The sequence below is a fragment of the Nocardioides sp. NBC_00850 genome (assembly GCF_045207335.1).
Taxonomy (GTDB): domain Bacteria; phylum Actinomycetota; class Actinomycetes; order Propionibacteriales; family Nocardioidaceae; genus Nocardioides.
Window position 1 is genome coordinate 1462505 of sequence record NZ_CP108845.1, and the last position, 111770, is coordinate 1574274.

The 111770-nt window shown below is 69.3% G+C and carries 109 protein-coding genes, 1 tRNA gene and 1 pseudogene (1 of these 111 cut by a window edge); 64 read left to right on the plus strand and 47 right to left on the minus strand.

Translation table 11 applies throughout. The features are described 5' to 3' along the window. Nucleotides 1-237: 237 nt before the first annotated feature. The 3 genes from OH802_RS07135 to OH802_RS07145 all read right to left on the minus strand — a co-directional run bounded on the left by OH802_RS07135 (nucleotide 238) and on the right by OH802_RS07145 (nucleotide 1722). Nucleotides 238-313, minus strand: a tRNA-Gly gene (locus tag OH802_RS07135). Nucleotides 314-363: 50 nt separating this feature from the next. Next, nucleotides 364-1146, minus strand: coding sequence for an SGNH/GDSL hydrolase family protein (locus OH802_RS07140; protein ID WP_406026473.1), 783 nt, complete (start codon nucleotides 1144-1146; stop codon nucleotides 364-366). 81 nt (nucleotides 1147-1227) lie between these two features. Continuing rightward, a complete protein-coding gene (locus OH802_RS07145; RefSeq protein WP_406026475.1) occupies nucleotides 1228-1722 on the minus strand; it encodes a hypothetical protein in 495 nt (164 codons plus the stop codon). Nucleotides 1723-1986: 264 nt separating this feature from the next. Here OH802_RS07145 and dcd point away from each other — a divergent pair, with 264 nt between their 5' ends. After that, nucleotides 1987-2562: a dCTP deaminase gene (gene dcd / locus OH802_RS07150; protein ID WP_141794788.1), complete on the plus strand. Its 576-nt coding sequence runs from the start codon at nucleotides 1987-1989 to the stop codon at nucleotides 2560-2562. 8 nt (nucleotides 2563-2570) lie between these two features. Then, on the plus strand, nucleotides 2571-3536 hold the full coding sequence (locus tag OH802_RS07155; RefSeq protein WP_406026478.1) for a serine/threonine-protein kinase: 966 nt from the start codon (nucleotides 2571-2573) through the stop codon (nucleotides 3534-3536). Here OH802_RS07155 and OH802_RS07160 read toward each other — a convergent pair. Then, the gene (locus OH802_RS07160) at nucleotides 3533-5482 is read right to left on the minus strand and encodes a vWA domain-containing protein (RefSeq protein ID WP_406026480.1); all 1950 of its coding nucleotides are present in this window, start codon (nucleotides 5480-5482) and stop codon (nucleotides 3533-3535) included. The two genes, OH802_RS07155 and OH802_RS07160, sit on opposite strands and share 4 nt — an antisense overlap. Before the next feature lie 79 nt (nucleotides 5483-5561). Between OH802_RS07160 and OH802_RS07165 the strand changes: the two genes are divergently transcribed. The 9 genes from OH802_RS07165 to OH802_RS07205 all read left to right on the plus strand — a co-directional run bounded on the left by OH802_RS07165 (nucleotide 5562) and on the right by OH802_RS07205 (nucleotide 13845). Continuing rightward, nucleotides 5562-6065: a DNA-binding protein gene (locus OH802_RS07165; protein ID WP_406026482.1), complete on the plus strand. Its 504-nt coding sequence runs from the start codon at nucleotides 5562-5564 to the stop codon at nucleotides 6063-6065. Between the two features lie 37 nt (nucleotides 6066-6102). Beyond that, nucleotides 6103-6705: a DNA-3-methyladenine glycosylase I gene (locus OH802_RS07170; protein ID WP_406026484.1), complete on the plus strand. Its 603-nt coding sequence runs from the start codon at nucleotides 6103-6105 to the stop codon at nucleotides 6703-6705. Nucleotides 6706-6811: 106 nt separating this feature from the next. After that, nucleotides 6812-7843, plus strand: coding sequence for an iron-siderophore ABC transporter substrate-binding protein (locus tag OH802_RS07175; protein ID WP_406026486.1), 1032 nt, complete (start codon nucleotides 6812-6814; stop codon nucleotides 7841-7843). After that, entirely contained in the window at nucleotides 7840-8871 is a 1032-nt protein-coding gene (locus OH802_RS07180) for a FecCD family ABC transporter permease (protein ID WP_406026488.1), read from the plus strand. The genes OH802_RS07175 and OH802_RS07180 overlap by 4 nt, the downstream gene beginning before the upstream one ends. Nucleotides 8872-8950: 79 nt before the next feature. Next, nucleotides 8951-9979, plus strand: coding sequence for a FecCD family ABC transporter permease (locus tag OH802_RS07185; RefSeq protein ID WP_406026490.1), 1029 nt, complete (start codon nucleotides 8951-8953; stop codon nucleotides 9977-9979). Nucleotides 9980-9995: 16 nt separating this feature from the next. Next, on the plus strand, nucleotides 9996-10811 hold the full coding sequence (locus OH802_RS07190) for an ABC transporter ATP-binding protein (protein WP_406026492.1): 816 nt from the start codon (nucleotides 9996-9998) through the stop codon (nucleotides 10809-10811). Nucleotide 10812: 1 nt separating this feature from the next. Continuing rightward, nucleotides 10813-11739 carry a siderophore-interacting protein gene (locus tag OH802_RS07195; RefSeq protein WP_406026494.1) on the plus strand — a complete coding sequence of 309 codons (927 nt, stop codon included), beginning with the start codon at nucleotides 10813-10815 and terminating at the stop codon, nucleotides 11737-11739. A gap of 83 nt (nucleotides 11740-11822) precedes the next feature. Further along, nucleotides 11823-13553, plus strand: a complete 1731-nt coding sequence (locus OH802_RS07200; protein ID WP_406029245.1) for a sodium:solute symporter family protein — start codon at nucleotides 11823-11825, stop codon at nucleotides 13551-13553. Between the two features lie 10 nt (nucleotides 13554-13563). Then, on the plus strand, nucleotides 13564-13845 hold the full coding sequence (locus OH802_RS07205; protein WP_406026496.1) for a hypothetical protein: 282 nt from the start codon (nucleotides 13564-13566) through the stop codon (nucleotides 13843-13845). Nucleotides 13846-13862: 17 nt separating this feature from the next. Here the strand turns inward: OH802_RS07205 and OH802_RS07210 are convergent, their stop codons facing one another. The 8 genes from OH802_RS07210 to OH802_RS07245 all read right to left on the minus strand — a co-directional run bounded on the left by OH802_RS07210 (nucleotide 13863) and on the right by OH802_RS07245 (nucleotide 24104). Continuing rightward, nucleotides 13863-14624, minus strand: a complete 762-nt coding sequence (locus OH802_RS07210) for a DUF4097 family beta strand repeat-containing protein (protein WP_406026498.1) — start codon at nucleotides 14622-14624, stop codon at nucleotides 13863-13865. Between the two features lie 73 nt (nucleotides 14625-14697). Further along, nucleotides 14698-15279, minus strand: coding sequence for a toxin-antitoxin system HicB family antitoxin (locus tag OH802_RS07215; protein ID WP_406026500.1), 582 nt, complete (start codon nucleotides 15277-15279; stop codon nucleotides 14698-14700). 232 nt (nucleotides 15280-15511) lie between these two features. Then, complete coding sequence (locus tag OH802_RS07220) at nucleotides 15512-19021, minus strand: (Fe-S)-binding protein (protein ID WP_406026502.1); 3510 nt, start codon at nucleotides 19019-19021, stop codon at nucleotides 15512-15514. A gap of 182 nt (nucleotides 19022-19203) precedes the next feature. After that, complete coding sequence (locus OH802_RS07225) at nucleotides 19204-20487, minus strand: choice-of-anchor P family protein (RefSeq protein ID WP_406026504.1); 1284 nt, start codon at nucleotides 20485-20487, stop codon at nucleotides 19204-19206. 262 nt (nucleotides 20488-20749) lie between these two features. After that, nucleotides 20750-21808: a hypothetical protein gene (locus OH802_RS07230; protein ID WP_406026506.1), complete on the minus strand. Its 1059-nt coding sequence runs from the start codon at nucleotides 21806-21808 to the stop codon at nucleotides 20750-20752. 171 nt (nucleotides 21809-21979) lie between these two features. Continuing rightward, nucleotides 21980-22843, minus strand: a complete 864-nt coding sequence (locus tag OH802_RS07235; RefSeq protein WP_406026508.1) for an HpcH/HpaI aldolase/citrate lyase family protein — start codon at nucleotides 22841-22843, stop codon at nucleotides 21980-21982. Nucleotide 22844: 1 nt separating this feature from the next. Then, nucleotides 22845-23912 (minus strand): HpcH/HpaI aldolase/citrate lyase family protein, encoded by a 1068-nt coding sequence (locus OH802_RS07240; protein WP_406026510.1) that lies wholly within the window; start codon nucleotides 23910-23912, stop codon nucleotides 22845-22847. A 57-nt stretch (nucleotides 23913-23969) separates the two neighbouring features. Further along, the gene (locus OH802_RS07245) at nucleotides 23970-24104 is read right to left on the minus strand and encodes a hypothetical protein (protein WP_350718664.1); all 135 of its coding nucleotides are present in this window, start codon (nucleotides 24102-24104) and stop codon (nucleotides 23970-23972) included. A gap of 70 nt (nucleotides 24105-24174) precedes the next feature. On the opposite strand from OH802_RS07245, the gene OH802_RS07250 reads away from it, so the two are divergent. Further along, nucleotides 24175-25143: a GlxA family transcriptional regulator gene (locus OH802_RS07250; protein ID WP_406026513.1), complete on the plus strand. Its 969-nt coding sequence runs from the start codon at nucleotides 24175-24177 to the stop codon at nucleotides 25141-25143. Between the two features lie 4 nt (nucleotides 25144-25147). On the opposite strand, the gene OH802_RS07255 is transcribed toward OH802_RS07250, so the two are convergent. From OH802_RS07255 to OH802_RS07270, 4 genes are read right to left on the minus strand one after another with little or no spacing between them, the layout of a single operon-like run. Further along, nucleotides 25148-25690, minus strand: a complete 543-nt coding sequence (locus OH802_RS07255) for a DUF1992 domain-containing protein (protein WP_406026515.1) — start codon at nucleotides 25688-25690, stop codon at nucleotides 25148-25150. A gap of 25 nt (nucleotides 25691-25715) precedes the next feature. After that, nucleotides 25716-27155: an MFS transporter gene (locus tag OH802_RS07260; RefSeq protein ID WP_406026517.1), complete on the minus strand. Its 1440-nt coding sequence runs from the start codon at nucleotides 27153-27155 to the stop codon at nucleotides 25716-25718. After that, complete coding sequence (locus tag OH802_RS07265) at nucleotides 27152-28456, minus strand: M20/M25/M40 family metallo-hydrolase (protein ID WP_406026519.1); 1305 nt, start codon at nucleotides 28454-28456, stop codon at nucleotides 27152-27154. Before OH802_RS07265 ends, OH802_RS07260 begins: the two co-directional genes overlap by 4 nt. A 52-nt stretch (nucleotides 28457-28508) precedes the next feature. Further along, nucleotides 28509-29804 carry a C39 family peptidase gene (locus OH802_RS07270; protein WP_406026521.1) on the minus strand — a complete coding sequence of 432 codons (1296 nt, stop codon included), beginning with the start codon at nucleotides 29802-29804 and terminating at the stop codon, nucleotides 28509-28511. A 96-nt stretch (nucleotides 29805-29900) separates the two neighbouring features. On the opposite strand from OH802_RS07270, the gene OH802_RS07275 reads away from it, so the two are divergent. Further along, complete coding sequence (locus OH802_RS07275) at nucleotides 29901-31049, plus strand: GTPase (protein WP_355017690.1); 1149 nt, start codon at nucleotides 29901-29903, stop codon at nucleotides 31047-31049. Nucleotides 31050-31058: 9 nt separating this feature from the next. On the opposite strand, the gene OH802_RS07280 is transcribed toward OH802_RS07275, so the two are convergent. After that, nucleotides 31059-31544, minus strand: a complete 486-nt coding sequence (locus tag OH802_RS07280; protein ID WP_406026524.1) for a winged helix-turn-helix transcriptional regulator — start codon at nucleotides 31542-31544, stop codon at nucleotides 31059-31061. Between the two features lie 107 nt (nucleotides 31545-31651). Here OH802_RS07280 and OH802_RS07285 point away from each other — a divergent pair, with 107 nt between their 5' ends. After that, entirely contained in the window at nucleotides 31652-32320 is a 669-nt protein-coding gene (locus OH802_RS07285; protein WP_406026526.1) for a dihydrofolate reductase family protein, read from the plus strand. Continuing rightward, a complete protein-coding gene (locus OH802_RS07290; RefSeq protein WP_406026528.1) occupies nucleotides 32317-32847 on the plus strand; it encodes a dihydrofolate reductase family protein in 531 nt (176 codons plus the stop codon). The genes OH802_RS07285 and OH802_RS07290 overlap by 4 nt, the downstream gene beginning before the upstream one ends. Nucleotides 32848-32866: 19 nt before the next feature. Here OH802_RS07290 and OH802_RS07295 read toward each other — a convergent pair whose 3' ends face one another. After that, nucleotides 32867-33295, minus strand: coding sequence for a peptidoglycan-binding protein (locus OH802_RS07295; RefSeq protein WP_406026530.1), 429 nt, complete (start codon nucleotides 33293-33295; stop codon nucleotides 32867-32869). A 136-nt stretch (nucleotides 33296-33431) separates the two neighbouring features. Between OH802_RS07295 and OH802_RS07300 the strand changes: the two genes are divergently transcribed. Next, complete coding sequence (locus OH802_RS07300; RefSeq protein WP_406026532.1) at nucleotides 33432-34325, plus strand: SDR family NAD(P)-dependent oxidoreductase; 894 nt, start codon at nucleotides 33432-33434, stop codon at nucleotides 34323-34325. Nucleotide 34326: 1 nt separating this feature from the next. On the opposite strand, the gene OH802_RS07305 is transcribed toward OH802_RS07300, so the two are convergent. Next, a complete protein-coding gene (locus OH802_RS07305) occupies nucleotides 34327-34926 on the minus strand; it encodes a nitroreductase family protein (protein WP_406026534.1) in 600 nt (199 codons plus the stop codon). A 166-nt stretch (nucleotides 34927-35092) separates the two neighbouring features. Here OH802_RS07305 and OH802_RS07310 point away from each other — a divergent pair, with 166 nt between their 5' ends. The 10 genes from OH802_RS07310 (at nucleotide 35093) to OH802_RS07355 (ending at nucleotide 47601) form a co-directional block, all read left to right on the plus strand. Then, the gene (locus tag OH802_RS07310; RefSeq protein WP_406026536.1) at nucleotides 35093-35215 is read left to right on the plus strand and encodes a hypothetical protein; all 123 of its coding nucleotides are present in this window, start codon (nucleotides 35093-35095) and stop codon (nucleotides 35213-35215) included. Between the two features lie 142 nt (nucleotides 35216-35357). Then, nucleotides 35358-38267, plus strand: coding sequence for an AAA family ATPase (locus OH802_RS07315; RefSeq protein WP_406026539.1), 2910 nt, complete (start codon nucleotides 35358-35360; stop codon nucleotides 38265-38267). A 90-nt stretch (nucleotides 38268-38357) separates the two neighbouring features. Further along, on the plus strand, nucleotides 38358-38498 hold the full coding sequence (locus tag OH802_RS07320) for a hypothetical protein (RefSeq protein WP_350659948.1): 141 nt from the start codon (nucleotides 38358-38360) through the stop codon (nucleotides 38496-38498). A gap of 101 nt (nucleotides 38499-38599) precedes the next feature. Continuing rightward, on the plus strand, nucleotides 38600-41479 hold the full coding sequence (locus OH802_RS07325) for an AAA family ATPase (protein WP_406026541.1): 2880 nt from the start codon (nucleotides 38600-38602) through the stop codon (nucleotides 41477-41479). 69 nt (nucleotides 41480-41548) lie between these two features. Continuing rightward, entirely contained in the window at nucleotides 41549-42139 is a 591-nt protein-coding gene (locus OH802_RS07330) for a hypothetical protein (protein ID WP_406026544.1), read from the plus strand. Nucleotides 42140-42189: 50 nt separating this feature from the next. Continuing rightward, nucleotides 42190-43041 (plus strand): aldo/keto reductase, encoded by an 852-nt coding sequence (locus OH802_RS07335; protein ID WP_406026546.1) that lies wholly within the window; start codon nucleotides 42190-42192, stop codon nucleotides 43039-43041. 296 nt (nucleotides 43042-43337) lie between these two features. Continuing rightward, complete coding sequence (gene dnaK / locus OH802_RS07340; protein ID WP_406026548.1) at nucleotides 43338-45197, plus strand: molecular chaperone DnaK; 1860 nt, start codon at nucleotides 43338-43340, stop codon at nucleotides 45195-45197. Beyond that, on the plus strand, nucleotides 45194-45892 hold the full coding sequence (gene grpE / locus OH802_RS07345; RefSeq protein ID WP_406026550.1) for a nucleotide exchange factor GrpE: 699 nt from the start codon (nucleotides 45194-45196) through the stop codon (nucleotides 45890-45892). The genes dnaK and grpE overlap by 4 nt, the downstream gene beginning before the upstream one ends. An 81-nt stretch (nucleotides 45893-45973) precedes the next feature. After that, nucleotides 45974-47167 (plus strand): DnaJ C-terminal domain-containing protein, encoded by a 1194-nt coding sequence (locus OH802_RS07350; RefSeq protein WP_406026552.1) that lies wholly within the window; start codon nucleotides 45974-45976, stop codon nucleotides 47165-47167. Continuing rightward, entirely contained in the window at nucleotides 47167-47601 is a 435-nt protein-coding gene (locus OH802_RS07355) for a heat shock protein transcriptional repressor HspR (RefSeq protein WP_378824100.1), read from the plus strand. The genes OH802_RS07350 and OH802_RS07355 overlap by 1 nt, the downstream gene beginning before the upstream one ends. 214 nt (nucleotides 47602-47815) lie before the next feature. Here the strand turns inward: OH802_RS07355 and OH802_RS07360 are convergent, their stop codons facing one another. The 6 genes from OH802_RS07360 to OH802_RS07385 form a co-directional block, all read right to left on the minus strand. Further along, on the minus strand, nucleotides 47816-48544 hold the full coding sequence (locus OH802_RS07360; protein ID WP_406026555.1) for a DUF6230 family protein: 729 nt from the start codon (nucleotides 48542-48544) through the stop codon (nucleotides 47816-47818). 26 nt (nucleotides 48545-48570) lie between these two features. Next, entirely contained in the window at nucleotides 48571-49563 is a 993-nt protein-coding gene (locus OH802_RS07365) for a hypothetical protein (protein WP_406026557.1), read from the minus strand. Between the two features lie 6 nt (nucleotides 49564-49569). After that, nucleotides 49570-50049 (minus strand): DUF6114 domain-containing protein, encoded by a 480-nt coding sequence (locus OH802_RS07370; protein ID WP_406026559.1) that lies wholly within the window; start codon nucleotides 50047-50049, stop codon nucleotides 49570-49572. Continuing rightward, nucleotides 50046-50957 (minus strand): DUF6230 family protein, encoded by a 912-nt coding sequence (locus OH802_RS07375; protein WP_406026561.1) that lies wholly within the window; start codon nucleotides 50955-50957, stop codon nucleotides 50046-50048. The genes OH802_RS07370 and OH802_RS07375 overlap by 4 nt, the downstream gene beginning before the upstream one ends. Next, nucleotides 50954-51457, minus strand: a complete 504-nt coding sequence (locus tag OH802_RS07380; protein ID WP_406026563.1) for a DUF6114 domain-containing protein — start codon at nucleotides 51455-51457, stop codon at nucleotides 50954-50956. Before OH802_RS07380 ends, OH802_RS07375 begins: the two co-directional genes overlap by 4 nt. An 86-nt stretch (nucleotides 51458-51543) precedes the next feature. Next, nucleotides 51544-52149 (minus strand): hypothetical protein, encoded by a 606-nt coding sequence (locus tag OH802_RS07385; RefSeq protein WP_406026565.1) that lies wholly within the window; start codon nucleotides 52147-52149, stop codon nucleotides 51544-51546. A 225-nt stretch (nucleotides 52150-52374) separates the two neighbouring features. Between OH802_RS07385 and lepB (OH802_RS07390) the strand changes: the two genes are divergently transcribed. The 6 genes from lepB (OH802_RS07390) (at nucleotide 52375) to OH802_RS07415 (ending at nucleotide 58382) form a co-directional block, all read left to right on the plus strand. Further along, entirely contained in the window at nucleotides 52375-53067 is a 693-nt protein-coding gene (lepB, locus tag OH802_RS07390; protein ID WP_406026567.1) for a signal peptidase I, read from the plus strand. Then, complete coding sequence (lepB, locus tag OH802_RS07395) at nucleotides 53064-53645, plus strand: signal peptidase I (RefSeq protein ID WP_406026569.1); 582 nt, start codon at nucleotides 53064-53066, stop codon at nucleotides 53643-53645. The genes lepB (OH802_RS07390) and lepB (OH802_RS07395) overlap by 4 nt, the downstream gene beginning before the upstream one ends. A gap of 125 nt (nucleotides 53646-53770) precedes the next feature. Beyond that, the gene (locus OH802_RS07400) at nucleotides 53771-55090 is read left to right on the plus strand and encodes a hypothetical protein (RefSeq protein ID WP_406026571.1); all 1320 of its coding nucleotides are present in this window, start codon (nucleotides 53771-53773) and stop codon (nucleotides 55088-55090) included. Further along, nucleotides 55087-56088, plus strand: coding sequence for an Abi-alpha family protein (locus OH802_RS07405; RefSeq protein ID WP_406026573.1), 1002 nt, complete (start codon nucleotides 55087-55089; stop codon nucleotides 56086-56088). The genes OH802_RS07400 and OH802_RS07405 overlap by 4 nt, the downstream gene beginning before the upstream one ends. 81 nt (nucleotides 56089-56169) lie before the next feature. Next, a complete protein-coding gene (locus tag OH802_RS07410; RefSeq protein ID WP_406026575.1) occupies nucleotides 56170-57492 on the plus strand; it encodes a hypothetical protein in 1323 nt (440 codons plus the stop codon). Continuing rightward, a complete protein-coding gene (locus OH802_RS07415; RefSeq protein ID WP_406026577.1) occupies nucleotides 57489-58382 on the plus strand; it encodes an Abi-alpha family protein in 894 nt (297 codons plus the stop codon). Before OH802_RS07410 ends, OH802_RS07415 begins: the two co-directional genes overlap by 4 nt. Here the strand turns inward: OH802_RS07415 and OH802_RS07420 are convergent. Beyond that, nucleotides 58351-59214, minus strand: a complete 864-nt coding sequence (locus tag OH802_RS07420) for a DUF692 family multinuclear iron-containing protein (RefSeq protein ID WP_406026580.1) — start codon at nucleotides 59212-59214, stop codon at nucleotides 58351-58353. The two genes, OH802_RS07415 and OH802_RS07420, sit on opposite strands and share 32 nt — an antisense overlap. Before the next feature lie 148 nt (nucleotides 59215-59362). Between OH802_RS07420 and OH802_RS07425 the strand changes: the two genes are divergently transcribed. Continuing rightward, on the plus strand, nucleotides 59363-61612 hold the full coding sequence (locus tag OH802_RS07425; protein WP_406026582.1) for a transglycosylase domain-containing protein: 2250 nt from the start codon (nucleotides 59363-59365) through the stop codon (nucleotides 61610-61612). A 97-nt stretch (nucleotides 61613-61709) separates the two neighbouring features. On the opposite strand, the gene OH802_RS07430 is transcribed toward OH802_RS07425, so the two are convergent. From OH802_RS07430 to OH802_RS07445, 4 genes are all read right to left on the minus strand, one after another. After that, nucleotides 61710-62561 carry a GTP-binding protein LepA gene (locus OH802_RS07430; RefSeq protein ID WP_406026584.1) on the minus strand — a complete coding sequence of 284 codons (852 nt, stop codon included), beginning with the start codon at nucleotides 62559-62561 and terminating at the stop codon, nucleotides 61710-61712. A 204-nt stretch (nucleotides 62562-62765) separates the two neighbouring features. Then, entirely contained in the window at nucleotides 62766-64001 is a 1236-nt protein-coding gene (locus tag OH802_RS07435) for a lytic transglycosylase domain-containing protein (RefSeq protein ID WP_406026586.1), read from the minus strand. A 114-nt stretch (nucleotides 64002-64115) separates the two neighbouring features. Continuing rightward, nucleotides 64116-65129 carry an HAD family hydrolase gene (locus OH802_RS07440; protein WP_406026589.1) on the minus strand — a complete coding sequence of 338 codons (1014 nt, stop codon included), beginning with the start codon at nucleotides 65127-65129 and terminating at the stop codon, nucleotides 64116-64118. A gap of 13 nt (nucleotides 65130-65142) precedes the next feature. Further along, complete coding sequence (locus tag OH802_RS07445) at nucleotides 65143-66360, minus strand: PucR family transcriptional regulator (protein WP_406026591.1); 1218 nt, start codon at nucleotides 66358-66360, stop codon at nucleotides 65143-65145. A gap of 288 nt (nucleotides 66361-66648) precedes the next feature. Between OH802_RS07445 and OH802_RS07450 the strand changes: the two are divergent. From OH802_RS07450 to OH802_RS07500, 11 genes and pseudogenes are all read left to right on the plus strand, one after another. Continuing rightward, a pseudogene (locus tag OH802_RS07450) lies at nucleotides 66649-67092 on the plus strand (ABC transporter ATP-binding protein); the annotation flags it as partial. Nucleotides 67093-67695: 603 nt separating this feature from the next. Next, on the plus strand, nucleotides 67696-68418 hold the full coding sequence (locus tag OH802_RS07455; protein ID WP_400467539.1) for an MlaE family ABC transporter permease: 723 nt from the start codon (nucleotides 67696-67698) through the stop codon (nucleotides 68416-68418). A 1-nt stretch (nucleotide 68419) separates the two neighbouring features. After that, nucleotides 68420-69262, plus strand: coding sequence for an MlaE family ABC transporter permease (locus tag OH802_RS07460; RefSeq protein WP_406026593.1), 843 nt, complete (start codon nucleotides 68420-68422; stop codon nucleotides 69260-69262). Further along, on the plus strand, nucleotides 69259-70551 hold the full coding sequence (locus tag OH802_RS07465; protein ID WP_406026595.1) for an MCE family protein: 1293 nt from the start codon (nucleotides 69259-69261) through the stop codon (nucleotides 70549-70551). Before OH802_RS07460 ends, OH802_RS07465 begins: the two co-directional genes overlap by 4 nt. Beyond that, the gene (locus tag OH802_RS07470) at nucleotides 70548-71579 is read left to right on the plus strand and encodes an MCE family protein (RefSeq protein WP_406026597.1); all 1032 of its coding nucleotides are present in this window, start codon (nucleotides 70548-70550) and stop codon (nucleotides 71577-71579) included. The genes OH802_RS07465 and OH802_RS07470 overlap by 4 nt, the downstream gene beginning before the upstream one ends. Beyond that, complete coding sequence (locus tag OH802_RS07475; protein WP_406026600.1) at nucleotides 71579-72592, plus strand: MCE family protein; 1014 nt, start codon at nucleotides 71579-71581, stop codon at nucleotides 72590-72592. The genes OH802_RS07470 and OH802_RS07475 overlap by 1 nt, the downstream gene beginning before the upstream one ends. Then, nucleotides 72589-73617, plus strand: a complete 1029-nt coding sequence (locus tag OH802_RS07480; RefSeq protein WP_406026602.1) for an MCE family protein — start codon at nucleotides 72589-72591, stop codon at nucleotides 73615-73617. The genes OH802_RS07475 and OH802_RS07480 overlap by 4 nt, the downstream gene beginning before the upstream one ends. Before the next feature lie 35 nt (nucleotides 73618-73652). After that, on the plus strand, nucleotides 73653-74978 hold the full coding sequence (locus OH802_RS07485; RefSeq protein ID WP_406026604.1) for an MCE family protein: 1326 nt from the start codon (nucleotides 73653-73655) through the stop codon (nucleotides 74976-74978). After that, nucleotides 74978-76123 carry an MlaD family protein gene (locus OH802_RS07490; protein ID WP_406026606.1) on the plus strand — a complete coding sequence of 382 codons (1146 nt, stop codon included), beginning with the start codon at nucleotides 74978-74980 and terminating at the stop codon, nucleotides 76121-76123. Before OH802_RS07485 ends, OH802_RS07490 begins: the two co-directional genes overlap by 1 nt. Further along, entirely contained in the window at nucleotides 76120-76704 is a 585-nt protein-coding gene (locus OH802_RS07495; protein ID WP_406026608.1) for a hypothetical protein, read from the plus strand. The genes OH802_RS07490 and OH802_RS07495 overlap by 4 nt, the downstream gene beginning before the upstream one ends. After that, nucleotides 76701-77204, plus strand: a complete 504-nt coding sequence (locus tag OH802_RS07500) for a hypothetical protein (RefSeq protein ID WP_406026610.1) — start codon at nucleotides 76701-76703, stop codon at nucleotides 77202-77204. Before OH802_RS07495 ends, OH802_RS07500 begins: the two co-directional genes overlap by 4 nt. Before the next feature lie 75 nt (nucleotides 77205-77279). On the opposite strand, the gene OH802_RS07505 is transcribed toward OH802_RS07500, so the two are convergent. Together OH802_RS07505 and OH802_RS07510 are read right to left on the minus strand one after the other, a co-directional pair. Next, a complete protein-coding gene (locus OH802_RS07505; protein WP_406026612.1) occupies nucleotides 77280-77504 on the minus strand; it encodes a hypothetical protein in 225 nt (74 codons plus the stop codon). Continuing rightward, a complete protein-coding gene (locus OH802_RS07510; RefSeq protein WP_406026614.1) occupies nucleotides 77501-77926 on the minus strand; it encodes a hypothetical protein in 426 nt (141 codons plus the stop codon). The genes OH802_RS07505 and OH802_RS07510 overlap by 4 nt, the downstream gene beginning before the upstream one ends. 156 nt (nucleotides 77927-78082) lie before the next feature. Between OH802_RS07510 and clpB the strand changes: the two genes are divergently transcribed. From clpB to OH802_RS07530, 4 genes are all read left to right on the plus strand, one after another. Then, nucleotides 78083-80674: an ATP-dependent chaperone ClpB gene (gene clpB / locus OH802_RS07515; protein WP_406026616.1), complete on the plus strand. Its 2592-nt coding sequence runs from the start codon at nucleotides 78083-78085 to the stop codon at nucleotides 80672-80674. 85 nt (nucleotides 80675-80759) lie between these two features. Continuing rightward, nucleotides 80760-81305: a chloramphenicol phosphotransferase CPT family protein gene (locus OH802_RS07520; RefSeq protein WP_406026618.1), complete on the plus strand. Its 546-nt coding sequence runs from the start codon at nucleotides 80760-80762 to the stop codon at nucleotides 81303-81305. A gap of 61 nt (nucleotides 81306-81366) precedes the next feature. Beyond that, nucleotides 81367-82446 carry a hypothetical protein gene (locus tag OH802_RS07525; protein ID WP_406026620.1) on the plus strand — a complete coding sequence of 360 codons (1080 nt, stop codon included), beginning with the start codon at nucleotides 81367-81369 and terminating at the stop codon, nucleotides 82444-82446. A 27-nt stretch (nucleotides 82447-82473) separates the two neighbouring features. Then, entirely contained in the window at nucleotides 82474-83160 is a 687-nt protein-coding gene (locus OH802_RS07530; RefSeq protein ID WP_406026622.1) for a hypothetical protein, read from the plus strand. A gap of 2 nt (nucleotides 83161-83162) precedes the next feature. On the opposite strand, the gene OH802_RS07535 is transcribed toward OH802_RS07530, so the two are convergent. Both OH802_RS07535 and pyrE read right to left on the minus strand, forming a co-directional pair. Continuing rightward, nucleotides 83163-83837 carry a DedA family protein gene (locus OH802_RS07535; RefSeq protein WP_406026624.1) on the minus strand — a complete coding sequence of 225 codons (675 nt, stop codon included), beginning with the start codon at nucleotides 83835-83837 and terminating at the stop codon, nucleotides 83163-83165. 44 nt (nucleotides 83838-83881) lie between these two features. Beyond that, nucleotides 83882-84418, minus strand: coding sequence for an orotate phosphoribosyltransferase (gene pyrE / locus OH802_RS07540; RefSeq protein ID WP_406026626.1), 537 nt, complete (start codon nucleotides 84416-84418; stop codon nucleotides 83882-83884). 19 nt (nucleotides 84419-84437) lie between these two features. Between pyrE and OH802_RS07545 the strand changes: the two genes are divergently transcribed. Continuing rightward, a complete protein-coding gene (locus OH802_RS07545) occupies nucleotides 84438-85604 on the plus strand; it encodes an aminotransferase class I/II-fold pyridoxal phosphate-dependent enzyme (protein WP_406026628.1) in 1167 nt (388 codons plus the stop codon). Here OH802_RS07545 and OH802_RS07550 read toward each other — a convergent pair. Further along, a complete protein-coding gene (locus OH802_RS07550; protein WP_406026630.1) occupies nucleotides 85601-86356 on the minus strand; it encodes a DedA family protein in 756 nt (251 codons plus the stop codon). The genes OH802_RS07545 and OH802_RS07550 overlap by 4 nt on opposite strands. A 104-nt stretch (nucleotides 86357-86460) precedes the next feature. Here OH802_RS07550 and OH802_RS07555 point away from each other — a divergent pair, with 104 nt between their 5' ends. Continuing rightward, nucleotides 86461-87150: a TrmH family RNA methyltransferase gene (locus tag OH802_RS07555; protein WP_406026632.1), complete on the plus strand. Its 690-nt coding sequence runs from the start codon at nucleotides 86461-86463 to the stop codon at nucleotides 87148-87150. 72 nt (nucleotides 87151-87222) lie between these two features. Here the strand turns inward: OH802_RS07555 and OH802_RS07560 are convergent, their stop codons facing one another. The 4 genes from OH802_RS07560 to OH802_RS07575 form a co-directional block, all read right to left on the minus strand. After that, a complete protein-coding gene (locus OH802_RS07560) occupies nucleotides 87223-87999 on the minus strand; it encodes a septum formation family protein (protein ID WP_406026634.1) in 777 nt (258 codons plus the stop codon). 208 nt (nucleotides 88000-88207) lie between these two features. Next, nucleotides 88208-88771, minus strand: a complete 564-nt coding sequence (locus OH802_RS07565; protein WP_406026636.1) for a dihydrofolate reductase family protein — start codon at nucleotides 88769-88771, stop codon at nucleotides 88208-88210. Between the two features lie 68 nt (nucleotides 88772-88839). Further along, nucleotides 88840-89331 (minus strand): SigE family RNA polymerase sigma factor, encoded by a 492-nt coding sequence (locus tag OH802_RS07570; RefSeq protein WP_406026638.1) that lies wholly within the window; start codon nucleotides 89329-89331, stop codon nucleotides 88840-88842. Next, entirely contained in the window at nucleotides 89328-90452 is a 1125-nt protein-coding gene (locus tag OH802_RS07575) for a hypothetical protein (RefSeq protein ID WP_406026640.1), read from the minus strand. The genes OH802_RS07570 and OH802_RS07575 overlap by 4 nt, the downstream gene beginning before the upstream one ends. A gap of 162 nt (nucleotides 90453-90614) precedes the next feature. Here OH802_RS07575 and fbaA point away from each other — a divergent pair, with 162 nt between their 5' ends. The 4 genes from fbaA to OH802_RS07595 all read left to right on the plus strand — a co-directional run bounded on the left by fbaA (nucleotide 90615) and on the right by OH802_RS07595 (nucleotide 95424). Beyond that, nucleotides 90615-91637, plus strand: a complete 1023-nt coding sequence (fbaA, locus tag OH802_RS07580) for a class II fructose-bisphosphate aldolase (protein ID WP_406026642.1) — start codon at nucleotides 90615-90617, stop codon at nucleotides 91635-91637. A gap of 264 nt (nucleotides 91638-91901) precedes the next feature. Then, a complete protein-coding gene (locus OH802_RS07585; RefSeq protein ID WP_406026644.1) occupies nucleotides 91902-93617 on the plus strand; it encodes a fibronectin type III domain-containing protein in 1716 nt (571 codons plus the stop codon). Nucleotides 93618-94045: 428 nt separating this feature from the next. Continuing rightward, a complete protein-coding gene (locus OH802_RS07590) occupies nucleotides 94046-94768 on the plus strand; it encodes a FadR/GntR family transcriptional regulator (protein WP_406029247.1) in 723 nt (240 codons plus the stop codon). Continuing rightward, complete coding sequence (locus OH802_RS07595) at nucleotides 94765-95424, plus strand: cache domain-containing protein (protein ID WP_406026646.1); 660 nt, start codon at nucleotides 94765-94767, stop codon at nucleotides 95422-95424. Before OH802_RS07590 ends, OH802_RS07595 begins: the two co-directional genes overlap by 4 nt. Here OH802_RS07595 and OH802_RS07600 read toward each other — a convergent pair. Next, nucleotides 95421-96887 carry a DHA2 family efflux MFS transporter permease subunit gene (locus OH802_RS07600; RefSeq protein ID WP_406026648.1) on the minus strand — a complete coding sequence of 489 codons (1467 nt, stop codon included), beginning with the start codon at nucleotides 96885-96887 and terminating at the stop codon, nucleotides 95421-95423. The two genes, OH802_RS07595 and OH802_RS07600, sit on opposite strands and share 4 nt — an antisense overlap. A gap of 61 nt (nucleotides 96888-96948) precedes the next feature. Here OH802_RS07600 and OH802_RS07605 point away from each other — a divergent pair, with 61 nt between their 5' ends. The 4 genes from OH802_RS07605 (at nucleotide 96949) to OH802_RS07620 (ending at nucleotide 101386) form a co-directional block, all read left to right on the plus strand. Further along, a complete protein-coding gene (locus OH802_RS07605; RefSeq protein ID WP_406026650.1) occupies nucleotides 96949-97362 on the plus strand; it encodes a DUF3151 domain-containing protein in 414 nt (137 codons plus the stop codon). Nucleotides 97363-97469: 107 nt separating this feature from the next. Then, complete coding sequence (lysS, locus tag OH802_RS07610; RefSeq protein WP_406029249.1) at nucleotides 97470-98924, plus strand: lysine--tRNA ligase; 1455 nt, start codon at nucleotides 97470-97472, stop codon at nucleotides 98922-98924. A gap of 27 nt (nucleotides 98925-98951) precedes the next feature. Beyond that, complete coding sequence (locus tag OH802_RS07615; protein WP_406026652.1) at nucleotides 98952-99932, plus strand: helix-turn-helix domain-containing protein; 981 nt, start codon at nucleotides 98952-98954, stop codon at nucleotides 99930-99932. A gap of 155 nt (nucleotides 99933-100087) precedes the next feature. After that, complete coding sequence (locus tag OH802_RS07620) at nucleotides 100088-101386, plus strand: adenylosuccinate synthase (protein WP_406026654.1); 1299 nt, start codon at nucleotides 100088-100090, stop codon at nucleotides 101384-101386. Between the two features lie 42 nt (nucleotides 101387-101428). On the opposite strand, the gene OH802_RS07625 is transcribed toward OH802_RS07620, so the two are convergent. The 3 genes from OH802_RS07625 to OH802_RS07635 are packed head-to-tail and all read right to left on the minus strand — an operon-like array spanning nucleotide 101429 to nucleotide 104256. Next, on the minus strand, nucleotides 101429-101707 hold the full coding sequence (locus OH802_RS07625) for a hypothetical protein (RefSeq protein ID WP_406026656.1): 279 nt from the start codon (nucleotides 101705-101707) through the stop codon (nucleotides 101429-101431). 22 nt (nucleotides 101708-101729) lie between these two features. Further along, nucleotides 101730-103016: a phosphoribosylamine--glycine ligase gene (purD, locus tag OH802_RS07630; protein WP_406026658.1), complete on the minus strand. Its 1287-nt coding sequence runs from the start codon at nucleotides 103014-103016 to the stop codon at nucleotides 101730-101732. A gap of 25 nt (nucleotides 103017-103041) precedes the next feature. Continuing rightward, complete coding sequence (locus OH802_RS07635; protein ID WP_406026660.1) at nucleotides 103042-104256, minus strand: DUF4032 domain-containing protein; 1215 nt, start codon at nucleotides 104254-104256, stop codon at nucleotides 103042-103044. 39 nt (nucleotides 104257-104295) lie between these two features. On the opposite strand from OH802_RS07635, the gene purB reads away from it, so the two are divergent. The 3 genes from purB to OH802_RS07650 all read left to right on the plus strand — a co-directional run bounded on the left by purB (nucleotide 104296) and on the right by OH802_RS07650 (nucleotide 107094). Beyond that, nucleotides 104296-105726, plus strand: coding sequence for an adenylosuccinate lyase (purB, locus tag OH802_RS07640; protein WP_406026662.1), 1431 nt, complete (start codon nucleotides 104296-104298; stop codon nucleotides 105724-105726). Nucleotides 105727-105788: 62 nt separating this feature from the next. Beyond that, nucleotides 105789-106136, plus strand: coding sequence for an NUDIX domain-containing protein (locus OH802_RS07645; RefSeq protein ID WP_406026664.1), 348 nt, complete (start codon nucleotides 105789-105791; stop codon nucleotides 106134-106136). A 40-nt stretch (nucleotides 106137-106176) separates the two neighbouring features. Then, the gene (locus OH802_RS07650) at nucleotides 106177-107094 is read left to right on the plus strand and encodes an oxygenase MpaB family protein (RefSeq protein ID WP_406026666.1); all 918 of its coding nucleotides are present in this window, start codon (nucleotides 106177-106179) and stop codon (nucleotides 107092-107094) included. Here the strand turns inward: OH802_RS07650 and OH802_RS07655 are convergent. Further along, a complete protein-coding gene (locus OH802_RS07655) occupies nucleotides 107081-107398 on the minus strand; it encodes an antibiotic biosynthesis monooxygenase (protein WP_160026672.1) in 318 nt (105 codons plus the stop codon). The two genes, OH802_RS07650 and OH802_RS07655, sit on opposite strands and share 14 nt — an antisense overlap. A 58-nt stretch (nucleotides 107399-107456) precedes the next feature. Here OH802_RS07655 and OH802_RS07660 point away from each other — a divergent pair, with 58 nt between their 5' ends. After that, the gene (locus OH802_RS07660; RefSeq protein WP_406026669.1) at nucleotides 107457-108035 is read left to right on the plus strand and encodes an antibiotic biosynthesis monooxygenase; all 579 of its coding nucleotides are present in this window, start codon (nucleotides 107457-107459) and stop codon (nucleotides 108033-108035) included. On the opposite strand, the gene OH802_RS07665 is transcribed toward OH802_RS07660, so the two are convergent. Further along, complete coding sequence (locus OH802_RS07665; protein WP_406026671.1) at nucleotides 108032-108364, minus strand: ArsR/SmtB family transcription factor; 333 nt, start codon at nucleotides 108362-108364, stop codon at nucleotides 108032-108034. The two genes, OH802_RS07660 and OH802_RS07665, sit on opposite strands and share 4 nt — an antisense overlap. Before the next feature lie 85 nt (nucleotides 108365-108449). Here OH802_RS07665 and OH802_RS07670 point away from each other — a divergent pair, with 85 nt between their 5' ends. After that, complete coding sequence (locus OH802_RS07670) at nucleotides 108450-109661, plus strand: MFS transporter (protein ID WP_406026673.1); 1212 nt, start codon at nucleotides 108450-108452, stop codon at nucleotides 109659-109661. 12 nt (nucleotides 109662-109673) lie between these two features. Here OH802_RS07670 and OH802_RS07675 read toward each other — a convergent pair whose 3' ends face one another. Together OH802_RS07675 and OH802_RS07680 are read right to left on the minus strand one after the other, a co-directional pair. Continuing rightward, complete coding sequence (locus tag OH802_RS07675; protein WP_406026675.1) at nucleotides 109674-110273, minus strand: nucleoside deaminase; 600 nt, start codon at nucleotides 110271-110273, stop codon at nucleotides 109674-109676. After that, entirely contained in the window at nucleotides 110273-110869 is a 597-nt protein-coding gene (locus tag OH802_RS07680) for a hypothetical protein (RefSeq protein WP_406026677.1), read from the minus strand. Before OH802_RS07680 ends, OH802_RS07675 begins: the two co-directional genes overlap by 1 nt. Nucleotides 110870-111028: 159 nt before the next feature. Here OH802_RS07680 and OH802_RS07685 point away from each other — a divergent pair, with 159 nt between their 5' ends. Further along, nucleotides 111029-111770 carry the 5' portion of a hypothetical protein gene (locus tag OH802_RS07685; protein ID WP_406026679.1) on the plus strand. It continues 155 nt past the right edge of the window, so the window shows 742 of its 897 coding nt (coding positions 1-742); the start codon lies at nucleotides 111029-111031; its stop codon lies off the right edge, out of view.

Sequence of the window (111770 nt, forward strand, 5' to 3'; positions counted from 1 at the left end):
CACTCTTCGAGGACACCCTCAAGAACAAGCGCTCGCGGACGGTGCCGCTGGTTGCCGAGTTGGTGCCGATCATGCCTCCGCAGCGATGACGATGGACCTCTACGGCCACCTCATCGACAACAACCTCTGGGACGCAGCCAAGAGGGTCGGGGGCATCCTGGGGGCATCTGAGGCAGAAACAGAAACCCGCACAGACGACGGTGACGACGAAAGTGCGGGCTCACCTGCTATGGAACGTGGAGCGGACGACGAGATTCGAACTCGCGACATCAACCTTGGGAAGGTTGCGCTCTACCAACTGAGCTACGTCCGCAGGTGCGACCAGGATGTTACCCCACACACCCAGCCAGGTGTGAAACCGGTTCAGGAAAGTCGCGTCATCTGGGGATAGCGGGCCGAGAGCCCGTCGCCCGCAGGGCCGCGGAGCATGCGGCGTACGGCCCAGGGGAGCGCCCGGGCGGCCAGCCGCCGGACCTCGCGGACGGGCCCGCCGATGCTCGGTTCCTCGATGACGACCAGCGGTTTCGGGGTGGGCAGGTGGTGGCGTACGCCGAGGGTGTCGAGGACCTTGATCGCCATCAGCTGGTGGCCGGGGGCGCCTAGGAAGCCGTGGCCGTCCCAGTAGCCGGCGTCGTCGTACTCGGTCATCCGCCAGAAGTCGACCAGCGTCGCGCCGCGCCGCTGCGCGATCTCGCGGACGGCCTCGTTGTAGACCGCGAAGCGTCCGCGGAGCAGCCGCCCGACGGTGGACGCCCGTGCGCCATAGGCGGTGAAGACCACCACCTTCGCGCCGGTCTCGACCAGCTCGCCGATCGCGGACTCGTAGGTCGCGAGCAGGGCGTCGATGTCGACGTGCGGCCACATCAGGTCGACCGACCCGCCGTAGATCGTCACCACGTCCGGCTCGAGCGCGATCGCCGGCGCGACCTGCTCCTTGACGATCCGGTCGATCCCGCGCCCGCGGACGGCGAGGTTGGCGTAGCTGAACTCGGGGGTCCGCTCGGCCATCACCTCGGCGACCCGATCGGCCCAGCCGCGTACGCCGTTCGGGCGCCGGGTATCAGCGTCACCGACACCCTCGGTGAAGGAGTCGCCCAGCGCGACGTACCGGCGGTAGCCGCCGGGGATCAGCGCATCCAGTGCCATGGCCCCGATTCAATCGGGTTTGCCCGGGACGTACGACTCTGGCGCGGAATCTGTGACGCATGGGGCAAATGGTGCTGAGGCTCACGGCAGGACTGTGGGGACCAGGTCGTTCAGCATGCTCTTGACCGTGGCGGTGGCGGAGATCGCGCTGAACTTCTCGTCCCAGAGCGAGACGACGAGCACCACTCGATCTATGCGGACCGCACCTGCCGCCCAGCCGTCGCCGGCGTTGATGGTGGCCTGGTCCCCGATGTCGTACGGAGCGCCATCGGTGATGTACGGCGCTTCTGAAGCCGCAGTGGCGACGTCCGCAAACTCGAGGACGTTGAGGATCGTCTCGGTCTCGGGATCGTCCTCGGGCTCGTCCTTCGGGAGGATCCAGCAGAACGTAGCCGAGGTCGGTTCCGTCGACAGTTCCGACGACAGGTCGGCGAGCCAGGGGAACGTCTCTTGCTGCTGGCTCCATTCCGGTGACCCGGCCTTCGCAATGCCGAACTGCGACTTCACCTCCGACTCGCTCGTGAAGTAGGCGTCGGACTTGGCCAGCGACTTGCACGGTTCCGTGTAGGCGTACACGTCCTGGATCGACTTGATCTGCGATCGCTGTGGGGTTGGTGAGGCCGACGATGTCGGTGTCGGGCTCGCCGACGTAGCCGGTGTGCTGCTGGCGGCGGACGGATCGGAACCGGCGCTCGTGCTCGCGGCGGATCCGCAACCGGTGCCAAACAGCGCGAAGGCGACGGAAAGTGTGAGTGCCCGAGTCACATGGGAGTTGTGACGCACAAGCGCAGCGTATGGTGGCGGTGAACGGTGCGCACGAGAACCGGTAAGTTGGGCCTCGTGCTGCTGAGCGACAAGGACATCCTGACCGAGATCCACGATGGACGGATCGTCATCGACCCCTGGGACGAGTCGATGCTGCAGCCGTCGTCCGTCGACGTACGTCTGGACCGGTTCTTCCGGGTCTTCGACAACCACAAGTACGCCACGATCGACCCGGCCGTGGACCAGTCCGAGCTCACCCGGCAGATCGAGACCGAGGGCGACGAGCCGTTCATCCTGCACCCGGGCGAGTTCGTGCTCGGGTCGACGTACGAGACCGTCAGCCTGCCCGACGATATCGCGGCGCGCGTGGAAGGCAAGAGCTCACTCGGGCGGCTCGGGCTGCTCACCCACGCCACCGCCGGCTTCGTCGACCCGGGCTTCTCCGGCCATGTGACGCTCGAGCTGGCCAACGTCGCGACGCTGCCGATCAAGCTCTACCCGGGGATGAAGATCGGTCAGTACTGCTTCTTCAGGCTCACCTCGCCCGCTCAGAACCCCTACGGCAGCGAGAAGTACGGGAGCCGCTACCAGGGCCAGCGCGGCCCGACCGCCTCGCGCAGCTTCCAGAGCTTCCACCGCACCAAGATCTGAGCGGCCGGGTGGGAGAGGTCTTCGCGGGGCGCTACGAGCTGCTGGAGCCCATCGCGGAGGGAGGGATGGGCGCGGTCTGGCAGGTCCAGGACCGTCGCGAGGGCGACATCAAGGCCGCCAAGCTGCTGCGCCAGCGCGATGCCGCCTCCTTGCTCCGGTTCATCCGCGAGCAGGCCACCCGGATCCACCACCCGCACGTCGTGACCCCGCTCGGCTGGGCCGGCGAGGACGACAACGTGCTGTTCACGATGCCGCTGCTGCGCGGCGGCTCGGTCGCCATGCTGCTGGGCGACTACGGCGCGCTCTCCGAGCAGTGGGTCGTCGCGATCCTCGACCAGACGCTGTCGGGTCTCGAGGCGGTTCACGCCGCCGGTGTGGTGCACCGCGACGTGAAGCCCGGCAACCTGCTGCTGGAGGTGACCGGCGCGGGCGTCCCGCACGTGCGGCTCTCCGACTTCGGTGTGGCCGTGCCTGCCGACCAGCCGCGGCTCACCGAGGCGAACGTGATGATCGGTACGCCGGGCTACATGGCGCCTGACCAGGGCTTCGACCCCGACCCTCGCGACGACCTCTACGCCACCGCGGTCACCGGTCTGCACCTGCTCACCGGGACGAGGCCGCCGCACGATGCTGCGTACGTGCCACCGACTCCGCTGGGGCGGCTGCTGCTGCGCGCGGTCGGCGAGGATCGCGCCGCCCGGCCGCAGTCCGCGGGGGAGTTCCGGCAGTTGCTCGCCCAGGCCGTGCCCGCCCGGCCGTGGGAGCCCGGCGAGATCGAGGTCCTGGACCAGTACGCCATCGGGCGCATGTCGCCTCCGCCCCCTCCGCCCCCTCCGCCGACGCCTCGGGACACCCGGGAGAAGACCGTGATCCGGCGTACGAAACCGCACGACGACCGGCCGGTGTGGCCGATCGTCGTGCTGGCGCTCGCCGGGGTCCTGCTGCTGGCGGGCAGTGCGTTCCTGTTGAGCTAGGCGCGCCGCCTCCGGATCAGCAGCACGGCCGCGGCAGCGAGCGCGGCGATCCCGAGCCCGGCCCCGCCGATGCCTGCGACCAGCTTGATGGTGTCGCCGGACGCCTTGGTGCCGTCCTCATCGGTGCCGGTCCCGTTGCTCGCCTGGTTCTTGCCGGAGCCACCCGAGCCGCCCGGGTCCTCGGCACCGTCGGTCGAGTTCAGGTTGAGGTCGGCGGTCGGCGGGGTGAGCCCGGAGACCTTCTCGTAGTCGGGCTCGCCGGCGCCGTCCTCACCGACGGTCTTGATGGTGAGCGTGTAGGGCACGTTGATGTTCTCGTCGAGGCCGTACTGCACCCGGACGTAGTGGACGCCGGGCAGCCCGGTCGAGGCCTCCGCATCGGCGTTGTCGAAGCGGTTGCGGTAGGCGATGACGTTGGACAGGGTGCCGGTGCGCCAGGCGTCCGGGCAGTTCTGGAGCAGGCCCGAGTCGCACCAGGTCTGCGGCGCCTTACTGCCGAGGTCGACCGTGGCCTGGCCGCCGAGGGGGCCGATGACGTCGAGCTCGACGCCGGCTCCGACTCCCCACTCGCGGCGGATCGCGTCGGTCATCTTGGCGTCGAACTGGGCCTGGAGGTGCTGGCCCCAGCCGATGGGGACACCGATGACCTGGTTCTCACCGGGGTTGATGTCGAAGGAGTAGGTGCCGTCCTCGAGGATCGGCGCGTTGGCGATCGCGCTGCCCGGGACGATGTCGCTCGTCGGCTCGGCCGGCGTCATGTCCGTCCATGTCGGCTCCTCGGTCTGCGGAGGCAGGGCGTCGAGCGCGGCCGCATTGACCGGCGGCTCCTCGTAGACCATCAGCTGGACCGGCTTTCCGGCGATCGCACCGGTGTCGCCGCGGCCGGACGCGGTGCCCAGGACCAGCTCGTCGGCCGTGTTGCACAGCTCCTCCGGGTCGGTGTCCGCGCTGTGGGTGGAGCCGAAGATCAGCCGGTTGCCGTCGCCGTACGTCGTCGACTGGACCACCGTCCAGCGGCATCGGCTGAGCTCGCCGTTCTCGTCCTCGACGCTGATCTCGGGGCTCAGGTTGCTGACGAGATCCTCGGACTCGCCCTCGAAGATCAGGCCGAGGTGCACGGTGGAGCCCGGGGCGGTGCGCTCGAAGCGGTAGTAGCGCTTGTCGCGGGTCTGGATGGTGTCCAGGTACTGCCCCGCCTTCACGAGCGGTGCGCCGGCCGGGTCGGGGGTGCCCTTCACCGGGCTGCCGGTGAACTCGAACGGCCGCAGCGCCCGCTGCGAGGCGCCCGAGATCGACTCGCCGATGCCCTCGGCGTCGTCGGCGTCGTAGTAGGTGCCGTTGCCCTTCTCGGCGATGCACTCCAGCTGCCTGCGGGCCTTGCCAGAGACGGAGAGGCCGACGACGTCGATCTGCAGGTCGATGCCCTGCTCGGCGATCGCCTGCGCTGCCGGACACGGGTCGCCACAGGTCGACTCGCCGTCGGAGACGAGGACGATCGACCGCTTGCCCTCGGCCCCGATGTCCTCGGCGGCGCGCTCCAGGGCGACCGGGATCGGCGTCTCGCCATAGGGCTTGTAGCCGCTCACCGCCGAACTCAGGTCGTCGCGGTTGCCGGTGCCGGGTTCGACGACCAGCTGCGTGTCCTCGCAGGCCCCCTTCTGCTTGCGGCCGAACACCTTCGCGCCGAACACCCGCATGCCCACGTCGGCACTCTCGGGGAGGTCGTCGATCACGGTGTCGAGCGCCTGCTTGGCCGCCTGGATCTTGGTGCTGCCTCCGCCGGCCGGCTCCTTCATCGAGCCGGAGGAGTCGAGCACCAGGATCATCCGGCCGTACGTCCCCTGGGTCTGCTCCTCGGAGGCGGCAGCGGGGGCGACGCCGGTGCCGGCCACGGCTAGGGTGAGGACCCCGGCGAGGCCGGTGGCGATGACAAGTGCTGTTCGCATGGGCAGCACCCTAGATTCACTAACGTATACGCCGCAAGTACGTTTGCAAACATCTTGTCTACGTGTGTAGATTGCCGGCATGGGCGTCGAGGAGAACATCCGGCAGCAACGCGAGCTGTACGGAGAGCCGCTCGGTGAGCTGGTGCGGCGCGCGACCGCTCCGCTCGGTCTCACCCAGGCGACGACCGCCAAGGTGCTCGGTCTGAGCCCGGCGATGCTGTCGCACCTGATGACCGGACAGCGGGTCAAGATCGCCAACCCGATCGCGCTGGCACGTCTGCACGCGCTGATCGACCTCGGCGCCGAGGCGGGTGGCCTCACCACCTCCCAGATCAACGAGTGGCTCGACGAGATCCGTGAGCTCTCCTCGGAGCTGACCACCGGCTCCCGGGCCGCGGCTGTCGAGGGCGGTGCGGCGGTGCGAGGCGTACTGCGCGCGGTCGCGTCCGGACGCGAGCTCCAGCAGGCGGTCGACGCCCTGCGCGATGTCTCACCTGGCCTGGCCGAGGTGCTCCAGATCTATGGCTCCGGGACCGACGAGGAGATGCGCGCTCATTTCGCCTCCGTCCGTCACCTCCTCTGAAAGGCGCTTGTCGGTGGTCGCGGCTAGGGTCGGCTGGATGAGTGAAGCACCATTCCTGGCCCCTGACGGCCAGACGCGTTGCGCGTGGGCCGGCGGGGCGCCGGAGTTCCTGGGCTACCACGACACCGAGTGGGGATTCCCGGCCGGTGGTGACGTACGGCTCTTCGAGAAGATCTGCCTGGAGGGGTTCCAGAGCGGGCTGTCGTGGCGCACGATCCTCAACAAGCGCCCCGCGTTCCGCGAGGTCTTCGCCGGCTTCGACTACCACTTGGTGGCCGAGTTCGATGAGGGTGACGTCGAGCGGCTCCTGCAGGACGCGAGGATCATCCGTCACCGCGGCAAGATCGAGGCGGCGATCAACAACGCCCGCCGCGCGGTCGAGCTCATCGCGGAGCGCGGGTCGCTGGCTGCGTACGTCTGGGGGTTCGAGCCCGAGCCGCTCAAGGTCCCGGAGGTGGTGGCCACCTCCGACGCCTCCATCAGCCTCTCCAAGGACCTCAAGAAGCGCGGCTGGAAGTTCGTCGGGCCGACGACGATGTACGCGTTCATGCAGTCGATGGGGATCGTCAACGACCACTCGCTCGACTGCGTGATCCGGGATCGGGTCGAGGCCGAACGGGCGGCGTTCGTCAGACCCTGACCGTCCGCTGCGTCGTCCCAAACCCTGGGGGCCGATATCCCGTGGAAACCAGAATGTGTTTAGGCTGTCCTAACTAAGCATTGCCTAACCCGAGGTGGTTCCCCACGTGATCCGTCGTCCCGTACTCATCGCAGTGAGCACCGCGCTTGCTGTCTCCGGCCTGGCTGCCTGCAGCACGGGCTCCACCGATTCCGCCGACTCCGGCCAGGAGTCGACCTCGAAGGCTGACTCGGGCGCCTTCCCGGTGACCATCGAGCACGCCTTCGGTGAGACCAAGATCGAGGAGGAGCCGAAGCGCATCTCCGTCGTAGGTGTCAACGACGCCGACATGCTCCTCTCCCTGGGCGTCGTGCCCGTCAGCATCCCCAAGGTCACCTGGGGCGGCGACGAGGACGGCACCACGCCCTGGTTCGACGAGAAGCTCGAGGAGCTCGACGCCGACATGCCGGCGATCCTCGACCAGACCGACGCCATCCCGGTCGACGAGGTCGCCAAGCAGACCCCCGACCTGATCCTGGCGACCTACTCGGGCATCACCGAGGAGGAGTACAAGAAGCTCTCCGAGATCGCGCCGGTCGTCGCCTACCCGGACCAGCCGTGGGCGACCGCGTGGGAGGACTCCCTCGACATGGTCGGCAAGGCGACCGGCCGCAACGAGCTGGCCGACGAGGTCGAGGCCGACACCCAGAAGCTCTACGAGGACGTCAAGAAGGACACCCCGGAGATCCAGGGCAAGACCTTCATCTGGGCCGCGCTGTCGACCGCCGACCTCTCCCAGATCCCGTTCTACACGACCGAGGACGCCCGCCCGGACTTCCTCTCTGACCTGGGCATGAAGAACGCGCCGGTCGTCGAGGGGAACACCAAGAAGGGCGAGTTCTTCGCCCAGGTCTCCGCGGAGAAGGCCAGCGAGCTCGAGTCCGACTTCCTGTTCACCTATGCGGTGGAGGACGCGGACGCCGAGACGTACGCCAAGGACAAGCTGATCGGCCAGATCCCCGCGATCAAGGCCGGCCACATGTGGGCCTCGACCGACAACGTCGCCTCGCTGGCCGCAGGCACCCCGACGCCGCTGTCGGTGCCCTACGCCATCGATGAGTTCGTCCCGGGCATCGTCAAGGCACTCGAGGGTCAGTGACCCTCGCGACGACGCTCAACCGAGCCCCGGCCGCGGATCCGCGCGGCCGGGGCCGGTCATCGATGCTGCGGGTCGTGATCCTGCTCGCCGGTGTCCTCCTGGTCGCCGTCGTCGCCTCGATGCTCATCGGTGCGAAGCTCGTCTCCCCGCTGGATCTGTGGCGTGAGGGCAGCGTCGGCCAGGGCATCCTGGAGACCCGGATGCCGCGTACAGTCCTCGGGCTGATGGTCGGCGCCGCGCTGGCGCTCTCCGGTGCCTGTCTGCAGGGTCTGACCCGCAACCCGCTGGCCGACCCGGGGCTCCTCGGGCTCAACTCCGGTGCCACGTTCGCGATGGTGCTGGCGGTCTCGGTCTTCGGCATCGGCTCGCTCAACGCCTACCTCTGGTTCGGCTTCGCCGGCGCCGCGGCCGCCGCGATTCTCGTGCACACGGTCGCCTCCTTCGGCTCCGGTGGTGCGACCCCGGCCAAGCTCGTCCTCGCCGGTGCCGCGCTCGCCGCCGGGGTCACCTCGTGGACCACCGCCGTCCTGCTCACCGACAAGGCCACCTTCGACGTGATCCGGCTGTGGCAGGTCGGCACCATCGGCGGCCGTGGCTGGGACATCGTCCTGACCGGGCTGCCCTTCCTCGCTGTCGGTGCGCTGCTGACCCTGGGTGGCGCCCGCACCCTCGACACGCTCGCCCTCGGCGACGACCTCGCGCGCGGGCTCGGACGGCGCACCGGCATCGACCGCGCCGTGATCGGTCTCGGCGTCGTGCTCCTCACCGGCACCGCCACCGCACTGTGCGGGCCGATCGGCTTCGTCGGCCTGATCGTCCCCCACATGGTCCGGGTCATGGTCGGCTCGGCCTACACCCGCGTGCTCCCCCTCTCGGCGGGGTTCGGTGCCGCCCTCACCCTCTTGGCGGACGTGGTCGGCCGGGTCATCTGGCCGCCCTCGGAGATCCAGGTCGGCGTGATGGCGGCCGTCGTCGGCGTACCCGTCTTCGTCTTCTTCCTGCGCCGCGGACGGATGGCTGGCCTATGAGCGAGCGTCAGCGAGTGAACAGATGGATCCCCACGCCGCCGCGTCCGTATTCTGGCGCTCGCGCTACGGAGGTGGCGGCGTGAGCGTTCAGTCGATCAACCCCACCGCAGTCGTACGCAGCGCCCGGCGCATCCCGCAGCGGCGGCTCGTCCTAGTGGCCGGTGGCCTGGGTGCGGCCCTGTTCGGGCTGTTCGCGCTCCGTGTGCTCGGCGGCGACTACATCATCACGCTTCCGGACTTCTTCCGGATCCTCGGCGGCGAGGAGATCCCCGGCGCGACCTTCATCCTGATGGAGTCGAAGCTGCCGCGGGCGGTCCTGGGCGTGCTGGCCGGAGTCGCCTTCGGCGCCGCCGGCGCGATCTTCCAGTCGACTCTGCGCAACCCCCTCGCCAGCCCCGACATGCTCGGCATCTCGCTCGGGGCGAGCGCGTCGGCGGTCTTCGCGATCGTGGTCCTCTCGCTGAACGGCTCGGCGCTCTCGGTCGCCGGGACCATCGGTGCGTTGCTCACCGCCGTCGTGATCCGGCTGGTGGCCGGCAGCGACGGGGGCTACCGGCTGGTGCTCGTCGGCGTCACCGCCGCCGCCGGCCTGGTCGCGGTGATCCAGTATCTCTTCACTCGCGCCAACGAGTCCGACGCCCAGCTCGCGCTGCGCTGGATGACCGGCAGCCTCAACGCGGCCGCCTGGCCGACGATCCGGATCCTGCTCGTCGCCCTGGTGATCCTGCTCCCGCTGGTCGCCTGGACGGTGAAGTCCCAGCGCGTGCTCGAGCTCGGTCCGGACGTCGCCAACGCCCTCGGCGTCACCCACCGCTACGCCGACCTGCTGCTTCTCCTCGCCGTGCTGCTGTGTGCGCTGGCGGTCGCCGCGACCGGACCGGTCGCGTTCGTCGCCTTCGTGGCCGGGCCGATCGCCCGGGTCCTCAACGGCGGGCGTACGACGATCCTCGGTGCCGCGCTGGTCGGCGCCGTCGTGATGGTCGGGGCCGACTACGTCGCGGCCTACGGATTCCCCGGCACCAACCTCCCGGTCGGTGTCGTCACCGGTGCGTTCGGGGCGCCGTTCCTGTTGTGGTTGCTCGCCAGCGGGCGGGCTGGAAGGCGATGACATGAAAGAGGCCAAGATGAGACTCGCTGCGGAGAGTGTGAGCCTCGGCTACGGCGCTGATCCCATCGTCGACGAGGTCTCCCTGGAGATCCCTGACGGCCTGACCACCGTGATCGTCGGCGCCAACGGCTGCGGGAAGTCGACCCTGCTGCGCGGGATGGCGCGGCTGCTCCGGCCCATCTCCGGGCAGGTGGTCCTGGACGGCAAGGCGGTCCACAAGCAGCCCACCCGCGCGGTGGCCAAGACGCTCGGCCTGATGCCGCAGTCGCCGATCGCACCCGAGGGGATCACCGTCGTCGACCTGGTCGGCCGCGGTCGCCAGCCCCACCGGGGCGCGCTGCAGCGCTGGTCGCCCGAGGACGACGCGGCTGTCGCCGAGGCGCTCGAGCTGACCAACACGCTCGACCTCGCCGACCGGATCGTCGACGAGCTCTCCGGTGGCCAGCGGCAGCGGGTCTGGGTGGCGATGGCGCTCGCCCAGCAGACCGACCTGCTGCTCCTCGACGAGCCGACCACGTTCCTCGACGTCGCCCATCAGATCGACCTCCTCGACCTGCTCCACGGGCTGCGCTCGTCGCGAGGCACCACCGTCGTGATGGTGCTCCACGACCTCAACCTGGCCGCCCGCTACGCCGACCACCTGATCGCGATGAGCGGCGGAAAGGTCGCCGCCACCGGCACGCCCGCCGAGGTGGTCACCGCCGACCGCGTCGAGCAGGTCTTCGGCCTGGAGTCCCAGGTCATCGTCGACCCCGTCTCGGGCACCCCGATGGTCGTCCCCATCGGACGTCACCATCGACCCACCGCTCACCCCCACGCACAAGGAGCCTGACATGCCCATCCTCGCCCGCGTCTCGGTGCGCTCCGTCGAGCGCCTCTCCCCGTCCTTCGCCCGGATCGAGCTGGCCGGCGACGACCTGGCCGACTTCGGCAACGACGGCCCGACCCTCGACCAACGCATCAAGCTCCTCTTCCCGGCCACCCCGGGCGTGCTGCCCGAGCTCTCGGCCGAGGACTGGTACACCGAATGGCTCGCCCTCCCCGACGAGGAGCGCCCGCGGATGCGCACCTACACGATCCGCTCGATCGAGGGGGACGGCATCGAGAAGCGTCTGTACGTCGACTTCGTGCTGCACCCCGGCGCGCACGGTCCTGGCTCCGACTGGGCCGGCGCGGCCAAGCCGGGCGACGAGATCCTCGTCGCCGGGCCCAAGCTCGGCGAGCCCTACGGCGGGATCGAGTGGCTTCCCGGTGACGCGACCCGACTGCTCCTGGTCGGCGACGAGACCGCCGTCCCGGCGATCGTCTCGATCCTCGAGTCGCTGCCGGCGGACGCCACGGGATCGGCCTTCCTGGAGGTGCCGGTCGCTGATGACGTACAGAAGGTTTCTGCGCCTGAGGGGCTGCAGGTCAGCTGGCTGCCGCGTGAGGGCGCGCCCGTGGGCGGCCCGGCCCTGACCGCCGTCGGCGGGCTGCTCGGCTTCGAGGCGGCACCAGAAGACGTGACGTCGGTCGAGGTCGAGGACCCGGACCTGTGGGAGACCCCGGACTACTCGTCCTCCGGCGAGGAGGTCGCCGGCCCCGACAACGGCTCCACGAACGGTGCTGAGAACGGCGAGGACGGGCGCTACGCCTGGATCGCCGGGGAGTCCCGGATGGTCACCGCGCTGCGCCGTCATCTGGTCAACGAGCTCGAGATGCCGCGCAAGCAGGTCGCCTTCATGGGGTACTGGCGAGAAGGCGTGTCGATGAAGGGGTGACCCAGCGCGTTTTTGAGGCGTACGCGTGGTTAAGTTTGGTGCGCCCAATCAAATAGAAGGGTCTCGGAATGCAAGCAAGCATCCTGGCCGCGGACACCCTGATCCAGGCCAACGCGGTCGACTATCTCCTGATCGCGATCTACTTCGCGTTCGTTCTCGGCATCGGCTTCCTGGCCAGCCGCGGCATGTCGAGCTCGGTCGACTTCTTCCTCTCGGGTAGGTCCCTGCCCGCGTGGGTCACCGGTCTCGCCTTCATCTCAGCAAACCTCGGCGCGGTCGAGATCATGGGGATGTCGGCAACGGGGGCGCAGGTCGGCCTCCCCACCGTCCATTACTTCTGGATCGGTGCCATCCCGGCCATGCTGTTCCTGGGCGTCGTGATGATGCCCTTCTACTACGGCTCGAAGGTGCGCTCGGTCCCCGAGTTCATGAAGCGCCGTTTCGGCACCGGTGCCCACCTGGTCAACGCGCTCTCGTTCGCGGTGGCGCAGCTGCTCATCGCCGGCATCAACCTCTACCTGCTCGGCTCCATCGTGCACGCGCTGCTCGGCTGGCCGCTGTGGGTGGCGCTGATCGTGGCCGCGGTGATCGTGCTCTCCTACATCACCCTCGGTGGTCTGAAGGCCGCGATCTACAACGAGGTGCTGCAGTTCTTCGTGATCGTCGCCGGTCTGCTGCCGCTGACCCTCCTGGGCCTCCACCGGGTGGGCGGCTGGGACGGTCTGACCGCGCAGATCGAGAAGGCCGCGGCCGCCAACCCCGACACCATCGCGCCCGCCGCCGACCAGCTCAACTCCTGGCCCGGCACCGCCCTGACCGGCTTCTCCTCCGACTTCCTCTCGGTCGTCGGCATCGTGTTCGGTCTCGGCTTCGTGCTCTCCTTCGGCTACTGGACGACCAACTTCGTCGAGGTCCAGCGAGCGATGGCCGCCGACTCGATCAGCTCGGCCCGAAAGACGCCGATCATCGGTGCGTACCCGAAGATGTTCATCCCGTTCATCACCATCCTCCCCGGCATGATCGCGGCAGTGCTGGTCACCGAGATCGCACAGACGAAGGCGGGGGAGTCGGTCGCCGGCGGTGCCTCGGGTGAGGGCGTGACCTACAACGACTCGCTGCTCTATCTGATGGCAGAGGTGCTGCCAAACGGTCTGCTCGGCCTGGCGATCACCGGTCTTCTGGCGGCGTTCATGGCCGGTATGGCGGCCAACGTCTCCGCCTTCAACACGGTGGTGTCCTTCGACATCATCCAGGAGTACATCATCAAGGACCGCCCCGACGACTTCTACGTGAAGCTCGGCCGCTGGGCGACCGTCGCGGCGACCGCCATCGCGATCTTCACCGCTGTCCTCGCGTCCAGCTTCTCCAACATCATGGACTACCTGCAGACCCTGTTCGGGTTCTTCAACGCTCCGCTGTTCGCGACGTTCATCCTGGGTATGTTCTGGAAGCGGATGACCGCGACCGCCGGTTGGGCGGGACTCGTCTCCGGCACCTTGGCGGCGGTGGGCGTCGGCATCCTCGCCGACGGCACGCTCGGCGGACTCTCCGTCGGCGTCCTGCCGTTGTCCGGTCAGGGCGCGTCGTTCGTGGCTGCCGGTGTGGCCTTCGGCGTCGACATCATCGTCAGCGTGCTCGTCTCGCTGGTGACCGCGCCGAAGCCGGAAGGCTCTCTGAAGGGTCTGGTCTACTCCGAGACCCCGAGGGAGGACCTGGTGGATCCCGAGGACGCAGGTCGCCCGTGGTGGCAGCGCCCGGTGCCCCTGGCGGGTCTCGCGCTGGTCCTGGTCACCATCTTGAACGCGATCTTCTGAGGAGACTGAGATGCCTAGCGAATCGAACCCGGCCAAGACCAACAAGGGGCTGCTCGGCACGCTGCTGTCGCTCTTCGACATCCGCAACGTGATCGGCTCCCTGCTCGCGGTCTACGGCGTCATCCTGCTGCTGATGGGCCTGTTCGGCGACCCCGAGGTCGACAAGACCGGCGGGCCCAACGCCAACCTCTGGGCGGGCATCGTCCTGCTCGTCGTCGGGGCCGCCTTCATCGCCTGGGGTGTGCTCCGGCCGGTCGTGCCGGACGCTCCTCACCCCACCAAGGAGAAGTAGCCCCCTCCCTCCCGGGCTCAGAGCCCGATGAGGGTGATGTCACCACTCACGGTGGTGGTGCGGAGCTCGACGTAGGGCTCACCCGCGGCCGGTGCGCCAGCGCTCTCGACAGTGCTGGTGCACCGGCCGGTCACCGTGTTGACGTCGGTCCACACTGGGGTGCCGTTCGGGATCCCGATGCGTACGTCGGACGAGGCGCCCTTCACCGAGATCCGGCCCGCGTTGATCGAGTGGACCGCGAAGTCGCCCGCGCCGGTCGAGTGGCTCACGTCGCCCTCGACCTCGTCGATCTCCACGGTGCCGGAGCCGGTCTTGGTCTGCAGGTCGTGGACCGTACCGATCCGGATGTCACCGGATCCGGACTTGATCGAGGCGCGCCCGTCGAGGGTGTCCGCCTCGACGTCCCCCGAGCCGGACTCGACCTGGAACTCCTCGGTGACCCGGTCGATCCGAACGTCGCCCGACCCGGTCTGGAGCCACGCTGCCCGGAGGATGCCCTGGGTGGCGATGTCGGCGGTTCCGGTGCGGGCTCGCAGCTGGCTGCGGGCGGGGACCGTCACGCTGATGTCGTAGCGCCGCGAGCGGCTGAACGGGCCCTTGTGCGGATCGATGATGTTGATCGTGTCGCCGCTCTGTTCGACGACCAGACTCTCGGCGTCGTCGCCGTCGATCTCGACGACGGTCTCGTCGGTGTCGGTCGCCTGGACCTCGAGATTGCCCTTGCCGAACTCGACGAAGAGCTTGGCGGGGGCGGTGGACATGAAGGTGTAGGTGCTCATGATGGTGCTCCTCAGGGTGTGCGGATCTACCGGACCGGCCGGGCGGCCGTCCGTGGTCGTTCTCGAGCTCAGGTCAGAGCCAGCCGGTCATCCGGCGATCGGACCTGCCGCGGTTGCTCCCGCGGAACGGATCGAGGCTGCTCATCGCCTCGTTGACGATGTGTGGGATCGCGGAGAGGTCGACGTCGACGTTGACCGCGTTCTCGCGGGTCGCAGCGCGCACCGCGCCGACGAGCCAGGTGTTGAGGGACTGGCCGGCCTCGGCCGCCGCCTCCTCGGCCTTCGCCTTGAGCGACTCCGGGATGCGGAGGGTCACTCGGGCGAGGGCGTCGTCGCCCTCCGGCTCCGGCGGGGCCGGAGGTGCTGGGGGAGCGGGCGGTGTCGGCGGCGTCGGGGGAACCGGCTCGGCGAGCTCGGGAAGCGTGACGCCGAACTCCAGGTCGCGCCCTCGCAGACGTACGTCCACATTGCCCGTCGGCAGCTCCGCCGTGATCTCCGCGGCCGCCTGGCTCACCGCCTCCATCACCGCCAGCCGAGCGGCCGGGTCAAGTGCGTAGGTGAGCCGCTCAGCGGTCTCCCTGGCCTCCGGCCCTGATGCCTCGGCCGCGGCCAGCAGGTCCCGTCGGAGGCTGTCGATGTACGGCGTGATGTCCATACGCACCACTATGACACCATCATGACGTCATCACAACCCCAATCTGACACCACGTGATGTCAGACCCCCTCGCCGAGGCGTCACCCCGGTCGGCCGAGAGGGCAGGCGCGTCGGTCGAATGGGCACGCTGGTGCCGTCTCGGCCGACGCGAGCGACGCCTCGGCTAAATGACGATGGCACCTTGTGAATCACTCACAAGGTGCCATCGTCTGGTGCAGCGGACCGCGGTGGGTCAGAGGTCGAAGAGCGACCCTGCCTCGTGGATGTCGACGTCCGTACGCGGCGCGTGAGCCTCTCCGCTCACGGCCGGTGCCGGCTTCGGCTCCGGCGCGGGGGCGGCCTTCTCGGGCTCGGGCTCGGCCGGCGTCTCCACCTCGACCGCCGCTTCTTCGGCAGGTGCGGCGGGTGCCGCGTCGACCACGGTCTCCGGGGCGGCCTCGGCCACGGGTGCCTCAGCGGGGGCGGGAGCAGCCGGAGCCGCGGCCGCGACTGCGCCCTCGGGGGCCTCGATGTCGAAGAGCGAGCCGAGGCTGTCGAAGTCGACGTCGGTCTTCGGCTCCGAGGTCACTCCCGAACCTGCCACCGGCGCGGCGGGTGCCGCAGGCGCAGCAGGTGCGGCGGGGGCCTCCGTCGTGGCCTCGGCCGGAGCAGCCTCGACCGGAGCGGCGGGCTCGGCGGCCTTGGCCGTCGCCGGCTCGGGCTCGCTGGCCGGGATGTCGAAGAGCGAACCACCCGCGCTGAGGTCGATGCTCGGCTCTTCGGCGGCCGGCGTCGCAGCCGGGGCCGCGGGCTCGGCTGCCGGAGCAGCCTTCGCCTGCGCGCTGCGCGCGCTTGCTCCCTCGCTCGGCGCAGACGGACGAGCAAGCTCGCCGTCTGGCCTCGCTCCGGTCGCCTCAGGCGCCGGTGCGGCCTCCTCGGCCGGTGCGGCCGGGATGTCGAAGAGCGAGCCGCCTCCACCGAGGTCGACAGCAGGCTCTTCGGCAGGCGCCGGAGTGGCCGGGGCTGCCTTCGCCTTGGGCGCGGCAGCAGGCTCCTCCTGAGCCGGTACGTCGAAGAGCGACCCACCAGCCCCGAGATCCGCAGCAGGCTTCTCAGCAGGCTTGTCGGCAGGCACGTCGAAGAGCGAGCCACCCGAAGCCGGGGTCTCCTCCTCCGCAGGTGCCTCCGCAGGCGTGTCGAAGAGCGACCCGCTGTCGTCGAACAGCGAGCCACCGGAGGCCGGCTTCTCCGGCTCGGCGGCCGGAGCGGGGGTGTCGAAGAGCGATCCGCCACCCGACGTACCTCCCGAGGCCGGCTCGGCCGGGGCAGGCGTGTCGAAGAGCGAGGACGCGTCGGCCGGAGCCTTCTCGGTCTCGGTGGTCTCAGCAGCCTCGGCGGGGGAGTCGAAGAGCGACGAACCCGCAGCGGCGGTGGCAGCACCGGCGGCCGGAGCGGCTTCCTCGACTGCCGGAGCAGCCTTGGCGGCGGCACCGACCTTCGCACCCTCACCCGGGGCCAGCTTGGTCGCCTGCTCGCCCTTCACCGACGCGAGCAGCATCTGCGCGACGTCGAGCACCTCGACCTCTTCGCGTGCGGCGCCGTTGGCCTGGGCCTTGGTGAGGCCGTCGGAGAGCATGACGCGGCAGAACGGGCAGCCGACGGCGATCTGGTCGGCACCGGTGGCGACGGCCTCGTCGGTGCGGTTCTCGTTGATCCGCGACCCGATCTTCTCCTCCATCCACATCCGGGCACCACCGGCACCACAGCAGAAGGAGCGCTCGGAGTTGCGGGGCATCTCCTTGTATTCGGCGCCCGGCATGATCTGCAGCAGCTCGCGCGGCGGCTCGTAGACGCCGTTGTGGCGACCGATGTAGCACGGGTCGTGGTAGGTGATCGAGCGCTTGTGGGCGCCGGCGCCGTCCGCGACCGGGGTCAGCTTGCCCTCGCGGACGAGGCGGTTGAGCAGCTGGGTGTGGTGGACGACCTCGAGCTCGATGCCGAACTCCTTGTACTCGTTCTTCAACGTGTTGAAGCAGTGAGCACAGGTGGTGACGGCCTTCTTGACCTTGAACTCCTTGAACGTCTCGACGTTCTGCTGAGCCAGGCCCTGGAAGACGAACTCGTTGCCGGCGCGGCGGGCGGAGTCGCCGGTGCAGGTCTCGCCGTTGCCGAGTACGCCGAAGGAGACCCCGGCCATGTCGAGCAGCTCGGCCACGGCGCGGGTGGTCTTCTTGGCCCGGTCCTCGTAGGCGCCGGCACAGCCGACCCAGAACAGCCAGTCGACCTCCTCCAGCGACTCGATGTCCTTGCCGACCTCCTTGACGTCGAAGGGCAGGTCCTTGGCCCAGTCCATGCGCGCGTTGGCGTTCATGTTCCAGGGGTTGCCCTTGCCCTCGAGGCCCTTGAAGAGACCGTTGAGCTCAGAGGGGAAGTTGGACTCGACGAGCACCTGGTAGCGGCGCATGTCCATGATGTGATCGACGTGCTCGATGTCGACGGGGCACTGCTGGACGCAGGCGCCGCAGGACGTGCAGGACCAGAGGACGTCCTCGTCGATGACGAAGCCGCCGTCCTCCGGGTTGTAGAACCAGTCGAGGACCTCGGCGTTGCCGCCGGCACCCTCCGGGGCGTCGTCGGCCTTGCCGATCAGCGGCTTCTCGAGCAGGTCGGAGTCGCCGGCGGCAGCGGCGTACGCGTGCTCACGCAGGCCCATCATCAGCAGCTTGGGCGAGAGCGGCTTCTCGGTGTTCCAGGCGGGGCACTGCGACTGGCAGCGACCACACTCGGTGCAGGTGGTGAAGTCGAGGATGCCCTTCCAGGAGAAGTCCTGGATCGAGCCGACACCGAGGATGGCGTCCTCCGGGATCCGGTCCTCCTCGACGTCCTCGAGGGTGACGGGCTTGCCGTCGATGAGCATCGGCTTGATCGCGCCGAGCGCGGTGCTGAGCGGGCGCGCGCCGTCAGCAGCAGACGTACGCGAACCCGGCTCACGCTTGAACCAGATGTTGAACCAGGCGGTGAAGCGGTGCCAGGCGACACCCATCGTCAGGTTGGACGAGATCACCATGAGCCAGATCAGTGCGGAGAGGATCTTGAAGGCCGCGATGAGGTAGATGATGTTCTCCAGCGACCCGATCGCGTCGGGACCGGTCGGGTAGAGGGCACCGAAGAACTGCGAGATCGGGAAGTGGAAGCCGGTGGCGTGCTCGGCGTGCTCGCCGCCGTGGGCCAGGGCCAGGTTGTACTCCGCACCGCGGATGAACAGGATCGCGATCGACTCCAGCAGCACCATCGCCTCGACGAAGAACGCCTGCCACATGACCGAGCCGTAGAACCGGGTCCCGCGACCCAGCTTCTTCGGCTGGTGCAGCAGCCGGTAGATGATCAGCGGGATGATGCCCAGGGCGCCCAGCAGGCCGAGACCTTCGGCCACCCACTCGTAGAGGAAGAACTTCCCGATGAAGGGGATCGTCCAATCGGCCGAGAAGAGCTGGAAGTACGCCGAGCCGACGGCGGTCGAGAGCACGATGAACGCCGCGAAGGCGAACCAGTGCAGGATGCCGACCCAGGTCCACTGCAACATGCGCGTGTGGAGGACCGTCTCTTTCAGCATGGTCAGGGTGCGGGCCAGTGGCTGGTCGACGCGGCTGATCGGCGTACCGATCTTGATGACCGCGAGCATCGACCTGACCGCCTTGGTGGTCAGGTAGACGGCGGCCACCGTTGTCGCGAGGCACACGACGATGGTGATGATCTGCAACATGCCTAGGCGCTCCTCATCAGGGGGCAGGACTGCCGGAATGAACCGAGCCTAATGCTTGGGGCCGGTTCGAGTGCGTACGGGTGGGTTGATCCTACCCGTGAGTAACTTCAGGATGAAGAAACGGCCCGCGACCTGGTCAGGACGCGGGCCGTTTCTTAGGACAGCCTCAGTGGATCAAGGCCTCACTTGTTGGCGTTCACCTTGAACTTCGCGTGACCGATGTTGACGACCGTCTTGGTGCCCTCGGTCGCGTCGAGGAGCGTCAGCCGCAGGGCGACGACCTCGACCAGGTTCTTGCTGCGCTCGACGACGACCTTGGTCTCGATCTTGGCCAGGCCGGGGATGTCGACGCGGGAGAGCGCCGACTCGAGCTGGGCGAGGGAGACCTTCTGCTTGCCGATGTAGATGTCACCGAACTTGGTGCCCGAGATGGACGTCGTCGAGCCCTTGCCCTTGACGAAGTTCGCGTTCGCCTGGGCGCGGATGGCCTCGATGCGGATCGCACCGTCGCCGATGTTGACGTTGGCGACCTCACCGAAGGTGTAACCCCCGGCGGTGGTGCTGGTCTGGTTCGAACGCTGACCGCTCGTGAGGCCCTTGACGTCCACGACGTCGCCGACCTCGCCCAGCGGGACGTGGCCGATGGACTTGGTCTTCAGCTTGCCCTTGGTTCCGGCGCAGCCGGCATTGGTCAGCGGGTTCTTGCCGACCTGGACGGCACCGCCGAGAGCGGAGGCGTCGACGGAGTTGGAGAAGCCGGAGAAGACGCCGGAGAACGCCTGGCCGTTGATCTCGGCGCGGGAGCGACCGACGATGACCTCGGAGTCGGTGCCGTGGAGCTTGATCCAGATGCCGTTGGCGTAAGCCTCGGCGCCGTCGGCGTTGGTCTTCTCGACGGTGTTGCCCAGACCGATGGTGGCAATGCCCGGGATGACGAGCGGCTTGTCACGGCCGGGGATCGGAAGGTCGATCTTCTGGCCGGGGCCGGCCGGGTCGAGGACCACGTGAGCGATCTTGGCCTTGGAGTCAGCCTTGTAGGCCTTCCCGTCCCACCAGGCCTGGGACACCGAGCTGAGACCCTCGACGGTGACCTTGCCCAGCGGGCTCTTGTCGAGCACGACGTCGGCGATCTTGTGTTCCGAGATGGACTTGACCGTCGAGCCGGACTTGACGGTGCGCTGCTTGGTGGCGGTCGCACCGATCGTGCCGAGGCCGGGCACCTTGGCGCCAGCGGTGTTGTTGTTGACGTCGTAACCAGCCTTACGGGTGCACCCGATCGTCTGGTATCCGAGGTCTCCCGAGTTGGCCGGGATGCTTCCACCGGTCACGCGGGTGCCGAAGCCGGCGGCGAACATCCCGAAGGAGGTGTTCGTCAGCGCGGCCTGTGAGGGCGCCGGCACAACCAGGACTGCGCCGACGACGGCGGCAGCGGCTGCGGACAGCGCGAACGTACGGATGCTTCGCATTGTTGGTTGGACTCCGATTCTGCGGTGGGGATCCCCCAAGATCCCCGCAACGGGGCCGTGCCACCTGCCAGATCCGGGGGAACCTGGCGCACTCCCGAGTTAAGGGGTGGCACATCGCTCAAACGAGAGAAAACCACGGAAGTTATCGGGACGGAGGTCCTATTTCTAGATGGCCCTTCCTTGCCATGGGTAACCCACCCGGGCATACGCAAACGGGCCGTGACCTCGGAAAGGTCACGGCCCGTTCTGAATCAGCTGCTGACTACGGGGTCAGGTCGATCTGAATTCCGGTGAGACCGTCGATGACGCCCGTCACCGTGTCGAGCACCGGGGCCACCACGTTCTTGCCCAGCGACGGCTGCGTCGGCACGGGGGTCGGCTCGGGCTCGGGCTCCGGCTCGGGTTGCGGGGCAGGCTCCGGTGCCGGCTGCGGGGCCGGTTCGGGAGCGGGTGCCGGGTCCCTGTCTGACAGGGTGTCCCCGTCGCGCGGGGTGGAGACCGACCCGCTGGAGGAGTGAGCGCCACCGTAGGCCTCGGCGGTGGAGGGCGCGTCGTAGTCGCCGTTGGAGTGCTTGCCGGCGGAGGTGGTTCCTGGGGCTGCGGGGGAGAACGGGGACGTCTTCTGCGGCGCGATCACGCCGGGGGCGTCGATGACCTTTTGGTCGGCGACGTCGACCACGGGTACGGCGTCGTACTGGCCGGCGTGGGCCTTGGCCTGCGTGGTCTCGAGGCCCGGCCCGACGTTGGCCTGGGCGAAGGCACCGATTCCGGCCGAGGCGATCGCCATCGCGGCGAGCGGCAGCAGCACGGCCTTCTTGTTGCGGGCGCGGTTCTTCGGGATCCGGTGCTCCTCGACCGCGGCGTTCCGGGTCGGCACCTGCGCGGCGGCGTACGACGGCATCGCCGGGTTGGCGAACGTCACCGGCCCGGCGGGGTGGAACTGCTGTGCCGTGTAGGGGCTCGGCTGGTAGGCGTACTGCGGCAGCTGGGTGTGCGGAGGCATCGGGCGCTGGTAGGTGGCCCGCGGCGGCTGGGAGTAGCCGGCATCGGAGTGTCGCAGAACGAGCGCCGTGCCGGGCTGGGGCGGTGGTGCGTACGGCGTGTGGCGCGGTCGCACTCGCTCGCCGGCTGGGTTCGTCTTGGGATTGGTGAACCACGACTCGTCCGCCGGCGACAACCCCTCGAGAGCGCGGCGAGCGATCTCGAGGGGTTCGGGCGCGGTGTCGTTCGTGGGGAGCATCGGTGTGGCGGGGTGTCGAGCCGGCGTGGGTGGGACGTTCGAGTGGTCCCCCGTCGCGGGCCGACGATTCGCTTCAGTCATCTGACGCTGTCTCCTGAGCGCGTAGCGAGTGTCGGTTGAGTCGCGCAGCACGTAACGGAACCAGAATCTCGACTGCTTGTCACCTTCTTCTCAGAAAAAAGTTACTGACAAGCCCAAATGTTGCCTGGAGGTAACGACTGAGATACACCCGGGGGTATATCTCTTTGTGGATTACAACGCTGCGATGGCCTCGGCGATGCTCAGCGTGCGCCGCGCGGACTCGACGTGGAGGTTCTCCACCATCTTGCCGTTGTAGGTCACCACACCACCGTCGCTCGCCTCCCAGGTCTCGATGAGGCCCTTGGCGTCTGCCACCGCCTGCTCGCTGGGTGCGAAGCCTGCGTTGGCGCTCTCGACCTGGGCAGGGTGGATCAGGGTCTTGCCGTCGAACCCGAAGATCCGGCCCTGCTCGACCTCGGCCGCGTAGCCCTCGGCGTCCTTCACGTTGTTGTAGACGCCGTCGAGGATGACCTTGCCGCTCGCGCGCGCCGCGAGCACGGCCAGCTGGAGGCTGGTGACCAGGTTGGCGCGGGCCGGGACATGGTCGACGTACAGCTCCTTGACCAGGTCGTTCGTGCCCATGACGAGCACCGTCAGCCGGTCGGAGGCGGAGGCGATCTCCTCGGCGTGGAGGATGGCGTACGGGCTCTCGATCATCGCCCAGAGCTTGGTCTGCTCCGGGACGCCGGCCTTCTCGAAGGCCGCGACGAGGTCGAGCACCTGCTGGGCGCTGTTGACCTTCGGGACCACGATCGCGTCGGGTCCTGCCTTGGCGGCGGCGGCCAGGTCGTCGGCGTGCCACTCGGTGTCGGCGCCGTTGATGCGGATGGTGAGGTACTTGTTGCCGTACTCGCCCGATATCACGGCCGCGGCCGCGTTCTCGCGCGCCTCCGGCTTGGCGTCGGGGGCGACGGCGTCCTCGAGGTCGAGGATCAGCGCGTCGGCGGTGATCGTCTTGGCCTTCTCGAGGGCACGCGTGTTGGAGCTCGGCATGTAGAGAACCGAGCGCAGGGGGCGGAAGGTTGCGTCAGTCATTTCAGTCCACCTCGATGGCGTCGTAGAGCTCCTTGAGCTTCGGGTCGATGGCGGCCAGCTCCTCGGCGAGGTCGACGAGCACGAGGCACTGCTTGAGGCTGGCGTCGTCCTCCATCTTGCCGTCGAGCATGACCGCGCCGGTGCCGTCGCCCATGGCGGCGACCACGCGGCGGGCGTGCTTGATGTCCTCGACGCTGGGGGAGAAGACGCGGTTGGCGATCTCGATCTGCTTGGGGTGCAGGCTCCAGGTGCCGACGCAGCCGAGCAGGAACGCGTTGCGGAACTGGTCCTCGGCGGCGACGACGTCGGTGATGTCGCCGAACGGGCCGTAGTAGGGGTAGATCCCCGCCGCGGCGCAGGCGTCGACCATCTTCGCGATCGTGTAGTGCCACAGGTCCTGCTGGAAGACCGTGCGGTTGCCGTGGATGTCGCCGTCGACCGGGTCCTGGCGGACCAGGTAGCCCGGGTGGCCGCCGCCGACGCGGGTGGTCTTCATCTTGCGGTCGGCCGCGAGGTCGGCCGGGCCGAGGCTGATGCCCTGCATGCGCGGGGAGGCGAGCGCGATCTCCTCGACGTTGGCCACGCCGCGCGCGGTCTCGAGGATGGCGTGGATGAGGATCGGCTTCTGTACGCCGCCCTTGGCCTCGAGCTGCGCGAGCAGCCGGTCCACGTAGTGGATGTCCTCGGGGCCCTGCACCTTCGGCACCATCACGACGTCGAGCTTGTCGCCGATCTCGGTGACCAGGGTGACCAGGTCGTCGAGCACCCAGGGGGAGTCGAGCGAGTTGATCCGGGTCCACAGCTGGGTCTTCCCGAAGTCGGTCGCGTTGGCGATCTCGACCAAGCCCTCGCGTGCGGCGACCTTGTTGTCGGCCTTGACGGCGTCCTCCAGGTTGCCGAGGAGCACGTCGACGGTGCCGACCATGGCGGGCACCTTGGCCGCCATCTTCGGGTTCGACGGGTCGAAGAAATGGATCGCACGACTCGGCCGTGCCGGGATCTCCCGCAGTGGTGCGGGAGCGCCCACCGCCAACGGTGCGAAGAAGTCCTTGGGGCTCTTGTGACTCATGCCGGTCACCCTAACGGCCGGCGGTTACCGGCCGGTAGGCGTCTCGGCTTGTAACGATCACGACCGGCGTCGGGAGGGATGGTCCTTGGGAACCTGGGCGCCGTGACGGATCCGGGCGCCGGCGTCGAATCCGGCGAGGACGGAGCGGACGGTGCTGCGGACCTTGCTGGGGTTCTTCTTGTAGTTGGTCATGACTCCAGCGTGCTCTCGCGGAGCGCTCTGGAGGAGTGGCTGGATTGACTAAGAGTGATAGATTCTTGCCATGCCTGCAAAGCCGTCCATCGCCATCCCGATCGTCGACGGGATGACCCTGTTCGAGATCGGGATGCCGCTCGAGGCGCTCGGTTACGACTGGGACCACGACGCCAGCCCGCTCTACGACGTGGTGCTGTGCGGAGACCTGCGCGGGGTGCGCGTCCACGGTGGGCCGCGGCTGACGCCGCAGCGGCCGATGGCCGCGCTGGCCGAGGCCGGAACGGTGCTGGTGCCGGCGATCCGGCCGGGCGATCCGGTCAGCCCGACCCTGATCCGGGAGCTGCGCCGGGCTGCTGCGGGCGGGGCCCGGATGGTCTCGCTGTGCACCGGTGCCTTCGCCCTGGCCGAGGCCGGGCTTCTCGACGGTCGCCGCGCGACGACCCACTGGCGATGGGCGGAGCTGTTCCGGCGTACGTTTCCGCAGGTCGACCTCGACCCGCGGGCGATCTACGTCGACGACGGCGTGCTGACGAGCGCGGGCTCGGCCGCCGGGCTGGATCTGTGCCTCCACCTGATCCGTACGGACCACGGCCAGCACGCCGCCAACACCATCGCCCGCAACCTGGTCATCGCCTCGCACCGCGACGGCGACCAGGCACAGTACGTCGCGGCCGACCCGCTCACCGAGCAGGCCCACTGGCTCGACGAGCTGCGCACCTGGCTTCGGGCCAATCTGCACGAGGACGTCACTCTCGAGCGTCTGGCGGCGGCTGCCGCGGTCTCCCCGCGCACCCTCGCCCGGCGCTTCGAGCGAGACCTCGCCACCACCCCGATGCGCTGGGTCACCGCCGAGCGCATCGCGGTCGCCAAGACCCTCCTCGAGACCACCGACCTGCCGATCGAACGGATCAGCCACGAGTCCGGCTACTACTCGCCGGTGACCTTCCGGGCGGGGTTCACCTCGGAGGTCGGCGTGACTCCGGGGCGCTACCGATCGCGGTTCTCGCGTCGTGACCAGGTTCGAGAGGTGAGCTGACCGCTCAGCCGCGGCGCCACCAGCGGCGCTTCCGGGGCTGCTGCCGGCTGCGTACGTCCTTGGCAGCTGCCACTCGGGCTGCTCGACGCTCGCGCCAGGCGTCGAGCGTGGCGTCGACGTCACGGGGCATGGTGATCAGCGGCGGGCCCTCGGGCGCGCCGTAGCGGGCCGCGATGACGCGCTCGTTGAACTCCTCGACGATCCTGCGGGCGCCGTCCTCGGTCGTCTGGGTGTCGAGGAGATCGTCGAGCTCGGCGTCGTCCTTGCGGAGCTGGACGGATCGGGGGAGCACGACGATCTGCTCCCGCTCGACGAGCTGCTTGACCCACCAGTCGGGATCGTGGTCGCGGTCGAGGTTCTTGATCGGCTTGCCGGCGCCGGGCAGGTCGTCGAACTCGCCGCGCTGGATCGACTGCTGCACCTGGAGGTCGACCCACTTGGTCTGGTTCTGCATCCGGGCGGTGGCAGCAGTCTTGCTCGCAGCATCGTCGAGGTGGGGCGCCTGTGTCTCCGGGCGCCCTTCGGGCCGGTCCTCGCTCGTGGGCATGTGGTCACCTCCAGCGCGGGAAAGTTTACCCAGCGATGGTTGTTCTGCGGGGCAGCAGGAGCAGCAGCCCCGCGACGAGGGCGGTGATGCCGCACACGGCCCACACCGTGAGGTAGCCCGACAGCGGCGCGTGCGCCTCGCCGGCGATCGATCCGTCCGCGGCGAGCGCGATCGCGAAGACCGCGGAGGCGATGGCGCCGCCGACGGTCTTGGTGGCGTTGGTCATGCCGGTCGCGAACGCGGTGCGGGAGGACGGCGCGGCCGCGGCGGCGGCCGCGGGCAGCGAGGCGACCAGGGCACCCGAGCCGAGCCCGACGACGGCCATGTTGAGGAGTCCCTGAACGGTGGAGTCATGGAACGGAAGCCACAGCAGATAGCCCGTGGCCACCAGGAAGCAGGCGACCGCCTGGGCCCGCACCGGCCCGAGGAATCGCGCCCACAGCGGCAGGGTGAAGGCGGAGATCGCCATCGCGATGACGTACTCCGCGATCAGCAGCGACACGAACGACGCGTCCGCGCCCAGCCCGAAGCCGGCCTCGGCGGGATCGGTGCGCGCGAATGTCGACAGCGGGATCTGCGCGCCCAGCACCGACATCCCGAACAGGAACGCGGTCAGCTGGATCGGCCACTGCCCGCGCGAGGCCAGCAGGCGTACGTCGATCAGCGGCTCGCGCCCGCCGGCATCGTCCAGCGCGGTCTCGATGCGCCAGAACGGGATCAGCGTGAGCAGCCCCAGGACCACGAGAGTCCAGGCGAGGAGAGACCCGGCCCCGAGGACGCGTACGCCGACCAGGCCGGCCATGACCAGGCCGAGCACGAGGGTCAGCACCGTCAGCCCGAGCCAGTCGAAGGCGCCGCCGCTGGTGCCGGAGTCGGGCTCGATGCCGACGGCGATGACGACGAAGACGGCGGTCACGGCCACGGCCGGGAAGGAGAGGATCGCCCACATCGGGAGGATGCCGATGAGGGCGCCGGCGGCGATCGCGCCGATGATCACCGAGAGCTGCAGCGCGCCGACCAGGACACCGGCGGCCCGACGGGTCAAGGCGGTGTCGCCGCCGGTGCGCTTGTGGACGATGGCGACCTCGAGCGGCAGCCAGATGACGTAGGCGCCCTGGATCGACCAGGCGACCAGGAACGAGCCGAAGTCGGGAGCGACCACGGTCCACCAAGTGGCGAGCGCGGTGATCCCGGTCGCCAGCAGCAGCACCTTCTTGTGACCGATCTGGTCGCCGAGCCGGGCGAGCGGCGGCACGCACAGCGCAGAGATGATCAGCTGCCCGGCCTCGAGCCAGTTGAGGTCGGCGTCGGAGACGCCGAGATGGTCGGCGAGATCGGAGAAGATCGGGGTGTAGTAGCCCTGCAGGATGCCGCTGGCGAACTCGACGGCCACCAGGAAGCCGACGATCACCCAGATTCCGCGGGCGGCCTTCTCGACGCCCGTGCGCTGACTTTCGGTGGTCACAGTGACTCGATCAACCTTCGGTAGAAGCGGATCCCGTCGAGGTAGTCATCGACCCTGATGTTCTCGTCGGCGGCGTGGATGGTGGCGCGCTGGGCAGCGGTCATCCGGAACGGCGCGAACCGGTAGACCCGGTCGCTGATCTCGTAGAAGAAGCGGGAGTCGGTCGCGGCCATGACCGTGTAGGGAGCCGGTACGGCCTCCGGGAAGATCTCCGCGATGGTGTCGGTGACCAGCGAGAACGCCTCGTCGCGGGGCGAGACCGGCGACGGCTCGCCGGCCCGGACGACCTCGATCTCGACCTGCTTGTCCCCGATCGCGGCACGCAGCCGCTCGACGACCTCGGCGACCGTCTCGCCGACCATGATCCGCAGGTTGACGCCGGCCGAGGCGGCCGAGGCGATGACGTTGGGCGCCGGGCTGCCCTCGAGCGTGGTGATCGCGACGGTGGTGCGGGTCAGCGCGGCCGGCTCGGGGCCGAGCCGGGTCAGCAGCCGGGCCAGTGCAGGTGCCAGCCGGCCGGCGTTGGCCAGCACGGGTCGCAGGGGCTTGGCCGCGTACGGGGCGATCTGCTCGAACATCTCGACCGTCGGCGCCGGCAGCCGGACCGGCATCGACATGCGGTCGAGCCGGGTGATCGCACGGGCCAGCCGCGCGGTCGGGCCGTTCTGGCGTGGGGTGGAGGAGTGGCCGCCGTCGCCGGTCACCTTGAGGCGTACGTCGGTGGTGCCCTTCTCGGCTACGCCGACGACCCCGATCGGCGCCGCGACGCCCGGGAAGGCGTCGAACGCGACCGCGCCGCCCTCGTCGAGCACGAACCACGGCTCGACCCCCTGGTTCCGGAGCTCCTCGACGGCCGCCCGCGCGGCCGCGCCGGTCGTCTCCTCGTCGGAGCCGAACGACAACCAGACGTCGTACGCCGGCTCGAACCCGTCCGCGAGGAGCCCCTCGACCGCGGCGCAGATCGCCACCAGCTGGCCCTTGTCGTCGAGCGTGCCGCGCCCGTGGATCACCCCGTCGACGATCTCGCCGCCGAACGGGTCGTGGGTCCAAACGCCTGCGATCGGGACGACGTCCTGGTGGGCCATCAGCACGACCGGCTTCTCGGCCGAGGCGCCGGGCCAGCGGAAGAGGAGCCCGTGCTCGCCGACCGGGGTGAGGTCGAGGGTCGCGTGCAGCAGCGGGAAGTGCTCGCGCAGCGCCTCGTGGAGCTGCTCGAATGCCTGGGTCTCTGCGCTGGAGCCGTCGTTGACGGTCGGGGCTCGAAGTGCGGCCTGAAGAGCGGCGACGGCATCGAGTGTCATGGCCGCAACCTAGTCCGCGACGGTGGCGTGGATCACCGTGGTGGCGTCTCCGTCACCAGTTTGTGGCCTTCGCTGCGCCGGGCAGCCTCACGTCGCGCGGGTGGATGACGTAGGTGATCCCATCGGTCGAGGTCTGCCAGACCCGCTCGAAGTTCTCGCGGGTGTAGACGTTGCGCACCTCGTCGTTGGAGGAGTGGTTGGGGTCGTAGACGATCGGGTCGCCCTCGGCGGTGAAGCCGCCGATGACCAGCAGGTGGCCGTCGGTGCCGTAGCCCGACTCCGGCATCTCCTCGAGCTCCCAGCTGGCGGAGACGACCAGTGGGAAGCCGGCCGCCACCAGGGCCTCGGCCTCGGCCAGCGAACGCAGTCGGGTCACGAACCCGTCCAGGCCCCAGCGGCCGGCGTAGGCGGTGTTGAACGGCCAGTTGCCCGCGCCCTCGTAGGCGTAGTCCCAGGTGTTGATCGCGGCGTAGGCGACCTGCGGGTCGCCGTTGGGTGCCTCGATGTCCGTCAGCTCGCCCGCCGGGACCTCGTGACCCCAGTGGTACTGCACCATCGTCGTCGAGGTCGGTGAGCACCAGACCTGACCGCCGCCACCGAACTCCGGGTATTCGCCGCGGTGGATGTTCTGGCTGAACGGCGGCACACGGAGGTCGATCGCGTCGTCGAGGGTCGGCGTGCTGGTGCCGGGGTAGGCGGAATCGGGCAGGTACTCGTTGGTCAGCGTCGAGACCGTTCGCAGGCTGGGGGAGACGGTCGCGCCCTCGGGGCGCAGCAGGGTGACCCTGGTCTGGAACGCCTCGGGCTCCTTACCGGTCCGGGCGACGTACGTGTCGGTGTAGAGCGCCGCGTCGGTGTCGCTCTGTCCTTCGACGGAGGTGCGGTGGATGTCGCCGGCCGCGAAGTCGTCGCCGGCGGTCCAGCGACCCATCACGAACCACTTCGTCCAGGTGCCGTCCGCCTTCCGCCCGCGGAACCGGATCTCGGCCCAGGTGCCGGTCGGCGTGCCGACGTCCCACGAGGTGACCGACTCGTCGATCGGGTATCCGGTCTCGACCACGGGCGAGGTCCAGGTGCCGTACTCATAGGTCTTGGCCGCGCCGTCGCCGAACGGGTCGGCGTAGGTCGTCGTCTCGCTGCCGCGGCCGATCCGGAGGGTGCCGTGCCGGTCGGGGCGCAGGTTGCCCGACCTGCCCTTCGCGAAGTCTTCGAGGCTGTTCCACCGGGTGAGGGTGACGTCGGTGGGCTGGGTCCCGGGCTCGGCCGCGTGGACCGGAGTCGTGGGCGCGACCAGGACGACTGCGGCGGCGAGGGCGGCAACGTACGCGAGGCGGGACCGTGGGCTCATGCCCGGCACGCTATTCCTCCTCGAAGGCCCCGGCCATGACAATTCAGCTGTCCGACTCCCCGGAAACTTCGCTGCGGGCTGGCATTCTTGGTCGACGTGAACAACTTCGCATCCGACGGCTGGTTCAAGGACGAGTTCCACAAGAGGTATTCCGAGTCGGCCAAGGAGATCGGCCGGTTCAACCTCGCCGTCTTCGGCAAGACCGGGGTCGGCAAGTCGACGCTGGTCAACGCCGTCTTCGGGGCGGAGGTGGCGAAGACCGGCATCGGCGAGCCGGTGACGAAGGAGTCGACGCTCTACCTGCACACCAGCGGGTTCTTCGGGCTGCTCGACACCCAGGGCCTGGAGATCGGCATCGAGGGCGACCGGGTGATCAAGGACCTCGCCAAGCTGATCCAGGAGCGGCGCCGCAAGCCGCAGTCCGAGCAGATCCACGTCGCCTGGTACGCCGTACGTTTCGCTGACCGCCGCTTCGAGGACACCGAGGCCGCGTTCATCCAGAAGCTCGCCGACCTGGGGCTGCCGGTCGTGCTGGTGATGACCCAGGTGCCGACCTCGCCGACGGGTGCCTTCCACCCGGACGCGGTCGAGTTCGCCCAGCAGATCGACGCGCGCGGGCTGCCCGTGCACGGCGCCCGTGTCTACCTGACCAACGCCAAGGCCGACGACTTCTCCGGGCAGCAGGTCCACGGACTGCAGGAACTCGTTGATGCCACCTTTCGATGCGCGCCTGCAGGGGTCGAGGAGGCCCTCACCGCGGCGCAGAGGGTGGATCTCAAGCGCAAGCAGGAGCAGGCGAACACCGTGATCGCGGGTGCCGCGACCGCGGCCGGCGCGGCCGGAGCCACCCCGATCCCGTTCTCCGACGCGGTCGTCCTGGTCCCGATCCAGCTCGGGATGATGGCGCGCATCTCGGCGATCTACGGCATCGAGGTGGACAAGGCCGCGATGGCCTCGATCGCGGCCACCGCGGCCGCCACCCAGGCCGGCCGCACCGTGGCCGGCAACCTGCTCAAGATGATCCCCGGGTTCGGCACCGTCGGCGGTGGTGCGATCAACGCCACCGTCGCGGCGGGCTTCACCGGCGCGATCGGCGCCGCCTGGTCGGCCGTCTGCGTCAAGCTCGGCGAGGGCAAGCTGCGCGGGGTCAACGGCGCCCTCGACACAGAGAGCATCAGGACGCTCTTCCTCGACGAGCTGAAGAACCAGATCTCGAGGCTGAAGCTCCACGGCAAGGAGAAGTGAGGCTCCGGCTCACTCCGCCATGGCCGCCTCGTACGCCGCTGCGAGCTGCTCGCTCGCCCGCGGAGCGTCGGGGTCGGGCCGCGGCGTCCCCAGATGGAGCTCACGCAGCTCGTCCATGAACGACTCCACCATCTCGGGACCGGCATCGCGCAGCAGCTCCGCACGGACCCGGAGCTGCCGGGTGCCGTCGCGGTGGGCGAGCCCCCAGTTGCCGAGCGCGACCATGATCGGCAGCGTCTGGATGCCCGCCTCGGTCAGCGCGTAGGCGGCCTTCTGTCCGCGACCGGCCTCCTCCTTGGTGAGCACGCCGCCCTCGACGAGCTTCTTCAGCCGGCTGCTGAGGATGTTGGACGCGATGCCCTCCTCGGAGCTGCCGAGCAGCTCGCGGAAGTGGCGACGCCCGAACATCACATCGCGCAGCACGATCACCGACCAGGGGTCCCCGAAGACCTCCACGGCTGCGTTGATCGGACACCCCGATCTGGGCTCGCTCACTCGGTGGCTCCTGCACTCGGAAATAGTGGTTGCAATCTGCAATCGGGAAGTCTACTCTCGATGCCAGTGATTGCAAAGTGCAATCACTCTGATCGAGGGAGATCGGCATGTCACTCGTACGTGCTCACAACATCGGCATCTCGCTGGACGGCTTCGCCACCGGCGAGGGCCAGAGCCTGGAGGCTCCGTTCGGCCACGCCGGCATGCGGCTGATGGAGTGGTTCTTCCCGACCAGGACCTTCCAGAGCGCGACCGGTCACCGGGAGCGGATGGAGGTCGACCCGGCCGCCGATCCCGACGACGCCTTCGCCGCGCGCTCCTGGGAGGGCATCGGCGCCGAGATCATGGGCGCCGGCAAGTTCGGACCTCCGGGATGGCAGGACGACGCCGACTGGACCGGCTGGTGGGGCGAGGAGCCGCCGTTCCACACACCCACCTACGTGCTGACCCATCAGCCCCGCGAGTCGATCGAAAAGAAGGGCGGCACCGTCTTCCACTTCCGCGACGCGCCCATCGAGGAGGTGCTGGCCGAGGCGCAGGAGGCGGCCGCCGGCCAGGACGTACGCATCGGCGGCGGCCCCTCCTCGCTCCGGGACTTCCTGGCAGCCGGTCTCGTGGACCACCTGCACGTCGCCGTCGTCCCGATCATCCTGGGCCGTGGCGTACGGCTGTGGGACGGGTTGGAGGCGCTGGAGGACGGCTACGAGGTGGCCTCGACCACCACGCCGAGCGGCGTCACCCACGTCACCTTCGACCGGACGGATGCGGGCCGATGAGTGGGAAGGTGCTGTGGCACTTCTCCATGTCGCTGGACGGGTTCGTCGACGCCCGCGAGCCGGGCATGGCGTGGTTGAAGGACGTCACCGGCCCGCCCGGGGTCGCGGAGGCGTACTCCTCGCAGCTCGGCGCCGTCCTGGGCGGGCGCAACGGTCACGACGCCTACCCCGACGCGATGCCGTACGGGGACTGGCACGGTCCGGTCTTCATTCTCACCCACCATCCCGAGGACGCCCGGCCGCAGGAGCACGTCACCTTCCTCAGCTGCGACGTCGGCGAGGCGCTGCGGATCGCGGTCGAGGCGGCCGGCGGGAAGAACGTCGAGGTCCACTCCGCCGACATCGGCCGCCAGCTCCTCGAACGTGGCCTGATCGACCAGATCGACCTGCACATCGCGCCGGTCCTCCTGGGCGACGGCATCCGCCTCTACGACAACCCCGGCGGCGTGCCGATCCGGCTGCACAACCTCATCGGCGACGATCCGCACCTGGAGGTCGACCTCCGCTACGCACCGGTGCGCCCGTGAAGCCCTGAGGTCCGCGGTCTCAGACCCGGCAACCGGCCGCTCGAGCGACGGCGAAGGGGTAGGACTGCGCCGGCCCGGTGCCGTAGTAGTACGGCGAGCACAGGTAGGCCCAGGTCCTGGGGCCGACGATGCCGTCCACCACCACCGAGGAGTCCCAGTAGCGCCACGACGTCTGACGCGCGACCACGGCCTGACGCGTCAGGTTGCCGTACGCTCCGTCGACCGCCAGGTCGATGCCGGGCTGCCAGTTGAGCAGCGTCTGGATGTACCTGACACACGTGCCGTTGCCGCCGTAGGAGTAGTTGTACGACGTGCAGGTCGCGGCGTGAGCCGGTGTCGGGGCGGCAACGCCGGTGACGGCCGCGCCGGTGATCGCGATGAGGGTCGCAGAGACGATCCCGGCGATCCGCCGCTTCCACGTACGCGGGACGATGCTGGTGGTTGACATGTTCTCTCCTGGGATCGTGCGGTGGTGTCGGCTTCGGGCCGACATCTCGACGCGTCACGCTAAACGCCTCATACCCGGGCCGGCACCCAACGAATCCGCGGAAACGAACCCGGGTCGGGGTCGCTAGGGTGCGGGAGTGGTCAGCCTGTTCTCGCTTCCGCTCCTGCAGACGCCGCGCGCCCGGATGGCGCGCACGATCCGGGCGGTGACCGGTGCTCCCGGCCCTCTCGCCGGGCGCACGGTGCTGATCACCGGCGCCAGCTCCGGGATCGGTGAGGCGACGTCGTACGCCGTGGCTCGAGGTGGCGCGCACGTGCTCCTCGCCGCCCGCCGGGCCGAGGAGCTCGAGCGGGTTCGGAAGACCATCGAGGAGAGCGGCGGGCGGGCGTCGATCTACCTCGTCGACATGGCCGACGGTGACTCGATCGACGCGCTGGTGGAGCAGCTGCTCGCCGAGCACGGGGCGGTCGACTACCTGGTCAACAACGCGGGCCGGTCGATCAGGCGGTCGCTGGAGCTGACGCACGACCGCTTCCACGACTTCGAGCGGATGATGGCCGTGAACTACTTCGGTGCGGTCCGGCTCACGATGGGCCTGCTGCCGGCGATGCGCGCCCAGCGGTTCGGCCACGTGGTCAACATCGTCACCTGGGGCAACCAGATCAAGGCCCCGAAATTCGCCGCCTACATCGCCGCGAAGTCCGCGCTCGACGTGTTCGGGCGGATCCTGAGCCGCGAGGCCTACTTCGAGAACGTGACCTGCACCAACATGCGCGTCGCGATCGTGCGGACGCCGATGATCGCCCCGACCGCTGAGTACGAGGGCCGCGGCGAGAGCCCCGAGGAGTGCGCCGAGCGCGTCGTCCGCGCGCTCGAGGACCGGCCGGTGACGGTCGACGGCGCCTTCGGCTCGGTCTTCGAGGTCCTCAACATCGCCACCCCGCGGCTGGCAGATCTCGCGATGGCGGTCTCGCACGCTCGTGGGTCGGACTCCGCTGCCGCCCGCGGGGCGGCTCGGACCACGGACTGAGTCACCAGCGGCCGCGGTGGACGACGTCCTCGAGCGGCGTGCGCTTGCGGCGGGTGGGGGAGCCCTTGGCGCCGCCGGAGGCGGGGTGGCCGATGGTGACGGCACCGATCGGGTCGAAGGCGTCGGGGATGTCGAACGCCTTGCGGACCGCGGCGTCGGACTCGGGCGGGATGCCGAAGTAGAGGGCACCGAGGCCCTCGTCGACCACCGTCTGCAGGATCAGCATGGTCGCCATCGCGGTGTCCATGTGCCAGAACGGCATCGGCCAGTGGGCCTCGTCGCGATCGGTCCAGCCCTTGTCGGGCTGCGCGTACCGGTCGAGGTAGGCCGCCTTGGAGGAGCAGGGGATCACGATCACCGGGGCCTGCATCATCCCGGTCAGCCACGCGTCGGGACTGGCGACGTCGTCGGCCGTCGCCTCCCAGTAGCGGCGTACGTCCTCGGGGGTGTCGAGCACGAGGAACCCCCAGCCCTGGGAGAAGCCCGCCGACGGCGCCCGGGTGGCGTTGTGCAGGATCTTGTCGATCACCGCCGGGTCGACCGGATCGCTGGTGTAGTTGCGGACCATCTTGCGGCGACGTACGACCTCGGAGAACTCCATAGGCCCAGTGTCCCGTCTAAGGCGCGGAGCACCTGCCCTAGGTCGGAAAGTAAGGCGCCCAGGTCGGTAAGTAGGGCGCGCGACCGATTCGGGTGCCTACCTCAGCGGAGGAGTGTTCTCGATGTCAGCAGGACATCCCAGCAGGACAACTCAGCAGGAGATCGAGATGTACACCACCGCAGGTTACGAAGCAGAGGTCAAGTACCGCCGCCAGCAGATCCAGAAGGACCTGGCCAAGCGCCAGCGGGCCACCGAGGCTCGTCAGTCGCGACGCAACCGCACTCGCTGAGATGCGGGCGCGGACCGGCAGTCCGGACCTGGGCAAACGCCGAGCAGGAGAGATCCCGCTCGGCGTTGCTTCATGTCCGGGGCACGGCGGTGTCGACCCCTGGGCCGCCCGGGTTTTGCCGGAAGGCGCGATGATTGCGCCCATGGCGCAGAGTGCCGAGAGGCTGGTCGGACGTGATGCCGACCTGGAGACACTGGCGGGGCTGGTGGGGCTGGACGGCACCGCACAGCCGGGCGGACGTAGGCATGTCCTCCTCGCGGGCGACGCCGGTGTCGGGAAGACCCGGATCCTGCGCGAGCTCCGCGGCCGTGCCGCCGTCGACGGCAGGCAGGTGCTGGTCGGCCACTGCCTCGACTTCGGCGACAGCGCCGAGGCCTACCTGCCCTTCACCGAGATCCTCGACAACATCACCACCGCGCTGCCCGACGTGGTCGCGCAGGTCGCCGACGTACATCCGGCGCTCCTGCGGATGGCGCCCGTGGCCCGTGCGCTCGGCGGGGCTGACACCGCCGTCCAGGAGGCGCTCGACCGGGGCAACCTCTTCGCCGCGATCCACTCACTCCTGGAGCGCGCGGCCGAGAAGGCGCCGCTGCTGGTCATGGTCGAGGACACCCACTGGGCCGACCAGTCCACCCGTGACCTGCTGACCTTCCTCTTCACCCGGCCGTTCGACGGCCCGGTCACGATCCTCGCCTCCTACCGCGCCGACGACCTCCACCGCCGCCACCCGTTGCGCCGCCAGCTCGCCGAGTGGACCCGGCTGCCGTCCGTCGAGCGGTTCCACCTCGGCCGACTCTCGGACGATGACGTACGCATCCTGGTCGGTGAGCTCGCCGGCGACCTCACCGCCGAGGTCGACGTCGAGAGCGTCGTACGTCGCGCCGACGGCAACGCCTTCTTCGTCGAGGAGCTGGTGCAGGCCGCCGGCGCCGACGAGCTGCCCTGGGACCTCGCCGACCTGCTGCTGATCAGGCTGGACCAGCTCGACGCGACCGCGCGCGAGGTGGTCGACACCGCCAGCGCCGCCGGGCGCGACGTCAGCGACGAGCTCCTCGAGGCCGTCGCCGGCCTCGACCGCGCCACCCTCGACGCCGGGCTGAGGCAGGCGATCGAGCGCGCGATCCTGGTGCCGCGCGAGGACGGCTACTACGTCTTCCGGCACGCGCTGCTCGGCGAGGCCGTCTATGACGACCTGCTGCCGGGCGAGCGGGTCCGGCTCCATCAGCGGTACGTCGAGGCACTGAACAGCGACCTCACGACCGGCAGCGCGGCCGGTCTCGCGCGCCACGCCCGCCTCGCCGGCGACCACGAGACCGCGCTCACCGCCGGGATCGCCGCCGGGGACGAGGCGGCCGCCGCGGGTGGTCCCGACGAGGCATCGCAGCACTATCAGCAGGCGATCGCCCAGCTCGCCGGTCGTGCCGACTCCGACCATGACACCCAGCGCCTCGTCGATCTCGTGGTCAAGGCCAGCGACGCGATGGTGGCCGCCGGGCACGCCGATCGGGCCGGGAAACTGGCCCGTGAGCAGCGGGAATCGCTCCCGGCCGATGCGCCCGGTCTGTGGCGCGCGCAGCTGATGACGGTCGAGATCGAGACCAGCTTCGCCTACGTCAACGACGTCCGGGTGGGAGCGCTCGCGGAGAAGGCGATGGCGGAGCTGCCCGAGGACGCCCCGCCGTTGGTGCGGGCGCGACTGCTCGCGGCGTACGCCCGGTCGCTGATGATCTACCGCCGTCACGGAGACGCCGAACGAGCCGGCCGGGAGGCGCTGACGCTGGCCGAGGAGCTCGGCCGGACCGGCCTCGCCGCAGAGGTCGCGGCGACCCTGGCCGGGTCGTGGGGACGTCCGCCTCAGCTGTGGATCGAGCCGCTCCGTGAGGCGGTTGCCCGGGCCGCCAAGGTCGGCGCGCTGCACCCGGAGTTCCGCGCCCGGCTCCAGCTCGCCTTCGCCCTCGACGCGGCCGACCGTCGCGACGAGGCCGGCGAGAGCTACCGCAGCGCCTTCGAGCTCAGCGTGCAGCGGGGCGTCCCCTGGGCGCCGTACGCCTTCGATGCCCGGATCGCCTGGCTCGACTACCTCCACACCGCCGGCCGCTGGGACGAGGCGCTCGCGCTGACCGACGCGTACGGCATCCCGCCGGTGCTGTGGCCGTGGCTGGAGTCCAAGCGGCTGATGATCGAGCAGGCCCGCGGCGCGGATGTCGGCGCCGAGGCACGGCGGCTGCGGCCGTCGTGGAAGCAGGAGGTGGCGACCGCGAGCGAGTCGGCACCCGTGGAGATCCGGGCCGCCGCGGGTCGTGGAGACATCGACGGGGCGATCGAGGCCTACGACGCCGGCGTCGCGGCACTCACCACCGGCTGGGGAGAGTGGTTCGGCGCCCATGCCCGGCTCTCGGCGATCGCCGTCGGTGCGATCGGCTCCGCCGTCCCGGCCGTCCCCGTCGGTGCGCGACCGCAGGTGATGGCGCAGGTGGACCGCATCCTCGAGGCCGGCACGCGGCCCGTCGAGACGGAGCAGCACTGGGGGCTGGAGGGGCAGGCGTGGTCGGCACGGCTGCGGGCCGAAGGGCTCCGTGCCCACTGGCTGGCCGGCATCTCCGTGCCCGAGCAGGCCGACCTCGTCGAGGCGTGGCGCGAGACCGTGGCCGCGTTCGAGGCCTTTCCGCACGTCCACGAGCTCGCCTGGTCACGGGTCCGGCTCGCCGAGATCCTCCGCGCGGGCGGCGACACCGCCGGCGCTCGTGTGCTGGCTGATCAGGCCAGGGAAGCGGCGAAGCGGCTCGGCGCTCGACCGCTTCTCGACCACCTGCTCACCCTCGGCAGCACGCCGCAGCGGTCGGCGACCGGTCCCTCCGGCCAGCTGACCGCCCGGGAGAGCGAGATCCTCGCTCTGGTCGCGGCCGGGCGCAGCAACGGCGAGATCGGCAAGCAGCTGTTCATCTCGACCAAGACCGTCTCGGTCCACGTCTCCAACATCCTGGCCAAGCTCGGCGCCTCCGGCCGCACCGAGGCAGCGGCCATCGGACGCCGCCGGGGGCTCGTGGAGTGACGCTGATCACCGCCGAATGAGGCACCCATGACGTACGCCTAAGGCAGGCGCCTCATGCGTGGTGCTACCTCAGGAGCAGAGGCTGGATGCATGACCTACAGCAACCAGATCAGCTACGACGCCGAGCTGGCCTACCGCCAGCAGACCATTCGCCGCGCGACCGCGGCCGACCGGCTCGCCCGCCAGGTGAAGCGCCGCCGTCCGCGCCGGATGGACTCGATACACAACTGAGTCCTCGGAGGTCGGTAATGCGGGAGAATCCCGGGCCCGGAGGCGCGATGATAGGGGACATGGCGCAAAGTGCTCGGTCATTCGTAGGTCGCGACCCTGAGTTGCGCACCCTCACCGGGCTGCTCGGAGTCGCCTCGACCACCGAGGCCCGGCGCCAGCACGTGCTCCTCGCCGGCGATGCCGGCGTCGGGAAGACGCGCCTGCTCACCGCGCTGCGCGACAGTGCCGTCTCCGACGGCTGGCAGGTGCACGCGGGACACTGCGTCGACTTCGGCGAGAGCGCCGTGGCGTACATGCCGTTCTCGGAGATCCTCGACCGCATCGTCGCGGACCTGCCCGACGTCGTGGAGCGAATGGCGGCCGACTACCCGGCGCTGGCCAGGCTGAGGCCCGTACGCCGCGTGATGGGCGCCAACCAGGGAGCCGCCCCGACCGGCACCGACCGCGGACAGCTCTTCGATGCCGTCCACACCCTCTTCGAGGCGGCCGCCGAGAAGGCGCCGCTGCTGGTCGTGGTCGAGGACACCCACTGGGCCGACCAGTCCACCCGCGACCTGCTGACCTACCTCTTCACCCGGCCCTACGTCGGCCCGGTCGCGATGGTCGCGTCCTACCGCGCCGACGACATCCACCGTCGTCACCCGCTGCGCCGCCAGGTCGGCGAATGGGGCCGGCTGCCCGACGTCGAGCGGATCGTCCTGGAGCCGCTCTCCGACGACTCGGTGCGACTGCTGGTCCACGAGCTGGCCCCCGGCAAGGTCGACGCCGAGCGAGTCGTACGCCGCGCCGAGGGCAACGCCTTCTTCGTCGAGGAGCTGGTGCAGGCCGGCTGCGACGAGGACCTTCCGGTCGACCTCGCCGACCTGCTGCTGGTGCGGCTCGACCGGCTCGACGGCTCCGCGCGGAGCGTGGTCCGCACGGCGAGCATCGCCGGGCGCCGAGTCACCCACGAGCTGCTCGCCGCGGTGACCGAGATGAAGACCGACGAGCTCGACGACGCGCTGCGCACCGCGGTCGAGCAGAAGGTGCTCGAGCCGACCGGCTCCCGCTACACGTTCCGCCACGCGCTGCTCGCCGAGGCGGTCTACGACGACCTGCTGCCCGGCGAGCGGGTGCGTCTGCACGCCCGGTTCGCCGAGGTGCTGAAGGAGACGCCCGGGCTGGGCGCCGCCGCGGAGCTCGCGCTGCACGCCAAGCATGCCGGCGACCTCGCGACCGCGCTACGGGCTCGCATCGCCGCGGCCGAGGAGGCCCGCAGCGTCAGTGGTGTGGGCGAGGCCGCCCACCACTACGAGAAGGCGCTGGGCCTCGCCGCCGACCCGAAGGTCGCCCAGGCGGCCGCGGTCAACCTGGACCGAGTCTACGAGCGCGCCGCCGACACGCTCATCCTCGCCGGACTGCCCTCGCGGGCCGACGCGATCCTGGCCGAGCGGCTCGACGCCATCCCGGCCGGCCCGTCCGTGGGCCGCGCGCTGCTGCTGGCGACCCGGGCCGAGGCGGCCCTCGCCATGGAGAACGGCGACCCGCTCACCCATTCCCACGACGCGATGGTCGCGCTGCCCGCCGACGCCGAGCCCAAGGCGCGGTGCGCGGTCCTGGCCGTGCGCACCCGGACGCTGGTCACCTTCCGCCGCAGCGAGGAGGCCGAGGCCGTCGGGCTGGAGGGCATCGAGATCGCCGAGCGACACAGCCTCTCCAAGCTCGCCTCCGACATGGCCACCAGCCTGTCGATGCTCAAGGTCCGCACCGGCCGCGCCGGCGGTGACAAGGTCGAGGGCTTCCGGCAGGTGCTGCGCGAGACGATCGAGCAGGCACGGCAGGTCGGGTCGACGTACGCGGTCAGTCGGGGTCTCTTCACGCTCGGCCGCTCCTATGACGAGGCCGGTGACTACGCAGAAGCGCTGAGGTGGTTCCGTGCGGTGATCGACGACACCGGCGGCGAGTCGCTGCAGTGGTCGCCCTACGCCGCCGCGGCCCGCTCCGACATCGTCCGGATCCAGATGGTCCTGGGGGAGTGGGACGAGGCGCTCGCGCTGACCGGCGGCAACCTGCCCGACGCGCCGCCGGTCCCGGTCGCGCTCCTCGACATGCTCCGGATGATGATGGAGCAGGCGCAGGGGACATCGGTCGGTGAGGCCGCCAACGCGTTGCGGCCGTTCTGGACCCAGGAGGGCCTGATCGCTCTCTACGGCTCGGTCGTGGAGATGACCGCGCGGGCCCGTGCCAGCGATCCAGAGGGAGTGCTCAAGGTCTACGCGGACGCGGTCGAGACCCTCTCCCAGTTCTGGACCGAGTGGTTCGGCGGCCGGGTGCGGCTGGCGGTCGTGGCCGCCTCCGGGATCGCGCAGATGCTGCCCTCGTTGCCGGCGGCGCGCTGGCCCGCGTTGGTGGAGGCCGTCGACGGGCTGCACAGCGACGGTGAGCAGGTGGTCGCGCAGTACGAGCCCGGAGAATGGGGTCCCGAAGGCCGGTCCTGGACCGCCCGGCTGGAGGCGGAGGTGCTCCGCGTCCACTGGCGGGCCGGCATCGACGCGCCGCCCCAGGAGTCGCTGCTGGCGGCGTGGGAGCGCGCCGAGCAGCAGGTCGAGGCCTACGGCGACGTCCCCGGTCTGGCCGCCGTCCGGACGACGTACGCCACCATCCAGCGGGCTACGGGCGACGTGGCCGGGTCACGGGTGACCGCCGACAAGGCCCGGACGACCGCGAAGCGGCTCGGGTTGCAGCCGTTGCTCGACGAGTTGAGATCGCTCGGCGCGACCGCGGTCAAGCAGCAGCAGGCGACGTCGACGTCGCTGACGCCGCGGGAGAGCGAGATCCTGACGCTGGTGGCCGCGGGACGCAGCAACGGCGAGATCGGCAAGCAGTTGTTCATTTCCACGAAGACGGTTTCCGTGCACGTCTCGAACATCCTCGGGAAGCTGGGCGCCGGGAGTCGCACGGAGGCGGCCGCCATCGCTCGTCGTCAGCAGCTGATCAGCTGAACCTGTGGTGCTCGGTAGGAACGTGTGGCTGAATTGTCACCATCACCACGGGCGGGTCGAGGAGCAGATGTGAAGCAGGGCGGGCAGCACCCGATCGCAGCCGGAGTCACGGCGCTCGTCGCGGTCGCGGTCGGGGTAGGACTGATCATCGGGATCGGGATGTTTGTCGGTGCCAACATCCTGGGCCTCGGTGGCGGCGGTGCCGCCGACGACCAGGCCACCGACCCGGACGCGGGTGCCTCGCTCTACGCTCCGTCGCCCAAGCCGACCAAGACCGCGAGCGGGCCGGCGATCACACTCAATGCCTCGCCCACGAGCGCTCCGGAGAAGCAGGCGGCCTCCACGAGCCCGTCGCCGTCCAAGACCGTCGAGGAGAAGCCCGCGAAGAAGGAGATCACCCTTCAGGCCGGAATCGTCCAGGCGAAGCCGATGGAGCAGATCGACCTCAGCGGGATCTACCCGCGCGGCGAGGGCGCCATCCTCCGCCTGGAGCGCAACGACGGCCAGGGCTGGGAGGAGTTCGGGATCCCGGACGTACCGGTCAGGGGCGAGCAGTTCTCCACCCCGATCCAGTCCGGCAGGATCGGGAAGCACAAGTTCCGGATGAAGGACATCGACACCGGCACCTACTCCAACGTGGTGACCGTGACGATCGGCTGAGATGGAGCCGAGGATGGAATAGGCCATCGCCCGCTTGGTTGTATGGGGATATGACGGTTCCCACGATCAAGCTCAATGACGGCACTTCGATCCCGCAGTTCGGTCTCGGTGTCTGGCAGGTTCCGCAGGACGAGACCGAGCAGGTGGTGAGCCAGGCTCTCGAGGCCGGCTACCGCCACATCGACACCGCGCAGATGTACCAGAACGAGGCCGGAGTCGGCGCCGCGCTGAAGAGCGCCGGACTCGCCCGCGAGGACGTCTACGTCACCACCAAGCTCAACAACTCCCAGCACGACCCGGCGAAGGCGAAGGCATCGCTGGAGCGGTCGCTGGAGCTGCTCGGCCTGGACCGCGTCGACCTGTTCCTGATCCACTGGCCGCTGCCGACGCGGTACGACGGGACGTACGCGAAGACGTGGGAGGCCCTCGTCGGCCTCCGCGAGGAGGGCCTGACCACCTCCGTCGGCGTCTCCAACTTCCAGCCCGACCACCTCGACAAGATCGTCGCCGAGACCGGCGTCGCGCCCGCGGTCAACCAGATCGAGGTCCACCCCTACTTCGCCAACGAGGCCGCTCGCGCCGCCACTCTGGCGCACGGCGCGAAGGTCGAGTCGTGGTCCCCGCTCGGGCAGGGTGGCGGTGAGCTCGCCGACCCGGTGGTCGCCGAGATCGCCTCCGCCCACGGCAAGTCGCCCGCCCAGGTCCTGCTCCGCTGGCAGATCGACCGTGGCGACATCGTCTTCCCCAAGTCCGTACGCCGCGAGCGGCTCGAGGAGAACCTCGCGATCTTCGACTTCGAGTTGAGCGCCGACCAGGTCGCCGCCCTCGCCGCCCTCGACAAGGGTGAGTCCGGCCGCTCCGGCCCCAACCCCGACACCTTCGACTGGATCCCGTCCTTCTGACGATTCCCCGCCGAGTCGGCCCGTCCTGACGCAATCCCACGCCGAGTCGGCTCGTCATGACGAGCCGACTCGGCGGAGTTTTCGGTCAGGACGAGCCGACTCGGCGTGATTTTGGCGGGTGCTGGAATAGGGAGCGTAGGGTCTTCGTTGTGGACAGTGAACGAAGTTGAGTTGATTCGACTCAACTTGTTTGCAACACTCGGCGGCAGCAGCCGCCAGGGCGGTGCAGACCACAGTCTTCCGGGGCTCCCCGGATTTCCACATACACACAGCTTCAACAAGCGGAGGTAGCAAAGATGGCACGTGCCGTCGGTATCGACCTCGGGACCACCAACTCGGTCGTCTCGGTTCTGGAGGGTGGCGAGGCCACCGTCATCGCGAATGCCGAAGGCGCCCGTACGACGCCTTCCGTGGTCGCGTTCAGCAAGTCCGGTGAGGTGCTGGTCGGCGAGGTCGCCAAGCGCCAGGCCGTCACCAACGTGGACCGCACGATCCGTTCGGTCAAGCGTCACATGGGCACCGACTGGAAGGTGAACATCGACGACAAGGACTTCACGCCGCAGCAGATCAGCGCGTTCGTCCTGCAGAAGCTCAAGCGCGACGCCGAGGCCTACCTCGGTGAGACGGTGACCGACGCGGTCATCACCGTCCCGGCCTACTTCTCCGACGCCCAGCGCCAGGCCACCAAGGAGGCCGGTGAGATCGCGGGCCTCAACGTCTCCCGCATCGTCAACGAGCCCACCGCCGCCGCGCTGGCCTACGGCCTCGACAAGGGCGACGACCAGACCATCCTCGTCTTCGACCTCGGTGGCGGCACGTTCGACGTGTCCCTGCTCGAGATCGGTGAGGGTGTCGTCGAGGTCAAGGCGACCTCCGGTGACAACCACCTCGGTGGTGACGACTGGGACAACGCGATCGTCAAGTGGATGGTCGCGAAGTTCAAGGCCGCCAACGGCGTCGACCTGGCCGCGGACAAGATCGCCGCGCAGCGCCTCCAGGAGGCCGCCGAGAAGGCGAAGATCGAGCTCTCCTCGAGCCAGAACACCTCGATCCACCTGCCCTACATCACCCACGGTGAGTCCGGCCCCCTCCACTTCGAGGAGACCCTGACCCGGGCGGAGTTCCAGAAGATCACCGCCGACCTGCTCGACCGCACCAAGAAGCCGTTCGAGTCCGTCCTCAAGGACGCCGGCGTCGCCCTCAAGGACATCGACCACGTCGTTCTGGTCGGTGGCTCGACCCGGATGCCGGCCGTGACCGACCTGGTCAAGAGCCTGCTCGGTGGCAAGGAGCCCAACAAGGGCGTCAACCCCGACGAGGTCGTCGCCGTCGGTGCCGCGCTGCAGGCCGGCGTGCTGAAGGGCGAGGTCAAGGACGTACTGCTCCTCGACGTCACCCCGCTGAGCCTCGGCATCGAGACCAAGGGCGGTGTCTTCACCACCCTGATCGAGCGCAACACCACCATCCCGACCAAGCGCTCCGAGATCTTCACCACGGCTGACGACAACCAGCCGAGCGTCGAGATCAAGGTCGCCCAGGGCGAGCGCCCGATGTGGTCGGAGAACCAGCCGCTGGGCAACTTCGAGCTCACCGGCCTCCCGCCGGCGCCGCGTGGCGTGCCGAAGATCGAGGTCGCCTTCGACATCGACGCCAACGGCATCGTGCACGTCTCCGCCAAGGACCAGGCCTCGGGCCGCGAGCAGTCCATGACGATCTCCGGCGGCTCCGCGCTGTCGAAGGACGACATCGACCGCATGGTCAAGGAGGCGGAGCAGTACGCCGAGGAGGACGCCAAGCGTCGCGAGTCCATCGAGATCCGCAACCAGGGTGACAGCCTCGTCTACACCACCGAGAAGTTCATCACCGACTCCGGCGACAAGGTCCCGGACGACGTGAAGACCGAGGTGCAGGCCGACCTGGACGCCCTGAAGAAGGTCCTCGAGGACGCCGAGGCCGACAAGGACGCCATCCAGACCGCGATCACCAAGCTCGGTGAGTCCTCGCAGAAGATGGGGGCGGCCATGTACGCCGCGGCCGAGGCCGAGCAGTCCGCTGCCGGCGGTGCCACCGGTGCGACCGGCGAGGCCGACGACGACGTCGTCGACGCCGAGATCGTCGACGAGCCCGTCGAGGGTGAAGAGGGCGACAAGAAGTGACGAAGCGCCGCCCCGGCGGGGCGGAGGAGGCCGTCGAGGAGACGACCACCGAGGCCCCGCCGCCCGAGACCGACGACGTCGAGGAGTCGACCGAGGCCTCCGAGGTGGACGCTCCTGAGGGCGACGCCCCGGACTCGGACGACGCCGCCGAGGCAGGATCCGACGAGGATGGCTCTGCCGAAGAGGCGGAGGACAAGGCGGACGAGGCAGACGACGAGGAGGACGTGATCGAGGACGACAGCGAGGTGGACTTCATGGGCGATGCCGCCGACGAGGTCGACAAGCGGGTCGCCGAGCTGACCACGGACCTGCAGCGTCTCCAAGCCGAGTACGTCAACTACAAGAAGCGGGTCGACCGTGACCGCGAGCTGGTCTCGCAGAACGCGACCTACAAGGTGCTCGCTCCGATCGTGGAGGTGCTCGACACCATCGACCGTGCCCGCGAGCACGGCGAGGTCGACGGCGGCTTCAAGGCCGTCGCCGACCAGCTCGAGAAGATCGTGACCAACCTGGGTCTGAAGAAGTTCGGTGAGCCGGGCGACGTCTTCGATCCCAACCGTCACGAGGCGCTCAGCCACATGGGCACCGACCCGGAGGTCGAGGAGACCTCGGTCAAGCTGGTCGCCAAGGCCGGCTACATGATCGGCGACCGGGTGGTCAGGGCCGCGCAGGTCCTGGTCGTCGACCCGGAGTGACCCGGAGTGACAACGATGGGTGGCCGAGGCTGTCGAGAGATCGACAGCCTCGGCCACCGAGAAGAAGGGAGGAGGGGCTAGGTGGCTGAGAACGACGGGATCCGGCCGGACTGGATCAACAAGGACTATTACGCCGAGCTGGGTGTCAAGAAGGACGCCTCGGGCGACGACATCAAGAAGGCCTATCGCAAGCTCGCGCGGGCCAACCACCCCGACTCCAACCCGGGCGACGACGCCAAGCACGAGAAGTTCAAGAAGGTCGCCGAGGCCTACGACGTCATCGGCGATGCTGAGAAGCGCAAGAAGTACGACGAGGTCCGCACCCTCGGCGCCTCGGGCGGGTTCCCGGGCGGCTTCGGCGGCACGAGCGGCGGCCGCGGCTACAACTTCGACGACCTCTTCGGTGGCGGCACCGCCCAGGGCGGTGGCCTCGGTGACATGTTCGGTGACCTCTTCGGGGGAGCCGGTGGCGCCGGTGGAGGCTTCGGTGGGCGGCGTACGACCCCGAGGGCTCGGCCGATCAAGGGTGCCGACGTCGAGACGAGCGCCACGATCGGGTTCACCGACGCACTCGAGGGCGTGACCATCTCGCTGCGGCTGACCTCGGACGCCGCCTGTCCCGACTGCAACGGCACCGGTGGCAAGCCCGGCACCAAGCCGCGGGTCTGCCCCGAGTGCGAGGGCGCCGGCTACGTCGTCAACTCCGTCGGCGGCGCGTTCTCGATGAACGAGACCTGCCCGCGCTGCGGTGGCCGCCAGCTGATCTACGACGAGGCCTGCCCGACCTGCCACGGCTCCGGTCGCGGCACCTCCGCGCGCACCATCCAGGCGCGCATCCCCGCCGGGGTCAAGGACCGTCAGCGGATCCGGCTCAAGGGCAAGGGTGCCGCCGGTGAGAACGGCGGCCCGGCCGGTGACCTCTACGTCACCGTGCACGTCACGCCCCACCGCGTCTTCGGCCGCAAGGACGACAACCTCACCATCGACGTGCCGGTCGGGTTCGACGAGCTGGCTCTCGGTGCCGAGGCCAAGCTGCCGACGCTGTCCGGCTCGCCGGTGACGCTGCGGATCCCCGCGGGGACCCCCAACGGACGGACGTTCCGGGTCCGCGGCAAGGGTTTCCGCCGCTCGGACGGCACCGTGGGTGACCTGCTCGCGACCGTCGAGGTGCAGATCCCGGCCGTGCTCGACGCTGACGCCAAGGCCGCCGTCGAGGCCTATCGGGCCGCGATGGCCGGCAAGCCCCTGCGTACGTCTCTTCTCGAGGAGTCATGATGAGTGACGGATTCGGCAGCCCGGCGCCGGATGCCGCGGTCTACGTGATCAGCGTCGCCGCGGAGCTGACCGGGCTGCACCCGCAGACGCTGCGTACCTATGAGCGGATGGGCCTGATCACCCCCGGTCGCACCGGGGGCGGCGGGCGCCGCTACTCCTTCCACGACATCGAGCTGCTGCGCTCGATCGCGGACCTGACCGCGGCCGGCATCGGCATCGAGGGCGTGCGTCGCATCCTCGCTCTCGAGCAGCACGTCGACGCCCTGCGCCGGCGCAACGAGGAGCTGCTGCACGAGCTGGCCGCGACCCGCGAGGCGCTCGCCCAGGCGCGGGCGGCAGCGCCCGAACCGAAGGGCCCCACCAGCAGGCTTCCTGCGGTTCGCCAGGCCCCGCCAGGACAGGCGATCGTGGTCTGGCGGCGCCAGCAGCAGTAGCACTGTTTGCCCTGGGATCACAGGAATGCTGTTGGCGAGTTGTGGATTTCGGTTAAAACCGATGTTGGTGCAATACCCGCATACTGATGAGTAAGCCGCGGGTGTCGGACCAACCCCCATATGGTCGGGGCACACGCGGCGGACCCGGTGGAGCCGACCCGAGACGGACCCGCCGGGTCCTTCCAATTTCGAGCGAGCTCAGCGGCCAGCACCTTCAGTTGGGGAATGTCCCGGCCTGCGCCGCCGCCTTGCAGGACTGGTTCCCCGGAAGCAGCTCGATCTCCAGGTTCGGCAGGGTCACCTTGCCCTCGATCTGGGCCTGCCAGACGTCGCCGTAGACGGAGTTGAGGTCGGCGACGGTCGCGTCGATGCCGGTGAAGCCCTGGCCGTTGTTGTGGCCGCCGTTGCCGCTGGCCTGATACCAGCTCGAGTCGAAGGCCTGCGGCAGACCCATCGGGTTGGCGGCGTACGGCGCGCTTCCCGGGTTGGTGGTCAGGTCCGTCGAGGCCAGCCCGATCTGGGCGACCCCCTGCAGGTTGATCCCAGGCGCGGCCGCGGCACGGAGCTGGGTGATGTCGAAGACGGCCATCTGGGCGTTGATCTCGTTGGTCGCCGGGTCGTCGTCCCCGGAGGTGAGCCTGACCGTGTAGCTGCCGAGCATCCCGACCTCCTCCACTCGGGAGAGGCAGAAGCCGTTCATCGTCGCGCTCGCGAAGCCGGCACGCAGGACCGGCGTCCAGTCGCCACCGCTGCTGGCGGCCGCCTGGGTCTGCACCAGCGAGGTGCCGAAGGCCGCGTCGGCGGCGTGGATGTTGGTCGAGGAGAACGTCGAGCTGCCGTTGTTGATCGTCAGCGTCGGGCTGAAGACCGCGGACGCGGAGGAGCCCATCGTCGCGACCATCCCGGCGAGCAGGCCGAAGCCGACCGTCGTCGCCGCGACCATGCGACGCCATCGTGTCCCGTACGTGCTCATCCCGCGGTCACCGTGATCGTCGTGTTGGGGAGCTGGATCGAGTTGAGCGGGTTCGTGGTGCCGCCCGGGGGATAGACGTACGGGTCGTTGCCCGCGTTGTTGTCGTGGGTGAACAGGTAGTAGAACTCCAGGTTGGCCGACAGGATGTTGTAGTCACCACCGGCCGCGAGGCCACTGAGGATCGCGGTGACCAGGTCGTTCCAGCCGCCGGTGCCGTCGCCGGCGAGCGTACGGATCTTCATCCGGCACGAGTCGCCGTTCCAACCGGCGGTGCAGATGGTGTTCTTCTGCGAGGTCGTGGTCAGGCCCGCGGCGATGATGAGGATGCCGGCCAGGTTGGTGACCGTTCTCCACGGGATCGCCACCCAGGAGTCGCCGGTGGTGAGCAGGTTCGTCTTCACGCCCGGCCCGCCGACGGTGAACGGACCGTCCGGAGCGATCCGGAGGGTGTGCGCCACCTTCGCGCTGGGGGCGGGCGCCGTCGTCGACCTCGCGGAGAGCACCGGAGCGCCGAACGAGGCGACGTTGCCGCGGAAGACGAGGTCGCTGAAGGCGATCTGGAACAGGCACATGGAGCCGGTGGCGGCGTAGTAGTAGGTGAAGCCCTTGTTGCTGTCGCAGTTGCCGTCACTGCTGTTGGTGTAGATGCCACGCACGTCGGCGGCGACGTTCGTGGTGCTGCTCCCGTTCGGCTCGCCCGCGGTCAGGATCCACCGCGTCCCGGACAGGCAGGGGAACATCCGGGTCCCGAAGAGGCGGCTCTGGAAGGTGCCGTTGTCGCCATTGTTCTTGAGCGGCACGACCTGCCGTCGTTGCTGCGGGTTGCTGCTGCCCGGCTGGTCGCACTGGAACGGCTGATAGCTGTTGTTCTGGCTGTTCGCCTCGGCCCGGTCGTCGGGTGACGGCCACAGCGCCGAGGACATGATGAGGAGCGCGATCGCGGTGACGACGACGAGGCGTTGCCTGCCGACGGTGAGCTGGTGGGACACGGCGGATCAGCCGCCGGAGGTGACACGCTCGGACGGCCGCGGCTTCTTCTCGCCCCAGGACCAGATCATCGAACCGCCGATGATGCCGAGGACGGAGCCGAGGACGAAGCCGCCCAGGTTGGCCGTGGGAAAGGCACCGAGCGCGATCAGGAACGCGACGATCCCCGAGAGCGACTTGTAGTGCGGTGCCAGCCAGGTGACCAGCCCGAACATGATCAGTGCTCCGCCCATGACGTAGCCGGCGGAGTACGACCAGCCGCCGGTCAGCGCGATGCCGATGTCGAACGACATCCAGTAGATGATCCAGGCGCCGGCCACGATGAGCCACAACGCGCCCCAGAAGGGTCGCGTACGCCGCCACGCGCGGAACCACGAGCGGATCGCTGCGAGGAACGCGCCGAGCCGGTTGCGGCGTACGTTCTCCGGTCGGGAGTCGGTGGAGAAGCCGAGGTCGTCTGTCAACGACCGGGTGTTGGATGCGGTCATGAGCAGTCGGCCTGCGTCCTGGCCCCGGGGACGACCTTGATGTTGAGCTCCGGCAGGGTGATGTTGCCCTTGAGGTTGAGTCCGTAGCTGTTTCCGTTGAGGCCGGCCACGTTGAGCTGGCGGGCGTAGAGACCGAAGGCGCCGGCCTTGGGCAGCTGGTTGGCGTTGCCCTCGAAGGTGAGTCCGGCGGAGTCGCCGACGGTCTCGGCCGACTGGCCGAGGTTCATGCCGGAGATCTTGTTTCCGTAGCCGCTGAGCGCGTCCGCGTTGATGAACAGGTTGGTCGCCGAGATCGCGTTGCCGAGGCTGCCGTCGGTGAGCTTGCCCGTGCTCGGGTCGGTGGTGGTGCCGGTCGGGATCGTGCTGCCGCTGTAGCTGTCCGGGATGTCGTCGCCGGCGGTGATCATCAGCGAGTAGCTCCCGACGAGCGGGATGTTCTCGGTGGCGATCCCGCACAGGCCGGCGAGCTTGGCCTGGTGGATGCCGAGCTCGGTGACGCCGCACTGGGTCTGTACGTCGGCGACACCGGGATCGCAGTCGGTTGCCCCCTGGCGGCTGGTCGGGGCGAGATAGCCCGCGGCGTGCTCGGCGTCGAGGTAGTTGGAGTAGAGCTTGAACTTGGCGTTCCCGGTGGTGAAGTTGACCGCCAGGGCGTTCTGCGAGACCGCGCCGAACATGGCCACGAGAGCGGCGCTCCCGACGATCATCAGCGGCAGCGAGCGCTTGCGGCTGCCGCGACGTACGGACTCCGCATCCGCCTTCATCTGTGCCGACTGCTCCGCGGCACGGTCGATGGCGGCGTACGCAGCTCGGTAGATGCGGCCGGTGAGCCGGCCCCACGCGCCGAGCACGCCGGACTCATCGCCCCAAGGGTCGGGCCGCTCGAAGCGGCGGGCTCGAGGGCTCATGCGGTCGCTCCGTTCCGGGCCGGCTTGCCGGCCGCCTTGCGAGCGCGCTTGCGGGCGTCCTTCTCGGCCATCTTGGTCAGCTGCTTGTCGGTGTAGGGGGTCCAGGCGACGATCAGGGCGCCACCGGTGACGCCGGCGACGGTGCCGATGATCAGGCCGCCGAGGTTGGCCAGCGGGAGCGCCGCGATGGCGAGCGCGACCGAGACGATCCCTGGGAACGTCCGCTGCGCGGGCATGAACATCGCGATCAGCGCCGCGGCGGCCATGGCGAACGAGATCAGCACCGGCGGCAGGGTCCTGTCGCCGAAGGCTGCGAAGATCGTGAAGTCGAGCTGCTTGGAGAGCATCGAGGACCCGATCATCCACGACGACCACAGCAGGATCAGGCTTCCCCAGAAGGGGCGGGTGCGCCGGAAGCCCTTGAAGCCACGCGGCGTGGGGACGGCGGCTGAGGTGCTCACGGTGGGTGCTTCGGGGTCGATGGGCGTCTTGTCAGGCATGGGGTTCTCCGGCGGGGGCTGGGGCAGAGGTGTTGGCGGGCGCTCCGGAACGCCCGCCAACTACTGCGGGCTGATGAGGTGGAGTGCTACGGGTTGAGCGTGATCGACAGGTTGTCGAGGCTCAGCGAGCTGAGCTGAACCGCGTACGCCTTCGCCGACAGGTTGTTCAGCACCTGCTGGCCGCTCTGGCCGGCCGTCTGCGCGGCCTGGAGTGCGAAGCCGTCCGCCACGTAGCCGGGGCCGCCCGGGGCGAACCCGGCGTCGGCCTGCGACTGGCCCAGGGTGACGTTGGCCATCGTGGCGCCGCTCGGCGTGTTGAGCGAGGCGGCGTTCAGTGCCACGTCGCCCAGGTTGATCGCCGAGTCGGTCGAGGTGATCCCCAGGTTGAGGCTCAGGCCCGGGAGCACCTCCACCTCGGGTGTCACGACGTTGAGCCCGTTGGCGACGGAGCCCTCGGTCTGGGCGTATATCGTCCCCTGGTTGTTGCCGGCAGAGCCGATCTCAGTGGCGCCGGTGCGCATCTTCAGCGCGTCGGCGGTGAGGCTCGTGCTCATGTCGAAACCGCCGGTGGACGAGATGACCGCTCCGACCATGCCGGACAGCATCGCGTACCCCATGCCGGCGGAGACGACCGCCGCCGGCAGCGTCACGGCCGCGAAGCGGCCGAGACTGGTATGCCCCATCTTGTTCATATGTGCTCCCTCGTTGGAACCCGTCCCTCACGGGCTGATGAACCCGAGAAAAGGTTCGCCGCCCACGGCCCCTAATACCCTGGGTGGCATCACAGACTGTGACGGTCGCCACGTGCTACGGTCAAGCAAATCTGGACATTTGATCCCTAAATGTCTACCGAGTGAGGCGATCCTTGCGTGGGTTTGTCCTCGCTGTCATCGATCTGCCCGAAAGAGGGTCTGGTTGTGTTCGGAAGACCTCTGAATGCGCGTCTCGCTGACGAACGCGGCTTCGCCGCGACGGCCATCGGGTGGGTCGCGCTGGTGGCGTTTCTGCTGGTGATGACTGTCGTCGTCGCCGCGCTCTTCGGCTCGTTCACGGTCAAGGGGCGCAGCATGGAGCCGACGATGGTCTCCGGCGAGCGGATCCTGCTCGACCCGCTGCACAACGACGACATCCAACGCTTCGACCTGGTCCAGGGCATCGAGCCCGGACCGGAGCGCTTCGGCGGTGGGTCGCAGGTGGTCAAGCGGGTGATCGGGATGCCCGGCGACCGGGTCGCGATCGCCGGGGGCGAGAAGCCGGTCGTCTACGTGAGCCCCGCCGGGTCCGCCGAAATCTACCGGGTCGACAACCCCGCCTGGCCGACCAGGATCGGGGCTGAGCTCGGCATGTGCTGCGAGCCGGACGGGACGTACGACGACGATGCCGCGTCCGGAGCCTGGGTGACCGTCCCGCGCGAGTCGCTGTGGGTCCTCGGGGACAACTGGGGCGGATCGACCGACTCCCGCGGCTTCGGTTTCCTGCCGGTGGCGGACGTCTCCGGAAAGGCCTGGCTGCGGTTGCTCCCGGCCGGCGCGTTCGGCGGGTTCGGTGACGGTGGTGTCGAGCTGGTCGAGGTGGCCGCGCCTGTCGCCGGGCTGAAAGTACGGCCGTGAGGAAGGTCCTCACGGCGAGCGGTGTCGGCGCCGCGGTCGCGGCCTTCGTCGCACTGGTCCTGGTGGTCGCCGCGCTCGCCTTCTCCGTCACCGTCGACGGCACGAGCATGGAGCCGACGCTGAAGAACGGCGACCGGATGTTCCTCGAGTTCTGGACACATGACGAGATCGAACGCTTCGACGTCGTCGAGGCGGACGCCCCGAGCGCTGTGTCCGGTGGTGGCACCCGGATCCTCAAGCGGGTGATCGGCATGCCCGGTGACCGGGTCTCGGTCTCCGGCGATGCGCGGGTGCTGGTCCGGCCCGCCGGCGAGGACGAGACCTATGTGGTGGAGAACCCGGCCTGGTCCGCCGAGGCTGGTGCCGAGCTGGAGTGGCTGAGGGTTCCCGAGGACGCCTACTGGCTTCTCGGCGACAACTGGAGCGCCTCCACCGACTCGCGCAGCTTCGGTTTCGTCGATGCCGAGGCCGTCCATGGCAGGGTTGTCTTCCGAATGCTCCCCCTCCGTCGGAACGGGATGATCACCCGGGACGTACGACTCGCTCCCGTCGAACCCGCTCGATCTTTGGATCGATAACTGGGTGATCGGTGGACATTTTGCCCCAAGTTGTCAAACGGTGGACTAGCCTTCGCGCCAGGGAGACCACGACACCGCTTGAACCTGGGGCGGTCTCGTGGATGAGGAAATGAAGGTCAGGTCTTGTGTCTAACACCATTTCGGCGGGGTTGACCCTGCTAGGCGAGTTCAACTGGTTCGAGTTCTGGTCGGTCCCGATCTTCACCGCCGTGATCGGCTGGCTCATCAACTGGTCGGGGCTGTGGATGCTCTTCTCCCCGATCCATTTCCACGGGATCACCGTCCCGGGGCTCAAGCAGATCGCCGGCTCGCTGCCGCGCAAGGTCCAAGAGATCCCGGGCATCCTGCGCGGCGGGCTCGGCTGGCAGGGGATCGTGCCGGCGCGGGCCGCGAAGATGGGCTCGATCGCCGTCGACCGGGCGCTGTCGCAGATGGCGACTGCCCGTGACTTCTACGAGCAGCTCGAGCCGGACAAGATCGCCGCCCACATCGTCGACGTCTTCCGTCCCGAGATCCCGTTGCTCGTCGACGAGATCATGTGGCGGGAGCACCCCCGGTTCTGGCGCGATCTGCCGCGCCCGCTGCGTACCGTCGTGATCCAGCGGGTCCAGGACCGGCTCCCGGAGGTCGTCGGTGACGTGACCGTCGAGATCGGCAACCACATCGACCAGATCTTCGACCCGAAGATCATGGTGATCGAGAACTTCGAGAAGGATCCCTCGATCATCGTGCGGATCTTCAAGGACTTCGGGGCCCGCGAGCTCCGGATGATGGTGGTCTTCGGGGCGATCTTCGGTTTCCTGCTCGGCATCCCGGTCGCCGTCGTCGACCAGGCCTTCCACATCTGGTGGCTGCTGCCGATCCTCGGTGTGCTGGTCGGCTGGACGACCAACCTGCTCGGCATGCTGCTCATCTTCGAGCCCGCCGAGCCCAGGCGGATCGGACCGTTCAAGATCCAGGCCCTCTTCGCCCGGCGGCAGTGGCAGGCCTCCGACATCTACGGCAAGCACATCGCCAAGGACGTGATCACGCTCGAGCACATCGGCGAGCACCTCCTCAACGGGCCGTCCGGCGACCGCACCCGGCAGATGCTCGCCTCGGCCCTCGAGCCGGCGGTCAACGCCGCGGTCGGACCGGCCTACGGTGCGGTCCGGGTCGCCGTCGGGACCAGGAGGTTCGATGCGATCCGGTCCTCGGTCGCCGAGCAGGCCGTCGACTACACGCTCACCCCGCTGCGTGACGCCGCCTTCAGCCAGCAGCAGTCGCGCAACATCCGCCGGCTGATCGCCGACCGGTGCAGGGCGCTGCCTCCGAAGACCTTCGTTGAGATGATGAGAGCCGCGATCAAGGAGGACGAGTGGCTGCTCTACGCCCACGGGGCGATCATGGGGCTGGCGGGCGGATTTCTGCACGTGGCAGTCTTCGAATGGTGGAACGTGTTGTGAGCGCCCTCCACATCAACACCGAGCCGGGGGCCCGTCGACCACGCTCGATCGAGCCGCCCGAAGAGCTCGTCGAGGGCCGGGAGGGGATGCACCGCATGCCCACGCCGGCCCCGAGCGGCGGTCTCGTCGACGATGCGATGGAGGTCCTCCCGGGCCTGCTCAGGATCTCCGCGGTCACGGTCGCCCACACCGCGGGCTGGGGGCTGAGGACGTACGCCCGAGGGATGGGGCGGGTCGCGAAGGCGGTCGTCGATCCCGACGAGGCGGTCCGGCTCACCGAGGACGTGGCGACCAACGCCCGCCAGGTGACCGCCCTCGCGAAGCGGGTCGCCACGGGCAACCCGGTCACGGGTCTGCTGGAGCGGTTCGCACTGCCGGCCGCCGAGAGCGCGAGGGCGGCGATGGAAGGTCGTGCCGCGCGGGTCAACGGAGTCGCCCCGGGCGCGGAACCCGACCGACTGCGGCGGACCGGCGAGGAGCTGCTGCGCCGTTCGCGCGACGTATGGGACGAGAACGAGCGCCACCCGGCCTTCGTGTCGATCCTCAACGAGCTGGCCCCCGACGAGGCCCGCATCCTGGTGCTGATGCTCAAGGACGGCCCGCAGCCGGCTGTCGACGTGGTCGAGGGTGGCCTGATCGGGCATCTGCGCGGGGCGCGGATGATCGCCCGGGGACTGACCATGATCGGAGCGCAGGCCAGCGTGCGCTACCCGTCGCTGGTGCCGCAGTACCTCAACAACCTGACCCGGCTCGGCCTGGTCTGGCAGTCCGAGGACCCGGTCAGCGAGCTGATCCGCTACCAGGTGGTCGAGGCGCAACCCGACGTACTCGCGGCTCTTCACGCCAAGGGTGGTGCCCGGATCAAGCGGCGCTCGATCCACCTGACTCCGTTCGGGCAGGACTTCGCCCGGGCCTGCTTCGCCGACGTCGAGGATCTCGACCGGCTGCCGAGCCATGAGATCCCGCCCGGCGCGGCGACGGAAGCCTCAACCGAATAGCAGACGCTTCAGGGTGTTTGCGTTCGCCTGTGGGTAGGGTACGCATACTGACGGTCTGGAACTCTGGCGGAAGGAGCTCGGATGTCGCCGGAGTGGCAGGACTCGCTGGTCAGCTGGTTCGAGGACTGGGCTGCCCACGTCCACTGGCTCTCGCTGATCACCATCCCGATCTTCACCGGAGTGATCGGCTGGCTGATCAACTGGTCGGGCCTCTACATGCTCTTCTCCCCGCTCTCCTTCAAGGGGTTCCAGGTGCCCGGGCTGCGCGAGCTGACCCGGGTGCTGCCGCACAAGCTGCAGGAGGTCCCGGGCTTCGCCCAGGGCGGGATCGGCTGGCAGGGCATCATCCCCGCACGGGCCGCGAAGATGGGCTCGATCGCCGTCGACAAGGCGATCGCCAAGCTCGGCACACCCAGCGACTTCTACCAGCAGCTCGGCCCCTCGGAGATCGCCACGCACATCGTGGAGACATTCCGGCCGGAGGTGCCCGAGCTGGTCGAACAGATCATGATGCGCGAGCACCCGCGGCTCTGGCGCGACCTGCCGCGGCCGGTCAAGGACGCGATCGCCGTCCGGGTGCAGGCGCAGCTCCCCTCGATCGTGCACAAGGTCACCGACGACATCGGCGTACACATCGACCAGCTGCTCGACCCGAAGCTGATGGTCATCGACCACTTCCGCAAGAACCCCGCCCTGGTGGTCAGGATCTTCCGCGACTTCGGGCAGCGCGAGCTCAACCTGATGGTCGCCTTCGGGTTCATCTTCGGCTTCCTGCTCGGTATCCCGGTGGCGCTGATCGACCAGACCTTCCACGTCTGGTGGCTGCTTCCCGTGCTCGGCGTGGTCGTCGGCTGGGTGACCAACCTGCTCGGCATGTGGCTGATCTTCGAGCCCGCCGAGCCGCGGCGCATCCTGGGGATCAAGGTGCAGGGCCTCTTCCCGCGCCGCCAGGAGCAGGCCGCGGAGGTCTACGCCGACATCATCGCCACCGACGTGATCACGCTCGAGCGGATCGGCGACTTCCTGCTCGACGGCCCCCGCGGCGACGCCACCCGCAAGCTGCTGATCAACGCGCTGATGCCCGCGGTGGACAGGGCGGCCGGGCCCTACCGGGGTGCGGTGCGGATAGCGCTCGGCTCGGAGCGGTTCGACCGGATCAGCACCTCGGTGGCCAACGAGGCTGCGGATCGCACGCTGGTGCCGTTCCGCGATCCCGGCTTCAGCCGTCACCAGGCGGAAAAGATCCGTGACCTGGTCGCGCGGCGCACCAAGGAGCTCCCGCCGGGCGACTTCGTGGACATGATGAGGTCAGCGATCAAGGAGGACGAATGGATGCTCTACGCCCACGGCGCGATCATGGGACTCGCGGGCGGCTTCCTTCACCTTCTAATCTTTCCGACATGAGTCTCCTCGGCAAGGTCATCCCGACCGCCTCCGCCGTGGCCGGCACCGCACCCGGTCTGGCGAGGGTGGCCGCGGGGGCTGCCTGGCACACCGCCGGGTGGGGGCTGCGCACCTCGAGCCGTGCCGGCATCCGGGTCGCCCGGGCGGTGGTCGACCAGGACGTACGCGTGGGGCTGGTGCGGGAGACGGCCGAGGCCGTGGGCATCGTCGCCGGCACCGCGGCCCGGATCATCCTGCCCAACGCGAACCAGGTGATGGAGCTCTCCGACGCCGACTACGAGGCCGCCGGTCGCGATGTCGTGCTCGCCCGCACGCGAGAGGCCGAGGCGTCCGAGGACTCCCTGCCGGTGCTGCGCCGACGAGGGGCCGAGCTGCTCGACCGGTCCCGCGACGTCTGGGCCGATGAGCAGGGGCACCCGGCGTACGCCCGGATCCTCGACGAGCTCGCGCCCGACGAGGCGCGGATGCTGCTCTACCTGCTTCAGGCCGGGCCGCAGCCCTCGGTCGACATTCGGACCGGTGGGCCAGCCGGTCTCGTCGGCAGCACCATGATCGCGCCCGGTCTCAACATGATCGCGGGGCGCAGCGGCGTGCGCTATCCGGACCGGGTGCCGGCCTATCTCAACAACCTGTTCCGGCTCGGGCTGGTGTGGTTCTCCAAGGAGCCGCTGCCCGACCCGTTGGAATACCAGGTCCTCGAGGCCCAGCCCGACGTGCTCGGGGCGCTGCACTCGGTGAAGTTCGCCAAGATCGTGCGCCGCTCGGTGCACCTGACCCCGTTTGGCGAGGCCTTCGGCCGCACCACGCTGGTGGACGAGGTCTCGGCCGAGGCCACCTTCCCTGAGCATCAGGCTCCGGTCACGGGTGGAGCGGATCTGCCGAAGGCGTAGAGATCGCCTCGACGAGCTTCGTGAACTCGGGGTCGACGGTCTGCGGTGACACATCCGCGTCGCGTTCGAGCATGATCCCGGGGAGCCGGCGCCCGGCGTACGCCTCGACCGCCGTCGCGAGCAGCGACAGCACCGGCGCCGGCATCGGGTGGGCGTGGGTGTCGATGTAGAGGCCCTCGCGCTCGGTGCCGCCGGCGACGTGTATGTAGGCGACCGCGTCGAGCGGGAAGCGGGCCAGGTCGGCGACGGGGTCGGAGCGGCGGGCGACCGCGGACGCGTAGAGGTTGGCGACATCGAGGACGAGGCGTACGCCGGTGCGTTCGACGAGCTCGGTGAGGAAATCGGGCTCGCTGATGGTGTCCTCGGGCCAGGTGAAGGTGGCGGCGATGTTCTCGACCGCGAGCGGCACCGGCAGCTGGTCCTGCGCGAGCCGGATGTTGTCGACCAGCACGTCGAGCGAGTCGTTCGTGCGCGGCGGTGGCAGCAGGTGGCCGGCCTCCAGGACGTCGCCGTGCAGCGGGTCGGGGGAGTCGCTCGCCCGCACGAACGCGACGTGCTCGGAGACGAATGGGCTGTCGAGGACCTCGGCGAGCTCGGCCAGCCGGGCGAGGTGGTCCGCCGCGGGGCGGTCGGCGCCGGCCAGGCCGAGGGTGACGCCGTGGGTGATGATCGGGACGCCGAGATCCCGGACGGCCTGCGGGATCCGCGCCGGCGCGGTGTTCTCCGCGATCACCTCGGTGAACCCGAGACGGCCGGAGGTGGCGTACGTCTGGAGGAGCTCGGCGATCGCGGGACGCCATGCCACGGCGACTCCGGAGACCGAGGGGTTCACAGGGAGAAGTGTGGCGGATCGAACGCGATCGTTGTGGGGTCTTCCGGTATTCTGAACACCTGTTCTCCAATCGTTCAGCAACCCTCGCCGGTCCTGGCTCGAGGCCCGGGTAGGAGCCCCCATCTTGGCGCGCAAAGTCGTTCGTTCCATGCCGTTTCACCGCGTCGCGATGCGGTTCGCGGCATTCATCGGCGTCGCCGCGGTGACGGGGCTGGTCGCCTCCGGCATGGCGGTCCCGTTCATCCACCTGACCGGCGTCGCGGCGAAGTCCGGCGCCCAGGCCATGGACGAGCTGCCCCTCGACATCGACATGGGCGAGCTGTCCCAGACGACCCGCATCCTGGATGTGCACGGCAAGGTGATCACGACCCTCTACGACCAGAACCGGTCCTACAAGGCGCTCGACCAGATCTCGCCCAACATGCCGAAGGCGCTGCTCGCGATCGAGGACAGCCGCTTCTACGAGCACGGCGCGATGGATCTCAAGGGCACGCTGCGGGCGCTGCTGCGCAACTCGGCTTCCGAGTCGGGTTCGGTGCAGGGCGGCTCGTCGATCACCCAGCAGCTGGTCAAGACGACTCTCGTCTACGGGGCCGACACCGACGAGGAGCGGGCCGCCGCGACCGAGAAGTCCACGGCCCGCAAGATCCGCGAGCTCCGCTATGCGATCTGGCTCGAGGAGAACCACGACAAGGACTGGATCCTCGAGCGCTATCTCAACGCGGCCTACTTCGGTGACTCCGCCTACGGGGTTCAGGCGGCCGCGAAGCACTACTTCGGCGTCGACGCCGCCGACCTGACCTGGGGGCAGGCCTCGATGCTGGCCGGGATGGTGAAGAACCCGACCGGCTACGACCCGACCGACTACCCCGACGCCACGGTGGCGCGCCGCAACCTGGTGCTCGAGCGGCTGGCCCAGGTCGGCGACCTGCCGCGGGCCGACGCCGAGAAGCTCAAGGAGACCGAGCTCGGCCTCAACGTCCAGGACAGCCGCAACGGCTGCTTCGGATCCTCGGCGGAGTTCTTCTGCGACTACGCGCTGCGGTGGCTGCTCGCCGACAAGTCGCTGGGCGAGACCGAGGCCGAGCGCTGGCGGCTGCTCCAGACCGGCGGTCTGACCATCAGGACGACCCTCGACACGAGCTTCCAGAAGGCGGCGCAGCGGTCGGTCAGCGGCCGCGTCTCGCCCACCGACAACGCCGTCGGCGCCCTGGCGATGGTCGAGCCCGGCACCGGCAACGTCAAGGCGCTCGCGCAGTCGCGGCCGATGGGGGAGAACCGGAAGAAGGGCGAGTCCTACCTGAACTACCTGGTGCCGAAGGAGTACGGCGACGCCAACGGCTTCCAGGCAGGCTCGACCTTCAAGGTCTTCGTCGGCGCCGCGGCGATCGAGAAGGGCTTCCCGCTCAGGCAGGAGATCCCGTCGCCGGCCAAGAGGACGTTCAACCAGGCGTCCTTCGCCAACTGCCCCGGCGAGGGCAACTTCAACCCCAACCCCTACCCGGTCGGCAACTCGACCACCTCGGGCAACAAGAACCTCTACACCGGCACCCGCGAGTCGGTGAACACCTTCTACGTCCGGCTCGAGCAGTTCACCGGCGTCTGCGCCCCCTACACGCTCGCGAAGAAGATGGGCGTCAGCCTGACCAATCCTGCCCACGAGCGGGTGCCGTCCTTCACCCTCGGCCCGGTCGATGTCAGCCCGTTGGAGATGGCCGAGGCGTACGCGACGTTCGGTGCCCGCGGCAAGCACTGCGACTCGCGGCCGGTGACCGAGATCGTCGGCCCGGACGGGAAGACGATGAAGGAGTACGCGGCCTCGTGCGAGCAGGTGATGCGTACGGGCACTGCCGATGCGATGAACGACATCCTCCGCGGCGTGCTGCAGCCGGGCGGGTTCGGGCAGCGGCTCGCGCTGAGCGTGCCGTCGGCGGGCAAGACCGGGACCACCAACAGCAACCGCGCCGTGTGGTTCAACGGCTACACGCCCAAGCTGGCGACCGCCTCGATGATCGCCGGTGCCAACTACGAGGGCAAATGGGTCTCCCTCAACGGGCAGCGCCTGCGTGGTGGCTACGTCGCCTCGGCGTCGGGCTCGACCGTCGCCGGGCCGATGTGGGCCGACGCGATGCGGGCGATCGACGGCAAGTTGGGCTCCGCGAACTTCGTACGTCCCGGCGCCAGCGTCGTCAACGGCAAGGGCGTCAAGATCCCGAAGGTCGAGGGCCTGTCGGTCGCCAAGGCCACCGCCCGACTCAAGGCGGCCGGGTTCAAGCCGGTCGTCGGCAAGCGGGTCAAGTCGCGCTGGAAGGCGGGCACGGTCGTCGGCACGGTTCCCGGAAGCCGGGCGATCAAGGGTGCGACGGTGGAGATGCTCGTGTCGAAGTGGCGCGGCTGACGGTGGGATGTTCACCGAGGTGACTCGGTGGATGCCCGCTTCCTTCGTGGAGTTCCACCAAGTAGGTGACTACTGACCGAGTTACCTCGGTCAGCATTCAGGCGGCCGCCCGCACCCGAGCTGCCTCGACCGCCTCGCGGAAGGCGCGGGTGACGTAGTCGGGGACGGGGAGGCCGCGGTCGCGGGCCCAGAGGAGCTCCTGCTCGACCCGGGCCACGTCGGCGGCGAGGTCGCGGCCTTCGTGATCGACGCCGAGGGTCTCCATGACGTCGCCGAAGTCGGCGAGCTGGGTCACGTTGTTGACCCCGACGGGGGCGAAGGAGATCCGGCGCATGCGTCTGACCAGCCACTTCTGCCAGGCGGCGAGCGTGGCCCAGTGGGCGCGGGCGGAGAGCTGGTAGAAGGCGTAGTGGCCAGGCTCCTGGCGCTTGATCGGCGCGATGACGGTGTCGGCGACGGCGTGCTCGCCGGTCTCGATGACCCCGTCGTGGAGCAGGTTGTAGGCGATCACCGCGGAGCGTTCGGTGGCCATGCCGGTCAGGTAGTAGAGCATCCGGCAGACGTCCTGGAACGGCTCCAGGTGAGCCAGCAGGCCGAGCACCTTCAGCTTCAGGCCGACGTGGTCGAGATCGGTGGTCGCCGGCGGGCGCCCGAGGATCTGCTGGAGCCGGTCGAGGATCAGGCCGTGCTGGATCTCCTGCGGCTGCCACACCTCGGCGTAGAACTGCTTGTCGACCTCGGGTGGGTTGGGGAGCATGGTCGAGATCTCGAGTACGTTGCGGTCGACCTCGAGCTCGACCCGCGCCATGTAGTCGAGCACATGGCCGAAGCGGGCGCCGAAGCCGGCCGGGTCGTTCATGGTGAAGTCGACCGAGTCCATCGGGATCGGTGGGTGCTCCTCGCCGAGGCGCGTGACATGAGCAACGAGACGTTCGGTATCGGTCGGCATCGAGGCGGCTCCTGGTGGGGGAGTCAAGCAGCGCCTCCAGTCTGCCCGCACCGGGCGAGGTTGTAATGCGATTTAACGTAACCGAGGGGTGTTGGCCCCGACACGTACGCAGAGGCTCCGACGGCTCGACCAGCGGGGGAGGGCGGTGGTCGAGACGGGTGCGCGGGCGGAGGTGCCGAGGCCAACACGTTGGGGGCCTGATTCTCAGGACGTGCTCGCTGTGACCTCCGCGCCGGCGGACTCGCTGGCCGACTCGGTCGCGGCCGGAGTCTCGGTGGGCGTCTCGGTCGGAGCTTCAGTCGGAGTCTCAGTCGGAGTCTCGGTCGGGGTCTCGGTCGGGGTCGGATCCACCGTGGGGGTCTCGGTCGGAGTCTCCGTCGGCGTCTCGGTGGGCGTCTCGGTCGGTGACCCCGTGGGGGAGCCGGTCGGGTCCGGGCCCGAGGTGGGCGACGGGACGACGGACCCGTCGTCGCCGGGGGAGCCCGACGGCGAGGGGGAGGAGGGCGTGGTCGAGCCGCCGGGCGTACCGGTGTCCGTCCCGCCCGAGGGTGATCCGCCTGAGCGCCGGGGCGGCTGGGCGCTGGGCGAGGCGCCGGAGAGCGGCTCGAGGTCGGAGGCGGAGGTGACCGGGATCTGCGCGGCAGGCAGGACGACGCCGGTCGGTGCCTCGAAGGTCCCGAGCCGATAGCCGTTGGCGATCTGCAGGACCGCCGAGACGTACGCCTCGCTGTGGTTGTAGCGCAGCACCGCCGAGCGCTGCCCGGCCTCGGTGGACAGGTCGGCGGAGCCGGAGCACAGGTAGACCGCGGCGGCGAGCGCGGCGTCGTCGACGTCCTGAGGGTCGCGGCGCCCGTCGCCGTCGGCGTCGACCCCGACGTCGGACCAGGTCGACGGGATGAACTGCATCGGCCCGACCGCGCGGTCGTAGACGAGGTCTCGGTCGTAGGTGCCGCCGTCGGTGTCGAGGATGCGTGCGGTCTCGCCGGCCCCGGTGAGAGGTACGCCGAAGATCCCGGGCGTCGCGACCCCGGAAGCGGACAGCGTGTTACCCCCGGCCCGGCCGTGGTCGGACTCGACCCGCCCGATGGCGGCGATCAGCGACCAGTCGAGACGGCAGCCCGGGTCGGCGTCCGCCAGCACCGTCGCGGCCCGTTGGTAGGCGGAGAGGGCGGTCTCGGGGATGACGCCGGCGGCGGCCTTGGCGGCGAACCCGGCGGGCTTGGCCGCGAGGGTGGGACTGGCCTTGGGGATGGGCTTGACCGCGGAGACGCTCACCGGCGGCAGCAGCTCCTGAGCCGGCACCTCGACCGGCACCTGACGCACGCTGGCCGTGGCGTCGACGGGCCGGCCCTCCTGGATCGCATGGATCGTCCAGGCGGCGGTGGCGGCGGCGACGGGCAGCGCAGCTGCCTTGAACAGCAGACCGGGTCGTGGGGTCATCCTCGGTCACATCCTCGGGTCGGGCGGGGTGGGTCGATGTCACCGATCCAGCCATCATGTGAGCCCCGCCACAACGAGCTGAGCGCGATCCGGGCCGAGAACTCCCGAAACTACTCACGCACGTGACAAGTTTCCGGACCTCGCCACCGGGATCGCGCCGGTCACGGCCGCCGTCACCATGCAGAGCAGCGCGCACCCCGCGGCGAGCAGGACCGAGCCGGCGCCCAGGATCGTCAGCACCGCCCCGACCACCGCCGGCGCCAGCGCGACGGGCCCGGCCCAGCGACGCCCCACGACGGCTCCGCGGGCGAGCGAGATCAGCTCGGCGACGCGCCGGACGTCGAGATCCGTCAGACGTACGCCGGAGCTCCCGCCCACGGCCAGGTCGGCCACCGCCTGGGCCTCGGCGTCCTCGGGGCGAGAGCTCACGAATGCGACCACCCGCCCCTGCTCCTGCAGCTCCGCGACGAGCCGCTCCCGCTTCTCGGGGGCGATCTCGGGATGCCATCGCTCGATGCCACAGGTCTCGGCCAGGTGCTCGGTCTCGCGGTCGGTGTCGTCGGAGACCAGCAGCGGCGTCGCTCCCGCCGCCGTCAGCCGTGACACCGACGCGCCCGCGTCCTCGCGCGGCTGGTCGCCGACCACGAGATAGCCCAGCGGCCGCCCGTCGAGCTCGACGCCGAGGACGGTGCCGCGATCGGTGCGCTCGGCCATGCCGATCCAGGAGGGCCGCCCGACGCGTACGGGATGCCGGTCCACCGACCCCCGCACCCCCGATCCGGGAACGACGTCGAAGTCGGTCACCTTGCCCCGCGGTGAGAGCCGGGCGACGGCGCGGGCGAGCGGGCCCTCGGCCTCGTGCTCCAACGCTCCCGCGAACCAGCGCAGGTTGCGCAGATGGTCGGGGTCGAGCGGGTCGACGGTGGTCACCACGAGCCGCCCGGTGTTCACCGTCCCCCACCGGTCGAGCACCACGGTGTCGACCCGGGCGGCGACCGCCCACGAGGACCGTGGCACCGACTCGATCCCGTGCCGGCGCCCGGCCCAGCCCGCGACGACGTGCGGGAGCACCGACCCCAGGACGTACGCAGCGACAGCACCAGCCACGAGAACGATCACTTCCACCATGAGCGGCTCCGGGTCAGCCGGTCTGCTGCTGGTAGCGGTCGAAGTCGCTCTGGTCGCCGGCGACCCACAGCGGCACGCTCGCCTTCAGCAGCAGCAGGAGCTGGGTGACGAACTCGGGGTCGCGCAGGGACTCTCCGAAGAGCTCGTTGATCCGCTTCCAGCGGTAGCGGATCGTCTGCGGATGCACGCCGAGGACCGCCGCGATCGCCGGGGCGCTCTCCCGGGTCTCGAGCCAGACCAGCAGGGTCTCGGTGAGGATCTCGCGGGAGTTGGCCGACTCGGCCAGCAGCGGTTCGAGCAGCTCCTGAGCGAGCTGGCGGCGCATCACCGGCTCGGCGTGGAGCCAGATCTCGGTGCGGTAGGCGAGGCAGTTGATGACCGGCTTGGCCGGGATCACCCGGGCGTTGACCAGCGCCAGGGCGCGGTTGGCCCAGCGCCAGGCGGCGGGTACGTCCTCAGGTGGCACCGGCCAGCAGATCGAGACCCGCGCCTTGGGGGCCGCCGCCCGGACCTCCTTGGTCACCGCCGCGGTGTCGCGAGGCGGGCACATCACCACCTGGGTCGGCTCGCGGCGACGGGTGAGGGCGGTGGCGGACAGGGCGTCGGATGGGATCCGGCCCCCGTCTCGCAGCTCGACGGCCATCACGGTCACCTTCTCGGGCAGTGCCCAGTCGCCCAGCGCCGCCTGCACCTCGATCTCGTCGGCGGAGGCCCCCGACAGCATCCGGTCGATCAGCCGCGCCCGGGCGACGTCGTTGTCCTGGTCGCGAGCCTCGGTGCCGGCCTCGAAGCCCTTGCTGACCTGCGAGGTCAGGTGGCCGACGTACGTCGTCATCATCTCGTTGAGCGCGTTCAGCGCCGCGGCGGAGAGCTCGTTCTCGACCGCCCGGCGGCGCAGCTCGTCCCAGAGCTCGGTGGTGGCCATGTGGATGCCCTGGTCGACGATCGCCCGGTCCTGGCCCAGCGCGGCGACCTTGAAGCCGACCTTGCGGAAGTGGTCGTCGATCGCGATGTAGGGCGCCGAACGCCCGAGGCCCAGGTCGATGAAGTGCGACATCGCGCCGTGCACGGCGGTGAAGATGAGCTCCTCGAAGCCCTCGGTCTCGGCCGGCAGCCCCTCGCGTAGGTGGTGGGTGATCTTGCGCGCGATCGGCCGCACCTCGCTCTCGAGGCTCTTCAGCATCCACACGGCGGAACCAGGTAGACCGGGTGACTGATGGGTCTGCGTCATCTCGTGCTCCGTCGCACGTCAAACTCCTTCGTTCAACATGCCCGAGAAGGTATCGACCACCATGGCACGTCTTTGCCAAGCCTGCCCCCGAATTGCGGTACGTCCGTTCCACCAAGCGGGCCGAACGGCGTGAGTGCGCCAGATCCAGCCGGCCGATTTGTCATGCGCGTGACAAATCAGGGCGTTCATTTGATGCCCGAGCGAATTACCTCTCCCGTGTGATGAGGGCCACACGTACTGTCCCGATCGTCGACGCACCCCACAACGGCAGAACAGGGAGGTCCCGCGATGGGCGGAACCGTGGAGGTCACCGGGCTCACCAAGAGCTTCGGGTCCCAGAACATCTGGAGCGACGTGACCCTCACGTTGCCGCAGGGCGAGATCACCGCGCTGCTGGGGCCCTCGGGCACCGGGAAGTCGGTGTTCCTGAAGTCGCTGATGGGACTCCTGCGGCCGGAGTCCGGGGTCTGCCTGGTCGACGGGGTCGACATGGTGAAGGCGCGCGAGTCGCAGCGGCAGGAGCTGCGCAAGCGGTTCGGGGTGCTCTTCCAGGACGGTGCGCTCTTCGGCTCGATGAGCGTCTTCGACAACGTCGCCTTCCCGCTGCGCGCGCACACCAGGAAGCGCGAGTCGGAGATCAAGCAGATCACCAGCGACAAGCTCGACCTGGTCGGGCTGATGGGGCAGGAGCACAAGCTGCCCGGCGAGATCTCCGGCGGGATGCGCAAGCGCGCCGGTCTGGCCCGCTCGCTGGTCACCGAGCCCTCGATCATCCTGTGCGACGAGCCCGACTCGGGGCTCGACCCGGTGCGTACGGCCAACCTGGCCCAGCTGCTGGTCGACGTCAACGCGGCCACCGACGCCACGATGCTGGTGGTCACCCACAACATCGAGCTGGCACGTACGCTGCCGGACAACCTCGGCATGCTCTACCGCCGGCGCCTGGTGATGTACGGCCCGCGCGAGGAGTTCCTGCTCACCGACCATCCTGTCGTCTCCCAGTTCATGAGCGGCGACCCGATCGGGCCGATCGGGATGAGCGAGGAGACCGACCACGGCGTCAACGACGACTACGTCGAGGGCGAGGCCTACTACCCGTCCGGGGGAGTGGCGACCGTACGTGCCGGCGCCCGCGCCATCGAGGTGCTGCCGCGCCAGCTCGCCCCGGCCAGCGGCGCACCTCGCGAGGGTGCCTCGCGGCACGCGGACCGGGTGGCGAGCGGAGCCGCGACGCTCTACACCGCCGATGACGACGAGGTCGACCGAGCCCCGGCAGCGGTCCGGACAAAGGACCCGGTCAGCAGGGGGCTCGACCAGGTCGGGGCGCTCTTCGCGCTGGGTCTGGACACCTTCCGGGCGGCGCTCCGCCGGCCGTTCGCGGCCCGCGAGCTGCTCGACCAGTTCTGGTTCGTCACCTCGGTCTCCTGGATCCCGGCGATGCTGGTCGCGATCCCGTTCGGAGCGGTGATCGCGCTGCAGCTCGGCACCCTCACGGTGCAGATCGGGGCGCAGTCGTTCACCGGCGCCGCCTCGGTGCTCGCCGTCGTGCAGCAGGCGGCACCGATCGTGACCTCGCTGGTGATCGCGGGGGCCGGTGGCGCGGCGATCTGCGCCGACCTGGGATCCCGGACGATCCGCGACGAGATCGACGCGATGCGGGTGATCGCGGTCGACCCGATCCAGGCGCTCGTGGTGCCGCGTGTGCTCGCCTGCGTGCTCGCGGCGGTGCTGCTCAACGGCCTGGTCAGCGTCGTCGGCGTCCTCGGCGGCTACTTCTTCAACGTCATCATCCAGGGCGGGACGCCCGGGGCGTACCTCTCCTCCTTCACCGCCCTCGCCCAGCTCTCCGACCTGTGGGTGGGCGAGCTCAAGGCGGTGCTCTTCGGGCTCATCGCCGGACTCGTCGCCGCCTACCAGGGGCTCAACACCAAACCCGGGCCGAAGGGGGTGGGGGAGGCGGTCAACCAGTCGGTCGTCGTCACCTTCCTGCTCCTCTTCTTCGTCAATTTCGTGATCACGACGCTCTATCTCGAGCTCGTCCCCGGAAAGGGGGCCTGAGATGGCGACGGTCGACGTGGTCAAGAAGCGGTCGCGCCTGGACCGCTCGCTGGACGGGCTGGTGCAGACCGGCCGCGACATCCGGTTCTACGGGAAGGTGCTGGTCGGGATCCCATCCGCGATCCGGCACTACCCGCGCGAGATCCTCCGGATCCTCTCCGAGGTCTCCTTCGGCACCGGCGCGCTCGCGGTCATCGGCGGCACCATCGGGGTGATGACGGGGATGAGCATCTTCGTCGGCACCGTCGTCGGCATGCAGGGGTACGCAGCGCTCGACCAGATCGGCACCTCGACGCTCAACGGGTTCATCTCCGCCTACTTCAACACCCGCGAGATCGCTCCGCTGGTGGCGGCTCTGGCGATGTCGGCGACCGTCGGTGCCGGCTTCACCGCACAGCTCGGCGCGATGCGGATCAACGAGGAGATCGACGCGGTCAAGGTGATGGGGCTGGGCACGATCCCCTACCTGGTCTCGACCCGGGTGGTCGCCGGCTTCGTGGCGATCATCCCGCTCTACGTCGTCGGGCTGCTGACCTCCTACGCGGGCTCACGGATCGTGACGGTCTACTTCCACGGGCAGTCGGCCGGGACGTACGACCACTACTTCCAGCTCTTCCTGCCGCCCATCGACATCCTGCTGAGCTTCGGGAAGGTGCTGATCTTCTCGATCCTGATCATCCTGATCCACTGCCGGCTGGGCTTCTACGCCAGCGGCGGGCCGTCGGGGGTCGGGATCGCGGTCGGGCGCTCGGTGCGGCGGGCCATCGTGGTCGTCGCGCTGCTCGACCTCGCCCTCTCGATGGCGATGTGGGGCGCCACCACGACGGTGAGGATCGCGGGATGACCCGGCCCACAATGAGCCTGGCGAGACTTCGCGACGCCTTCCTCGGCCTGTGCTACCTGGCCGTGGTCGCGGCGGTGGCGCTCGGCGCCTGGCTCGCCTACGACCAGACCTTCGTGGACCGTTCCGAGGTCACGCTGACCACCGGCACCCTCGGCAATGCCCTCCAGGAGGGCTCCGACGTCAAGCTGCGTGGGGTGCCGGTCGGCACCGTCCGCACAGTCTCGGCCCGCGAGGGCGGCGCCGAGCTGACCCTGGCGCTGGAGCCGGACGTACTCTCCGATCTCTCGGCCGACACCACCGCGCGGCTGCTGCCCAAGACCCTCTTCGGGGAGCGGTACGTGGCGCTGCAACCGGCCTCCGGGCCGGAGCTGTCGGCCGGCGACACCATCGAGCAGGACCGCTCCGACGAGGCGGTCGAGCTGGAGCAGGTGCTCGACGAGCTGCTCCCGGTGCTCAAGGCGATCCAGCCTCACAAGCTCAACGCGACGCTGAGCGAGCTGGCCACGATGCTGCGCGACAACGGCGACGACATCGGCGAGGTCTTCTCGGCGTGGGCGGACTACCTGAGGAAGCTCAACCCGCTGGTTCCGCAGATGGCCGACGACCTCGCCGCGCTCGGCCGGGTCGCTGGCCACTACGAGGAGGCCGCGCCGGATCTGCTGGACGCGCTGGACACCATGACGGTGACCGCAGAGACCCTCGTCGACCAGCAGAGACAGCTCGCCGACACGTTCCGGTCGGTGACCACGACGGCGGCCGACACCGACCGCTGGCTCGAGCGCAACCGGGAGACGATCGTGGTGCTCTCCGACACCTCGCGCGACGCGCTCCGCGCGGTCAGTCCGTACGCCTCATCCTTCCCGTGCCTCTTCAGCGCCCTGCGCGACTACGCGCCGGCGATGGCCAAGAACCTCGGCAAGGGCACCGACGAACCCGGCTTCCATGCGCTGGTCAGCGTCTCCGACATCCGGCAGCCCTACCCCTCCGGCTACGTCCCGAAGCTGCGCACCGGCGGCCCCCGATGCCCGTACGTCACCGGTCAGACCGGCAGCCAGCCGGCCGTCACCGGGACGGCCGGCGCCGCTGAGCGGATCGAGGCACCACCGACGGACCGGGTGCGCACCTTCGGTGCGACCACGGGCCTCGGCGAGCAGAACTCCAAGAGCGAGAACCAGCTGATCGCCGAGGTGATGGCACCAGCGGAAGGCCTGGCACCTGATGAGTATCCGACCTGGTCGAGCCTGCTGCTCGGCCCGACCCTGCGAGGCACGGAGGTGATTGTCCGATGAGGCTCAGCGGCGGCGGTTCGGTCGCGGTGACGCTCACCAAGTCGGTGGTCTTCGCGCTGGTGACGGTCCTGGCGATGGCGGCCCTGGCGACGACGATCTCCAACGGAACGACCTCCTCGGGACGTACGTTCACAGCGCTGTTCACCGACGTGACCAGCCTCAACAAGGGCGACGACGTCCGGATGGCGGGGGTGAAGATCGGCACCGTCCAGTCCATCGGGCTGCGCCACAACGACACCGCCGAGGTCGTCTTCACCGCGGCCGAGTCGGCGCCGATGGTCGAGGGCACCCGAGCCGAGCTGCGATTCCGCAACCTGATCGGTCAGCGTTACATCGCACTGGAGCCGGGCGCTCCCGGCGGCGAGCCGCTGCGCGCCGGCTACACGTTCGAGCTCGACGAGACCCAGCCGGCGCTGGACCTGACGATGCTGTTCAACGGCTTCCAGCCGCTGTTCAAGTTCCTCGACCCCGAGGACGTCAACAACCTCAGCGCCCAGATCATCGCGGTCTTCCAGGGCGAGGGCGCGACGGTGGAGTCGCTGCTCTCCTCGACGGCCTCGCTGACCTCGACCCTCGCCGACCGCGACCAGGTGATCGGCGACCTGATCACCAACCTCAACTCGGTCCTCGAGGTGGTCAGCCAGCGCACCGGGATGCTCGACACCACCCTGGTGACGCTGCAGCGGCTGGTCTCCGGGCTCGCCGCCGACCGGAAGACGCTCGGCTCGACCATCGAGGGGATGGGCGAGCTCTCCCAGAGCGTCACCGGGCTGCTGCAGGAGGGCCGCGAGCCGCTGCGCGACTCGATCGACTCCCTCGGCGACGTCTCGGAGAACCTCGCCGAGAACGACGAGGCGCTGACGAAGTTCCTGACCACCATGCCTCAGAAGACCGACCAGATCGGCCGGATGGCCACCTACGGAGGATGGCTCAACTTCTACATCTGCTCCATCGACGGGCGGATCCCGAAACCCGAGGGCTACTACGGCGACCTCGGTGTGGACTCCCCGGCAGGAAGGTGCCAATGATGGCCCGCTATCCGAAGTCGTTCGCCGAACGCAACAAGATCGTCATCGCCGTGGTCGGGATCCTGGCCATGACCGGCGTCTTCTTCGCCACCTTCTACGCCGAGGACCTCCCCGTCATCGGCGGTGGCGACACCTACGAGGCCTACTTCGCCGAGGCCGCCGGGATACGTCCCGGTGACGAGGCGCGGGTCGCCGGGGTGAAGGTCGGCGAAGTCTCCGAGCTCGAGCTCGACGGCGACAAGGTGCTGATCAGGTTCCGTGCCAAGGACGTCTCGCTCGGCTCGCAGACCACCGCGTCGATCAAGGTGAAGACGCTGCTCGGGCGCAAGTTCCTCGCCCTGGACCCGGGCGGCTCGGGCCGTCTCCGGGGTCCGATACCGGTCTCCCGGACCACGACCCCCTACGACGTCAACGCCGCCTTCTCCGACCTCTCCACCACCGTCGGGGAGATCGACATGGCCCAGGTCGAGCAGTCGATGGACGCCCTCTCGGAGGTCTTCGAGGACACCCCCGAGGACGTACGCGGCATGGTCTCCGGTCTCACCCGGCTCTCCCGCACGATCTCCTCACGAGACCAGGAGCTGGCCGAGCTGATGAGGACGACGACCGAGGTCACCGGCACCCTCGCCGAGCGCAACGAGGAGATCGGGCTCCTGATCGAGGACGGCGACAAGCTGCTCGAGGAGCTCGCCGCCCGCCGGCAGGCGATCCACCAGATGCTCACCTACACCGACGACCTCGCCAAGCAGGTCACCGGCCTGGTCGAGGACAACCAGAAGCGCCTCCAGCCGGCGTTGGAGAAGCTCGACCAGGTCTCCGAGATCCTGCACCGCAACCAGGACCACCTCGACAAGGCGCTCTCCCAGATCGGCGCCTACTACCGGGTGATCGGCGCCTCGATGAGCAACGGGCCCTGGATCGACGTCTACGGCTGCGGCCTCTTCGACGAGAACAACGCGCCGGTGCTCGACAACGACGTCCAGCGCGACTGCAAGCCGGGAGGGACGAGATGAGACGGCTCATCGCCGGGTTCCTCGTGATCGCCGTCGTCGGCGCGATCGGGTGGGGTGCTGCGTACGGGATCCGGGAGGGGCGGAAGGGCACCACGTTCTCCGCGCTCTTCGAGGCCTCCGTGGGCCTCTATCCCGGCTCCGACGTGCAGATCCTCGGAGTGCCGGTCGGCGAGGTGACCTCGGTGACCCCGGTCGGCGAGCACGTGAAGGTCTTGATGACCCTCGACCCCGGCCAGACCGCCGCGGCCGACACCGAGGCCGTGATCGTCGCCCCGACGCTGGTCTCGGACCGCTTCGTCCAGCTCACCGAGCCGTACGTCGACGGGCCCGAGCTTCGCGACGGCACCGTCATCGAGGAGACCGCCGTGCCGGTCGAGATCGACGACCTCTACGCCTCGCTGACCGAGGCCGGGGAGCAGCTCGGTCCCAACGGTGCGAACAAGAACGGCGCGCTCTCGCGGTTCCTGGAGGTGGTCGCGGCCAACCTCGACGGGCAGGGCGCCGACATCAACCAGGTGATCCGGGAAGGCGCCGACGCGTCCGCGACCCTGGCCGACGTCGACCAGGACTTCTTCGCGACCGTCGAGAACCTGGACACCTTCAACAAGACCCTGCTCGAGCACGACGACGGGGTCGAGGACGCCAACCGCCGGTTCGCGCAGGTCACCGAGTACCTCGCCGCGGACCGCGACGACCTGGCCTCCGCCGTCGGCAACCTCGGCGAGGCGCTCGCGCTGCTGGAGTCGTTCATCAAGGACAACCGCGGCGAGATGCGCACGAGCGTCGAGAACCTGCAGGGGCCGACCCAGGTCCTCGTCGACCAGAACGAGTCGCTCGAGGAGGCGGTCGCCACGATCCCGCTGGTGCTGCAGAAGTACGTCAACGCCTACGACCCGGCGACCAACAGCCTCGTCGGCCGCACCAACCTGAACGAACTGAGCGTCTGGTCCGGCGACGGCCTCACCGGCCAGACCTCCGAGGACGCGCCACCGGTCCTGCTTCCCGGTGTCGGAGAGGAGCAGTGATGGCGCGCTTGTCGAGTCCCCTGTCGAGACCGCTCGTGGCTGTGCTGGCCACGGCCGCCCTGACCCTCTCCGGCTGCGGCCTCGGTGCCGTCAGCGGAGGCGTCTACGAGGCCCCGCTGCCCGGCGGCGCCGACGTGGGGGAGGATCCGATCACGCTGAGCGCCGAGTTCAGCGACGTACTCGATCTGGTTCCTCAGTCCAGCGTCAAGATCGACAACGTCGCGGTGGGCCGGGTCTCCAAGATCAGGCTGACCGAGGACGGCCGCAGCGCGCGGGTGTCGCTGGTGGTCAACGACGACGTCGAGCTCCCCGCCGGCACCACGGCACGACTGCAGCAGACCTCCCTGCTCGGAGAGAAGTACGTCGCGCTGATCCGCCCCGCCAACCCGGTCGCGGGCTCGCCCCTGGGTGATGGTGCGGTCCTCGGGAGGGGTGACACCGAGGCGGCCGCGCAGGTCGAGGAGGTGCTCGGGGCTCTGTCGATGGTGCTCAACAGCGGCGGGATTGCGCAGTTCCAGGAGATCTCCCGCGAGCTGCAGAAGATCTCCGACGGACGGCCGGAGGAGATCAAGGCCTTCCTTTCGGAGATGGACCGGTTCGTCTCGGTCCTCGACTCACGCTCGGCCTCGATCACCTCCGCGATCGAGTCGCTCAACGAGCTCGCGGTCACGTTGGAGAAGGACAAGACCAAGATCTCGAACGCGCTGGAGGGACTCTCGCCGGGCATGCAGGTGCTCGTCGACCAGCGTCCGCAGCTGGTCGCGATGCTGGAGGCGCTCGACAAGCTCTCCAAGGTCACCATCAGCACCCTGGACGAGGCCCAGGACGACATCGTCGCCGACCTGAAGCTGCTCGACCCGATCCTCGACCAGCTCGCCAAGGCAGGCTCCGACCTGCCCTACGCGCTCGAGATCCTCTTCACCTACCCGTTCCCCGACGAGGTGCTCAACGCGCTCCGCGGCGACTACATGAACCTGTTCATGATCACGAACTTCCGTACTCCTGCCGGCTGCCAGTCCAAGGGCTGCGAATGGCTGCAGCCGGCGGTCGGAGGCGGGTCCGGCGGCTCGGTCAGCTCCCAGTCCGGGCCGTCGGGCGCACCGCCCGGACTGCTGCCGTCGACCACCTCACCGGTGCCGGGCTCGTCCTCGCCGTCGATCCCGGGGGAGTCGATCCTGCCCTCCGATCCCGGTTCTTCCTCGTCCTCCTCGGATCCGTCGGAGTCCGGGTCGTCCTCGTCGTCTCCGTCCGATCCCTCCGAGTCGCCATCTGAGTCACCGACCGACTCGGGGTCGGCGACCTCCGAGACCTCGCCGGAAGGCACGGCGGGCGACGCCGGCTCCGTGGAAGGGAGCGAATGATGCAACGGCTCACCGGAGGCGTACGCGTCAAGCTCGGGCTCTTCGTCGCCCTCGCGCTCGTGGGCACCAGCTATGTCGGGGCCCGCTACGTCGGTCTGGACCTGCTCGACGAGCCCTACCGCGTCGACGTATCGCTGCCAGAGGGCGGCGGCCTCTTCGTCAACTCGGAGGTGACCTACCGCGGGGTGCCCGTGGGGGAGGTGACCGCCTTGGAGGCAGGCTCCGACGGCGTACGTGCCGTGCTGGAGATCGAGGGCGACGCGCCCGCCATCCCCGAGGACGTGACCGTGAAGGTCGCCAACCGGTCGGCCATCGGCGAGCAGTATCTGGACCTCCGCGGTGGTGCGGTCGGCCCCGCCCGGCTCTCCGACGGCGACCGGCTCAGTGCGGGCGAGGAGGCATTGCCGTACGACGCCTCCCAGGTCATCGAGACCGGCCGCGACTTCGTCGCCTCGGTGCCCGAGGAGGCGCTGGTGACGACGATCGACGAGTCGTACCTGCTGTCCCAGGGAGCCGGGTCCGACCTGCGGAAGCTGGTCGACACCTCGCTCTCGTTCCAGCAGGAGGCGGACCGCAACTTCCTGGTCTCGGCGAGTCTGATCCGCAACTCCGACCAGGTGCTCGCGACCCAGGAGGAGTCGGCGACCAGCATCAAGGCCTGGAGCAACGACCTCGCGCTCTTCTCCTCGACCCTTGCTGATTCCGACAAGGACCTGCGCGACCTGATCGGGGCGGCGCCCGGCACGGCCACCGAGATCTCGCTGCTGGTCAAGGAGGTCGGGCAGCCGCTCGGGATCCTGATGAGCAACCTGGTCACGCCCGCGACGCTCTTCGGCACGAACGCGGCCGCGCTCGAGTCGACCTTCGTGACCGCGCCGGAGGCGGTCAGCATCGGCTGGGCGATCAACACCTCCAACGGGCCACGGCTGAGCCTGATGCCGTCCTTCTTCAATCCGCCCGCCTGCGTCTCCGGCTATGAGGGCACCGACCTGCGCGCCGGCACCGATCTGAGCAAGGGCAAGCCGTTCAACACCGCGGCCGGCTGCGATGCCGTGCCCAAACCGAAAACCACGAAGACCGAGACAGTCGAGCCGGGGACGGTTACCGTCCCCACCACGCTCGCCGGACTGATGGGGGAGCGATGAGCACGACAACGGAGAGACGACGAACGGAGGCCTCGGTGGTCGAGCTTGTCGAGACCCCGCCGTCGAGGCGCGACCGGGTGCTCACCTGGGCCCTCCCGCTGGTTGCGCTGTGCGTGCTGGCCGCGGGCGCGCTGACCTGGTGGCGGGCGACCGGCCACGACCAGGAGATGGTCGACGAGGCCGCCCGTCGAGACCGGGTGCTGATCGTCGCGACCAGCCACATCGAGACCCTCAACTCGCTCGACTACCGCAAGGTGGACGAGGGGCTGAAGGGGTGGGCCGCCGTCACCACCGGAACCCTGCACGACCAGCTGACCAGCGTCTCCGAGGAGGACCGCACGGTCCTCGCCGAGCAGGAGAAGATCTCGACCGGCTCGGTGATGGACGCCGCCGTGACCGAGCTCGACGACGACAGCGCGACCGTGATCGCGGCGGTCGAGATCACGGTCCGCGACGGCTCTGCTTCCGGTGAGGAGGCCGAGCCGACGGTCAAGCGCAACAGGTTCGCGGCCGACCTGGTCAAGGTCGGCGACGACTGGCTCCTGGAGAGCCTCGAGCAGGTAGCGGTGAACATGTCATGAGTCTTCTCGTACGCCGTTGGGCACCGTTCCTCGCCGCGCTCGCCCTAGTCCTGGGGCTGGGAGCGTTCTGGCAGGCCGACCGGGAACGCAGGACCGACCACGTCGGCAACCGCGCCGTCGTCGACGCCGAGGCCACCACCGAGGTGCAGTCGGCCGTCTCCACCGACCTGCTCCAGGTCTTCTCCTACGACTTCGCCGACCCTTCGCCGACCGCTGCTGCCGCTGATGAGTTCCTCGCCGGCGACGCCCGCAAGGAGTACGACCTCCTCTTCAAGCAGCTCCAGGAGAAGGCCCCCGGTCAGAAGCTCGTGCTCAGCGCCGAGGTCCAGGTCGCCGCGGTCAAGTCCCTCGACGCCGACTCCGCCGAGCTCCTGGTCTTCCTGGACCAGGCCTCCCAGCGTTCCACCGACAAGGAGTCGTCCATCTCCGCTGCCCAGATCGCTGTCGAGGCCGCGAAGGTCGACGGCCAGTGGAAGGTGACCGCCCTGAACCTCTTCTGATGCCGAGTCGGCTCGTTATGACGAGCCGACTCGACGCGGATCTTGGTCAGGATGAGCCGACTCGACGCGGAGGGGTCAGTCGCCGCCGCCTCCACCGCCGCAGCTCGAGCCGCAGGAGGAGCTGCTGCACGAGCTGGTGTGGTTGTCGCCGGAGTCGTAGGTCGAGCCGCACGAGCTCGAGCCACTGCTGCTGCCTCCGCGGGAGCGAGGGCGCCGGTTGCCACGGCCGGCTCGGACTGTGGTCTTGGTCAGCACGTAGATGACCAGGCCGAGGAGGACGATGATGATCAGGACTTTCATGTGGAGCTCCGTTTCCAGATGCGGCGTTCGAGGCGCCAGATGTGTGAGCCGAGACCGATGGTGAGCACCCGGCGCCCGGCGATCCGGGTGAGCGCCAACCGACGCCGGCCCTCATAGACCTCGTGCAGCCGGAGCCAGTCGGCGCCGATGGTGGTCAGGAAGGCGCGTACGTCATCGTGGGCGCAGCCCTGCTGCGGGTGCTGCGCGGCCCAGGCATGGAAGCGGGCGCGCCAGTCCGGGAGCAGGTCGAGCTCGGGGGCGGCATGCTCGGCGGCCGAGGAGCGCTTGTGATGGAGCACCCGCGTCGTCGCGGTCGCCCCGGCGGGATCGAACCCCGGCGGCGTACGTCCCGCCAGCAGGTCGTCGAGGACCTCGCGCTGCCGCGCGGCGAGCTGCTCGCGTACCGCGCCTCGGGAGTCCACGGGAGGAGTGTGCCCGATCGTTTGGTCCGCCGCCGCAATATATGTAAAAGTCAAAGTTGAGTGGAACAGACTCAACTTTGGTTGTGTTGAGATAGATGCGGGTGACAGGCACTCGCGGCAGACTCAAGTGCGTCCCCAGGAGGAGAGCAGAGACAGATGAGCCAGTTTTCGGCAGACAAGTTCACCACCAAGGCTCGCGAGGCGATCGAGGCCGCGCAGCTTGCCGCCACGACGGCGGGCAACACCACGACCGAGCCGATCCACCTGCTCGCCGCGCTGCTGCAGCAGGACGAGGGCACCGCGACGTCGATGGTCACCAAGTCCGGTGTGGACGCCGAGGAGCTGTCGCGAGCGGCGGCCGCCGACCTCGCCGGGCTCCCGCGCGCCAGCGGGTCCACGGTGCAGCAGCCCGCTGCCTCGGGTGGGCTGACCCGTGTCCTGGCCGGCGCGATCACCCTGGCCACGTCTCTGAAGGACGACTACGCCGCCACCGAGCACCTGCTGATCTCGCTGGCCACGGTCGAGTCGTCGGCGCAGAAGGTGCTCAAGAGTGCCGGGCTCACCGAGAAGGGGCTGCGCGAGACGCTGAAGGCGGTCCGCGGCAACCGCCGGGTGACGAGCCAGGACGCCGAGGACTCCTACGAGGCGCTCGAGAAGTACTCCCAGGACCTCACCGAGGCCGCCGAGCGCGGCAAGCTCGACCCCGTCATCGGCCGTGACTCCGAGATCCGCCGCGTCATCCAGGTGCTCTCGCGGCGTACGAAGAACAACCCGGTCCTCATCGGTGAGCCCGGCGTCGGCAAGACGGCCGTCGTCGAAGGGCTCGCCCAGCGGATCATCGCGGGCGACGTACCCGACTCGCTGAAGGGGCGCCGCCTCCTGTCGCTCGACTTGGCGGCGATGGTCGCCGGTGCGCAGTACCGCGGCCAGTTCGAGGAGCGGCTCAAGGCAGTCCTGGAGGAGATCAAGGCCGCCGAGGGGCAGGTCATCACCTTCATCGACGAGCTGCACACCGTCGTCGGCGCGGGCGCCGGCGGCGACTCCGCGATGGACGCCGGCAACATGCTCAAGCCGATGCTCGCGCGCGGTGAGCTGCACATGATCGGTGCGACCACGCTCGACGAATACCGCGAGCGCATCGAGAAGGACCCGGCACTGGAGCGCCGCTTCCAGCAGGTCTTCGTCGGCGAGCCGTCGGTCGAGGACACCGTGCAGATCCTGCGCGGCATCCAGGAGAAGTACGAGGCGCACCACGGTGTCCGCATCACCGATGCCGCTCTGGTGGCCGCCGCGACCCTGTCCGACCGCTACATCACCGGCCGGCAGCTGCCCGACAAGGCGATCGACCTCATCGACGAGGCCGCCTCCCGGCTGCGGATGGAGATCGAGTCGTCTCCCGAGGAGATCGATCAGCTTCGCCGCGCCGTCGACCGGCTGAAGATGGAGGAGTTCGCGCTCTCCAAGGAGTCCGACGACGCCTCGCTCGAGCGTCACGCGGCGCTGCGCAAGGAGCTCGCCGACATGGAGGAGGAACTGCGCGGGCTGGAGGCGCGCTGGGAGCAGGAGAAGGCCTCTCTCGAGGGCGAAGGTGCCCTGCGCAAGCAGCTCGACGCGCTGCGCAGCGAGGCCGAGCGGCTCCAGCGAGAGGGTTCGCTGGGGGAGGCCTCGGAGATCCTCTACGGCCGCATCCCGGAGCTGGAGCGGCAGATCGCCGAAGCCGCCGAGGCCGAGGACGATGACAACGTCACCGACCGGCTGGTCGGCGAGGAGGTCGCTGCCCAGCAGATCGCCGAGGTCGTCGAGGCCTGGACCGGCATCCCGACCGGCAAGATGCTCCAGGGCGAGCAGGCCAAGCTGCTCGAGATGGAGACCGAGATCGGTCGCCGGCTGATCGGGCAGAAGTCCGCCGTGACCGCCGTCGCCGACGCGGTGCGCCGCTCGCGCGCCGGGATCGCCGACCCCAACCGCCCCACCGGCTCGTTCCTCTTCCTGGGCCCGACCGGCACCGGTAAGACCGAGCTCGCCAAGTCGCTCGCCGACTTCCTCTTCGACGACGAGCGCGCGATCGTACGCATCGACATGTCCGAGTACTCCGAGAAGCACTCGGTCGCCCGGCTGGTCGGAGCGCCTCCGGGCTACGTCGGCTACGACGAGGGTGGTCAGCTGACCGAGGCGGTGCGACGACGCCCCTACTCGGTGGTGCTGCTCGACGAGGTCGAGAAGGCTCACCCCGAGGTCTTCGACATCCTGCTGCAGGTGCTCGACGACGGTCGCCTGACCGACGGTCAGGGCCGTACGGTCGACTTCCGCAACACGCTCCTCATCCTCACCTCCAACCTGGGCTCGAACTTCCTGGTCGACCCGGTCATGGACGAGCACGAGAAGCACGAGTCGGTCATGGCTGTGGTCCGGGCGTCGTTCAAGCCCGAGTTCCTCAACCGCCTCGACGAGGTCGTCATGTTCGACGCCCTCTCGCTCGCCGACCTCACCAAGATCGTCGACATCCAGCTCGGTCTGCTCGAGAAGCGGCTGGCCGCCCGTCGCATCTCGATCTCCGTCACCCCCGAGGCTCGGGAGTGGCTGGCCGAGACCGGCTACGACCCGGCGTACGGCGCTCGGCCGCTCCGCCGCCTCATCCAGTCCGCCATCGGCGATCCGCTGGCGCGGATGCTCATCGGCGGCGAGGTGTCGGACGGTGGCCAGGTCACCGTCGACCGCAACGGCGACGGTCTCACCCTGACCCCCTAGCTGAGGCGTCACCCCGGTCGGCCGAGTGGGCACGCAGGTGCCCACTCGGCCGACGTACGTGACGCTTCGGCAGTAGTCTCCTCGCGTGCGCAACGGTCGGATCATCCTGCTCAACGGGGCGTCGAGCTCGGGGAAGAGCAGCGTCGGGCAGGAGCTGCTGCCGCTGCTCGAGGATCCGTGGTTCCTGGTGCCGGTCGACGGGATCAGCGGGATGCGGTCGACTGTGCACACGCGGGAGCTCGACGACGCCGAGATCGCCGAGATGCTGCGGCGGACCCGGCTGGGTTACCACCGCGCGGTCGCGGCCCTGGCCTCGGTCGGCAACGACGTGATCATGGACTACCCGCTGAGCGAGACCTGGCGGCTCGAGGATCTGCTCGAGGTGCTCGACGGCTACGACGTCACCCTCGTCGAGGTCTGGTGCTCGCCGGAGGCGCTCGAACGCCGGGAGGCCGCTCGCGGCGACCGCCCTGCCGGCCTCGCCCGGTCGCAGACCCTGGTCTACTCGCACGCGTACGACATCCGCGTCGACTCCACCACCGCGACCCCGGCCGCGTGCGCGAAGGAGATCGCCGAGGCGCTTCCTGCTCTCACCGCGCCCAAGGCCTTCGACCGCCTCCGCGCCGAATAGACCCGACGTAGCCGCCCTCTCGGTGGGTGGGGTTGGCAGGGATGAGAAAATGATTCCCGACATGTCTGAAACGAAGCTTCCCCGCCCCGGTCAGGCCACCCTCGCCGGGTGGCTCATCGTGCTCGGCTCACTGCTCACCGTGGTGACGGCCTGGGACCAGATCTCCGGGCTGCGCAGCCTGGACACCCGTGAGCGGGTGGAGGAGGTGCTGGCCGAGCCGCCGCTGGCCGGCTCGGGGATCGGCCTCGACAACATCCTCGACCTCATGCATGTGATGGCGCTGGTCACCGGCGCCATGGCGGCAGCGGCGGTCATCCTCGGCTGGCACGTGCTGCAGCGCAACAAGCAGGCCCGGCTCGCGCTCACGGTCATCGCGGCGCCGCTCTTCTTCGCCGGCATGTTCGGCGGAGGGTTCTGGTCCACGCTGTCCGCGGTGGCTGTCGTACTCCTGTGGATGTCGCCCACCCGCGACTGGTTCGACGGCGTCTCGCCGACCAAGCGGGAGGCGATCGACAGCGGCGACCCCGACCAGGAGTCGTACGTCGCGCCGGCTCCGCCGGAGACCCCGACAGCTTCGGCTGCTTCGACCACCCCGACCGCCCCGACCGGCTCGACCTCCGGACCGGCTCGGCTCTCACAGCAGCAGCCGCCGCCGTGGACCGGTGCGATCGCCCAGCCCACCAAGGCAGCGCCCAAGCGCCGTCCGGGCGCCGTGACGGCGGCGGCGGTGCTCACCTGGATCGGCTCCGGGTTGACCGCGCTGATGATGCTCGCCTCGGCGGTGACGGCGACCGCCAACCCCGACCTGATCCTCGAGCAGGTGCGCAAGCAGGCGGAGAGCGACCCGAACATGCGGGAGATGGCGGAGCTCTACACCACTGACATCATCGTGGCCTCGGTCTGGATCATGGCCGTGCTGGTGGCGCTCGTCTGCGTCGCCGCCGCCGTCTTCGCCGCCTTCGCGATCCGCCGCCACTCCTGGGCCCGGGTCGCGCTGATGATCTCGGCAGGCGTCTCGGCGCTCTCGCTGCTCCTCTTCGCTCTCGCCTTCCCGCCGGCGGTGGTCATCTTCGGCGCCGCGGTCGCGACCTTCTCGTTCCTGCTGCGACCCGAGGTCGCCGCGTGGTTCCGCAACGGGTGACACCGCGGGCCGGATAGGCTCCGCGGCATGTCAGATCAGTTCGGCTCCTTCGACAACCCCTACGGCGGCACGCCGCCGTTCGAGGGGCAGGAGCCGCCGCCCCCGACGCCGTACGCCACACCCCAGCCGTACGCCACACCCCAGCCGTACGCCGCCCCGCAGCCGACACAGCCGCAGCAGCCCCAGGGATGGGGCCAGGCGCCCCCGGCCTACGGCCAGTACGCGATGGGTCAGCAGCCCCCGGCGTACCTTCGCCCTCACTATCCGCAGCCCGATCCCGACACCCGCCCGGGGACGGTGGTCGCGGCGTCGGTCATGACGATCGTCGGGTCGGTGATCGCCCTGCTGATCTCGGTGTTCATGGTGCCCGCGGGGATCGCCGACTACAACGACCCGACGTCCTCGGACAAGGGCGTCACGCTCGCGATGATCATCTGGTTCGCCGTCTGCGGCGTACTCAGCCTGATCGCCATCCCGCTCGGGATCATGGTGCTGTTCCGCTCCAAGGTGGCCCGGATCCTGCTCACCGTGGTCGGCTCGGTCGCCGCGCTGCTCTCGCTCTTCGTGGTGCTCTATCCCGCGCTGATCATCGCCGCGCTGCTGATGCTGTACGTCGGCAGGGCAGGCAACTGGTTCGCCCGGAGGAAGCCGGCCGATCCCTGGCAGCCGCCGACGGCGCCGGGCATGACACCGCCGACGCACCAGCAGTTCTAGACCTAGGAGACGAGCGAGTCGTCCTTGGCCCCGTTGTCGGATCCGCGGACGATCTTGTAGATGCGCAGGCCGATCCAGGCCACGACGGCGACAGCGACGACCACGATGACGACGTTCTGGAAGCGGCCGACGATCGGCTCGACCTTCTCCCAGTTGTCGCCCAGCTGGTAGCCGGCGACGACGAAGATGGTGTTCCAGATCGCCGAGCCGACGGTGGTGAGGAGCAGGAACTTCCAGATCGGCATCCTGGTGACCCCGGCGGGCACCGAGATCAGCGACCGGAAGATCGGGATGAAGCGACCGAAGAAGACCGTCCAGGCGCCGTACTTCTCGAAGAACGCCTCGGTCTTCTCCAGGTCGGAGGTCTTGACCAGCGGCAGCTTCTCGCCGACCCAGTAGACCCGCTCACGGCCGATCGCGGCACCGATCAGGTAGAGCACGAGCGCGCCGATGACCGAGCCCAGCGTGGTCCAGATCAGCGCCTCGGCGATCGTGAAGCGGCCCTGCGCGGCGGTGAACCCGGCCAGCGGCAGGATGATCTCCGAGGGCAGCGGCGGGAAGAGGTTCTCCAGCGCGATCCCGAGCCCCGCACCCACCGGGCCGAGCTTGTCCATCAGGTCGACCGCCCAGCCGGCGACGCCGGTGAGCTCCTCGGGCTGGGTGGCGGTGAGGATCATGATGCTCTCTTCGAAGTATGTGGGTGAGCCAGGCGGCCCGAAGCCTATGAGGCCGCGTTGACCGCGTCCAGGTCGGCCCGGGTCAGCACCGACCGGATCTCCAGCTCGACATCACGCAGGGACTCACCGGGCTCGGGCGACCGGTCGATCGCACACACCACAGTGTCCACGATCGCACCAAGCGGACGGAGCGCGTTGACGGCGTCGCGTACGGCACCACCGGAGGTGATCACGTCCTCGATCAGGGTCACGCGCTTGCCCTCGAAGGACGGGCCCTCGGCGAGCTTGGCGGTGCCGTACTCCTTGGCCTTCTTCCGGATGAAGATCGCCGGGATGCCGGTCTTGGCCGACACCATGGTCACGATCGGGATGCCGCCGAGCTCGAGGCCGCCGAGCAGCTCGGTCCCTTCAGGAAGCAGCTCGACCATCCGTGCTGCGACGCGGTCCAGCAGAGCGGGGTTCGCCTCGAAGAGGTACTTGTCGAAGTACGTGTCGCTGACCTGCCCCGAGCGGAGCGTGAACTCCCCGTGCAGGCGGCAGGTGGCGTCGATGTCGGCAGCAAGGGCAGCGTCGGTTGTCACGGCCCCTAGCCTAAGACTTATGACCGCGCGACGACTCCACGGCATCCCGCCGACGATCTTCTCCGAGATGTCCGCCCTGGCCGCCGCCACCGGCGCGGTCAACCTCGGCCAGGGCTTCCCCGACGTGGACGGCCCCGACGAGATCATCAAGGAAGCCGTCGCTGCCCTCGAAGGTGGACGGAACCAGTACGCCCCGGGCCCGGGCATCCCGGCCCTGCGCGAGGCGGTCGCGGCCCACCAGGAACGCCACTACGGCCTGACCTTCGACCCGGCGCGCGAGGTCGCGGTGACCACCGGCGCCACCGAGGGCATCGCGACGGCGATCCTCGCCCTGGTCGACCCGGGCGACGAGGTGATCCTCGTCGAGCCCTACTACGACAGCTACCCGGCCATGGTGCAGTTCGCAGGCGGCGTACGTCGCCCGGTGACGTTGAGCCTGGACGCGTCCGCGGCGGGCGGCAGGCTGCCGCGCAAGGCGCTGGAGGCCGCTGTCTCGCCGAAGACGAAGGTGCTGCTGCTCAACTCCCCGCACAACCCGACCGGCACGGTGCTCGCCCGTGAGGAGCTGGAGACGGTCGCGGCGTTCGCGGTCGAGCACGACCTGACCGTGGTCTCCGACGAGGTCTACGAGCACCTGACCTTCGACGGCGTGGAGCACATCCCGATCGCCACGCTCCCGGGGATGCGCGAGCGCACCCTGACCCTGTCGAGCATCGGCAAGTCCTACTCCTTCACCGGCTGGAAGGTCGGCTGGGCGACCGGCCCCGAGCACCTGGTCCAGGCGCTGCTGGGCGCCAAGCAGTGGCTGACGTTCACCTCCGGCGCCCCGCTGCAGCCGGCCGCCGCGTACGCGCTCGAGCATCTCGACCACTGGCCCAAGGAGCTCGCCCTCGACCTGCAGAGGCGGCGCGACCTGCTCTGCGACGGGCTGAAGCAGATCGGCCTGGACGTGACGATCCCGGAGGGCACCTACTTCGCCGTCTCCGACATCACCGACCTCGGCTGGAACGACGGGCTCGAGTTCTGCCGCGCGCTGCCGGAGCGGGCCGGCGTCGTGGCCATCCCGTTGCAGGGGTTCTACGACACCGATGCCGGCAAGCAGCTGGTCCGGTGGACCTTCACCAAGCAGCGCGAGGTGATCGAGGAAGCCCTGGAGCGGCTCGCCCGAGCGCGACTGACGCGCTAGTGGTCGGCCCGGGTCTCGGCGTCGTCGTCGACCGGTGTACGCGGAGGGACGGCCATGCCGAGGACGCGATGTCCTGAGCTTGTCGAAGGGTCGCGGTCGACGTGACCGTCGTGGTCGAGGTCCGTGGTCAGCCTCGAGGCGGTACGCCGCCGGCGCCACCACTCCACCATCGCGGGCAGGAACGCGAGCGCGAAGAGCAGCAGGATCAGGTAGTCGATGTTGTCGGCCAGCCAGGGCCAGCGGGATCCGACGAAGAAGCCGAACAGCGTCACCGCGAGCACCCACAGCACGCCGCCGACGAGGCTCCAGACGTAGAACCGTCGCCGGTCCATGTGGGTGACTCCGGCGACGACGGTGACATAGGTGCGTACGAAGGCGATGAACCGGCCGATCACCAACGCCTTGTTGCCGTGCTTGTCGAAGAACTCACGGGTCTGGTCGAAATGCCTCTTTTTGATGAACCGGCCGTCGCGTTCATAGAGCCGCGGACCGATCTTTCGGCCGATCTCATAGCCGGTCACGTTGCCGGCGAATGCCGCGGCGACGAAGAAGAGCATCGCGATGACGATCTCGACACCGGGTGGCCCGGGAAAGATGTCGATCTTGCCGGTCGCGATGAAGATTCCGAGCGCGATCAGCAGGCTGTCACCGGGCAGGAACGGGAAGAAGAGACCGCACTCGATGAAGATGATGATCAGGCTGATCCAGAAGAGCGGCTCGCCGAAAGTGGCCAGCAGAAAGTCCGGACTCATCCATTCCAAACCGGCCAACATCGGCGCAAAATTCCCTGCACCTGTCACGGCCCCTACGGTACCCATAGGTAACAACTCTTGTTGTCGAATATTCTGACTCGTCGATGAACGAGACACGACCGTCCGAGGCTGAATCCAGAGCGCCATACGACCCGATGCCCCACGGGCAGCCGGAGGTCGGACTGGGCCCGTGGCAGGGTGAATGGCCCGAGGGGGAGCACTGGGATCCTGAGCTGCTGGCCAACGGCGACCGCCGCAACGTGGTCGACCGCTACCGCTACTGGACGCTCGAGGCGATCGTCGCCGACCTCGACCAACGCCGGCACGGCTTCCATGTCGCCATCGAGAACTGGCAGCACGACTTCAACATCGGCACCATCGTCCGCACCGCCAACGCCTTCCTGGCCGCCGAGGTGCACATCGTCGGCAACCGCCGCTGGAACCGTCGCGGCGCGATGGTCACCGACCGCTACCAGCACGTCCATCACCACCCGGACGTGCCCGCGCTCGCGGCGTACCTCCATGAACGAGACGTACGCCTCCTCGGCATCGACAACCTGCCCGGCTCGCTCCACCTGGAGACCATGGAGCTGCCGAAGTCGGTCTGTTTCCTGTTCGGGCAGGAGGGACCCGGGCTCTCCGAGCAGGCCCGCGAGAGCGTCGACGGCACCTTCTCGATCGCCCAGTTCGGCTCGACGCGATCCATCAACGCCTCCGCCGCGGCGGCGATCGCGATGCACTCCTGGGTCGTCCAGCACGCCGATCTGGGTTCCGACGAGGCTTGGCGCGGCTGACCGAATCAGCTCAAAACGCGTCGATCCCCGAGGCGCACCCCGGGGATCGACGCGTCGTGACCGATCAGCGGATCAGTTGGTGTTCCGCTCGTAGCAGACGACCCAGTGGTCGCCGGTCTGCCACTCGTACCTGCTCGGCTTGCTGTAAGCCCTGGTCCGGGCCGGGCAGTTGGCGCCGACGGCCCGCTCGAACGAGGCCGTGGTCGGGTAGGTCGTGCCAGCCTTCTTGAAGGCGGAGATCGACTTGTAGGAGTGCGAGCTCAGGCAGGAGTAGGGCCCGACGTACGTCCCGCTCAGGCAGCCACGGGTGCGCTGGGTCAGCCCGACGCCCTCGAGGAACTTCGCCCGGTTCGTGGGCAGGTTCTTGAGGGTGTCCTTGCCCGGCAGCACGACGTCGCAACGGAACCAGCGCTGGCCGGCCCTGAACTGCTCGACGTTAGGCACGAAGAACGCGGTGGTGTACGCCGACTGGTTCCGCTTCGAGTAGGTGCTGCCCAGCTTGTCCCGGAGCGCGCGGATGCACGTCTTGGACATGTGAGAGAAGTTGGCCTCGCGGGTGATGGACGCCTCGGTGCGCGTCGTACCGGCGACGAGGGTGCCCAGCGCGATGGTCTTCGCGGTGTGGGCACTGCTGCACGAGACCTTCTTGCCGGTCTGCGACCAAGCGCCGTAGGCGGTCCAGCCGTAGTTGTAGCAGGTGCCGACCGTGGGCTTGGGCGGCACCGCCGCGTCGGCCTTGGTGGCGGTGAGTCCGATGAGGGAGAAGACGCCGATGACGAGCCCGAGGATGAGGGCGGCCGTCATGGGCTTCTGCGCAGGCGCGAGCGCGCCGGCACGAAGACGAGACATGATCGTGCTTTCGAATGAGTGGGATGTGGCGGCTGAATCCTCGCAGCGAGATGCCCAGTGGGGCATAGTCAATTCGGGTGGTTGTAAACCGGTTACGACCCGGTGTCACCCAGAAGAACAGGACCCGCTAAAGTTGACTCCCGGGTCGCCCGGATGTGCCCCACTTTCGTGGGTGCGTGGCCTCGGGGCCGGGCGGCAGCGGGGGCTTTCAGTGCCTCTCGATCCGATAGCGGATCTGCACCTGCTCCCCGGTCTGCAGGACATCGATGACGCTCATCCGCTTGCTGGTGATGCGGCGGGGGAGCAGTGGCGCTCCGGCGCCGAGAGTGACCGGGCAGATCCCGGCGACGACCTCGTCGAGCAGACCGGCGTCGTCGAACTGGCCGACCAGGTCCCCGCCGCCCACGAGCCAGATCCCGCCGGCGACGGTGGCCGCGATCTCGTCGTAGACAGGCCTCACGTCGCCCTGCACGAAGCGCACCTGCGTGCCCTGGACCTCCGGCAGGTCGGTCGCGTGCGTGAACACCCACACCGGCCGCTCGTCGTAGTACTCCCGCCACTTCTCCGGCCCGGTCAGCATCTCCGGATCGTGGTCGATCATCCAGCGGTACGTCGTGCCGCCCATCACCAGCGCCGCCGACTCCGCCATCAGCCGCTCCCAGGACGTCTCGTCGTCGCCGTGCGGCGTCTCGAAGAGCCAGTCCAGCGAGCTGTTGTCATCGGCGATGTAGCCGTCCAGCGACGTTGCGGTGAAGTAGGTGACCTTGGGCATGCCCCTGACGCTAGGCGCGTCAGGGGCACGCCCGCCCGACCGTTCTTGCTCTGTCTCCCGCCGGTTGGTCAGGTCCGGGAGGCGTCCCCCGACTCCAGGCAGGTACGCAGCGCGGTGAGGCCGCGCGAGGAGTGGCTCTTGACTGTGCCCTCGCTGATCCGCAGCTCGCGTGCGGTCTCGGCGACCGACAGCTGCAGCCAGTGGCGCAGGACGACCACCTTGCGCTGCATCTCCGGCAGCGCCTGCAGCGCCGCGAACAGCTCGGACCGCTCCTCGACCTGGTCCACGGGACCGGGCCGTTCCGGCAGGTCGCCCGACCGCTCCCGCTTCCACCACGGCCGCCGGGTCTGATCGATGTGGGCACGGACGAGGATCGTCCGGACGTACGCCTCCTCCGACCCCGACTCGACCCGGCGCCACGAGGCGTACAGCTTCAGCAGCGACGTCTGCACCAGGTCGTCCGCCCGGTGCCAGTCGCCGCACAGCGCGTACGCCACCCGCACCAGGTGCGGCCGCCGGGCCGCGACGAACGCCGTGAACGCTTCGTCGTGCGCGCTCATCGCCACATCTCCGTTCCGGTCGGAGTGCGATCCTTGACCAACGCGGCGAACTCGTCGAGCGTGAGCGGCCTACGATCCGCGGCTCGCGGAGCCGGGAGGAAGCTGTAGGAGAAGACCTGGGTGGTTCCGCCCTTCTCGCGGACCAGGACGTACTGCTCGTCGTCGCCGACGGTGATCCGAGCGGCCGCGGTCCGCGATGTCCCGTCGGAGAAGGACTCCCCGATGTCCGGACCCGCGGCCTGTTCGACGATCTTCACCCCACCCTCAGCCGGGATCACCTCAGAGCCGGATCCGAACTCGACCACCTCGGTCTGGGACGCTTCGAAGCCGGTGCCTCCGGGGCGGTAGTCCCGGCGGTCACCTTCCTCCGCCTCGGCCAGCCACTCCTCGATGGTCTGACCGGGGATCGCGTAGGTCCCGGATTCCCCGTACGACTCGCCGTCCTCACTGGTGGTTGCGCGGAGGAGGATCCATCGCTCGAGGCCGTCACGCTCGACGACAGCCCCGATCGAGTCCCAGGGCGCCGCGTAACCGAGCGGGTTGGGGATCTCCCGGACGACCCTCCAGCCATCGTCGCCGACGCGGAGCCTGCCGTCAGGACTCCACTCGGCCTCCAGCGGGTTGAGCGAGATGTCGTCGGCCCAGGCCTGGAAGTCCTTCGTCGATGTGCGGGATGCGTCGGTGAAGGAGATCTCGGTAGAGCTCTCGAAGTAGGCGTAGATGGTGTTCTCGCCGTCGGTCGCTGCGACCGCCAACGAGTTCTCGGACGTGAACGGGCCGACTCGGTCGACCTCCGTCCAGCCCCTGTAGAGGGTGGTCTCACCGGTCCCGAAGTCGTACGCCACCGGAGCCATGTCGCTCAACGGGATGTCGACCTCGGGTGGCCACTCCTCGGCCGTCGACTGCGTCGCGATCGGCGGGTTCGGGGTGGCGCTGTCGCGCGAGGGAACGACGACCGCGCCGATCCCGACCACCGCGGCCACCGCGACAGCGGTGCCGGCGACGACCGCCAGCCGCCTGCGGCGTACGAGCTTCTTCCCGTCCGCCACGAGCGCGGCCGGGTCGGGGTGCGTGGGTGGGGGTTGGGGGATCGCCCGTTCCAGGGTTTCCTGCCAGTCCATGTTGCCTCCAAGATCAGTCTCACCTGTGGATACGGATCTCGCGGCAGATCGGTTGTCCTGCTTGATCGATCCAACTCCGAGCGTTGGCAACGGGTGGTCAGGGGCGCATTACGCTGGCCACCAGCGCACCGGTCGACAACGGATCTCAAGGAGAACCTCCAGATGCCCATCGCCACCCCCGAGAAGTACGCCGAGATGCTCGCGACCGCGAAGGAGAAGGGTTTCGCCTTCCCCGCGATCAACGTCTCCTCGTCGCAGACGCTCAACGCGGCGCTGGCCGGGTTCGCGGAGGCCGGCTCGGACGGCATCATCCAGATCTCCACGGGCGGCGCGGAGTACCTCTCCGGCCCGACGGTCAAGAACATGGTGACCGGCTCGGTGGCGTTCGCCGCTTACGCGACCGAGGTCGCCAAGTCCTACGACGTCAACATCGCGCTGCACACCGACCACTGCCCCAAGGACAAGCTCGACGGCTTCGTACGTCCCCTCCTCGAGCTCTCTGCCGAGCGCGTCCAGCGCGGTGAGGCGCCGCTGTTCCAGAGCCACATGTGGGACGGATCCGCGGTGCCGCTGGCCGAGAACCTGCAGATCGCCGAGGAGCTGCTGGCAAAGGCCAAGGCCGCCCACATCGTGCTCGAGATCGAGGTCGGCGTGGTCGGTGGCGAGGAGGACGGCATCGTCGGAGCGATCGACGACAAGCTCTACTCGACCCCCGAGGACGCCATCGCGACCGCCGATGCGCTGGGCGTCGAGGGCTACCTGACCGCGCTCACCTTCGGCAACGTGCACGGCGTCTACAAGCCGGGCAACGTCAAGCTCCGTCCCTCGATCCTGCGTGACGCCCAGGACGCCGTCGTCGCCAAGCTCGGCCTCCCGGCCGGTGCCAAGCCGTTCGACCTCGTCTTCCATGGCGGGTCCGGCTCGAGCGCCGAGGAGATCGCCGAGGCGGTCTCCTACGGCGTGGTCAAGATGAACATCGACACCGACACCCAGTACGCCTACACCCGCGCGGTCGCCGGCCACATGCTCGCCAACTACGACGGCGTTCTGAAGGTCGACGGCGAGGTCGGAAACAAGAAGGCGTACGATCCTCGCGCGTGGGGCAAGCTCGCTGAGGCCGGTATGGCCACTCGGGTCGTCGAGGGTGCCCAGCATCTCGGTTCTGCGGGCAATTCCATCGGCTGAGCGACACGCCGGGGATGGGCCAATGGTCCCGGTTCGGAAAACGTTGTGGCACACGGCATAGCAAACTCGGGCTTATGTCGTTGTGCCGGTCATTGGTAAAGCGATTCAATGCCCTAGCTGGACGGCGACCCTCGGGTAACAAGGTCGAACCGTCCCTTCGGCGTTGATCTTGGGAGGGACATCCTCGGTATGGAAACCACTGCGCGAAACCGCACAATCGGCGGAATCGTCATAGGCGCGATCATTCTGATCCTGCTACTCGTCTTGTTCTCGTGCACCGTAAACAGCGATACACAGAGCTCGCCGAAGAAGGATCCGACCACCGGGGAGTCTTCGCTCCCCAGTGATCCGGACACCCTCGAGCCCGACGACAAGCCATCGGAGAAGGACTCCGACGAGCCGGAGGTCGTCGACGACGACATCGTCCCGGCTGCGAACACCGGTGTGACCTTCATCCCCGCGGGCAACGTCCCGTCGGGCAGCACCCCGACCTGTGAGCTCGACCCGAGCGCCTGCGAGGACACTCGTCCGCCGGGCGCCGGTGTGGACATCTGCGAGATCCGCCCGGACCTGACCCAGTGCCAGGAGCCCGAGCCGACCCCGCCGCCGACCGAGCCGACGGACCCGACGGACCCGACGGATCCGACCGACCCGACGGACCCGACCGACCCGATCTGCGACCTCTTCCCCGACCTGCCGATCTGCGACGACGACGGGCCGGGTCCCGGCGACCCCGGCGACCCCGAGGATGAGAATGCTCCCGACCCGGTCACTCTCAGCGGGTGCGACGTGCTGACCAACACCTCCGCGAAGGTCGACTGGTCCAGGGCGCACGACAAGAGCGGGATCTCCCACTACACGGTGACCTCGTCGCCGGACGCCGGAAACCCGGGCCGCACCGAGGAGACCGCGGCGACCTTCACAGGCCTCGACGCGGGTGTCACCTACACCTTCTCGGTCACCGCGACCGACAAGGCTGGCAACGAGTCCGAGGACAGCAACGAGATCGACTGCGTCATGGACGTCACGGCACCGCAGATTCCTCAGGGCGTGACGGTCGAGCAGGGCGACCCGAGCGACAGCACGCTGAACGTGAGTTGGCTGGAGTCCGAGGACAACACCGACGGCGTCGATGACGTGAGCTACAACCTCTACCGCAACGGCAAGCTGGTCGGTCCGGTCAACGACACCTCGTACGAGGACACGGGCCTGGAGGCAGGCAAGGACTACACCTACACCGTGACGGCTGTGGATGGTGCGGGCAACGAGTCCGACCCGTCTGCTGAGGCCACCGGCACGACTACGAAGATCGCGCCGACCGTGCCGCAGAACGTCAAGGTGGACAACGCCTCGGCACTGGGCTTTGACGTCTCTTGGTCGGCATCGACGGACGAGGACGGCAAGACTCCGCAGAGCGGGATCGTCTACATCGTTCGAGTGCAGGGTGGCGTTCTCTGCTTCCCGCAGCGCTCGGAACCGGGCGCCACTTCCCTGAGGGTTGGGTGCCTGCTCGGCCAGGATTCGACCGTTACGGTCACGGCCGAGGACGGCGACGGCAACCAGTCGGCGCCCAGTGCCCCTGCCTCAGCTAGCGGTCCTCAGGACCCGGAGGGCGGCAACGCTGGCTTCCGTGCGTCGACCCCGGGCGAGGACAAGTCCGACGCTCCGGCCGACAAGCCGGCTTCGCCGGAGGTCCCGGACGTGGAGGCTCCGGTCGAGGAGTCGACCGAGGAGGACTCGCCGCTGCTGCCGGGTCTGGATGACATCCTCCCGGGCGGCGAGGACACCGCTGAGGCTCCTGCTGAGGAGCCGGCCGAGCCGGAGGCGACGCCGAGCGAGTCGGAGTCCCCGGCCGCGCGGCCGACGACCGAGGAGCCTGCTGACGAGGCGACCGAGGAAGCTCCCGCCGAGGAGGACGAGGGTGGCCTGCTGGACAACATCGGTGACGCGCTGACCAGCGCCGTGGCCGCGGTGTTCTAGCCGACACACGCCGAGAAACAGGGCGGGGAGAGCCGAGAGGCTCTCCCCGCCCTTGTCGTATGCGTGGACAGTCGCGAGCCCGCTTGATGCTCACCGAGGTAACTCGGTCAGCAGTCACTCCCCTCGTGGAGTTCCGCGCGGGAAGTGCCCACTCACCGAGGTACCTCGGTCGGCATTCATCCGCACAGACGCCCGAAAACCAAGGAGTCGGATGCCCAGCGCCCCCCACAAGCCCTGGACATCCGACGATCTTGGGTGACCGACACCAGTGTGCGTCAGCCGTGCGCACAGGTTAGGCATAGAAACGCCCATGGATCCAGATGGTTAAGACGAAATTCATGAAGTTTCTGTGCGCATTCGAACAGATTCGAACAGATCTGAGGGCCGAATCATCTAGATCCATACATTAGGATTTCGGTGTGCGTGTGATGACCTCCCGAGCTCGCGCGGCCATCTTCGCCCCGATCGGCGACGAGGGCCGGGCTGCGCGCGTCGAGAACCGGCTCGCGGAGGCGATCCGCTCCGGCGTGCTCGCACACGGCGAGCGGCTCCCCAGCGAGCCGGAACTGGCCCAGATGCTCGGCGTCGCGACGGTCACCGCACGAGAGGCTTTGGTCGCACTGCGCGCCAAGGGCCTGGTGGTGACGACCCGGGGACGGGGCGGTGGCTCGTTCGTACGTGCCCCCGAGAGCGGCGACCTCGTCGAGGACCGGCTCGCCTCGATGTCGCGGGTCGAGCTGCGCGACCGGGCCACGGTCTACCTGGTGGTGCTCACCGGCTGTGCGGAGATCGCGACGGAGCGTACGGACCCTGACGAGGTCGAGGACCTGCGCGACCTGCTGATCCCGCTCAACGTCAGCGACGTGGCCCGCTGGCGCAGCGCCGACAGCGAGCTCTACCTGTCGGTGGCCGCGCTGACCCAGTCGGCCCGGATGACCCGCGAGGTGGTGCGCCAGGAGGCCGACTTCGGCGCGCTGCTCCGGATCCCGCTCAACGAGCCGGGCTTCCGGGAGGCCACGGCGACCCGCCATCAGGAGCTTGTCGAAGCCCTCGCAGCAGGAGATGCTGTCAGGGCGCGGGAGAGCGTACGCGAGCACGTCGCCCACTCCCTTGAACGCTTGGCCGAGATCCATGAGGCGGTGCGACGATGACGAAGACGATGACTCCCATCGACTGTGTGGCTCAGGTCGAGCAGCATTTCGGGCCGATCGTGACCGAGCTCGAGCGCGTACGCAGCGAGGTGACCGCCCTCTTCGAGGCCGGCCCGGTCACCACCGCATCCCTGCGGGAGCGGCTCGAGCCCGGCTCGCTGGAGTTCCTGCGCAACCCCAACCTCATCGGTGGTGGCTTCGTCGCGGCTCCGGGCGTGCTCAGCGACCGCCGGCTCTACCTCGTCTGGTGGCAGGGCGAGGAGCGTGACTTCCTCGGCGACGCCGATGCGCCGGGCACCGGAGAGGCGATCGACTACACCCGCCAGCCCTGGTACCGCACCCCGGAGCGCACGGGGGAGCTGACCCTCGTCGGGCCGTACGTCGACTTCGTCTGCACCGACGAGTACGTCATGACCACGACGATGCCGGTCTACGCCGAGGGTCGCATGGTCGGCGTCGCGGGGGCCGACACCCTGGTCGAGACGCTCGAGACGATGCTGCTGCCCGGGCTGCGCGAGGCCGGCGCGACGCTGGTCAACGGCCACGGCAAGGCGATCGTCTCCGCCGACCCGCAGCTGGCCACCGGCGCCCCGCTCACCACTGCCCGGGACATGATCCCGTGCCGCGGGCTTCCGCTCTCGGTCGCGCTCTCCTAGTTCTTCATCATGTGGCGCGGGGTGGTGAAGAAGAGCACCGCCACGAAGCCGACGGCGAGTGCGGCCGCCGGCAGCAGGGTCGCCTCGGCCATCGCCTGGGAGAACCGTTCGGCGATCTCCGTGGGCATCTGGCCACCGGCGCCGCCGGCGGTCTCCGCGTTGGCGTCCAGCCCGTTGGCGGTGATGCGGGCGTCCATGAGCACCGCGATGGCGGCCGAGCCGACGACGGAGCCGACCGTCCGGGTGGTGTTGTAGACGCCCGACCCGGCTCCGGCCTGGAGTGGCGGCAGGTTGCGGGTGGCGGCCGCCGCCAGCGGCGCCCACACGAACGCCATTCCGAGCCCGAGCAGCCCCATCGGGACCAGGAGCTCCCAGACCGCCGAGTCCGGAGTCATCGGCCGGGTGATCCAGAACATCGCCGCGGTGCAGCAGAAGAAGCCGAAGCTGGTGAGCCAGCGAGGGTGGACCTTGTCGTTGATCCTGCCGACCACCGGCGCCAGCACCAGCGACACCGCGGCCATCGGCACCAACAGCAGAGAGGCCTCGAGCGCGTCGTAGCCACGGACGATCTGCGCGTAGAGCATCAGCGGGAAGCCCATCGTCGTGGCGGCCATCCCCATGCAGGTGATCGCGATGTTGGCGACCGAGAAGTTGCGGTCGCCGAAGAGGCTGAGCGGCAGCAGCGGCTCCTGCTTGTTGTGTGCCTCCCACAGCACGAACAGGCCGAGCACGACCAACCCGCCGATGACCAGCGTCCAGATCAGCGCGTCCCAGCCGCGCTGCTCACCGTCCTGCAGTCCGAAGACGAGGCAGAACATGCCGATCCCGCTCAACGCCACCCCGAGCCAGTCGAAGACGTGCGGGTGGGTCGGCAGCAGCGGCACGAACCTCCAGTTGAGGACGAGCGCCACGATGCCCACGGGGATGTTGATGAAGAAGATCCACTCCCAGCCGCCGAGATCGACGAGCACCCCGCCGAGGATTGGCCCGACGAGGGTGGCGATGCCGGCGGTGGCGCCCCACAGTGCCATCGCCGCACCGCGGCGGTCGGAGGGGAAGGTCCGGGTGATCACGGCCATCGTCTGCGGGGTCATCATCGACGCGCCGACGCCCTGCACGGCGCGGGCGGCGATCAGCATCGTGATGCTGTCCGAGAGACCGCACCACAACGAGGCGAGCGTGAAGAGTGCCAGACCACCGAGGTAGAGCCACTTCGGTCCGAACCGGTCGCCGAGGCGCCCCATGATCAGCACCGGGACCGCGTAGGCCAGCAGGTAGGCGCTGGTCACCCACAGCACGTCGTTGGTGCTCGCCTCCAGCTCCCTCATGATGTCGGGCGTAGCGACGGTCACGATCGTCATGTCGACGAGGATCATGAAGAAGCCGATGCACAGCGCCGCCAGGCTGCGCCAGGGGTGGTCCACGGTGTCGCCCGGCGTCTTGGACGTCTTCGTGTCGGTCATGAACACAGTCAACACCCGACCACCGGTATCCGTGTCGGTGGTCGCGGGCACAATGGTGCGTATGACCCACCAGGACCTGATGGCCGGACCGCCGCCGACCCACCTCCCCGCCGACCCCGCGACCGACGAGCTGGCCGCCGGCACCGACCCCGCCGAGGTCGTACGCCGCCACCCGGCCTCGCCCTCTGCCTGGGCCGCGCTCGCCACGGCCGCCAAGGAGGCCGGGGCTGAGGACGTGACCATCTACGCCTACGCCCGCCTCGGCTACCACCGCTCGCTCGACATGCTGCGCCGCAACGGCTGGAAGGGCCACGGCCCGGTGCCGTGGGAGCACGAGCCCAACCGTGGCTTCCTGACCAGCCTCGCCCTCCTCGCCGAGCAGGCCAAGGCGATCGGCGAGACCGAGGAGTGGGAGCGCTGCAGCGAGTTCCTGCGCGACAGCAGCCCGACGGCGTACGACACGCTTCTGGGGTGAATACCGAATCGCGTCGGACCAGCGATTTCGCCTAGCCTTGACCCGTGACTGAGCAGACCAACAACGCGCCCGCTGAGCCTATTGATGGGCCTGACCTGAACGAGCAGATGATCGTTCGGCGCGAGAAGCGTGAGCGCCTGCTGGCCGAGGGCAAGAAGGCGTACGCCATCGGGGTCGGCCGCACCCACACGCTCGCCGAGGTGCGCGAGGCCTACGAGGACAAGCTCGAGGCCGGTGACGAGACCCAGGACGTGGTCACCGTCGCCGGTCGGGTCATGTTCGTCCGCAACACCGGCAAGCTCGCGTTCGCGACGCTGCAGGAGGGCATCGGCACCCGGCTCCAGGTGATGCTCTCGCTCGCCGAGGTGGGAGAGGAGTCGCTCGCGGAGTGGAAGAGCCTGGTCGACCTCGGTGACCATGTCGCCGTCACCGGCCGGGTGATCTCCTCGCGGCGCGGCGAGCTCTCCATCATGGCCTCGAGCTGGGAGATGGCGTCCAAGGCGCTGCGGCCGCTGCCGGTGCTCCACAAGGACCTCTCCGAGGAGGCCCGGGTCCGGCAGCGCTACGCCGACCTGATCGTGCGCCAGGAGGCGCGCGACATGGTGCGTACGCGCGCGAAGATCACCCAGGCGATCCGCCGCCGTCTCGAGGACGACGGCTACCTCGAGGTCGAGACGCCGGTCCTGCAGCTCATCCACGGTGGTGCGCACGCACGGCCCTTCAAGACCCACATGAACGCGTTCGACCAGCCGATGACGCTGCGCATCGCGCTCGAGCTCAACCTCAAGAAGGCCGTCGTCGGCGGCGTCGACAAGGTCTACGAGATCGGCCGGATCTTCCGCAACGAGGGCGTCGACTCCACGCACAGCCCCGAGTTCACGATGATCGAGGCCTACCAGGCCTACGGCGACCAGTTCACGATCGCCGAGGAGATGCGGCAGATGTATCTCGCCGCCGCCGACGCGGTGGGCTCGCGCCAGGTGGAGACGGACGCCGGCGTCATCGACCTCGACGGCGAGTGGAAGTGGCTGCCGGTCTACGAGGGCGTCTCCGAGGCCGTCGGTGTCGAGGTCACCCCTGACACCGACGTCGACACGCTCAAGGCGCTGGCCGACAAGCACGACGTCGAGCTAGACCCGGCCTGGGGCGCCGACAAGATCGTCATGGAGCTGTGCGGTGAGCTGGTGGAGCCCCACCTGATCCAGCCGACCTTCCTGTGCGACTTCCCGGCGATCGCCCAGCCGCTGGCGCGGATCAACGACGAGGAGCCGGGCAAGGTGCTCGCCTGGGACCTGATCATCGGCGGTGTCGAGCGCGGCACCGGGTTCACCGAGCTGATCGACCCGGTCGTGCAGCGCGAGGTCCTCACCGCCCAGTCCCTCCTCGCCGCCGGCGGCGACCCCGAGGCGATGCAGCTCGACGAGGACTTCCTGCGGGCGCTGGAGTACGGCGCCCCGCCGATGGGTGGCCTCGGGCTCGGCCTGGACCGGGCGATCATGCTCTTCACCGGCGCTGGGATCCGCGAAACGATCCTCTTCCCGTTGCTCAAGCCGGAGGCCTGACGACTAACTGGCACTAAAGTGCCAGTTATGGAGAACGGCCGGTCGGAGACGTTGATGACCGCGCTCGGGTTCGGCCCGGGCGCGGCACAGCTCTACAGCCGCCTCCTCCCGCTCAACGGGTGGCCGTTGGTGGTCGTGGCGGCGACGCTGTCGACCTCCGAGGAAGAGCTGCTGGAGGAGGCCGCGCCGCTGGTCGAGAGCGGTGTCGTCTCCATCGGCGAGACCTTGACGGTGCTCAGCCCGACGGCGGTGGTCGCCCACATGCTGGAGCGGGCCGCGACCAGGGCCCAGGACGCCCACGACCATCTGCTGAAGATCTCCCAGTCGGTCCCGTACGTCGCAGGCACCGCCGCGCGGCTCCCGGCCCAGATCGGCGAGGAGCAGCCGATCGAGGGTGAGGTGATCGCGACCGAGTTCACGCCGGAGACCTTCGAGCGGCTGGTCTCGGCCACCTCGGGCGACATGATGTGGCTGCGCCCGGCGGTGACCGTCCATCCCTCGGAGATGCGGTTCATCTCGGTCATCGAGTCCACGATCAAGTCGGGTCGCCGGTGTCGTGGGATCTACCCGGTGGCAGCCCTGAAGCAGGCGCCCGACGTGCTGCGGATGCGGATCGAGATCGGTGAGGAGGTCCGAATCCTGCCGCGCGTCGGCACCCACCTGATGGTGGTCGGCAGCACGCACGCGATGTTCCCCGACCCGCTCGGCCCGGTGGAGCAGCCGATGATCAACGTACGCCAGCGGGGCATCGTCGAGGTGGTGACCAGCTACTTCGAGGAGCTGTGGCGTCGCGCCCTCCCGGCGGCCGAGCTCGAGGACCTGCCGAACGCGGAACGCCGCCTGCTGCTCGCCGAGCTGGCCAGCGGGGCCCAGGACGAGCAGATCGCCCGGAGGCTGGGTGTCTCGCTGCGTACGGTCCGGCGGCGGGTCGCCGAACTGCTCGAGGAGCTCGGTGCGACCTCCCGGTTCGAGGCGGGCGTCGAGGCCGCCCGGCGAGCCTGGCTGTGACGTACGCGCCTGAATTTGCTAGCGTGTGGTCGCAAGAGCCCTGGTCTTGCCAGGGCTTTCTGCATTTTTAGATGGATCCAGCACACACTAGAAAATGGTGCGTTGAGCAGCCGGGCACGCCCGGAGGGACTCCGTCCGGAGCGAAGGAGCAACACATGCCCGCGATCACGATCATCGGCGCCCAATGGGGCGACGAAGGCAAGGGCAAGGCGACCGACCTTCTCGGTGAGCACGTCGACTATGTCGTGAAGTTCAACGGCGGCAACAACGCCGGCCACACCGTCGTCATCCGCCAGGCGGACGGGACGAGTGAGAAGTACGCCCTCCACCTGCTGCCCAGCGGCATCCTGACCGCCGGCGTGACGCCGGTGATCGGCAACGGCGTGGTCGTCGACCTCGCGGTCCTCTTCGAGGAGCTGACCGGTCTGGAGGCGCGCGGCGTCGACATCTCCAAGCTGAAGCTGTCCGCCAGCGCTCACGTCATCGCCGACTACAACCGCCAGCTCGACAAGGTCACCGAGCGCTTCCTCGGCTCGCGCAAGATCGGCACCACCGGCCGCGGGATCGGCCCGACCTACGCCGACAAGGTCAACCGCATCGGCATCCGCGTCCAGGACCTCTTCGACGAGTCGATCCTTCGGGGCAAGGTCGAGGGCGCCCTGGAGCTGAAGAACCAGCTGCTCTCCAAGGTCTACAACCGTCGTGGCTTCACCGTCGACGCGGTCGTCGAGGATCTGCTGTCCTACGCGGACCGGATCGCGCCGATGGTCTGCGACACCGGCCTGCTGCTCAACCAGGCGCTCGACCGGGGCGAGACCGTGCTGCTCGAGGGCGGCCAGGCGACCCTGCTCGACGTCGACCACGGCACCTACCCGTTCGTGACCTCCTCCAACGCCACCTCGGGCGGCGCCTGCACCGGCTCCGGCATCCCGCCGACCCGGATCGACCGCGTCGTCGCGATCGTGAAGGCTTACACCACCCGCGTGGGCGAGGGGCCGTTCCCGACCGAGCTCTTCGACGCGTCCGGCGACTACCTGCGCGACAACGGCCACGAGTTCGGCACGACCACCGGACGCCCGCGTCGCTGCGGTTGGTACGACGCGGTCATCGCCCGCTACGCGGCCCGCGTCAACGGTGTCACCGACTTCGTCCTCACCAAGCTCGACGTGCTCGACGGACTCGAGGAGATCCCGGTGTGCGTGGCGTACGACGTCGACGGCGTCCGCCACGACGAGATGCCGGTCAACCAGTCCGACTTCCACCACGCCAAGCCCATCTTCGAGATGCTGCCGGGCTGGAAGGAAGACATCTCGGGCGCCCGGTCGTTCGCCGACCTGCCGGCCAACGCTCAGGCGTACGTGAAGTACGTCGAGGAGATCTCCGGCGCCCCGATGTCGGTCATCGGCGTCGGCCCGGCTCGCGACGAGACCGTCATCATCAACTCGCTGACCTGAGGTGGTGAGGCTGAGAGTGGCCGATCGGTCACTCTCAGCCCGTCACGAACGGCGGATGGTGACGCGTCCGGCCTTCAGGTCGACGCCGTATGGCGGGTCGTCGCCGTCGGGCGAGGGGACCACGTGACCGATGTTGTCCTGCTCCTTGAGGTCGCGCGCGGCGCGGGCGTTGCCGGGGTCGAAGACGTCGATGAAGTTGCCGAGACCGTCGCCGATCCCGGCCGAGACGCCGCGGCGCGAGGAGCGCAGGGCCGTGTTGCAGGCCGCGATGATCAGGCCGAGCACGACAACGACGGCGACGCCGAACACGACCCAGGTCATGTTCGGCAGGCTACGCCGATGCTCAAAGCAGCGAGGCGCCCTCGACGACGCCGAGCGGCTCGGCGGCGATGTCGGAGCGCCGCTGGAGTCCGTCGAAGGTGATCAGGTCGGCGGCGGCGTATGCACGCGAGCGCGCGTCGTCGATGTCGTAGCCCTTGGCGCGGACCGCCAGGACGCGTCCTCCCGCGGTGACCAGGTGGCGGTGGTCGGGCTCCTCGGGGGTGGAAGCGTCGACGATCGCCGTGCCGGCGTGGATCACGTCCACGTCGTTGATCGAGTTGGCGTTGCCGGCGCCGGTGATGACGTCGCCCTTCGAGGACGACTCCGGGTAGCCGGCCGAGGCCAGCACGACGGTCACCGAGGCGCCGTCGGAGAAGGTCGGCGCCTCGACGGTGTCCAGCGCGCCCGTGGCCGCCGCGAGGAGCAGGTCGCCGAGGGAGGACTCCAGAAGAGCGAGGACCGGCTGGATGTCGGGGTCACCGAACCGGCAGTTGAACTCGATCACCTTCGGGCCCTTGGCGGTCAGCGAGAGCCCGACGTAGAGGCACCCGACGAACGGAGCGCCGCGCTTCTCCATCTCGACCAGGGTCGGCTGGACGACGGTCGTCAGCACGACGTCGGCCAGGTCCGGCTGCGCCCACGGCAGCGGCGAGTAGGCACCCATCCCGCCGGTGTTGCCGCCCTTGCCGCCGTCGAAGATCCGCTTGAAGTCCTGCGCCGGCTGCAGCGCGTAGGGCCGCGTCCCGTCGCAGATCGCGAACAGCGAGACCTCGGGGCCGTCGAGGAACTCCTCGATGACGACCCGCTCGCACGCGGCCGCGTGGGCCAGCGCCTCCTCGCGGTCACGCGTCACGACGACACCCTTGCCCGCGGCCAGAGCATCGTCCTTGACCACGTACGGAGCGCCGAACTCGTCAAGCGCGGCGACAGCCTCCTCTGGGGTGGTCGCCACGCGCGAGCCCGCGGTCGGCACGCCGGCCACGGACATCACGTCCTTGGAGAACGCCTTCGACCCCTCGAGCTGCGCGGCAGCCTCCGACGGTCCGAAGACCGGGATCCCCGCCTCGCGAACCGCGTCGGCGACCCCGGCCACGAGCGGCGCCTCGGGTCCGACGACGACCAGATCGGCGCCCAGCTCGCCGGCCAGGGAGGCGATCGCGGGACCGGACATGATGTCCACGTCCCGGAGCGTGGCGAACTCCGCGATCCCGGGGTTCCCGGGCGCGGCGTACACCTCGTTCCCTTCCTGGGAGAGCTTCAGAGCGAGCGCGTGCTCACGACCACCGGTGCCGACGACGAGGATCTTCACGAGGCCACCTTATGACGCGCCCGGCTCACTCCTCGGCGGGCGGGGTGACGGCCTCGTCGGGGCGGTGCTGGATGACGTCGGCGTAGTAGGACTCCGCGGCGTTGATGAGCTTGACCCACTCGCCGGCGAACTGGGAGAGCACCCAGCGGTGCTCGAGGATCTCGTGGAACATCTGCGCAGGCGTGAGCTTGGCGGCGGCGTCCGGCGGGCGCATCGCGACGATGGGCTCGTAGACCTCGCGCAGCCAGCGGCTCGCCGCGACCTCGATCGGCCGGTCGCCGAGCTCGCGGGTGGCGCGGAAGGCGGAGATGTCGTTGAGGATCCGCCGTGCCTGGGCGTCCTGGACGTCCAGCCCGGTCAACGTACGCAGCTCGCGGCGGTGGTGGCCGAGCTCGACCACCCGCGGGCGGAGGGCGACGGTGTCGCCGTCCTCGCTGGTGGTGATGTCGAGCTCCTCGACGTCGAAGCCGAGGTCGTGGAGGCGCTCGATGCGCTGCTCGATGTGCCACATCTCCTCGGCGGAGAAGACCTGCTCCTCGGTGAGCTCGCGCCACAGCGCGTCGTAGCGGCTCTGCAGCCGCTCGACGATCGCGTCGATCGGGAAGGCCTCGGGCAGGGACTCGCTCGCCTGCAGGTCGAGCAGCTCGCCGTAGATGTTCTGGTAGCCGACGTCGAGGTCGTACTCCCGCAGCCGGTCGGAGAGCTCCGGCTTCAGCTCCCCGGTCTCGGCATCGACCAGGTAGGCCGCGAACCCGGCCGCGTCGCGCACGAACAGGACGTTCGACAAGGACACGTCGCCCCAGTAGAAGCCGGCCAGGTGGAGGCGTACGAGCAGGACGACGAGGGCGTCGATCAGGCTGGGGAGCCGGTCGGCGGCCAGGCCCCGCTCGAACAGCGCGCGGTAGGGGAGCGAGTAGGTGAGGTGCTCGGTCATCAGGGCGGCGCCGAGGTCGTTGCCGTCGCGGTCCTTGCGCCCCGTGACGACGCTCTTGGCGACCACGGTCGGCAGGCCGAGGCGCTGCAGCTCGCGCAGCATGTCGTACTCCCGCCGGGCGATGTCGGCCTGGGTCTCCTTGACCGCGTAGATGTGGTTGCGCACCCGCACGATGCGTACGACGTGGCGACTCAGCCCGCGGGCTAGCGGCACCACGACATCATCCGGCCAGTCCTCCAGGGGGAATGACCAGGGCAGGGTGTAGATCGCCGGATCGGGCCGGCTGGCGAGGATCCGCAGGGCCATACCGCCACGTTAGTGGGGGTGGGCACGGAGCATGGGAGAATGTCCGCCGTGACTGTGGTGCCCAACGTTCTCGCCAACCGCTATGCCGCGGCAGACCTCGCCGGGATCTGGAGTCCCGAGCACAAGATCGTCCTGGAGCGTCAGCTCTGGATCGCGGTGCTCAAGGCCCAGAAGGATCTCGGCATCGACGTCCCCGACGGGGTCGTGGAGGCGTACGAGAAGGTCGTCGAGGACGTCGACCTCGACTCGATCGCCGCGCGCGAGCGGGTGACCCGCCACGACGTGAAGGCGCGGATCGAGGAGTTCGCCGCGCTGGCCGGTCACGAGCACATCCACAAGGGCATGACCTCGCGGGACCTGACCGAGAACGTCGAGCAGCTCCAGGTGCGAGTCTCGCTGAAGGTGATCCGCGACCGTGCCGTCGCGACGCTGGCCCGCCTGGCGCGGCTTGCGGCCGAGCACGAGACCACCGTCATGGCCGGCCGTTCGCACAACGTCGCTGCCCAGGCGACGACGCTCGGCAAGCGGTTCGCGACCGTCGCCGACGAGATGCTGGTCGGGCTCCAGCGGGTCGAGGAACTCATCGCCCGCTACCCGCTGCGCGGGATCAAGGGCCCGATGGGCACGGCGCAGGACATGCTCGATCTGCTCGACGGTGACGCCGACAAGCTGGCCGCGCTCGAGGAGCGCGTCGCGGCCCACCTCGGCTTCGAGAACGTCTTCACCAGCGTCGGCCAGGTCTACCCGCGCTCCCTCGACTTCGACGCGGTCTCGGCGCTGGTCCAGCTGGTCTCCGGCCCCTCCAACCTCTCGACCACGATCCGGCTGATGGCCGGCAACGAGCTGGTCACCGAGGGTTTCAAGGAGGGCCAGGTCGGCTCCTCCGCGATGCCTCACAAGATGAACTCGCGCTCCACCGAGCGGGTCAACGGCCTCTCGGTGGTGCTCCGCGGCTACCTCTCGATGATCTCCGAGCTGGCCGGCGACCAGTGGAACGAGGGCGACGTCTCCGACTCCGTCGTGCGCCGCGTCGCGCTCCCGGACGCGTTCTTCGCCGCCGACGGCCTCTTCCAGACCTTCCTGACCGTGCTCGACGAGTTCGGCGCCTTCCCGGCAGTGATCCAGCGTGAGCTCGACCGCTACCTGCCGTTCCTGGCGACCACCAAGGTGCTGATGGCCGCCGTCCGCAACGGCGTCGGCCGCGAGGAGGCGCACGAGGCGATCAAGGAGGCCGCCGTCGGCACCGCGCTCTCGATGCGCAAGGGACAGGCCGAGAACGACGTCTTCGCCAAGCTCGGAGCCGACTCCCGTCTCGGTCTGACCGAGGAGCAGATCCAGTCGCTGGTCGCCGACCCGATCGAGTTCACCGGTGCCGCCGTCGCGCAGGTCCAGGAGGTCGTACGCCGCGTGGAGGCCGTCACCGCCCGCCACCCCGAGGCTGCCGCCTATGCGCCGGGGGAGATCCTCTGAGCCCGAACGCCGGGCCGGTCATCACCGTCGCGGCCGTCGTCTTCCGCGACGGCGACGGGCGGATGCTGACCGTCCGCAAGAAGGGCACCGCGAAGTTCATGCTGCCCGGCGGGAAGCTGGAGCCGGGGGAGTCGGCCGCGGAGGCGGCCGTCCGCGAGGTGGCGGAGGAGCTCGGCGTACCGCTTCGGGTCGAGGACCTGGCGCTGCTCGGCGAGTTCGAGGCGGACGCCGCCAACGAGCCGGGTCACCTGGTGCGCTCGACGGTCTTCACCTGGGCCGGCGAGGTCGCCCCGGACGCCGCTGCCGAGATCGCCGAGCTGCGCTGGGCGACGCTCATCGAGATCACCGAGGGAGCCGACTTCGCCCCGCTGACCAGGGAGTACGTCGTCCCCGCCCTCGAGCCCGCCTGAACCGCCGCGGCCGGCCGCGGCGCGGTGTCAGACTGTCGGTGTGTCCGGGTACTTCGCCGCCGACTCGATGGTCGTGCGTGCCATGCGTCAGCGGGTCGTCGGGCTGAGCTGGGGACAGCGGGCGCTGGTGATCGGCGGTCTGCACCCGCGGCTCTTCGTCGGCACCGCGCAGCACACGGTGCACCGGGCGACGCCCTACACGCGGCTCGCGCTGACCGCTCGGCTGATGGAGACGGTCTTCCTCGGGACCAAGGAGGAGGCCGACCGGGCGCTCGCGTTCACGGCGAAGCGGCACGTGCCCGTCGCAGGGACGATGGAGGTCCCCGGCGGCCCCGCGCATCCCGAGGGGTCGCCCTACTCGGCCGCCGATCCCGGGCTGATGTGGTGGACGGCGGCGTTCGCGCTCGACTCGGTCGAGTTCATGTACGACGCCCTGGTCCGCCCGCTCCGCCCGGACGAGCGCGAGGAGCTCTTCGACGGGTTCGTGACCTGGGCCGGTCTCTTCGGCATGCCGGCCTCGGCCGCGCCGGTGTCCTATCCCGACTTCCGCCGCCGCTTCGACGCCTGGCTCGCCTCGGACGAGCCGTATCTCGTGGACGAGGCGCGCCTGGTCGGCCGGCACATCGCCGGCACCGCCGGCTACCACCTCCCTGGCGGGCCGCCGACCTCCGAGACGCTGCGGACCGTCGTCCAGGGCAGCCTCCCGGCGCTCGTCCGCGAGCACTACGGCATCCCGTGGTCGGCCGCTGCCGAGAGGAGATGGCGGGCCGTACGCACCGCCAGCCGTCTCGCCCACGGCCGCCTCTCGCTCCTCGGGCCCACGCCGTTGCTGCGCGGGCGGAGCGAGCACTTCTACAAGGTCGTCCAGCAGGGTGAACAGGCGTTGGTGCGCCGAGGAGGCGTGAGCATCCCCGGCGTCTCCGACGTCTCGGGCGTCTCCGACGTCACGCCGGCTTGACGTCCAGGACCACCTCGAACTCCAGCAGATCGGCGCCGGTGGCGACGGGCTTGCGCGGCGCCTCGCCCGGCGGAGTCGCGTGCGCGGCGCGGGCATCCCCGTCGCGCCAGGCCGCGAAGGACTCCTCGGAGTCCCAGTGGGTGACGACGAAGTAGCGATCGTCGCCGGCGACCGGCCGCAGCAGCTGGAAGCCGAGGAACCCCGGCGACTTCTCGACCGCCCCGGCACGCGCCGCGAACCGCTTCTCGAGCTCCGCGCCCGCCTCGGCCGGAACCTGGATTGCATTGATCTTCACCACAGACATGCCGCAAACCTATGCGAGGGCTGGGGAGGCGGCGTACGTGCCTGCGACGATGGACGGCATGTCCGAGCCGGTAACCGTGACCATCGCCCGTCGAGTCTCCGTGGAGCGTCGCGACGAGATGGTCGCCTGGATGCAGGCGGGGATCCGGCTGGCCAGCGAGTTCCCCGGCTTCCTGGGAGCGGGCTGGGTGCGGCCGTCACCGGACTCCGACCAGTGGCACCTGCTCTACCGCTTCGACTCCCACGAGACCCTGGGCAGCTGGGACAACAGCCGCCAGCGCGGCTGGTGGCTGGGTGCGGGCGAGCCGTTCGTGGAGGAGACCCGGATCGAGCGGCGTACCGGCATCGAGGGCTGGTTCGACTCGCCGAGCACCTATGACGTCGAGCAGGTCTCCGGGGTCGCGACGGCCCCGCCGCGGTGGAAGCAGACGATCACGATCTTCCTGATGTTCTTCCCGGTCAGCCTGGTCGCCAACTGGGTGCTCGGGCCGGTCGTCGGAGAGTGGGCGCTGCCGCTGAAGGTGCTGGGCGTGATGGTCGTGACGCTGCCGTTCATGACCTACTTCGGACTGCCGTGGATCACCCGCAACATGGAGTGGTTCCTGCACGGCCGCCCCGCGCCCTGGCGCCGAGGTTAGGACTTCGGGCTGGCGTCCTCGGCGGAGAGCACGGCGTCGAGAAGACCTGGGAACCGAGCGTCGAGATCCTCACGGCGCAGCGAGAGGCGCCGGGCGCGGCCGTTGGCCTCGTTGCGGACCACGCCCGACGTACGCAGCACCTTCATCAGGTGCGACTTGGTCGACTTCGGCACGTCCGGATTGCTCAGGTGGCACTCCGCCATGTCGAGAGGTCCGTCGACCAGCTGGCGGGCGATCGCGAGGCGCTCGGGGTCGCTGAGCGCGAAGAGCACGGTCGTCAGTGAGAGCTCCGACCGATCAGGATGCGGAAGGTCCGGGGAAGAACTCATGGTTCGATAATAGTTGCACAGTCAGCGGAAGGCACGTACTCTCCATAAAAGGTTCGAAATAATTCGAACGATGGATGGAGTGGTGATGTCGGTAGAAACGGTGAGCGCGACGACGACGACGGACGCCGTCGCCGGGCGGCGACTCGGCGCGGGCGTGGCCCTGGTGGCGGTCGTGCTGATGATGGCCGGGGCCAGCGCGCCCTCGCCCTTCTATCCCGACCTCCAGGTTGGCCTCGGGCTCGAGCCGTGGGTGATGACGGCTGTCTTCGCCGTCTATGCCGTCGCGCTGCTCGCCACCCTGCTCGTGTTCGGCTCGGTCTCCGACCACGTCGGCCGGCGTCCGGTGGTGACGGTCGGGTTCCTCCTGCTGGCGGCCAGCTTCGCGCTCTTCCAGGGCGCCGACACCGCCGCCGTCCTCTTCGAGGCGCGGATCCTCCAGGGGGTCGCGAGCGGACTGCTGCTCTCGACCCTGTCGGCCGCCGTGGCCGACTTCGAGCGGCCCTCGCGGCCGGGCTCGGCAGCGGTGGCCAACGCCGTCGCGCCGATGGCCGGCCTGGCCATCGGCGCCGTCGTCGCGGGGGTGGTCCTGGAGGTCGCGACCGACGCGCGGCTGATCGTGTTCGACGCTCTCGTCGTGCTGTCCGTCCTCCTCGCGGTCGGCGTGTGGCTGGTCCCGGAGACCGCGCCCCGTCACGAGGGCCTGCTCGCCTCGCTGCGTCCGCGGATCGCCGTGCCGCCGGCGATCCGGGGCCTGCTCGCCCGCAGCGCCCCGGCGATCTTCGCCGGCTGGGCGACCGGTGGGCTGTTCCTCTCCCTCGGAGCCGCGATCGTACGCACCGAGCTGGGCGCGACCAACCACGTCCTCCAGGGGCTCGCCATCGGGGCCCTCGCGGGATCGGGGGCGGTGGCGTCGTACCTCTTCCGGAACCGCTCGGCGCGGGCGACGACGCTGTACGGCACGGCCGCGCTGGCCGTCGGCACGGCGCTCAGCCTGCTCGCCCTCCCGACCGGCTCGGCGGCGGCGTACCTCGTCGCGGTGGTCGTCGCGGGCTCCGGCTTCGGGACCGCCTTCTTCGGCATCCTGCGCTCGATCATGCCGCTGCTCCCTGCCCATGAGCGGGCGGAGGTCTTCGCGGTGATCTTCATCGTGTCCTACCTGGCCTTCGGCATCCCGGCCGTCGTCGCCGGGCTGCTGACCCCGCAGATCGGTCTCACGACCACGACCTACGTCTACGGCACCGTCGTCGTGGTGCTCTCCGCCGTGGCCGGTCTCCTGCGCTGGCGCAGCAACGACTGATTCACCAACCCGTCAGGGGTGGGCGATCGCGCCGCCACCCTTCCTCTCCTGGTACGTCGCAGAGAGCTCGTCGTAGGCCCGGGTGATCCGGGCGAGCTGCTCGGGGTCGGCGAGCGGGGCGAGTCCGGTGCTGACGAAGTAGGCGTTGGTGCGGTTGTAGAGGTCGCGTCCCGGGGCGACCTCGTCGCGGTCGGGATCGGGGACGGCGTAGACGCCCTTCAGGATCGCCAGGTCGTAGGGGATCGCGAAGGAGTCGGCCGAGTCCTGGTGGCTGAAGAGATAGGCGAACTCCGGGAACCCTGACCAGGCGATCCCCGACAGGCACAGCGAGCAGGGCTCGTGGGTCGCCAGCAGCAGGCAGTCGGCGGGCGCCGGCCGGTCCTCGGCCGGCAGCTCGAAGAAGCGTTTGATGGCGTGGATCTCGCCGTGCCACAGCGGGTTCTCGGTCTCGTTGTTGGTCTCGGCGACCACCGTCGAGAGGTCCGCGCGGCGCACGATCGCGGCGCCGAAGATCTTGTTGCCCGAGGCGACGCCGGCACGGGTCAGCGGGACGATCTCCTGCTCGATCACGTCCAGCAGTCGGCGTACGTCTGCCTCGTCGGTCAGGTCCATCAGACCAGCGCCTCGCCGCCGTGGGTGGCGAGCTTGCGGGCGACCTCGGCGAGGTCGGCGCGCCAGATCTCCTCGGGGCCGGGCGGGAGGATGTCGTCCCAGTCGGGCGAGAAGCTGCCGCGTACGGAGAGCAGGTCCTTCGGGCGGGCCAGGAACCACATGTGCAGGTGCTCGGCGCCGTCGCCGATCCGCATCGCGTGGCAGCGGGCGATGTTGGGCAGGCTCTCCACGATCCTGGCGAGCCGCACCGTGAGGATCCCGAACTCGGCCGCCTGGTGCTCGTCGAGATCGGGCAGGTCGTAGTGCTCGAGCGGCTCGAGGATCAGCACCAGCGGCAGCCCGGACTGCTCCAGGTGCTTGACCCGCCAGCTCTCGTCCTGCCAGATCACGCCCGGCAGGTCGGTGCCGCACAGGTTGCAGTCCACCCCGTCCTCACCGCTGCGCGGCTCCTCGGGAGCCGGGGGAGCGAGCGGCTTGGGGGCGATCTCGCCGTCGCGTACGACCCACGGGAAGACGTCCCACTCGGTCACGCTCGGTGCGGGCAGGTCACCGCCGGCCTGGACGCGGGCATAGATCTGATCAGCTGTCTCGGCCATGGCTCGAACGATGCCACAGCGGGCGGAGATGTAACACGCTGTTCGTAGGACTAACCGGTCGTTCCAATAGGGCGAGTAGTCCTACGAACGACGTGTTACACCGAGTGGCGCCGCGGCGTGGATCCTTAGGCGAGTGAGTGACTTGACTAAGATGACTCCATGACCACCGGTGTGCTTCCGTCCCTCCCGTCCTACGACGGTGCCGAGCTCGTGATCCCGGCACCGGGCGAGGGCCCGGGCAACTGGGCCGGCGCCTCGAGCGCGGTCCTGGTCGACGGTGTCTTCTGGCTGACCTGGCGCAACCGGCGGCCGCTCTCGGACGGGCGCGGGGTGACGGTCAGCGTCGCCCGGTCGACCGATGGGGTGCGGTTCGAGACGGTGACCGAGGTCCACCGCGACCAGTTCGGCTGCGAGTCGCTGGAGCGGCCGGTGCTGGTGCCGCTGCCTGAGGGTGGCTGGCGGCTCTACCTCTCCTGCGCCACCTGGGACTCCAAGCACTGGTGGGTCGACAGCCTCACCGCCGACACCGTCGAGCGGCTCCCCGAGGGAAACCGCCAGGTCGTCCACCCCGGCAGCGACACCGTCGCGGTCAAGGACCCGGTGATCGCGATCGACCCGGTGACCCAGACCTGGCAGATGTGGCTGTGCTGCCACCCGCTCACCGAGCCCGGCCACGAGGACCGGATGATGACCCGCTACCTCACCTCGACCGACGGCCTGGAGTGGCACGACGACGGCGAGGTCCTCGCCGGACGTCCGGGCCGGTGGGACGCCCGCGGGGCCCGGGTCACCACGGTCGTCTCCCATGACCCGCTCGTCGTCCTCTACGACGGCCGCGCCGACGCCGAGTCCAACTGGTACGAGACCACCGGTGTCGCTCGCTGGGACGGCACCCGTCTGG

Bases quoted from the DNA above. Each gene is read 5' to 3' on its own strand.
- OH802_RS07425 (WP_406026582.1), top strand. From the start codon at position 59,363: ATGCCGTTTCACCGCGTCGCGATGCGGTTCGCGGCATTCATCGGCGTC.
- OH802_RS07315 (WP_406026539.1), top strand. From the start codon at position 35,358: ATGGCGCAGAGTGCCGAGAGGCTGGTCGGACGTGATGCCGACCTGGAG.
- OH802_RS07335 (WP_406026546.1), top strand. From the start codon at position 42,190: ATGACGGTTCCCACGATCAAGCTCAATGACGGCACTTCGATCCCGCAG.
- OH802_RS07555 (WP_406026632.1), top strand. From the start codon at position 86,461: ATGAACGAGACACGACCGTCCGAGGCTGAATCCAGAGCGCCATACGAC.
- OH802_RS07250 (WP_406026513.1), top strand. From the start codon at position 24,175: ATGCCTGCAAAGCCGTCCATCGCCATCCCGATCGTCGACGGGATGACC.
- OH802_RS07445 (WP_406026591.1), bottom strand. From the start codon at position 66,360: ATGACGCAGACCCATCAGTCACCCGGTCTACCTGGTTCCGCCGTGTGG.
- OH802_RS07205 (WP_406026496.1), top strand. From the start codon at position 13,564: ATGCCTAGCGAATCGAACCCGGCCAAGACCAACAAGGGGCTGCTCGGC.
- OH802_RS07670 (WP_406026673.1), top strand. From the start codon at position 108,450: ATGTCGGTAGAAACGGTGAGCGCGACGACGACGACGGACGCCGTCGCC.
- OH802_RS07560 (WP_406026634.1), bottom strand. From the start codon at position 87,999: ATGTCTCGTCTTCGTGCCGGCGCGCTCGCGCCTGCGCAGAAGCCCATG.
- purB (WP_406026662.1), top strand. From the start codon at position 104,296: ATGTCCGCCGTGACTGTGGTGCCCAACGTTCTCGCCAACCGCTATGCC.
- OH802_RS07290 (WP_406026528.1), top strand. From the start codon at position 32,317: ATGAGTGGGAAGGTGCTGTGGCACTTCTCCATGTCGCTGGACGGGTTC.
- OH802_RS07490 (WP_406026606.1), top strand. From the start codon at position 74,978: ATGCAACGGCTCACCGGAGGCGTACGCGTCAAGCTCGGGCTCTTCGTC.
- OH802_RS07370 (WP_406026559.1), bottom strand. From the start codon at position 50,049: ATGACCGCATCCAACACCCGGTCGTTGACAGACGACCTCGGCTTCTCC.
- OH802_RS07605 (WP_406026650.1), top strand. From the start codon at position 96,949: ATGACCCACCAGGACCTGATGGCCGGACCGCCGCCGACCCACCTCCCC.
- OH802_RS07475 (WP_406026600.1), top strand. From the start codon at position 71,579: ATGGCCCGCTATCCGAAGTCGTTCGCCGAACGCAACAAGATCGTCATC.
- OH802_RS07225 (WP_406026504.1), bottom strand. From the start codon at position 20,487: ATGCGAAGCATCCGTACGTTCGCGCTGTCCGCAGCCGCTGCCGCCGTC.
- OH802_RS07285 (WP_406026526.1), top strand. From the start codon at position 31,652: ATGTCACTCGTACGTGCTCACAACATCGGCATCTCGCTGGACGGCTTC.
- OH802_RS07465 (WP_406026595.1), top strand. From the start codon at position 69,259: ATGACCCGGCCCACAATGAGCCTGGCGAGACTTCGCGACGCCTTCCTC.
- OH802_RS07480 (WP_406026602.1), top strand. From the start codon at position 72,589: ATGAGACGGCTCATCGCCGGGTTCCTCGTGATCGCCGTCGTCGGCGCG.
- OH802_RS07165 (WP_406026482.1), top strand. From the start codon at position 5,562: ATGGGCGTCGAGGAGAACATCCGGCAGCAACGCGAGCTGTACGGAGAG.
- OH802_RS07470 (WP_406026597.1), top strand. From the start codon at position 70,548: ATGAGGCTCAGCGGCGGCGGTTCGGTCGCGGTGACGCTCACCAAGTCG.
- OH802_RS07265 (WP_406026519.1), bottom strand. From the start codon at position 28,456: ATGACACTCGATGCCGTCGCCGCTCTTCAGGCCGCACTTCGAGCCCCG.
- OH802_RS07525 (WP_406026620.1), top strand. From the start codon at position 81,367: ATGTCTGAAACGAAGCTTCCCCGCCCCGGTCAGGCCACCCTCGCCGGG.
- OH802_RS07430 (WP_406026584.1), bottom strand. From the start codon at position 62,561: ATGCCGACCGATACCGAACGTCTCGTTGCTCATGTCACGCGCCTCGGC.
- OH802_RS07570 (WP_406026638.1), bottom strand. From the start codon at position 89,331: ATGAGCGCGCACGACGAAGCGTTCACGGCGTTCGTCGCGGCCCGGCGG.
- OH802_RS07310 (WP_406026536.1), top strand. From the start codon at position 35,093: ATGTACACCACCGCAGGTTACGAAGCAGAGGTCAAGTACCGCCGCCAG.
- OH802_RS07235 (WP_406026508.1), bottom strand. From the start codon at position 22,843: ATGACTGACGCAACCTTCCGCCCCCTGCGCTCGGTTCTCTACATGCCG.
- OH802_RS07620 (WP_406026654.1), top strand. From the start codon at position 100,088: ATGCCCGCGATCACGATCATCGGCGCCCAATGGGGCGACGAAGGCAAG.
- OH802_RS07545 (WP_406026628.1), top strand. From the start codon at position 84,438: ATGACCGCGCGACGACTCCACGGCATCCCGCCGACGATCTTCTCCGAG.
- OH802_RS07590 (WP_406029247.1), top strand. From the start codon at position 94,046: ATGACCTCCCGAGCTCGCGCGGCCATCTTCGCCCCGATCGGCGACGAG.
- OH802_RS07320 (WP_350659948.1), top strand. From the start codon at position 38,358: ATGACCTACAGCAACCAGATCAGCTACGACGCCGAGCTGGCCTACCGC.
- OH802_RS07595 (WP_406026646.1), top strand. From the start codon at position 94,765: ATGACGAAGACGATGACTCCCATCGACTGTGTGGCTCAGGTCGAGCAG.
- OH802_RS07215 (WP_406026500.1), bottom strand. From the start codon at position 15,279: ATGGACATCACGCCGTACATCGACAGCCTCCGACGGGACCTGCTGGCC.
- clpB (WP_406026616.1), top strand. From the start codon at position 78,083: ATGAGCCAGTTTTCGGCAGACAAGTTCACCACCAAGGCTCGCGAGGCG.
- OH802_RS07435 (WP_406026586.1), bottom strand. From the start codon at position 64,001: ATGACCCCACGACCCGGTCTGCTGTTCAAGGCAGCTGCGCTGCCCGTC.
- OH802_RS07505 (WP_406026612.1), bottom strand. From the start codon at position 77,504: ATGAAAGTCCTGATCATCATCGTCCTCCTCGGCCTGGTCATCTACGTG.
- OH802_RS07170 (WP_406026484.1), top strand. From the start codon at position 6,103: ATGAGTGAAGCACCATTCCTGGCCCCTGACGGCCAGACGCGTTGCGCG.
- OH802_RS07665 (WP_406026671.1), bottom strand. From the start codon at position 108,364: ATGAGTTCTTCCCCGGACCTTCCGCATCCTGATCGGTCGGAGCTCTCA.
- OH802_RS07375 (WP_406026561.1), bottom strand. From the start codon at position 50,957: ATGAGCCCTCGAGCCCGCCGCTTCGAGCGGCCCGACCCTTGGGGCGAT.
- OH802_RS07230 (WP_406026506.1), bottom strand. From the start codon at position 21,808: ATGACTGAAGCGAATCGTCGGCCCGCGACGGGGGACCACTCGAACGTC.
- OH802_RS07440 (WP_406026589.1), bottom strand. From the start codon at position 65,129: ATGGTGGAAGTGATCGTTCTCGTGGCTGGTGCTGTCGCTGCGTACGTC.
- OH802_RS07360 (WP_406026555.1), bottom strand. From the start codon at position 48,544: ATGGTCGCGGCGACGACGGTCGGCTTCGGCCTGCTCGCCGGGATGGTC.
- OH802_RS07195 (WP_406026494.1), top strand. From the start codon at position 10,813: ATGCCCATCCTCGCCCGCGTCTCGGTGCGCTCCGTCGAGCGCCTCTCC.
- OH802_RS07600 (WP_406026648.1), bottom strand. From the start codon at position 96,887: ATGACCGACACGAAGACGTCCAAGACGCCGGGCGACACCGTGGACCAC.
- OH802_RS07210 (WP_406026498.1), bottom strand. From the start codon at position 14,624: ATGAGCACCTACACCTTCATGTCCACCGCCCCCGCCAAGCTCTTCGTC.
- OH802_RS07635 (WP_406026660.1), bottom strand. From the start codon at position 104,256: ATGGCCCTGCGGATCCTCGCCAGCCGGCCCGATCCGGCGATCTACACC.
- OH802_RS07305 (WP_406026534.1), bottom strand. From the start codon at position 34,926: ATGGAGTTCTCCGAGGTCGTACGTCGCCGCAAGATGGTCCGCAACTAC.
- OH802_RS07550 (WP_406026630.1), bottom strand. From the start codon at position 86,356: ATGAGTCCGGACTTTCTGCTGGCCACTTTCGGCGAGCCGCTCTTCTGG.
- fbaA (WP_406026642.1), top strand. From the start codon at position 90,615: ATGCCCATCGCCACCCCCGAGAAGTACGCCGAGATGCTCGCGACCGCG.
- OH802_RS07530 (WP_406026622.1), top strand. From the start codon at position 82,474: ATGTCAGATCAGTTCGGCTCCTTCGACAACCCCTACGGCGGCACGCCG.
- OH802_RS07415 (WP_406026577.1), top strand. From the start codon at position 57,489: ATGAGTCTCCTCGGCAAGGTCATCCCGACCGCCTCCGCCGTGGCCGGC.
- OH802_RS07535 (WP_406026624.1), bottom strand. From the start codon at position 83,837: ATGATCCTCACCGCCACCCAGCCCGAGGAGCTCACCGGCGTCGCCGGC.
- OH802_RS07245 (WP_350718664.1), bottom strand. From the start codon at position 24,104: ATGACCAACTACAAGAAGAACCCCAGCAAGGTCCGCAGCACCGTCCGC.
- OH802_RS07675 (WP_406026675.1), bottom strand. From the start codon at position 110,273: ATGGACCTGACCGACGAGGCAGACGTACGCCGACTGCTGGACGTGATC.
- OH802_RS07410 (WP_406026575.1), top strand. From the start codon at position 56,170: ATGTCGCCGGAGTGGCAGGACTCGCTGGTCAGCTGGTTCGAGGACTGG.
- OH802_RS07565 (WP_406026636.1), bottom strand. From the start codon at position 88,771: ATGCCCAAGGTCACCTACTTCACCGCAACGTCGCTGGACGGCTACATC.
- OH802_RS07575 (WP_406026640.1), bottom strand. From the start codon at position 90,452: ATGGACTGGCAGGAAACCCTGGAACGGGCGATCCCCCAACCCCCACCC.
- OH802_RS07380 (WP_406026563.1), bottom strand. From the start codon at position 51,457: ATGCCTGACAAGACGCCCATCGACCCCGAAGCACCCACCGTGAGCACC.
- OH802_RS07625 (WP_406026656.1), bottom strand. From the start codon at position 101,707: ATGACCTGGGTCGTGTTCGGCGTCGCCGTCGTTGTCGTGCTCGGCCTG.
- OH802_RS07270 (WP_406026521.1), bottom strand. From the start codon at position 29,804: ATGAGCCCACGGTCCCGCCTCGCGTACGTTGCCGCCCTCGCCGCCGCA.
- dnaK (WP_406026548.1), top strand. From the start codon at position 43,338: ATGGCACGTGCCGTCGGTATCGACCTCGGGACCACCAACTCGGTCGTC.
- OH802_RS07160 (WP_406026480.1), bottom strand. From the start codon at position 5,482: ATGCGAACAGCACTTGTCATCGCCACCGGCCTCGCCGGGGTCCTCACC.
- OH802_RS07680 (WP_406026677.1), bottom strand. From the start codon at position 110,869: ATGGCCGAGACAGCTGATCAGATCTATGCCCGCGTCCAGGCCGGCGGT.
- OH802_RS07140 (WP_406026473.1), bottom strand. From the start codon at position 1,146: ATGGCACTGGATGCGCTGATCCCCGGCGGCTACCGCCGGTACGTCGCG.
- OH802_RS07655 (WP_160026672.1), bottom strand. From the start codon at position 107,398: ATGTCTGTGGTGAAGATCAATGCAATCCAGGTTCCGGCCGAGGCGGGC.
- OH802_RS07385 (WP_406026565.1), bottom strand. From the start codon at position 52,149: ATGAACAAGATGGGGCATACCAGTCTCGGCCGCTTCGCGGCCGTGACG.
- OH802_RS07295 (WP_406026530.1), bottom strand. From the start codon at position 33,295: ATGTCAACCACCAGCATCGTCCCGCGTACGTGGAAGCGGCGGATCGCC.
- OH802_RS07460 (WP_406026593.1), top strand. From the start codon at position 68,420: ATGGCGACGGTCGACGTGGTCAAGAAGCGGTCGCGCCTGGACCGCTCG.
- OH802_RS07500 (WP_406026610.1), top strand. From the start codon at position 76,701: ATGAGTCTTCTCGTACGCCGTTGGGCACCGTTCCTCGCCGCGCTCGCC.
- OH802_RS07355 (WP_378824100.1), top strand. From the start codon at position 47,167: ATGAGTGACGGATTCGGCAGCCCGGCGCCGGATGCCGCGGTCTACGTG.
- lysS (WP_406029249.1), top strand. From the start codon at position 97,470: ATGATCGTTCGGCGCGAGAAGCGTGAGCGCCTGCTGGCCGAGGGCAAG.
- OH802_RS07240 (WP_406026510.1), bottom strand. From the start codon at position 23,912: ATGAGTCACAAGAGCCCCAAGGACTTCTTCGCACCGTTGGCGGTGGGC.
- OH802_RS07645 (WP_406026664.1), top strand. From the start codon at position 105,789: ATGCTGACCGTCCGCAAGAAGGGCACCGCGAAGTTCATGCTGCCCGGC.
- OH802_RS07255 (WP_406026515.1), bottom strand. From the start codon at position 25,690: ATGCCCACGAGCGAGGACCGGCCCGAAGGGCGCCCGGAGACACAGGCG.
- OH802_RS07190 (WP_406026492.1), top strand. From the start codon at position 9,996: ATGAGACTCGCTGCGGAGAGTGTGAGCCTCGGCTACGGCGCTGATCCC.
- OH802_RS07495 (WP_406026608.1), top strand. From the start codon at position 76,120: ATGAGCACGACAACGGAGAGACGACGAACGGAGGCCTCGGTGGTCGAG.
- OH802_RS07615 (WP_406026652.1), top strand. From the start codon at position 98,952: ATGGAGAACGGCCGGTCGGAGACGTTGATGACCGCGCTCGGGTTCGGC.
- OH802_RS07220 (WP_406026502.1), bottom strand. From the start codon at position 19,021: ATGTTGCAGATCATCACCATCGTCGTGTGCCTCGCGACAACGGTGGCC.
- OH802_RS07660 (WP_406026669.1), top strand. From the start codon at position 107,457: ATGTCCGAGCCGGTAACCGTGACCATCGCCCGTCGAGTCTCCGTGGAG.